Here is a 115,343-nt window from a genome sequence, read left to right as displayed (position 1 = left end):
AAAGTCAGAATTTTAGATAGTTCGTAAATTTCTTCCTCATTAAGATTAAAATGTGAAAATTTTTCAGTGATGTAGTGATATATCATTTAAATATTAATTTGTAACGGATAATTGGAAAATTAAATATATGTAAAGACCTATTTAAATAGCAAATATGATAAAAGAACTGTTTAAAATATTATACAATAGAATCTTCAAGAATAGCATGCTTTTTGAATGCCTTTTTCCAGAAAATATAGTAATCATTTAGCTAATGCAACTAAGGGTTTTCAAAAACAAAAAAAAGGTTTTTAAAATATTAAATAACAATCATCTCATAAAATGGACACACAAATAATTGAATATTAAATGTGAAGAAAACGGTTATTCCAAATAGAGTTTAGATCTAATTATAAACCTACTTTCTTTTATATGTCTCTCCATAACGAGTTTAGAATTTTTCAATTCGTATTTTAAGGATACTGTACTCCCATTGAGAAATAAGTGCACAGAATCTTTTATAATTTTATAAGACCCATCACCATCACTGGATTTAAATGAGCCATTCGGTAAAAATAGAACCGTTTCATTTTTAATAGAATCCAACCTATCTCTAGATTCTTCATAACGTGTATTATCAAAATTAAAATAGGTTATTTCTTCGGCAACAAGCTTCCACTTTTTATGGATCGGGTTTTGTTGAGCATGAGATGATAACAATAGCACACTGAAGACTAAAATTATAAGACGATATAAGTTCATATTTTCAAATATATAAATTTAAATTTATTCAATATTTGCAATTTTCAGCATGATCTTTACAACATATTAATTGTAACAATATACTTGAATAAATACAAAATATCTTTTATTAAAAATTATGGCACAAATTATGTAATATAATTATTTCATAAATTAGGTTAATAATTGGTTAGATAAAACGCTTGAGTTTCTCAGACTCAAGCGTTTTTTATGGAATATACCCCTCCCATTAAGGGATCTGTTTTAGAAACTTGTCCTGTCTCTACGTGACCGGCAAAACGCTCCAACCAGTTCGGAAATCCAGTAGCCTCAATAACTAGATCATACCAACCATGACTAGCAGATAACGCAACTACGATACTCTTTTTTTCATTTGGCTTTAAAATAATAGCTTTAGATTGCTGTTGATAACTTGCATCTTTAATGGTCAATTTTCTTTCTTCAGCACTACTATTATGAAAATTCAACTGCACACTACCGGTTAAACAATTACTATAACCTTTTTCAAACTCATAACCACACTTAACAGATATTTCAGGATGATGACTTGTACCACGAAATTCTCTGTAAAAACCATTAGGTGCATATGTTTTAAAATGATAATTTCCGTTCTTAAAAGAAGATAAGTTCCAACTATCTTTTAGCAAATCGCCAGCAGTTACAGCATACTCCCATGTACGCAATAGCTCATTCTCATACGGTTCGATAGCATAAAGTAAAAAAGGAGCTCCATTAGATTTAGATTGATGCACTTGATTTCCTGCCTGGAAAGTGACCTCATATTTTTTATTTTCATGATCAAAATTTCCGTCGACATACAGCTCGTAAGGGATAGGGCAAGACGATTTAATTCCTTTCTCCTGCACTGGAAACAAAGAGAAGCTCTTCGGATCCCTATTGATCTTTACAACCTCTTCCACAGTCAGTGGACGATAGTTCTTGGGTATATCTTTATATTGAGACTTATATACATCTTCGATAAAAGCTTGTTTATCGATATGGTCCACCGGATCTGTTTTATCTTTATTAAAAGGTCGAAAAATAGAAGTCAGATCTCCACAAATACTGCGACGCCAAGTCGTGATATTTTCTTCCCGTATATCTTTACCGAATTTTCGTGCTAAAAAATTTTCTAAAAAACGGAGTGATGAAGTATGATCAAACAATTCCGAATTTACAAAACCACCTCTGGTCCATGGTGATGCAATTACAAGAGGAACACGGTAACCAAGACCGATCGAACTTTCACGAATACGGTCGTCCATAGCAGAAGGATTCGTTTGTTGATCTTTCAATACCCATTCCATTTTTGCATCAATATTGGCCGATACTTTACCTACATCCTGTCGATAAGGATTTGGTGCGGCATAAGGGGGCACATGGTCAAAAAAACCATCATTTTCATCATAAGTAAGGATAAATATGGTTTTTTTCCATACTTCTGGATTTTTCAATAATATTTCCATCACCTCGTTGACATACCATGAACCGAACCATGGTCTACCTGGATGATCAGAAAAATTTGCGGGTGTCATTAACCAAGATACTGTTGGCAATTTATTCTGAGCGACATCATCACGAAATTGATGAAGTACATCTCCTTTTGGAACTTGTAACTTTCGTTCCTCATTGCCGTCTTTATACATCAAAGTAGTTAATGAGTGAAAATCAGGGTCATTACTATTAATGGTAAATGCCTTATTATTGAGTGACTTTTCCCGAGACGTAAGTTTCTCAAAATTACCTATTGTGTAGATCTCTAAACTTTCATCAATCATCCCCAATACTTTTATAGCAGCCTGCAATCTACGTTGATCAGCCTCTTCTGATGGATTTGCGCCGATACGATCGATTTCTTGCTGTACCACTTTTTTACGTTGATTCAGATTATGGACATTACCGGGATGTAGCCTCACATTGTAAGCTTTGAAATATTCCATCACGTTGGTACCAAAATTACCCAGCCAATTGCTTTCCTCTCCGCTGAGGCCAGCGCCTATCGTCAATTCATTTTGGTATATGCGCCACGATATACCTTTCTCTTCCAGTCTTTCTGGAAAAGTCTTCCAATTCAAAGTCGGTTTATTATAATCGCTTATATTCCAAAGATGTGCTTTCGCTTGCGGTTCGTTCTTTTCGCGTACAGTGCCCGTCATCCAGTACCATCTGTTTGGATGTGTCCCCGTGATACTGGAGCAAAAATGCTGATCACAAACTGTAAATGCATCGGCCAGAGAATAATAAAAAGGAAAGTCTGATCGATCACAGTACCCTAATGTTAAAGGAACATCTGCATAATCTTTATTATAAGGTTTCTTAACATTCAACCAACGATCATATTTACCTGCATTACGCGCATCTGTCTGATCAGCCCATCCATGTGGTGTCGAGCCCATCCATGGTGCTTTTGTATCTTTTACATTCAACCTAAAAGGTATATAGGTCTTTCCATCTTCAGTAGATTGTGCCCATACGCTATTTCCATTCGGCAGACTGATCGCCCTTGGGTCATTGAATCCGCGAATACCCTTCAATGTACCATACAGATGGTCAAAAGAACGGTTTTCCTGCATCAAAAAAACAACATGTTCGGCATCATAAAATGTACTACCTGCCTCCGGATTGATCGCCAAAGCTCTTTGTATCGTGGCTGGTAGCATACCTGCCAAAGCGGCACTCCCAGAAAGGAGTGCCGACTTTTTTATAAAATCTCTTCTTGAGCTATTCATGTTCCACTATTATTTAAAAACTATAACGAACTCCTAACTGGATCTGGTATGGATTACCCGTAAACCCTTTAACTCCAGCATTTGGATTTACTTGATAGGTATATTGCCCCGTTTCTTTATTAAAGCCACGGATCGTTGTCAGATTTTGCTTACCCAGGGAATGATCTACACCCCACTCCTTATTCAACAGGTTGGCAAAGTTGAAAACATCAGCAGACACTTCGATAGCATGCGTGCGAAATAAATTAAATTTTTTACTTGCCCGGATATCCCAAACACCATAAAAACCATTTTCCACTCCATTACGTTCTGCTATTTGTCCCAGATGCCCGCTTACATATTCTTTGAATCGTTTATCTGCTTCAGGATTATCAATTATCGACTGAATACCCTCGCGAATAGCAATACTGTTACTACTGTTATTCGGATCAAAAATAAATGCAAGATCATTACTATTGACGAAATCACCATTTACATTTCCATTGACTGCCAGCGAGTAACGTGTACCACCAATACCAGAATAACGAACTCCAAAACTAACCCCATAAAAACTTGGCAATGTTCCGTATAAGACAACTTTATTACGGAAATGACTATCTGAATATGCCATAGTCTCTAGATTACGAGGGTCATCTGCTACCATCAGATTGAGTGTAGCAGAATTTGCGACATTACCATTGTATGAGGTATTATCTTTAGTGTTATTCCAAGTATAGCTAACGGTAAACTGGCCATCTTTATAGTAGCGTGCAGTTGCATCCAACACCAAAGCATATTGATTGACCTTTCCTTCACTCACAAGCTCAAGGACACGGCTTACATCCTTACTTTTCCTTCCTGTTGTCCAATCTGCGGCTCCATTTGTAGCATTGATGCCGCTCATGGGTACAAAGACACCTCTGTTTGCTTCATTCTCAAGACGAAAAACCGGATTATCAACCATATTTCGGTCCACATACATGTAGTTATTCCGCGCCAAAGCCATCGAAAACGTTGCCCCTACACGTATTCTGTCCGAGAAGAAACGGTTATAAGAAAGATTTGCTTTGTATAAAGTCGGGACTTTAATATCCTTGTTGTTCATATTGATCGTACTTACTTTTTCGACACCGGGAAGATTAAATAATTCTTGTCCCGGAGCTGTAAGTGGATCATTGCGATAACCTATAAAGTCTGGTCTAGGAACCAGATCTCCAGAGATATCCACAGAAGCAACTTTAGAGCCATCGTTGAGCATATTATTGACCATTGAATAATTGTTCAGATTAGAACCGAAGATACCAGCACCTATGCGTAAGATATCACGTTGGTTTTCACCAATATCCCATGTCAATTGAAATCTAGGCTGTACCTGAAAAGTACTTACTCCATTGTCTGTACGAAGATCAAGTGCTTTGAAAACAGCCTCATTAAACAGAGGTTTATCAAAATAATGTGTATAATCAGCACGTATCCCAACTGTAAGATCCATACCCGATCCCAGATTAGACTGCGCCTGTGCATATAAGCCCCCATTTAGAACACCCTGTTTAATCGTAGGATCGTCTACCAATGCTACTTCTCTTGCATAACGAAATGGAGTTTGATTGTTAAAATTATCCATTCCACTAAAATAGAAACGTCCATTCATTTCACTAGTTGCTAAAGAACTCAACTTGGTATACATGATGTCAGTACCAAAGGTGTAATTGATTTTATTTTTTGTCCAATATAGATTATCTACTAATTGCACGACATGATTTTTAAATACTTCAGGCAGGTAGCGCTGCCCTCCCAATTGGATATTGGTGTTTACAGGTTTACCCCCAATTGTTGATTCCACATTTTGCACAATTGCCCGTGGTATATTAGCAGACGGTAACTGACTATTTGGGCTGGCATCATCCACGGTATATAGATACTGAACCTTCAGTTCATTGGTCACTTTTGGAGCAAGAGAAGTACGCAATGAAGCCATAAGACTGTTATCTTTCGATAGATGCGATCCATATACCTCATATAAATTTATCGTCGTATTATCAGACACCCCATAATTGTTCATATCACGAACAAAGTTATTGCGCACCGTTAATAGATTTTTCTGGTTCAACTGCCAGTCCACACGTGCAAAGACAGTTGTCGTCGGACGCTTCCGATCAAATGCTCCCGTTTGTTGAGAACCCGCCACACCATATTTATTTCTAGCTATTCCCAAGAATTGGTCTAAGATAGACTGTGTGATATTTAATCGAGACTCGTCCTCCGTAGTTCGAATATCGGCAATATAAAAAGGTCGGGAATCTGCCTGTTGATCCAGGGCAATAAAGAAGTGCGCTTTATCCTTTACAATAGGTCCGCCGAGAGAAAAACCGAACTGATAGGTCGAATATTCCTGGTCGATTTTGTTTCCACGGATATCGTAAGGACTAGACAATCCAGCCGTTCGTCCATAGGTAAACACGCTACCTGTAAAAGTATTCGTACCCGATTTAGTCGCGGTACTGATGGTACCACCACCGGCTCTGCCATAGGTAACATCATACTGGTTGGTCGCAATTTCAAATTCTCGGATTGCTTCCATCGAAACAGAATATGGTCCGCGGTTAGTTGTACCTCCAGATAATGGTCCACGTGAACTCATACCATCAATTGTAAAATTTGTAGATGAGGCAATCTGACCAGACAATTGGCTACCGTTACTCAGTGGAGAAAGATTGATTAAGGATGTAAAATTTCTTCCATTTACAGGCAGACGTTCTAAATCTCTCGCTGTCACAGCAGTTGAAGCTCCGAGGTTTCGGATCGTATTTTTGAGATTAGCGGTTCCTTTCACCTCCACAGTTTCCAAAGTTGTACTGTTCTCGCGTAATACAATATTTAAGCGAAGCTGGTCTCCTTGATTAAGAGCATATCCGTCTTCACGAATTTCACCATAGGCCATATGGTTTACCCGAATAGAATATGGTTTACCTAGCGGTAATTGTTGGAAAAGATACTCACCACTTGAATTGGTGGTTGTCGTAGTTGTAAATCCGGTAGATTCATTTCGTACCATCACTGTAGCTCCCGCCACCAGTTTATTATTGCTGTCACTAATTATTCCCGCAATACTAGCATTAGTTGCCTGAGCATATCCTTCCGAAATATTCACAAGAGAACAAACTGCTGCTATTGGGAATGCTGATAAAAATTTGTGCATTTTAAATGATCGATAATGTAAGGTAAATCTGCGATAATATACTTTCGTATAATTGTTTAGGATAATCCAGCAAAGTTGGACATGTTATTTTTAGTAATCCATTTCCAAACCAAAAGGATTCAAAACATAAAAAATAAAGAAACTGTTTAAGTAGCTTTAAATAGAATGGACAGTATACAGCTTATGTATACTGTCCATCTACACTTTAAAGTATGTGAATATCAAATCTGTCCATAGCGATTACGGATCTCTTCCGGTTCTTCCTGAGCCAACATAAGAACATCCCTTGGATCGATCATTGCCATCAGATTCGTAAATTTTGGCAGAGATCCTTTAGACAATTGCAGGATACTTCTTGCCAATTGTTCTTTACCTACTCCCCACTCCTGTTCCAAGATGAGCTGGATGCCCACTTTAACGATCCCTTGTGATGTTGCTGTAAAATCTCTGACTATTATACTGTTGATATCCATGTTCAGTGCTAATTTTTGATAAATTGGTGTAAGGATGGATTCCACTCAAAACCTAGACTATCGAGTACAGCCACTTCCATGCCTGTAGTGGTTTTCTCACCATTTACACCATTTCTGTAAATGTTACGCAGATCTGAAGGATCAGAAATAAAACGAATGATATCACCACGGTTAGCCGTTTGGATTACCCAATTCTTGTTAGCCTCCCAAGTCCAATCAGAAAGATTTAAGATATTTAGACCACTCAAATTCAATCCAGTACCATATAATTTATTAGGACCTTGAACAAATACCTTTGTACCATAACCATGAATCATATCATTGAAACGACCGAAGATAGCGACCGTATTATTATCAGGTGCTTCAATATTTCCGCCGAATCCGTGATAAACAAAAGTAAGTTTACTGTTTATAATAAAAGCGACTAATGAATCTAGATCATTATACATATTGATCCGCCCGTTTACCGTATCGGAACTCAATCCTTCTGATAATAAATTTTGATATTGTGACTGTACATTTGGAGACAGTCCTAAAGAGTTTAATTTACTGAAACTTTGTTTTGCTGTTTTAGCAACAATGTGTTCAGTCTTTAAATTACCGGATTCTGCTAGTTCTGTTTTGGAGCATCCGAATAACACTCCAATGAGGAGAGTGACAAATAAAAGATTTTTTTTCATGTTTAATTCTGTTTTTAAGGTGATTTAAAACAGTACAAGTTTAAGATCCTTGTTTAAACACATTGTTAACTCAGCAAAAAGCTTGAATTAACTTTAAGTAGTGACATTATTACCTTTTTGTTAATTAAGATATATAGTGTATATTTTACACTCACACCACACTCATTACATGGAAAATTTATCTAAAATCTTCTTCTACACGAATTATTAGTATTCAAAATGCCGATAGGACTAAAATTTTAATCGTTTTTATTTTCCGCCATATATTTAAATACATATATTGACCTAGCTACTTTTCTTTTTTTTAAATACGTTTGTTATATTTCCAGAATAATATGAATACATCAACCTTTTTAATACATGCTCATAAAAACAGTTAAACAGCAGAGTCTAATTTTTCTTGGACTATTATCATTTTCTACCGTCTGTAATGGCCAGCACTCAAAACAATCTTCATTATCACAATACGTGGATCCATATATTGGCACTGGTGGCCATGGACACGTATTTGTAGGAGCCAATGTGCCTTACGGAATGGTACAACTCGGTCCAAATAATATTTCAAACGGATGGGACTGGGTTTCTGGATACCATATTTCGGACTCAACTATTTTGGGTTTTGCACACCAACATCTTAGTGGCACCGGAATTGGTGATCTAGGCGATATTGCACTCCTACCTTTTACAGGAAATGTAGTTTTTGCCCGTGGTAACCACGATAATCAAGACTCTGGAGCATATTCATTCTTCAAAAGAAAAACAGAAAAAATTGAACCGGGTTACTATGCCGTTCATCTGGACAGGTTTGGAGTAGATGTAGAATTGACAACAACTAAACGTGTGGGATTTCACCATTATACGTACCCCGCAAATGAAACTCCAAAAGTATTGATTAACCTCGATGCTGGTACTGGATGGGAAGGCGAAAAAGAAGGAAATCTTATCGTAGAAAATGACAGCACCATATCGGGCTACCGCTATTCTAAAGGATGGGCAAAAAATCAAAAAATTTACTTTACAGCAAAATTCTCCAGACCCATCATATCATATAGATTAGCAGATTCTACAGCTATAAAGGATGGTAAGCAAATTACCGTAACCAGTGCCTATGGTGAACTCATTTTTGCTAAAAGCAAAACGATCAATGATTTACTTGTAAAAGTTGCATTATCACCCGTAAGCATTGAAAATGCCAAGCAAAATTTATCTCAGGAGCTATCCGACTGGAATTTTGAAAGGACAAAACATGAGGCAAATCAGCTATGGGAAAATCAGCTTAATAAAATAGAAATCGAAACAAATGATATTAAGCATAAAAAAATATTTTATACAGCGCTTTATCACACCATGATTGCACCTTCCTTATTCAGCGATGTAAATGGACAGTACATGGGTTCAGATTTTAAAGTTCATAAACTCAACCAGGGTGATAACTATACAATATTCCCGATGTGGGACACTTATCGTGCAGGACATCCTTTAATGAATATTATCCACCAGGAACGGGTACCTGATATGATAAATAGTATGCTCCGTATCTATCAAGAACAAGGTAAGCTTCCTGTCTGGCACCTAGCAGCAAATGAAACAGATTGCATGGTCGGTAATCCAGGCATTAATGTCGTGGCTGACGCCTATCTAAAAGGTATAGATGGATTTGATAAAAACTTAGCCTATGAGGCTATGAAAGCATCTGCGATGAAGGATGACAGAGGACTAAATTCTTATAAAAAATATGGATATGTTCCATTTGATGAGGAGGAAATTGAATCTGTTGCGAAAGGATTAGAGTTTGGTCTGGCGGATTGGAGTCTAGCACAAGTTGCAAAAATGCGCGGTGAGAAAAAAGATTATGATTACTTTTTGAAAAGAAGTAAAGCTTACCAACATTACTTTGATAAAGATCTTCAATTTTTACGTGGTAAAGACTCAAAAGGCAATTGGCGTCAAGGCAAATTTGATCCTTTCCATTCCGCTCATATGGCGCACGATTATACAGAAGGTAATGCTTGGCAATATACATGGTTAGTGCCACATGACGTAAATAATTTTATAAATTTATTTGGTAGCGATGATAAATTTATCACTAAACTTGATTCATTGTTTGTGGTCGAAGGCAATCTCGGAGGTGAGGCATCTCCGGACATCAGTGGACTGATCGGACAATATGCACACGGAAATGAACCTAGCCACCATGTTATATATTTATATAATTATGCAGGACAGCCATATAAAGCTGCAAAAAGGATCCGCGAAACATTAAATAATTTGTACACTGATGCTCCCGACGGCTTATCGGGCAATGAAGATGTAGGCCAGATGTCTGCCTGGTATATTTTATCTTCGCTAGGATTTTACCAGGTTTCGCCCGCCGGTGGTCCATTTGTATTTGGAAGTCCACTTTTTGATCAAGCAACTATAGCTGTTGGTAAAGGAAAAGTGTTAAAGATCAAAGCCAATAACAATTCTGAAAAAAATATCTATATTCAATCCATAAAATTGAACGGAAAATCTTATCTAAAGTCGTATATCTCCTATGAGGATATCATAAAAGGTGGTACACTTGAATTTTATATGGGTGCTACGCCCTCCAAAACATTTGGAATTGATAAAAAAAACAGACCCTTCTCAACTGAATAAACTGTATATATAAAAAGGAAAGTCTCTATGGCTTTCCTTTTTATTCTTCACAAAAGTTATTTATCCGCTCTAGAATTCATCAGTTTACTCGTCGAAAATATGGTATATTAAATGAGGATAAAAAACCTATCTTTGCAACAATTTTATTAAAATCACTGAATTGAATTTAAAATCATTTACAACAATATTGCTATTGATCTGCATCATGATGATGAGTTGCAGTAAAGTTATAATAGTTGTGAATTTTTATGCAAACAGAACCGAAATCGCTTCTAAATATTGTATCAATAAAAACAATATTTCAATGCATTGTAATGGTAGTTGCTTCCTGATGAAAGCTTTAAGAAAAGAAGCTGACAGAAAAAAAGCAATCCAGGAGAATTTTTCAAAATCTACTGTTCTATTTTGTTTTAATTACTTCCCAGCAAATAAAATTGATCATTCTGTACCACACCTAGATAAAAGATATTTAGTAACAACAGTTCCCTTACGAAAAGTGGACCATTTCAATAGATTACTGCGCCCTCCCACTGGCATTAATATATAATATAGTTATTCTAACTACACGCATTGAATTTCAAAACTGATGACTCAATTTGCGATATTTACCAATAACTAATCACATTTACCACTTTTTTTCTTGAAGTTAACTTGAATAATAAAAAGCTCGTCTTTGTTTAATATAGTGTAGTCTAATCGATATATAAAATTTATTAGCCTAAGCTTTACACAGTTGGCAATGATTACTATTGCTATCAAATTAAAGTTCAGCAGTATACAATTGGCATATTTAACCAATGAAATCTATAACAAGTTAATTCGGGGCAGAACAATTCATCTTAGAATACGAGAATAGATTATTGGTACTTCAAATAATCATATCGTGATTTTCTATATTTTTTAATCCTATTTTATATTATCCATCGGTAATCATGTTTCTACAGCGCATATACTTTAAATTTTATATTGTACCTGTCATTATCTTTATTCTTTACAGCCAAAATGCAAATGCACAATCGAGGGATTCCCTAATATTAAACCAATTAGATTCGGCATTTGTAAAAGGTCATATTAGCGAAAAAGATAGATCTAGTTTTCAGACAGCTCGACTCAATATCCATGATCATGAAAATCCACAGGTCACAACAAGTGTAGGTATAAAACTGACGCAGAACAGAAATTATTATACCCAGACTGCAATGCTATCTAATGCAACCGGAGTTACACCTAGCTGGGCAGGTCTAGCACCTAACTTCACTATCCGTGGTTTTAGAACTCGAAGTAATTTTAGAAATGGTTTAAATGCCTATTTACAATACAGTGATGATAATACCAATGTCCAGCAGATAGATGTCATAAAAGGACCCAGCGGAACTTTGTTCGGTGGCGCTAATATGGTTTTTGGCGGACTCATTAATATATTGACTTTTGCTCCTGTTGACAGCACATTTACACATGTTTCACTTGCTGCAGGTAATAATAACCTACAACGCGCAACGATGGAAGTAAACACACCTTTGGATACTGACCATAAAACGCTTTTCAGAATGTCCGGAACTTATATGAACAGGAAAAGTTTTCAAGATCAAGGATTAAACAAAAATATATTTTTTGCACCAAGCTTTAGCCACCAAGTAAATCCAAAATTGAAAGTTAAGTTGGAGGCAGAATTTTTAAATAAAGAAGCAACAAACAGTCCTTTATTTACACCTGCAAACCCACTTGTAAATGGCGCGCCAGTGCATATTCAAAATTCTAAAGATTTGAAACTAGACTATACGCGGTCATATACGGATAATAGCATATTATGGAAAACAACATCGATCAATATGTACGGTAAAGTAAGCTATTTAATTTCTGACCAATGGCAATCAGAAACCAACTTTGCTTCAACATATGGCAGTTCAAAGGGTGATTATCAAACCAATTTATTAGTAGATAATAACAGTTCAGTAGCAAGAAAAGTATTACGCTATGATGCCGAAGACATAACCAATCATCAAATTCAACAAAATTTTATTGGTAATTTCAGTATTGGCAATTGGTATAACAAACTATTAATTGGTTTAGATTACTATCGCTATAGTTATACTGCCAATTATAAAAACGCAGGATATATCGATACTGTATCTAATGATACTCCTATGACATCTACAACATTATTTAGTGAAGATCTGATCTCAAAAAAAGTTTTATCTAAACTACCGAGCCATACGACAGCACCTCAAAATACATACTCTGCATATATTTCCAATGTCCTCAAACCATTTGATGCATTATCAATTATGTTAAGTGCAAGATATGACCGGTTAATTAACTTAGGCACAAAGGATATCTCTACAGCAACCCGTACTGGAGCATATAAACAAAGCTCCATAACACCAAAGATAGGTCTTACCTACCAGTTCATACCCAAAACTTTTACCATATTTGCAAACTATATGAGTGGTTTTCAAAACATAGCTCCAACGAGTATTGACGGAGTACTGTATAATTTTAAACCGCAGTATGGTACACAGTGGGAATCGGGCATTAAAGCTTCTTCTCCTAATCAAAGAATGGATGTTACAATAAGTTATTATAATATTCAAGTCCATAATACCGTAATGACTGATCAGCATGATGTCACTAGATATACCCAAGGGGGAAAGCAATATAGCCGTGGTGTGGAAGTGGATATGCAAACTCAGCCCATTAGAAATTTATTCCTTCATGGGGGGCTTGCCTATAATGATAGTAAAATAACAATCGGCGAAGGGACAACGAAGGGCCTAAGACCAGTAAATGCTGGACCTGAATGGTCGGCAACCTGGTATGCTAATTATCAATTATTGATAGATGCTGAAAGTAAATGGACTTTAGGGCTGGGTGGCAACTTTATTGGTAAAGATTTAATTATCAACAATACTACGGCAGGTACTTTTTCTACGGACAATTATACGTTATTTAATAGTACAGTAGCTTACCATCATAAAAAATTTACTTGTAATCTTACAGCTGATAATCTTTTAAATGAACACTACTATTATGGCGGTCGAGGATTTATTTCGCAAGGCAATTTACGCCAATGGATATTGTCAATGTCACTTAATCTATAAAATTATTTAAAAAATAATGCCTATTTAAATACCATGTTGGATAAAACTATTAAACCTAAAATTCTCTCCTGAATTTTAGGTTTCCCTAAGAAAAACATTCATTTCGGGTTGAATAACATATCATTGGAAAGGGACACTTTTAGGAATAAAACATGCTATTAACGCACATTACTAGCAATTCTCTTGTCAGCAATTTTTTTTATCCATCAATACCGATGCAAAATAAAGTTTCTCCCTTATTTACAGGTGGTGTACCAACCTTATAAAGTATAACTCCCGTTGCTGAGGCAAGTATTGTATTGATCCTATTCCCAAATATATCGGTAATATAGCCAATCTCGTTACCTTTAATAACATGATCTCCGGCTTTTAAAGTGCTATAAAATATACCTTGAACGGGCACCGAAATATACGCTTGTTGGGTATATCTGATCTTTTTGGTATCAATAGGTTGAAACGTGTGGTCATGATACATATTTAAAGCAGATAGTATACGATAAATCGCATCATTTGTCTTCGTTATTTCATTTTCATGCGAATTACCCAATTTTCCGATCTCAATACTCAAAGCGGTAATTCCCTGTCTCACGGCCTGTTTAAAAGCATACATAGCCGGTTGATTTGCATCAAGATTATAATCATATGATACAATCGTATCAAATCCGCTAATCTCACTTAGAAAAGCTGCCTGTTTGGTCTGTTTGTGAAATTCATGATTGTTATAATAACAAATAAAAGGAATAAGATCTTCACCTACATCTCCACCATGCATATCCAAAAGGATATCTGTAGTACTAAAGACTTCTCGGGTAAGGAAATCTGCCATCATTTCGGTCATACTTCCATTGGAATCACCGGGAAAAACCCTGTTTAAGTTTTTACTGTCTATCGGATTAACAAAAGGAGTTCGTCCATAAAAGGCCGGTACATTGACAATCGGAATGATAATTAGATTACCCTTGAGTTTTTTAGGATCAATTTCTTTACGCAACTGCAACAAAGAAAGTATTGTCGGATACTCCATACCATGAATGCCTGCCATAATGGTGAAAGTAGGACCTTTTTTAGCTCCACTGATCAGCGTTATCGGTATACCTACAGCCAGGCTATCGGTAGATTTGATTCGAAATGAAGTATCTATTACAGTTGATTTTTCTTGATTCAGAATATTTTTAATGCTTGATATCTGAGCCTTTGTTGATTGAAATACCATTAGCATAAACATTATTAAAAGAATTTTTTTCATAAAACAACCATTAATGCAATAATGTTGCAAATATACATAAAACTGTAGAATTGGCAATACCGATGCTATAAAATAAAAAGAGTTACAACTTTCGATGTAACTCTTTAAACTTAATAGACAAAATCTTACTTCAATAAAATTAATCCATTGTTATATTTCTAAATGAACTTATCATTATTATAAGCACTTTTATTATCATTAAGGTTTATCCCACCAAACCCGAGAAGTCATTTGGTCACCTTTATCTAATCGTCCAACAGCTTGCTGATAATTGGTAGCATTGACTGCTGCTTCTTCTGTTGGATAGGTAAATCGTCTCGGGATAGTGCCATTTGTTGCATTACCAATATAATTGACCTGCTTTAATACCGGATATCCAGATCTTCTCCAGTTAGCAAAAGACTCATACTCATCAGAAAATGTATTGATGTAATATTGCGTATTGATCTGTTCTAAAGCTTTGGAATCCGTAAATGGATTTTGTGTTAAATAACGTGCAATTGCAGCATCATCTATTCCCGTAATGTTAAATTGGGTAAATTGTTTCATGGCGGCTCGCACCCCTGCTTCATAGTAGCTTTTAGCAGATCCGGAGATCCAACCTCTTTGCGCTGCTTCAGCTAACAAAAGTTGATTTTCTGCAAATGTCACTAGAAATGTAGGTGCATCAAGACGAGCATAAGTATATCTATTGACAACAGAATAATTATTTATCGATCCAGGAAATAATGGATAATCTTCAATAAAAGTCGCTCCGCCGTCATTTTGGTCATAACCATTAGGCATCCCCAATTGCTTACTAGCAGTCGTATCGCCCCTTGACCAACGAGAATCATCTACTTTAATTTTAGGATCTGCTACTACTGTTGCAATAAATCGTAATCTTGGATCGTTGGTATTTTTCAGCAAATTGATAAAAGATTCACTCATACGGTAAGCATTAGGATCTTCGTGTGCATAAATCTTTGCAAAGGGCTCAGCACTATTGTTGGCTGTTACCGCTCCTGGATGTAGTACAAGAGCACTTTCGTCGTTACTCGTAAAGAGACCTCCCGTAACTGCTGTATTGACCCAAGTCTTAGCCAGGTCAGCATTTACTTTAGAAAGACGCATACCCAAGCGCAGCATCATCGAATAGGCAAATTTTTGCCATTTGACCACATCACCTTGATATATAATATCTGCAGTGCCAATCGTAGAAGTCTTACCATTCAGGTTGGTCGAAGCTTCCTTAAGCTCTTTAAGCATATCCAAGTAAATAGACTCCTGGGTATCATAGACAGGATATCCTTTTCCTTGATAATATGCTAGTCCTGCCTCAGAGTAAGGGACATCACCATAAAGATCGGTCATTCTATGAAAGATAAGAACTTTCATGATCCGTGCCATTTGGTACTCGGTATAAAAATTCTCTTTATCTTTCCAGTTCTCCATCAGATCCACAACATCGCGCACACCATTGGGATACATCCGATCCCAATATGCTGCATTATAACCAGCGCTATAGGTATACTTATCGCCATTCCAATAACTTTCAACAGATGCAGTGTGCTGAATCATGGTACTGATATAGATCAAGCCATTACGCCAGGCTTCATACTCTGTACCGTAGCCATATTGCTGTACATTGGTAAAAAGCAATTTATAATCCATATTGTCTTTTCCTATGGCTTCAGGATCGACATTCACATCTCCAAATTTAGTACAAGAGGACAATCCAAGTCCCAGTACAGCGCAGAGGTATAATAATTTCGTTTTCATTTTTTCTTTCTTTTTCCGGTTTCTAATTTTCAATCTGATCGTTTAGCAAGCCGCTAAATCATTCTTTTTAGAATTTTAGATTAAGGTTAAAACCAACATTACGTGTCATTGGATAACCGTTCAATTCAAGCCCTTGGGCATTGCTCGTGTTATAAGCAGATTCTGGATCTATATTAGGCGTATTTTTATGGATCGTCCATAAATTACGTCCTACTAAAGATAGAGAAGCACTTCTAAAAGGTGTTTTCGATAAGAATGAACTTGGTAACCTGTATCCAAAAGAGATCTCTCTTAATTTAACAAAACCAGCATCATACACAAACTCCTCGGTAAACGATTGATCGACGACATATTTCCAGTACGTTTCTGCATCAACAGCAGTGGTATTCGCTGTACCAGAAAGATTTACTCCTTTTCCAACGATTTTACCTTCTCTACCTTCCAAAGTAGCCTTATGTAAGCCCGATCCGTATAAATTTAGGTTGGTACCTGAAAAGATCTTTCCACCTAACTTGACATCCAACAACATACCTAAACTAAAATTCTTATAGGTAAAGTCATTTCTAAAGCCGCCAGTAAATCTATGCACACCGCTGCCAAGTACTTCTACAGCATCAGAGCGAACAGGAAGACCTTTATCATCAAAAATACGATTTCCAGAAACATCAGTTTTATATTTGTATCCAACGATCTGTCCATAAGCTAAGCCAACAACATTCTGTACAGAAGCATTTCCCGATCTTGAAAGACCTCCCTCAAAAATTAAATTATTTTGAGCCCCAAGACTCAAGACTTCACTATCATTGAAAGCAAAGTTAATGGAACTCTTCCATTTAAAATCTGTAGCGCGTATTACATCACCGTACAATAAAACTTCAATACCTTTGTTACGGAGCTCACCTATATTTTGCATTGCAGATGAATAACCCGATCCCGTACTTGTGGTCACCTGAACAAGATCATCAGTTGTTGTTTTTTGATAAACAGCCAAATCTAACCCCATTCTATTACCCCAAAATTCAAGATTTGCTCCAGCTTCCCATTCCGCGATTCGCACAGGTTTCAAATTGGCATTTGGAACTGTCGAATTTTTAATCGTTCCGATTGGTTGACCCTGAATCTCAAATGATTGCATTTGGTATGCCAATGCCGTTCGATAAGCGCTAGTTCCATTGGACGATGCAGCTCGAGACAACCTCAATTTACCCATATTGATCCATTCTGGTAACTTAAGGTGGTCGGTAAAGACGTAACTTAAACTAGCTGATGGATACAGGTAACCATTATTTTCTGGATCAAGTGTTGAAAACCAATCGTTACGAGCCGATAAGTTTAAAAACAGGAAATCTTTATAGGCAAAATCAGCAGTACCATAAAAAGATTTTACTAGATATTCATCATATAGCTTCTTAAAAGTACGTGTGCCCGCTGCCACATTCCCTGTCGAATAAAAACCATCTAAAATGAAAGGACGAATTCCGCCGTCGGTTCCCCAGGTTTCGCTACGCGTTTTTTGGTGATTCCCACCGACAGTTGCCGAGATAGAAAAATCACCTAACTTTTTCTTGGCCCCGATCAGGTAGTTAAAATTTGTTTCTTCAAACTCGTTATTATATTCATTGATATATCCATTAGGGTCGGCAGAAGCACCTTTAGGTTGAACCTGTTTGAAAGCGAGATTGAAACCGTCTCTTGTAACAGCTCCCTGCGCATACAACCAATCGGTAATATCATAACGCAAATTGAATCCACCTGTGAGTCTTTTCTTAGTTGACTTATTAGACTTACGGTTTTGCAAAAAATAAGGGTTATTAAAATAAACGTTGTTTCCGGGTTGCAGTTCCTTTCCAAATTCATCTACCTCCGCCTCTAGCCAACGAACATCATAAGTATTTGCTAAGTAAAGAAGACTGGCATTTGTGTTACCATTTCCATCCGAAAGATTTGCGCGATTATTGACAAATTCGAACATATAATTGGCATTAATACCCAATTGTACCTTTGGCGTAATTTTGTAAGTGGTATTTAAATTGGCTCCTCTTTGGTTTGATTTAGCATTGGGAAGAATAGAACCTTCGTACATATTATTTAGACCAAGACGAAAAGTTGATTTTTCGTCACTTCCGCTAACCGCTACAGACGTTTGGTTGCTTAAACCTGTACGGTAGAAGTTTTTCCAATTATCGATAGGTGAATAGGCATAATTATTTCCAAATTTGTTGACGGCTTGACTTCCGTCCATTTTCGCTCCCCAACTTTGGTTATAGGTATCATTTGCCGCACCGATAGCAGCAGGTTTAATCCCCTGTCTTCCCTGCCCATAGGTATCTTGAAAATCACGAAAATCATATATTGTATTAACGGTCATATTATTATTCAAATCGACACCAATACCTTGACTTCCCTTCCCAGATTTGGTCGTGATCATAATTACACCATTTCCACCTCTGTATCCGTAAAGTGCTGAAGCCGCTGCTCCTTTTAATACCTGAATATTTTCAATATCATCGGCATTGATGCTATTCAAACCATCACCCATATCCATTCCTCCATACTGTCCAGCAGAACCTTGATTACTATTGGTTAAAGGAATACCATCGACAACGTATAATGGCATATTGTTACCTGTCATTGAAGCAGCACCACGAATAACCACACGGCTACTTCCTCCCAATCCTGTTGAATTACCTGCAACACTTACACCGGCCACTTTACCACTTAATGCATTACCTAAATTGGGGTCACGAGCAGCAGTGAAATCATCTCCTTTTACAGAAGTGGTTGAATAACCCAATGATTTCTTTTCACGCATGATACCTAATGCTGTAACGACAACTTCCTCCATCTGCGTACTTGAAGCTGTTAATCGTAAATCAAGTGAAGTTTTATCTCCAACCATGACCTCTTGAGTTTCATAACCGATAAAACTGACAATAAGCGACTGTCCTGCGTTTGCCGCAATTGTATATCGGCCAGTTGCGTCAGATTGAGTAGCAATGTTAGTTCCTTTCACACTGATGGTCACTCCTGAAATTCCTTGTCCAGTACCAGCGTCCTTTATCGTACCGCTTATTGTTTTTTGAACATGCAATGCACTAATATCCGTGTTGGCAAAGGATAAAGCAGTTGCTGCATGAACCTGTGAATAACTTGTTGCGAGAGCGACAAGCGGTATTATCCACTGCTTGGTCGACATCGCTACTTTGATTTTGTCAGAATGCCACATAGTTTTTAAATAAATGAAATAGTTTACAATTGTTAAGAACAGATTATCTGCCCTTAAAGCACAAAACAAACGATTGTTTTATGGCGCTGTAAAAGTAATATAATAATTGTAATTATGACATATAAAAGTAGAAATAATACCTATTTAAAACCTTTTAGCTCATACCATGAAGTTAAAATGATCAACTAAATTTTTATTAAAAAACCGATTTTTCTATACCGACAATTTGACGTTGGATCTGCCTGATCAAAATAGCGCAATTCTTTGTCTATTGGAAGAACCTCCTAAATAAAAAATGGTCGGAATTTCTTCCGACCATGACTAATTTTCATTACCTTTTTATTTTTAATTGATTGTGACAGCAAAACTATATTCGTCTGGTGGCAGGCATTGCGAAGCATCACAAGCTTGCCATTCCACTGATCCTTTTACAGTAGCTTTTCCATTTTTAAGCGCTACTTTTTGCTGAAAGATAACTTCATTGGTGAAATAGCCAACATCCATTTTAAACACTTCTTCGTGTTTTATTTTTGGTTTTGGCTCAGCAGTTTTACCTGTCAAAGTATAGTCTGTTGCTTTTCCAAATGTAAAAGAAGTTGGAATGGGTCCGCCATCTTTTATATTTTGAGAATATATATGCCAACCGTTCTGTATGGTTGCTTTTATAAAAACAACAGCTTCTTTATTGTTCAATTTTTTGCTGGCCACAGTCCATTTTACAGGTTTGTGAATTTGAGCAAATGCTCCTGTTGCAACAGATACAACAGCAAGAATTAATAATACGATTTTTTTCATGATATATAAATTAAGTTTATTTTTAAGATTGAAATAATATTCTATTTAGCTTAAAACAAGCTATCAAAAATCTTTTTCTATTAAAATTATTAGTATCCAAAAATCTCTTTAAGATTGATTTTACTTATGTTTCCAAGCCCTATCATATCTTCTTCTTTCAAATCTTTTTCATCACCTAGGATACAATAGATATACGGTTTATGACTCATATTATTCGCATGAAAAACTTTTAGGTCATTATAAGTTAGTTCAGGTATTTTTTCATAAATCACTTTTCTCGAATCTTCCGAAAGTCCAAGACGCTGCGCTCCCAGATAACTCGACAGAATTGCTGAACCAGTGATTCGCTCGCTTGCCATTGACTTCATCAGATTAGTACGCACAGATTCCAGACCTACAGTTGACTCTGGTAACTCATTCAATAATTCATTCATTCCAACTACAGCATCTTTAAATTTATCGGTTTGCGTACCAATATAAGCACCGACCATGCTGTGGTTTTGCTTCTTTTGAGGCTGTCCGTAGTAAGCATAGGTTGTATAGGCTAAAGCTTTGGATTCACGTAACGTTTGAAACACGATGCTTCCCATTCCTCCGCCAAAATATCCATTAAAAAAAGAAACTGTTGGCATTTGGTTCTTATCAAATAGACCTGCGTTTCTAAACCAAAATACTTCAGCCTGTTTCATCGGATATTGGGCAAATAACACTTGATTTTTATCTGTTGGCTTTTCCTCAAATTTCAGACCTTTTTCGATTGTAAAGTATGAAACATCATTACTTTTCAGCGGTTTTAAATTTTTCACTAAATCATTTACCGCCAACGGACCATAGTACAATATTGTATGTTTTGCTTTGGCCAGATTATGTAATAAAGAAACCAGATCAGCGGCCTTTAATCCATCTAATTCCTCATCCGTATATGTGTAATTAAATGGATTTTTAGCACCATATTTTGCGTAAGATTTTAGTCCCTCCATGATTGCGGCCTTATTCTCTTTCGCATTTGCACGAGATTTTTTCAAACGCCCGATATACGCCTTGAATGCTTCCTCATTAACAGTACAATGATGCAACAGATCGTGTAATAGACCTACAGATTCTTTAAAATTACTATTCAGACCAGCGATGGAAATTTTACTTTCTTCGTTACCCGAACCTGCCGTAAAATCGGAAGCCAGTTTATAAAATGCTTGACTAAACTCTTCACTAGTTTTATCTTTTGTACCTAAAAACTCCAGATATCCTACCGCTAGCCCCAATAACTTATTGTCCCAACGTCCAAAATCAAATTGATAAGTTAGACTAAAAAGTTCATTTTCTTTATTTTGAACAGCAAGTACTTCCAGATCCTGCAATTTTGATTTTGATAGATCTGTATTATAATCAAGCCATTTCGCTTTAATATCTTGCTCAGGCATGGCATTGATCTGTTTCAAAAATGCCGATTCAACATTCCGATTAACAGTGATCGGGGTAATTGCCGGTTTAACAACTTTTTCAATAGCAGCATCCTGGCCCTTCTGCTTCAAGATCGTCACATAGTTAATATCGGAAAGATACTTATTGGCGAAACGGACAATATCGTCTTTAGTAATAGTGGATAAGCGATCGGTATAAGCCAATTCCTTTGCCCAGTCCAGTTCAGAAGTAAAACTTGACATGAGTTGCTCCGCTATACTGTTATAACTTTCAAAAAGTTTAATCTGTGATTTCTTTTCATTATTAACAATCGAAGTAAGGAGTTCTTCTGAAAACTCACCTTTTCTCAACTTGTCCAGTTCGAGCAACAACAGTTTCTTGACATCCTCCAGATTCTGACCTGCTCCAGGGTTACCCTGAAGAATCAGCATGGAATAATCTTTCAGTACATATGGAAATGCTCCTGCCCCTAATAGTTTTTGCGATTTCACAAGATCTAAATCGATCAACCCTGCAGATCCATTAGTCAGTACATTGGCCATCAAATTAAGTATCTGAGCATCCGGATTGGCAGCTCCCGGAAAACGAAATCCCATCAATAGATATTCCGAAGATGGACCAAGAATCGTTTTTGAAATTGGACTTGTAATCGGCTGCTCGTTTTCAAAGGTATACGCAGGAACCGGTTTCGATTTCATCGCGGAAAATGCGTTATCAATACGCATAATAACATCTGTAGGATTAAAATCACCCGACATGATAATCCCCATATTATTAGGAACATAATAAGTGTTATAATATTCACGGATAGCTTTTAATGACGGGTTTTTTAAATGCTCTACCGAACCTAAAACCGTTTGTTTTCCGTAATTGTTATTCGGGAACATAGCTGCAAATATGGCCTCAATTGATTTTCTATTATCGTTGTCCAAACTAATGTTCTTCTCTTCATATACTGACTCCAGTTCGGTATGGAATAGACGAAGGATAGGATTTCGAAATCTTTCTGCCTGAACAGCCAAATATTTATCAATAACATTGTTAGGAATATCTTCCACATATACAGTCTGCTCAAACGAAGTAAACGCATTGGTTCCTTTTGAACCCATACTGCTCATTAACTTATCATATTCGTTTGGAATAGCATATTTGGCAGCCTCTCCCGATACACGATCTATTTCTTTATAAATAGCTGTACGCTCTGCTTCGTCTTTACTATGATTGTATTTCTCATAAAGATTATCAACTTGATCCAACAAAGGCTTCTCTTTAGACCAGTCTAAACTTCCAAATTTATCTGTCCCCTTAAAAAGCATATGCTCTAGGTAATGTGCCAAACCAGTATGCTCCTTAGGATCGGTTTTACTACCAGCTTTTGTAGCAATATAAGCCTGAATACGGGGTTGCTTTGCATTGGGGCTAAGGATAACCGTTAATCCATTTTTTAACTTATAAAAACGTGTCTGGACTGGATCGTTGGTTACATATCGGTAAGCATAGCCACCGTCAGTAGTCTCCTTCCACTGAAACTTTGTGCTTTGTGCAAAGGAGCTACTGGTAATAAACAATAGATAAACATATCCTACTGTTTTTAGTACTCTGTTCATAAAAATATTATTTTAAAATGTGATTGGTAGCAGATAATCAATAATAAAAAGTATTATTTACAACAATATTCGCAATAAACAACATAATATACAACCAAGACACATGATAACAATAAATTTTATTGAAAAACAAGAATAAACCATCAATATATTCAGAAATACAATTAACATAAAGGAAGATGACATAATTTTTATTGTTTTTTTAACCTCATATAAATCAGCGGAAAATGAATAAAATTCACCAAATCAAAACTGTCTTTCGATTAAAATATGAGCTTATGAAAATCGTTGCAAAATCTGTTGGAGCGTTATTTTGGGAGATTTTAATATTCCTAACTGGCTTTTTCCGATTTTGGATCGGAACAATGACGATATATTATTGTAACTTCCGAACAAGCTTCATTAATTTCATTCTTTATTTTTTTGGCAAGTACCTTTTCGTCATTCTTTCCATCTCATGTGGATATTCATCAAATTTTATAAATATTAAGAATAAGAAAACATACAATATTAAAAAAGACCACTTTAAAAAGCGGTCTTTACTAACGATGGTTAATTAGACAATAAACTAAACTTATTTCATGGAGTGATGCAGTAACGTTGTTATCACAACTTCATTTTCTCATTTCCTTAAGAAATAAAAGTTTATTGCGGTTAAAATAGACGGATTATTATGCTGTTATAAGTTCTATTTAAAAGCATTCCATATTTTTGTCGGTCTACCGTTATTATCAAATGCACCCAGCGTATAACCATTCCAACCTCCATAAGCCAAAGGTTCCCAGTAAAATACGCCCAACACTTTATTATTAGGAATTTGGTTTGCAGCCTCAAACAGTTCATGAAGCCACAATTCTGCAATTTCCTCCTGGTCCCAACTCATACCGACCTCACAGATCATGACCTCCTTTTGGTACCTGCCGATCATATCCTTCATATTAGCGACAATAGCCGTGTTATACTCTTTCCAGTTTTCTGGACTCGGATAGAGTGACATCCCAACCACATCCCATTTTCCTCCATTATCTTTCAGACCATCAAAAAGCCAACGGAAAAGATTGTTATCCTGACCGTTTTGGAGGTGTACGATTACTTTGCTATTTGGAAAAACTGTTTTCACCGCATCATATCCAGCATTATTCAACGCCGCATAATTGGCCATATTAACCGAAGCTTTCCCATCCTCCCAAAGCATACCATTGCCAGTTTCATTTCCTACCTGCACCCACTCCGGACTAATCCCGTTATCTTTTAATAATTGCAATACCTCTGTACTGTGCTTAGCAACAGCGATCTTTAATTCATCGAAAGATAGATTGACCCATGCTACGGGTTTTGTTTGTTGCCCCGGATCTGCCCAAGTATCACTATAATGAAAATCAATCAAAATACGCATGCCCAGGTGCTTTGCACGGCGCGCTTTCATTAATACATCATCCTTACTCGACCATCCATTTTTAGGATTTACCCATACACGTAACCGCACAGCATCCACCCCAAGGGACTGGACCAGTTTCATTCCGTCGACTGAAGTTCCACCCGTATTATAAAACTGCACTCCCGAAGCCTCCATTTCGGTTATCCAGCTCACATCTGCGCCTTTGGCTAAATGCAACATTTGTTGTGCTGGCTGCGCCACACCTTCGTCGCTGCAGCTCGATAAGCTGAGAACTAAACACAGTATGTAAAAACGTAAATTTAATAGTATATTTTTCATATCATTTTTTCTAATTTGGATTTATTATGCTATCTCTAATCACATAAATAACAGTTTATTGCACCCTGTATTTAAATGCTTTTGGATCGCTCAAATCGAGTACAAGCGTATGCGTTCCGACCTTATCATATACAAATCCACCGGCATCTGCTGTATATAAACTACACGCCCCGACTTCCTCGCCAGCACCAAAAAACCAGCTCCAGCTCCCATTGATCAAGATTTTGATTCCCCATTGTTCACTGACTGTATTTGTAATCGTTGCTTTCCATAATTTTGTGGACTGATCATAAGTCATTGGCGTAGCAGTTGCACTCCATCCATTAAAGTCACCGGTAACACTTAATGATGTTATAGGAGTTTCTTTCCAAGTTAGCTTATTGACATCAGCACTGATGTATTGATATCCGCCATTGCTGATCCAACTATTCCAACGGTCTTTGCCACTGTACAAGATATATTGACTACCCTCAACTGGGTAAGAACCATAGATAACCGATGCATTGGCACTTTCCTCATTGGTCAGGTAGAAATTAAACCATTGGTCCACCTGTACAAATCCATCATAGAAACCATCTTCCTTACGTGCGCATATCTTCCACGGAAACTGAGTCAATTCTTTGTTCGCCATATAGAGATAGTTTGCATCAGAAATAGCTTCATAAGCAGTCACCTCTACCGCGATGACATTACTATATGATACCGCTACATTACGTGCTAATCGTGTTGAAATGCGGGCATATAAAGTTTTCTTTTTACCCGGTTCAAAACCTATACCCATGACAACACTATTAAGTTGTTCATGGGTATAACTGAAGGATGGTGCCACCGTTTCAATCTTTTTATCAACCACTACGAAAGAAGCATCAGTCGCTAGCTCAAGCGTATGCTGAAGCGTATGCTGAAGCGTCGACTGTGCGATTGGCTGTGCGCTCGTTAACAGTGATTCATCCCATACAAACTGCAAAGCAAGACTTTTACTTTCGGCCGCATTAAGCTGCACATCAACTTTGCTGCTATGTAGGATAGCGGGTTGAAAACCCGAAACAGCAGGTTCGCCACCCTCCTTTTTACAGGAGAATAAAAGTAAGGCTAACGTATAAAAAATCAATTTTTTCATAATTAGTATTATTGGTCAATATATACAAACATTTAGTAACCTGTATTCTGTATTAAATTAGGATTCGCGGCCATATCGGTCGTAGGGATCGGATAAAGATTAAACTTTTCATCCACACTCCGCCCATTGACAGTACCACCCTTCCATTGCCATACATAGCTATTTCCGGTAAATCGTCCAAAGCGGATTAAATCTGTTCTTCTGGTACATTCCCAAAAAAGCTCTCTGCCACGCTCATCCAAAATAAAATCCAAGGTAAGCTGCGCCTGCGTAATGGTTCCAGTAGCACCCCCATAAGCTCTTTGGCGAATCTGATTAACCAGATTGAGAGCTTCCTGTATTTGACCGCCACCACCACGTAACACCGCTTCGGCATACATTAAATAACAATCAGCTAAGCGGATCATCGGAAAATCTGTACCCACCAGACCTTCATCTGTTTTATAGGTACCATCATCATTCAAATTGGTAAATTTCACCATCCCATATCCTTGACTAGACGAAGCCGGATCATCTACATCCAGTGCTTGTCCCGTAATCCAAAAATCTCCACGATTATCGCTCGCATTAAAAATAGAGACAAATTCACGCAATGTTCTAAAACTATTCCAACCAGAAAGCACACCATAATCAACCGCTTTCATACTACCCACAATCGGACCATTAACTAAGTAAGTCGTCGCCCCCCAACTGGTGGTATGTTGCACATCAGCTTGAATTTGAAAAATAATCTCATTTGTCCTTTTATCATTATCCGCATTAAAAAGTTGTTTGTAGTTATTGTGCAAAGCATGTCCACTGTCGATTACTTTTTTACTATACAGCAGGCAATCTGCATAACGCGCTGTACCCGTATAGATCTGTGCATTAAGATAGTTTTTAGCTAATAGAGCCCAAGCAGCTGCACGGCTAACACGTCCATATTGATTCTGACGAGGCTCAGGTAACAAATTGGCAACATCGATCAACTCTTTCTCGATAAAAGCAAAAAGATCCGCCCTTTCAATACGAGGAGGAAAAAATGCAGCAACTGGATCCTTCTCCGTCACAAAAGGAACATGACCGTAAAGATCCATCGCGTGACTATAAGTCAAAGCACGTAAAAAACGTGCTTCTGCGGCAAATCGTTCGATCTCCTCACGCTGCGCAGGATCAAAAGCAGCTAATTTTTCTGCAGTCGCATTCCGCAAAAATTCATTACAAAGTGCCACAGAATAATAGATCCGATAGTACATGGCATTGACCCATGTATCCGATGCTCCCCAAGTTATATACTGAATATCTTCCATATTATCACCACCGGCCCAAGTATAGATAACCTCATCAGTAGGCACCTCCTGCAGATTAAAGAATACCCGAAGGTAACCCCAAGAAGCCGTTGCTCCTGCCATATCCGGATCAGCATCACCGCGGCCATTTCCTGCCACTGCAAAAGAAGCATATAATTTTGCCAGGACTGCACGATAACCATCTACGGAAGTATATACGGCTTCCGAAGTATTCTGTACTGTAGGATATTGATCCAGATCTTTTGTGCATGAAAGCAACAACATCAAGATCGATAGGACACTACAGCTATATATTTTCAAGTTTTTCATTGCAATATTATTTATTTTTTAAAAAAGCTATAAAGCGATCATAAGTATTTCAGACTCCCAACTGTTATTGGTAAATAATCATTACGTATGGATTAAAAAGTATTAAAAATCTAAATTCAGACTCAAGGAATATGTTCGTGAACGTGGATAAAAAGAACTATCAAAGCCACTAGGCACCTCCGGATCGTTCCCTGTATACTTACTAATTACGAAAACGTTTTGAACCACAGCACCTACCCGTAAATTAGACACCTTTCCGATCTTTCCGAAATTGTATCCTAACGAAAAATTTTCCATTCTTAAAAAAGAAGCATTCTCAACATAATAATCGGAATAATATTGCCTGCTTTGGAATCCTGTATTCAAATAATCACGATGTAGATTATTGATTGCTGGGTCGACATATTGCACCGTCTCCAATGCGCTCAGGTTCATCTTGGTATTGTTAAATACATAATTTCCCAGGTTAGCTCTCAAAGTCGTAGCTGCCGTCCATTTTTTGTAAGACAACTGCGTATTAAATCCAAACAACCATTTGGCAGCTGGAGATTCATAACGGTATAAGTCCTTCTCATCGATAGCCCCATCACCATTCAGGTCAGCATATATACCTTCCAAAGGTTTCCCTCCATCATCGTATAACTGCTTGTATACATAAAACATATAAGGTTGGTAACCTGTTGTCAAGATCTGAATACCACGTCCACTGACCACCGGCCCGACATAAGTACCTACCGAAGCAGCATCTTGAACCAACGCAATATTAGTTACTTCCGTGTGCTGTTTGGTCGCATTAATATTCACTTCCCAACGTAGGTTATCGGTCTGTACAGGCACTGTATTCAACTGAAACTCCCAGCCTCTGCTTTCCACATTCCCGACATTAATGGTTGCATTTTGATCAAAATTTGTACCTGCGGCAACAGGTACGTTAGCAATCAGATCATGCGTTTTGCGGGTATAATATTCAATTGCACCAGATACCCGACTTTTCCATAGTGAGAAATCTAAACCATAATTAAATGCTTTTGTGGTCTCCCAGCGCAGATCTCTGTTATAGACTGATGGACGGTACACCGTGTGGTACTGATCGCCAAAACGATATTGTGCATAAGGAGTACCTTGTGTATATACAGGTAGATACTCATAATTGCCAATACCTTCCTGCTGCCCCGTGATACCATAGCTTCCGCGCAGTTTCAGATCATCTAAAAAAGAAACTTCTTTCAAAAACGATTCTTCAGAAAGTCTCCAAGCCAAAGCGATCGAAGGAAATGTTCCCCACCTATTTTCAGGACTGAATCTAGAAGTTCCATCTTTTCTGATTGTTGCTGTCAAGAGATAACGGCTATCGTAATTATAATTAAGTCTTCCATACCAAGAAATTAACGTATGTCTTTCATCCGAAGCAATACCTGTCGATCGCAAATCTCCGACATCGTTAAAATAACTGATGGCAGGTCGTTTAGAACTCCAAAACTGATAGTCATGCCCTGCAGTAAACTCTACTGTACTTTTGAGATTGGGAAAATTTTTATTATAAGTCAAATAACCAGTAAACAACTTATTTTTAAGCGTCTGTTCATATTCATCATATGCACCCCCAATCATAAAACTATTTGCGGCACTAGCTGGAATATGATTTATCCCATTGCCCTCAGCGTAATCGTAACCCAAAGTCACGTGAGCTTTTAATTCAGGTAAAAAATGAAATTTATAATCCATATCAAGATTTCCGATCGCCCGATTGACGGTACTACGATGTTTCTCTTGTTTGATCAGGCCCAACGGATTGAGATTTGCACCGGTAGCAGGAAGACCGGCATTATCAAGGCTTTCATAATAACCACCATAAGCATCTAAACCCGAATAAACAGGCTGCGTTGGATTAAAAGCGATCGCAGACCATATCGCATCGGTATTCGCAAAGTGATTATTGTTACGAGCACCTTTCAAATTTAGATTTACAGCTAAGTGTTGATCAAAAAATTTGGGTGTCAGGACGATTCCACCTGTCATGCGTTCGCTCTTATCGGTTTTTAAAGTCCCTTGCTGATTATAGTAACCTATAGAGGCCCGAAACGGCAGCGTTTTTGCAATTTTACCTTGCAAACTCAAATTGTTATCTGTGCCCATCGCCTGCTGGAACACCTCGTCCAGCCAGTCAGTAGAGGCATTACCCAACAAATTCTTCTGCGCCGGAGTTCCTTTGGTATTGATAAGATCTGTAAATTCTTCTCGCGACATCATATCGGGAACGCCCAAAGCCTTCTGCATGGATACGATAGAAGAAAACGAGAGCTGTAAGGCATCACCTTTACCTTTCTTTGTCGTGATCAACAACACGCCATTGGATGCACGTGAACCATAGATCGCAGTTGCAGACGCATCCTTTAAGACCGTCATGCTCTCGATATCATTTGGATTGATCAAACTTAAAAAATTGCCGCTATTGCCACTAATCCCGCCCGTTTCCAAAGGAACACCATCCAGTACAATCAAGGGATCGTTACTAGCGCTGAGCGATGCTCCGCCACGAATGCGGATCGTACTACCTGCAGAAGGCGACCCACTATTGGACATCACCTGTACTCCGGCAGTCTTACCGTTGATCAGTTGCTCTGGAGAACCCACTAACCCTGCATTAAAATCTTTACTACTTACTGTATTAACAGCACCGGTCAAATCTTTCTTAGTGGAACTACCATAACCGATCACCACCAATTCTTCCAAAACCGTACCCGCATCCTTCATCTGCACATCCAATTGCTGTCCCGTCACTGTTAATGTCTGACTAGTATACCCGATTATCGAAAAGACCAATTGAGACTTCCCACCGGGAAGAACAATACGATATGATCCATCTGCTGATGTCGATGTACCTATTGTGGTACCTGGTACTAGAACCGTCACACCAATCAAAATCTCCCCTTTTTCATTGCGCACAGTACCCCGTACTTCCTGTTGAAGGGGTTTGATCCATCTGCTATGCGGCAGCATACTCGCATGCAGATCTGTCATCCCGCTCAAACACGAAAGCAAAGACAAGCTTAATACACTTGTTTTAAATGTAAATCCTCTCATATTTTTAGATTTATAATATTTTATAATTTTATTATTCCCTTCAATACGACCCTTGCTTCGATCAGCAAGGTCGATTCTAACCTCCAACACAGTGATCAAGACATCAGCTTGGCTGTATCTCACCCCTTCTCCGTACATTTTTCCCTTTCAAAGACGCCCCTTGCTTTGATCCGCAAGGTCGACCTCAATCTACTTTCGTCCGATTAAACCGCAATCTGTTTAAGACACACCTTTCTTATCACTATTTTACTCCAGCCAGCTTGCGCCGATCGATACCGTAGTGCCCTCAGCCACCTCACCATTAGTCGATATAATCAATTTTTCGATTTGATCTTTCATGAATGGCAGGGTTGTCGTCGGATTAAAATAGCGGTTCAGAAAATCCGGATACGGTGCCGGTAATAAAGCCGTAGACACGAGCTGTAGATCAGCTAGCGCAATACGTAATACGCTCCTCTCCTCACTATTTGCAGACACTTGTTTAGCATACGTATATCCTTGGTCATCTACAAAGCCGATATCGAACTTACCCGAGTATCCTTTCACTTGCAACTGCAGACATAGTGTTCGAGCTTGATCTATCCCCTGAGGTCTAGCTACAATAATTTCTTTTATATCTTTAACCCAAAAGTAACGGGCATCCGGAATTTTCCCTTCCAAAGTATATTGCCATTGTGCTGCTTCAGTAGTATCATTAAGCTCCATTTTTGCTTTTACAGAGGCTTTTTCAGGAATTGCATAACTTTCAAATGGCGATTCCGATTCATGTACAGAAATCAAGCGTACTGGTCTTTTAGGCGCTACTAAATCAGTTGTCCAATAGTTATCCACTTTATAATCCCAATCTAGAGGAGCTCCATTTTTATTATCAGGATAAGTAAACGAGTTCCCTCCCATAAATACCGTCACCGTATAGCGAAGCACATCGCCGTCCAACATCGATGCTGGCAAAGTGGCTTCATACGTATAATGATCTTTGGGCAATAACTTGATATATGGATTATGTTCTTTCCAGAAAGAAACCTGATCCGTCTGTAAAATGATAGAATCAGCTTGCTCTGGATGAATAAAACGAAAAGTCAAGCGTAACGCTTTTTCTTTTTCAACAATAGGTTCTTGCTCATGTAGCATAACCGGTTTATCGATTACTGTTGCGGCAGGTGCATAAAAATCACCAATCTTTCCAAGTTTCCACTTGCTATCTGCCGTCCAGTTACTTTTACTCCTCAAATCTTTACGTTTGAGCAAATAAACACCGGGTTTACAGCTAAAACTAGTTTGCACCACCTCTTGATTTTTATGGTCATCGCTACTATTACCCAGATATTGAATCGAATACCCAATCCCTAGATTGGGCAGTTGTATATCCATAACATGGGCTGTATGTAAAATCTGAGTTACCACCCGAGAAAGAGAAGGTTTGCCAAAAGGATCTGCTATCTGCACAGCATCGGGCATCAACTCTAAACGCCAGACACCATCCTCCAGTTGATCTAAAAAATAAGCACCAGAACCGCTATACCTCACAATGGGAGAAGAGCGATAGCCCGCAATATGCTGTAACCGGTCCACCTGTTTAGGCATAGTCAGCGTTTCATTGCTGTAATAAAATTTTTCGGCTGTATTCATCACTGATAGATCCTGCTTATAGCTCACCATAAAATCACCAAAGAGCGTATCCTGCGGATAATTCAGAAACTTTTGATTTCTCGGAACCGTATAGGCAATTTCTGCGGCAATAAGCGTGCTGATGGCTTTTGCCGGTGTATAGGCCAAATTGAGATAATGCGTCTGGTATTCGGTATTATAAGCAGCGATATCGATCGGATCATAAGCAAATTGTGTGATCCACTGAAAACCTGCTCCGCGAAAAGTACGCGTCATTGCCGGATGCATATACCCATATAGATTATCTGCCGGATCATATTCATATACAGCCTTGACCTTATTGTCAAAACCTTTAACCGCCGAAAAAGGAATGTTATAATGATCGATATACGGCAAAAAATTACCGCGTCGCTCTTTTCCTGCAACTAGACCTACCGGATACCATTGGTATGTTGTCCCCTGAATATGCGAATCAAAATACGCTGGCACATGCTCCATATTATGACTTACATTATAGAAAATAGGTTTCTTATTTCCGGCATCTTTCATCGCCGATACCATTTCTTTTATATAAGCAGCCGTAGTGTGCACCTCACCCGTGTGGCAAGGTTCATTATTGATCTCAATTCCCACAACGTAAGGATCGTCTTGATAAGAATAACCTGTGTAAGGGTTCTTGTGACGCAGGAGCTGTGTAATGTATTTTTTCTGCGCTGCTATAGCCCGCGGATCAGCATGCACCAGACATTTATCATATAAATAAGTAAAAGCACCAGTATTTACATTCTTCTCCGGATATCCATTTCCAAAATTGGTCATTCCGGTAATTAAAATCCGTATCCCTTTTTCTTGTAATTTGAAAAATAAATAATCCAGCAGATCCAGGTGTTCATTATTGATGAGGTTTCCCGTAGCATCCGAGATTTCAACATCCCAGATGTGGATGCGATAAGCATTATAACCTAAACGAGCCAGATGGTATACATCGCGATCTATCGCTTCCTTATGATTGATCCCTTTATAGGATAAAGCACGGTAAGCATGGGCAAATGGGACGGTATAATTCGTACCATAAAAGGATGCTTCTTTCTTAGAATCAGACCAGCGCATAACACCCTGCTTGTCAACAAAAATAGTAGGCACATCCTTCTTTACTTGAGAAAAAGATGTTAAAAACGCAAAAAAAGCGCCGATAAATAAAATACTTATACGCATACCGTAATTCAGTTTATAAATTTGGTTTCAATTGATAACACAAACTTATAAAGCCCGAACAATATCAGCGAACGCATATCGGACAAAATGCAACACAAATTGGACATTTGAGAAAACACGCCTTTACAACGACGCAAACAACAAACTCAACAACAATTAGTTAAGAAATCTTTTCCATATAAGCCTTTGGTGTCATCCCAAACTCGGCCTGAAAACATTTGGAAAAATAAGAAGCATTGGAGTAGCCGACCATATACATCACTTCTGCCACAGTAAACTTTTTCTGTTGCAGCATTAAAGCCGCTTTTTTGATCCGGATGGAACGGATATATTCTACCGGAGTGTAACCCGTCATCTGTTTAATTTTGCGGTATAGTTGCTTTGCGGCAGTACCTGTTTCTTCAGCAAGTCGCTGTACAGAAAAGTCAGAATCATCGATATTATTTTCGATAATTTCGGTCACTTTACTCAGCAACTTTTCATCTGGTGATATCTGATCACTGGCCACACTAGGCTGACTGATCCCTTGCAGGCGTAACTGTACGGTAAGGTTGTCTTTTTTAGCCAGTAGCTGTAGCAACTGCATCTTGAGCACTTCCAGATCAAAAGGCTTAGCCATATAAGCATCTACTCCTACTGCAACCCATTCGCGCTGGATCAGCTCATCATTTTTAGCAGTCAATAAGATAATAGGAATCGTGGAGGTCACTGTATTTTGACGCAGTTTTCTCACCATTTCAAGACCACCCATGATAGGCATCATCGCGTCCGAAATGATGATATCTGGTAAAAACGCATTCGTGCTGATTAAATGAAGGCCTTCCTGGCCATCTTTTGCTATCCGACAAGTATAAGTGGATTCGAGCGCTAATTTGAGAAAAGAAGAAAGTTCTTCATTATCCTCCACGATCAGTAATTTACGTTTATCTGACGGTACACGGTCTTCGCCATCCTCATGCAGATCCCAACCATCCATGAAAATCTTTAGCGATACAGCAGTACCGACCTGATAAGTCGATACCAGATTTATTTCCCAACCCAATTGATCACAATAACTTTTTACCAAATACAAACCAACCCCTGTTCCTTCCAGTTTATTGATCTCCTCGGATGACGAACGGTAAAATTTACTAAACACATATGGCAGATCTTCAGAAAGAATCCCTATGCCGGTATCGACAACCGAAAGCAGTAATGCCGCGTCCTGTTTTTTGATCTCCACTTTGATCAAACCCTTTTCTTGCCGGCTATATTTACAAGCATTAGAAAGCAGGTTATTGATGATCGATCCCAATTTTGACACATCCGTATGGACAAATACACTATCAATATCCGAATCAAAATAAAACTCTAGATGTGCATAAGTAACATTGTTTTGCCATTCTTCAGTTATCTGTTTCGCATAGGCGACAAGGTCAATTTGCGAAGTGAGTAAATTAGTGGACGATAAATTTTGACTTTCGTCCTTATCAAATGCCATCACTTCCTGAATCAAATTATTTATTTTAAGCGCATTCCGATGTACGCCTTCTAGGCTTTTCTTATTTTCAATATTTTTTGTCTTTCGCATCAATTGGCTTACAGGAGCCAAGATCAAACTGAGTGGTGTTTTCAACTCATGGGATATGGCAGTTAAAAAATCCATTTTCATACGGGTCAATTCCAACACCTTATACCGTTCGCGCCTTTCCCATTTTAAGGTATTCCGCACACGGAAAAAATTCATCACCCAAATGAGCAGACCTAAACCAGCCAGGACATAGATTATTTTGGCCCATATCGAAGCATACCAGATATATTTGACACGGATATTGTAAACGTAGATATCTGCAACTACGTTTCCAGATAGGTCAACCTTGGTCACCTGCAAGTGATAATCACCTGACCGTAAATTTGAAAGCAGCACTTTATTGTCCCCACGTTCCAATGGAATCCAATTTTCATTCTTATCCTTAAAATTATAGGCCAGTCTATGCCCAAGATGATTGCCATAATGAAGATCCGAAAATTCTAGCCTCAAATTATTTTGATCATAATCGAGCGTAATTTCATTTCTATAGCGCAAACTATAATTGTAATTACCAAAAGGTTCATTGTTTACATACATTGCTGTCAGCACAATTTTTTTGTCTGCTGTAGGGGCAACATGGCTAAATTGAGCCGGAAGAGCTGTCACTTCATTAATGCCACCTAAAATCACTTCATCCTGGGCTTGATCGTAATACATAGCAGTAACATCATGACCATATCGCAACAATTCGGGTTTCAAATCTTTTTTATGCACGCGCCAGACTCCTATACTGGTCGAAAGCCAGATATAATCATTTACTTCGACCATAGCAGTGACTTCACCTTTCACCACGGGATCAAACACCATAACATCGGTACGACCAGATCTATCCATCCGTCTCAATTGACCATGCTGCCCGATCCATATTGTCCCGCCACTGTCTCTCAACATAAACGTTGCTTGACTCAATGATTTCCCATCTTTGTCTTTTAGCTCTTCCACTTTACCAGTCTTAGGATCAATACTACTGATACCCAGATTATAAAAAAGTGCTAGTATTTCCCCCTGACCATTGTCGACAATCTGATTGGCAAAATCTGCAAGCAAACCGTTCGATTGCAAATAATTTTTCCCGGCTACAAACGAACCGGACGAAGATAAGAGCTGCTCTTTATTTACCCTAAAGATACCGCCCATATAGGTTGCTATCCACAGATTACCCTCTTTATCTTCCAAGATATTATAGGCCCATTTAGCATTACGCGTACCTTTTGAATCGACAATATCAAAACTTCTGAACTGCCGGGTTTGTGCATTGAACACATTAACTCCACCATCTGAAGCAATCCATAGATGACCTGTCCGATCCTGATAGATATCCCGAATCCGATTATGCGGCAACCTGTACTGTGGAGCATCCATCCGATACCAATAGCTTTCAAAATCTTTGCGCCCCAGACCTTTGGTCCGGATCAATCCATTGTCACCACCCAGCCAGTACCATCCTGTCTGATCTTGATAGACCTTATAAAAGCGATTGCCATCACTACTTTTTGTAAACTGATATATCGGGATCCTTTTTTCCATTTGTTTACTGGACCATAGGGAGATACCCAGGTCGGTACCCAACCAAATATTATTGGCACGATCCCGGTAGATGCTCCAAATAATATTATTGGCCAGCGAATATTGATTACGCGAGTCATGCTTAGTCCTTGTGATTACTTGTTGCTCGGGTTGATAAGCGAATAGGCCATCATCAGTACCGATCAGCAATGTCCGATCATCGTTGGTCGCCATAGATTTGATCGGATGACTTTGAAGTACAGGAGCTTTAGACAACTTTTCAGATTTATGATCATACATGTACAGTCCATACTCTGTCCCCACAAAAGTATTCTTGGTCGATGATAAGGTAAAAATCGAATTTACAAACTGGTTGCTCCCAAATCTATAATCTGGCAGCACCAATTTCTTGATCATCTTCTGGGCAGGGTCAAGCTGATACAAACCCTTATAAGTACCCACTAAAATTTTGTCTGCTTGAGCGGATAATGCATAAATGGCCTGGCCGTCCAACTCTTTATGTAGGGTTTTACCATAATTGATCAGTTTCTTCGTTTTCGTATCGTAGCAATATAATCCCGAGATAGAGCCGATCCATAGTTTGTTTCCCACCAGCATCAGCGATCTGACATCCGAGGGTCCACCCACTGGAAATGCTTCATAGCGATCTTCCCTATAATTGTACAACAAAACCCCTTTTCCGGTTCCAATGGCAAGATGTGTCGCATTCAGGACTGATATACTGTAGATAAATGTTTGGTACTGCACAGCAGCATCTGTGGGCGCATGAAGAGAATAACCATCATAACTATATAATCCGTTATTGCTACCCAACCAGAGTATACCAAGGCTATCTTGCGCAAAACAATGAACAGTGCTCGCTTTTGTTCCTAATCCTATATTCTTGAATAACTGAAAGTCCAACGACTGCCCAAAAACAGAAGAATTGACAAAAGAAAGGAAGAGCAATAAATAGGCAAAAACTGTCCGCATCATAAAACAAGCTGTTTACAAACTTAAATATTTAAAAGTGTAAATACAATTTATCAGACAGTATGTACAAGTTCAAGAAAACTTAAAAAACTAGTGCCATAAAAATACCATTGATCAAATCCATTGCAAAATTGCACATATCGTCATTTTTGATTTTGTTAAGATCTAATAGCTCATTTTAGTGTTAGATAAAAAAACACAAGTATGCTCAGTCAGCACACTTGTGTTTATTAAAACCTTAATCTTTTTCTTTCTTTCTCCATTTTCCAAGTAACCGGCTCGTTCCGAAACTTACTAAGGTGCCTACTGCGGCCGTCAACACAGACTGTAAAAGATCACCGAAAGAAAACGAAACCCATATCGAGCACAGCGTACCTCCTAAAGCACCGATACGGATATCATTCAATTTCATGTGGCACCTCCTTTTCTTGATTAAGTATTTTCTGCTTTTTTTTCAAAAAATCATCCGCTTTTTCTTTGTCTTTATCATCCAATACCGTCTCTACTACTCCAAGTCCGAGTGCAATGTATCGGATAATATTTAACGCTTTTCCTGGCAATTTAACCGGCGCCAGCAAGACTACTTGTAACACACGACTTATTTTACTTAAAATTTTTTTCATGATGTTAAAAAATCAAAATGCTTGAAAAACGGAAGGCCTATATAGACCATCAAATAGCAATATTCTATTCTAGACCTTCCATTTATTTATCCTTAATGAATACTCAGATACACTTCATCACCCATATCCCAGAGACTATAGACCAAAGCCTTGAGCTTTGCCAGAGCTTTGCCACTTGCTGTTCCAGTCCCCTCCCCTGTCAATGTTGTGACCGGAGCTATACAGCCCAACAACTCCCGTTGCGCATCATTGGCGGCATGAATCAATATCGCTTCACGGCCAAGGACATGTGGAATTCCGATCTGCTCGCCTTGTTTTGGATAGCGCCTTTTCTCCAGCTTATACTGCCCTATCGGAATACAGCTAATGCGCGGAATATTATTGCGGTCGGGCAGTTCAATGGTATGGCAGATATGCTCCCCGTTAAAGGTCAATGTACCGTTGGTGCCCTGAACTCCATATTTACGATGGAGCTTGAGCGTGTGCCTACTTTCCATAATAGCACATTAAGGTATATCTACCTCTACAATGGTCATGGCATTGTAGGGGTTGTTTTTTAGGGGATAGAACTCATTATTGACCTCCTGGTACATCGAGATTCCCGCGATCAGGTATACTACTTTAGTGTCGTCCACAGTCAAAGGAGCCTCTAACAAATCACCAGGATATTGTCCTATTAAGGGGATGTAGGCCGATTTCACCACTTGTGGACGAGGAGGAATATCTTCCGTGCTCAACTCGGCAACTGCCAGTGTAAACTGCATATGTGTCGCTCCCGGCAACAGCATCACATCAATCTGGGGATTGAAGGCAGGAACAGTGAGGTTAGCCTGCCCATCAAGCCTGTCAAAATAAGCTTCCAAATTGACACCTAACAACATTTTGAGACTGCTTGCCTGATTAAACTCAAATCCCTTGAGCAACTTGCTGTTTGCCTCTAAAAATATGCGCTCGCCCCTCACATTGACCGCATCAGATTTTTGGATACGATGCACCAAAGAGGTCAATCTATTACGCATGGTACTATCTCCAAAGGTACGCAGCAGGTTATTCAGCTGTATACGAAGGAATTTTGCTGTGCTGGCTGCGGTACCAAATTCAGCCATGTTTTCGCGTGTCCGCTGAAAATTAGGATCCGTCTGGATCCTTGCCTTGTCTACACCGCCTTTCATACGAACTTCGTAACCTCTGCTGCGGTGTTTGCTAAAAGAAAGATCCCCGACCTTTCCTCTAAACTTGATTAAACTTTCTTGTTTTGCCATGATATCAATTATTTGATGACAGCACAAAGATGTCGTACAGATCTAAGACCATTGTCCAAAATGACCATATCTGACCAACTTAACAGCATATGACCGGATTTGGCACATAATGACTATAAATGACATAGAAAAAGAACAATAAAGGTACTGTTAGTGTACGGGGGGTGTACGGAAAAGGTACTAATACTTCACCAAAGAGGTACTGGAGAGCTACTAAACATCTACCAAACAGCTACTATAAATAGTAGATATTTGGTGGCATTCCTTACCCTAAAATGTAGTATCCAATTACAGCAATAGAACAGCAATTAATTGTAAAAGAGTTATCGTATAAAACATATGACACAAATCAACACAACGATTTGAAATACAAATAATTAAAACAAAAACAACCTATAAATGTTAGAGTGAATTAATAAATTTCTTATGAACAGGGCTTGCCCTTAGTTGCAATATACCAAGGACAGAGAGGTATCTAGCTGCCAGAAGAATCAGGTAATCACCCCTGGATTGTCTAGCACATATCGCTATGGCCTTAGGCAATCCATAAGATCAGCTTATCATGTCCAAAAAACACCGTCTGTGCATCAGCGCAAAAGACGTAGCCAATATCTTGGATCTCAGTCCACGTCAGGCCCAAAGGAAGTATCAACAAGCAAAAGATGCTTACAGTAAAGCCAAGCATCAGCAGCTCACTGTCCGGGAGTTTGCTGCCTATTACGGTCTCCCACTAGCAGAAGTGGAGGAACGATTATAAAATTTAAAAACTTCACTATCGGGGCTAATTCATATCCCCGATAGTGAGTTTTATTGACTTTCTGGAATTAATCTTGCCCATTCATCTCCCAGTTTCACTAGTTTATTATATACATCATGCTGTACTTTTAATCTTTCTTTTCGTGCTCCATACAATTCTATGCTATATACATCTCCTTCTTTTACTATTTCTCTTACAGCCAAATGCATAATTAAGTGTCCCCTTCCTGCCCGAAAAAGTAAATTTGGCCATCTCTTTTCTATTTTAGCTAATGACTCCATGTCTACCTTTCCTTCACGCCCATCGAGCAACTGTACATCAACAAGTTTAAAACGAGAAGAACCTTCCTTAAGGTGAAAATAGGCTATCTGTGCTATTCGAACCCATTCATTCTCTGCTCCTATTATAACCAAAATCTCATCCAGAAGCTCCTGCATACATATTTTTAACCGCATTTCATCTTCAGTCCACAACTCATGATTACTTCTCAGCCGTTGCTTACGAGCTCTTAAATCATCAAGCTCTGTCACGTAAAATGCGGTCTGTTTTTCTTGTTCATCACGTAATTCAACCAATTGATTTTTATGAAGTAACGCCTGATTTTCTTGTTCCCTATACAACTCTTCCCGTTCAGTCACATAAAGTATAATCTGTTTATCCTGTTCAGCACGTAATTCAACCAATTGATTTTTATGAAGTAATGCCTGATTTTCTTGTTCCATATGCAACTCATCCCGTTCAGTCACGTAAAGTATAATCTGTTTATCCTGTTCAGCACGTAATTCATCTAATTGAATTTCATGAAGCCGTTGTAAATTATCATGTTGTATATGTAAATCTTGTATTTCTTGTAACAGTAAAACTTTATTAGCACCCATTTCATTTATGACTTCATCACGGAGCGACACCCATTTATATAAAACTTTACTTCTTTTGAGTGCGAAAGCGCTCAACTTTCGATTCTTTCTTATAGCAAAATAGACCTGCACCATGATCAGACAGAACAGAACAACCACATAGTCACGTTCAAAATATTCAGATTTTTGCAGATCCACCCTAAAAAAAGTCAAGTATACAATATAGACCACCCGCAAAGCCACAGCTCCCATGAGTAATACCAACAATATAAATTGAATCATGTACCGCAACAGCTCATGTTGTCTCAGATAGCGATTTGAATCTAGTCTGTAGGTGATATAACTAATCAAAAAGATTCCAAAAAACATCAGGACAAAACTAAAAAGGAAAATCATCAGATGCTTTTCTAACGTGATGCTCCATGGCACAGATAATGCAGTGGTATAAAAAGTGATCAAAAAAGAAGAAGTGGCGGCGAGCAACATTAAAATCAATACATTACCATACCACGATCTGAAGAACAATCGAAGAGCAATCATATTCTGGGTTTAAATTAATATTTTCTCTAAATTAAGAAAATTCCATAAAAAGAAATCAAAAAATTTAAGATATCAGATTTCCCTGGGGAAATTTATTTTTGCATTCGCCGAAAGGAATCTCATTTAAAATCGCTTTAAAACTATTTTCTATACTATTTCGACGGAGTAATTTACCGCTTCACGGAAATCGAAACCACTTTTCTTCTCTAAAAGTTAGTTACCTCATATCTTCGTTATTCGATCGAAACAATAAATAAACCAAATGAATCAATCTTCATATTTCCTACTACAATAACTTATAGTAAAGCATGCTACTATAACCAATTGTTTTAGGAAAATCATGAAAAAAAAGAAAACTAACTAATTTATAAACAGATGAAAAAACATCCATTCAGTAATGAAGGAGTCATGGAATGGCTCGCTGCACTGTACAGTGCTACCGTAAATTACCAAATGATGGAACAGGACCTTATCCTGATGTGCCTACGCAGTTGGCTCATATCCAGGTTTGACCTTTCCGAAGATCAGATAGCCTATATCAATACGCTAACGGAAGATTTCAAAAGCAATCTAGCACAAGAGCTGGTTTTTGCTATAAATAATCAATCGGATATCACATTAGATAAGCAGACCGATGAAAAACGCACAGGCACGCTGGCACGTGATACTGTCAAGGTTACAGAATATGAGTCGAAAAAGACGCAATCCAATGCTTCGTATATTTCAATCCAAGCTGATGTTAAAACGAATTTCAACAGCCAACTGGAGGGACATTTAATCATTCGGATTTATTATAAGCTTTTGTAAAAAAGCCATCTACCAGATGCAATGCCATGGGCCATACCTCTCCCATGGCATCTGCTATTTCATTCAAAATCACTTTCAAAATTTTAAAAATGGATCGTTTTATCAAACATTTAGATATGCATTTTAGGAAAGATGATCCCTGCCGTCAACAACTATTAGAACATTCCAAGATTAGACAATGCAGTAGTGGTCAGATCTACTGCAGGGAAGATGAAAGCCAGCCCTATTGGTGTTATGTGCTCGATGGAGCGGTAGGCGCTTACGAAATGAATCTAAAAAAACCCTATATCCATTGGGTGGCTACCCAAGGGAATTATTTTACAGGTACCAAGCACGAGTACAGTTTCAATAGCCAGGCACTGAATATTCAATTCTTGTCCAAAGGAACGATTGCCTGCATACCGCTATCCACCTTACAGCAAATGCAACAGGAGCATCCGAGCGCACATCACTTTGTCAGCATCATGCGGCAACGAAAATCTGATTTTTTTAATAAAAAGGGAATGATTATGGTTCATGATGCCATCGACCGTTATAAAAAACTAGTGGAACTTATGCCATCACTATGTTATAGCTTAACCAATAAACAGCTTGGCGAATTTCTGTATATCGACCCCAAGACATTGTACTTGAGTAAAAAAAGAAATCTTTATGATAAAAAGTAAATTACTACCGTCACACCCGATTTTTATTTAGAATATGTCCTTTACTTTGTAATAGACAATCGAAACAATGCTAGGAAAAGCATTAACTAAGCGATAGTAAAAGAATAAAAAATAGTATGGAAAAACATAATAAAGGGATGGAGCAGTATCGTCGAAAATTTGCAGTTTTCCCCTCAAGATAGCGGGTAAGAAAATGAAAGTCCACTTTAATATAAGATGCCTCCTGTACGCGGAAGCTATTATGTGGCCAGCCTGTTATACGCAGGCAGACTGATTACTAAGAGCATGAATATAAACCTTTTGTATTAATAAAAAAATACAATTATAAAAATTAAAATTATGGCTTTATTTAGTTATACGGGTACAAACCCATCGCAACCGAGTTCGTATACCTTGCACACCGATCCAAACCCACCAACTTGCCCCGGAGCAACACAACAAATGTGTTCACTTCAAGCTGCAAACAATGGTAGTGATGAACCTGTCATTACTGATGCGCTGAAAGATGAGATCATCAATTCTCTGCAAAATCAGGTTAATAGTACTAATGTGAAATTGAAAGCTAGATAAGATACTCAATTTTCAAAAACATCAGCGTTCGCTAAATTTAGAATAGGGTATGAAAATTCATACCCTATCTTGTTATCTTCTATTCTACCTCTTCAATAACCAGAACCTCCTGCTCCCCCATTCCAATTTCTGCTACAATACCATAAACAGCGAGCTGTTCATTCAATTCTTCCAGATTATTATAGTTACCTAATTGTATTTTATTTCTACTTTTAACCAGGTCTAAAATAGGAGGAAATTGTCTTCCCAGATCGGTCATAACAGCCAAAACAGACGTTCCTTCATATTCCATTCCATCCATAGGCATTAAACCTTTGTACGGCTTTACATTCCCAGGTTTAAGTATCAGACATTCTACACTTTTCATCGTTTTATAGGTGCGGATACCTAAAAAACTTTGCAGATCCTGTAAAACTACACGTGCCTGTGCCGAATCAACTAATTCTATCGCGTCAAACCGCTCATAAGAAATTGCATTTTTGACATACCATACATCTCCTAGGTTATCAATATCATCATAAAAACTAGGGTCTTTTACGTTTAGCACCAACCGTTCTGGTCTTGGAATATAATTTGACTTTTCAAATTTTGCCCGAGTAGATAGCACTGCACTATAGATAGAAACATTGTAGAAAGATGTCTTTTGCAAACCTGTTATACTATCCTTTTGTCTTCTAAAAGATTCAAAAGGCACACCGTTTTGATAGCCTGATAACTTACTCATTCCTTTAATTTGTACCTGATTTTTATCTAGCCCCATCAGATCTCCTCTTCCAAAATCATCTTTTAAAGGTAAATTAATAAACCCTGTATTGTACAAATCCAATATATTTTCATCTGTTATGAAATCACTCCCTGCTATTGCCTGTACTTTGCCTTTAAAAAGGAATACGACATGAGGTACACTTTGATGAGGAAATCGTTCTTTCAAATACAAATCTGAATAGATAACAGGTAGATTCACCTTGCTATCCTTAAGAAATTCATTTTGTTCAAAAAACTTTACCAAAGTAGCCCTGTTCTGCCAAGCGACCGTAATAATCTGCAACTTGTCTTTCAATCTATCCTGAATTTTTTGGAGTTTAGGCATCGTATGTATACAGGTGCCACAGGAAGTATCAAAGAAATCCAAGATTACTACTTTGTCATTTAGCTTTTTTAGATCAATTGATTTATCGGCACCACGCATATGCTGTACAGCATTTGGCGGTGCAAAATCATCTCCAATATGAAGTGCTTTACTTAAATCTATTTTTTTTACTGACTGCGCATTCGTAAAAAGAGCTGACATGAACATTAAACACACCAATGCCATTAGTTTTATATATTTCATTTCAAAGATTTCTTCTGATTAACGGATATTTTGTGGTATTTTACCATTATTTACTACAATTTCTGGAAGTCTATAGGCATATTTGCTACTATTAGGTTCTAGATTATAAATTACTCCATGCATCTCTCGCTTCAACGTTTTTTGAAATCTAGGATCAAGGTTCAATCTTTTCAGGTCAGACCAGCGGCGACCGCGGAAGACCAATTCCTTTTGCCTTTCTTGTAAGATAAGAGATAATAACAATGTTGGATTTCGCTCAGTAAAAGGAATATATTTATTTCGTTCAAATCGCTTTTCACCCAAAGTATTTAATGCCGATAATGCTTCATCAACTTTTCCAATTCTTGTACCAGCCTCAGCCTTGATCAAATAGACTTCACTTGTGGTAAGCCCCACAAAAAGATTGGCCATTGAATTATCATAGCTCCCTTTATAGCCAAATGAGTTTAACGGATAAGTATTTGCTTGAAAGAAAACAACTTTTCTCAAATCTGTGGGCAAATAACTTTTGTACAGCATACTATCAACCAAACCATTATTAAGATTCATAGGTCCTGCATTTGCAGATATAGCTGGAAATAGCACCTCCACATTAAATCTTACTATAGGTAAACTGTTATTACTGTTCAAATCTTTAAAATCAATCAGTTCATTTTTCAGTTGCAGACAAGAATCTGCATAGGCATAAGCTTCAGCAAATTTCTCCATTACCAGAAACGTTCTTGCCAGACCAGCATAAGCACTTGCCCGCGAAGGACGTCCCTTTATCCCTTCATTAATAGGTAAGCTATAAATTGCCACTCTGTAATCTTTTATAATCTGATCGTAAGTTGATTGTACAGAAGCACGAGAAGAAGGTTCATCTATACCCGGAGTCAACCGCAAAGGAATACCCATTTCAGTAGACGCTGTTGCTTCCCGATATGCTGGAGCAAACACTTCTACCAATTGATGAAAAGCAAATGCCCGAAAGAAATGTGCTATACCTGTCAAATTACTCACCCTTTCAGAAGCGGCCTTATCTTCAGATTTTTCAATAATCTCCAATACCTGATTGGCATTGAAAATAGCTTTATAGGGTCTTTGCCACTGTACAGCATCATCATACATAATATCCATCCAGGTATAAGTATTACGTTGATCAAAATTTAAGCGCGCATCAAATATTTCTTTCAAAACATAATATTCATCAGCAGACCATTCCCCATATACCGGATATGCTGTGTTCATAGTACTATAATCATTGAGCAAAAGTTCAGCATCTTCCAGATTCTTCGGGATAACCATTTTAATATCCGGTTTAACTTCCAAAAATTCGGTGCAACAACAGAGTGATATTATCGCATAAATGCTACAGATATAAATATATATTTTCATGATAATTAGAATTAAAGATTAAAACTTAGCCCTACAGAACACATCCTTGCATCAGGTATATTGGAGCCATACTCGGTATCGATACCCAACTTGTTACCTCGCCAAATAATACCAACATTCTGAACATAAGCATATACCTTACAATTTTTCAGTTTAAATCGAGATGCAAAAGGAATATCAATACTCATCTGGATATCCCTTAATTTGATCTGACCACCATTTTCCAATAAGGCGGATGATCGCATAAACACTTGACTTCCTAGGTCTGCAGGATATTTAAAAACAGGCACATCTGTTATCAACTCATCCCCTGGCTTCTGCCAGCGAACCTTATAATCTTTGTGCCCAATATCACTGTTCAAAAACAAGCTGTTATCAAAGGAATTACGCAGAAATTTATGTCCTAGCTGATAAGAGATATTCCAGGAGAACTCTAAAGATTTATAGCGAATACTATTTCGCCAGCTTCCGGAATATAATGGCACGGTAGACCCAAAGTTTTCAAGATCATTTACTTTCAACGCTAAAATGGCATTATAATCTTTGGACACTTCACCATTTAAATAAGCTCTTGCATCACCGGTCTCAGGATCAAGACCCGCCCATTTATACCCCAATTGGCTGTATAGATCCATACCTTCAATAGCGGTCCTTGCGCTGGACTGGGCTGAACTAATAAAATCCTTTCCATTCTCATTTGCGATATAAGATTTCAACACTTTTGTACGTGCATAAGTTAAAACCAGATTACTATTCCATGTCCAATTCTTTTTTTGGAAAGGAATAGCATTTAAAGAAATGTCCCAACCTTTGGTACGGATATTTCCACTATTAACCATCAGGGTCGTAAAACCGGTACTCGGATCAACCCGATCTGAAGCGATGAGATCTTTTCCATTTTTCACATAATACTCCACACTGCCAGAAATCCGATTTCCTTTGAGTGCAAAGTCAAGTCCCAGATTTGTGATGCCTACCCTTTCCCAGCGCAGCTTTGGATTGGGAGGTGTCGTAATCATCCCGTAGTTTTGATTAGTGATAAAATGAGTTTCGCTCTGGATAGAAATAATAGGATAAGCAGAGACACTATTGTTGACATTACCATTATAACCATAAGTACCTCTTAGCTTTAAGTAGTCAAATAGCATATTTTGCATAAACGGTTCTTTAGATATGACCCATGCCCCACCAATTGACCAGAACGGTTGCCCTCTATCGTTACTTTTGACGCCAAAAAGATTGGAAGCATCTTTTCTGTAAGATCCGCTTACTAAATATCGTTCTAAATACGTATAGCCGACATTAGCAAAATAGGAATAGAAATTATTTTGAAAAAGTTCATAATGATTTAAATCATCAATTGTAGATACGCCCATGATTCCATTTAATAGGGGCACTTCAACACCAAACGGGACGGATTTAAATGATCCTGTCTCCGTATTAAAGCCGTGATATTGGCTGGAAGTTACATTTTTCTTAATTGCCCTAATCTCTGTACCTGAAAATAAAGACAGCTCATGTTTATCACTCCATTTTCTATTGAATTCAGCTGTGGCACGGCTGTGATGTGTTTGATTATTCCAATCTACTACCGTAAAATAATCCCCGACAGGTACTCTCCAGGTCACTGTTTTGGCATCCCAACTTGCAAATCGATTGATAGCATCGCGTTGTTCCATAGCGCCAATACCTCTCCACGCCTCAAATTTACTAGATGAACGCTGATATGCATAAAGTAGATTTAATTTCAACCCAAAATCAAACGAATAACCTGCACTCATGGTGGTAAAAAACTCATTCACGCGTTGCGTTTGCTTCGTTTCATTCAGCTGCCCCAATGGATAATAGGACCAGTCCAATAAACGTCCTCCGGCTACTGTATCCCGAAAAGTAGGATTATACCCACCAACATTTACCTCTACTGGATTCCCACTTTCATCCGCTAACTGCATATATGGATAATTTCTAACACCAATGCCAAGTCTGTTATATCCCACAGGTAAAAAAGATTCTTTATTTTTACTTTCAGTATACAGCACACCGATATCCAGTACCATATTTTTAATAGGTTTGAACTGGGTACTCGATTTAAGATTCAACCGGCTGTCAGACGAGGTTATCTCATCATTTAAGTTTTTATCATAACCAGCAGAAAATAATGTACTGACTTTCTCACCTCCAGATTGTAGCTGTGCATGGTATTGTTGATTAACTGCATTACGATAGATATATTTCAAGAAATCATCACGCACATCCCTATTTTTCATTTTAACCAACTCAGTATTAAATTGCGATTCAGATATATCACCGTTCCTTTTATTGTACATCAACCACAATGCAGGTTGAGGATTATAAAATTTATCTTTAAACCAGCTGTTGTACTTACCTTGATCAAATAAATACTGTTGTGCATCGATGTAATCTGATGTAGCCATCTGTGGGTAATAATACAGATCGGGCTTAGCCTTAATACTGATATTAGAATTGAAACTCAGCTGTGTGCGTTCATTAAACTTTCCACGCTTAGTCGTAATTACAATAACACCGTTTCCAGACTGAGCACCCCAAATCGAAGCGGCGGCGGCATCCTTTAGAACAGTAACACTTTCAATATCATTTGGATTAATGTTATTAAAAGAACCTTTACCATAATCAGCACCTCTATTTTCGTAAGGAACTCCATCAATGACTACCAAAGGCCATTTATTTGGACCAATTGTACTCAATCCACGAACGTTGATATTTATTATATTTCCTCGGTTATTAACCGTTTTTATGGATGATATCCCGGGCACCACATCCTCTAATCTACTCACAAAATCTGTCGAGACTTTTCTATTAAACAGTTTATTATCCACAAACTCAAAACTTCCGGTAGCCCGCTCTTTAGGTATTTTCTGGTAACCAGTCGATACAACCTTCACTTCATCCAGTTTATTATCTTCAGGTATCAATTTTACAGTTAATGATACTCCTGCGGTATAATTGATTTCCTGTGTTCTGTAACCGACATTCGTAAACTTGATCTTTCCTTTTCGGTTCCTGACCGTCAATTCAAAAATTCCATCCTTAGCGGTTGTAATCCTTAAGTTTTCAGCATCTACACGGATAGATACCCCTTGCATCGGTGTACCATCTGTAGCAGATATCACACGACCAGTAATTTCATGTCTTAAAGACCCATTCACCCCGCTGTCCTTGCGGGATGTCTGAGCGCTACTTAACATATGAAAGGTTATGAATAAACCTAATAGAAGCATCTTATTGATCACCAGTACATCTGCTCCTTTTGGTTTGAAAAGCTTTTGGAGATATTTCCAAAACTTATTTATATATGGTTTATTGGCGTTCATGTTATTAAATTTTTGGTATAGTCTTCCCTGTCCCCTTTTCATACCGAAGGTGACTTGTTCCTAAAGTCTATTTTCTGCCCTCGGCAGAATCGGGTTTTATAAACAGTGAAACTATAATCGATTTATTTTATTCGCTGATTAATTCATGGTTACTACAACTGGTTTCCTGATAGCTTTCATGATCATGGTAAGCTGTTCCTCCCAGATTAATTCGATGGACTCGTTATTCATCTTGACGACTTTTCGGCTGTCTTTTACAACTGTTAGCTTCTCGATCCTTACATCCAGATTAAAATGCTTATTCAGATCGTTCAGTATCCGTTGTCGGTATTCTTCCCGTTCTGTATTTGCTGGTACTGTCAGCTCATAGCAATAACCTGGAGTATTTCCATTTTTATCGGATGGCAAAAACCGATCACGGTCTTCACCCAGCACCAATATCTGGCTGATCGGAAAGTCTGCTGGCATTCCCAACGCAAAGAGGTAAATCTCATAAATCTGCATATTGATCAGCGAGATCCGTAGCATATCAATGGCATCATTGCGTACGATCAAACTAAAAGAATCCGAAGGCTCCAACAGACGTATCAACAGCGAGTAATAAGACTGTATCGGTCTTTCACTCTTAATATATTTCAATGCAGATAGCGTAGTTATATATTTAAATTTTGAGTCGACCTTTTTAAATAAACATTCGGGTAAAAGTGTTATCATAACTGGTTTTTTAATAACGGAGACACACTTTTCACTCAAATACGAAGACATTTCTTCCTCTCGGGATAGTGCATAACTTTCCCCTTTACAAGTTTTTTGCATTGTTTTAAGGTTTAAATTGTCATTCCTAAAACCGTACTAATTGGACATAGCATGAGCATTAAGGAAACCTGGTTAAAAAAATAAATCAAGAAAATGCAATTAAATAGTCTTCGTCAAATGGTTATATAATGGTCATCGCTATTGCATAATATTGGTTAAAGAACAGAACCAACTTTTATAATATTAACGTATCACAATAAAAAGTGACCCCAATAATTTGCTTTACCGTTAGAAAAGTGTAATTTTAAGTTGCTATACTTCAAAATACAGACTATTTCCAATTGAGCTACACAAGCAATTGTTTACCAATAGAATAAAAGTCAGTAACATATACCATTAAGTAATGGAAAGAATTTGATCTTAACCTATCAAGGAGATACATCTTAAGTATTTAGTCTGGTGTATACGCCAAACGAATTTACTAATGAACCGCCCTATTGGTATGAATCAACCTCCCCTACTTATTTGGTATTATGTCTTAGCAACACTTTATTCAGGTGCGCGGAATACGTTCTTTTTTAAGTTGGAAATGGCGAACCGATGACGCTGATCCTGGAGCAGGTCTTGGTGGGTTCTTTGGGTGGCTACTTTTCGTTTCATCATAATTGTTTTTGGTTATGAAAACAATGTACACTCTGCTCTGGCAAGCTCAAAATTGATGTAAAAATCAATAGGGCGAGCCTCAATGCTTTGAACGTGGTACCGCTAAGAACCACCATAACCGAAGTTATGGTTCCCCAAAGACTTACATGGGCTCGCCCTATTGGACTTATACCTGCAAAGATAATAAATTCCAATAGATAGCGAACACACGATCGACTCATAGGGAAAATTAGCGGTTTTCGTTTATGAGTGACATCGTAATGATAGAAATAATGCTCTATCGTATTTGTCGCTTATGTTATAAATCAAAGATAAACAATATTTCCAAAAATTCAAATAATAAAATTATTAGAAATAATAAATTTTAATAAAAATGGCAAAACATAGAATTAAAAGAACTGAGCCTCAACATAAATTAAGAGAATATTTAGAAACGAAGAAACACTTTAAATATGACTTATCTGAAAGTACAGGAATAAAAAAACCTGACTTAACCAAATTAAAAAACTTTGATACTATTCTTTCTGCAGAGAGATTTTCAATAATCACAAACTTCTATTTAGATAATTTTGAAAATACAATTGATACTATCTTTCCCGATCTTCAATTACCTATTAAAGAGTCTAAAGATTTCAAAAATGAAAGGTCTGAATTAGAAAATTCAATCTTTCAGTATCACCCAGATTATATGTCTATCGAAGAAATATCATATTTAACGGATATTGATATCGATAGGCTTAAAGAGATAATTTCGAAACCGACCGTAATAATTAGTGCCTCCGAATTAATTTTATTAGAAAAAGTCAAAAAATTCAAAAAAGGTTTTTTATTTAAAATTAAATTTAAAAATGGAAAAATCAAGAGAGTTATCAAGAAAAAAGCTGATTAAAGTTTAATTTTAGACCAATAAGAAAAGCACTTAAAATAACAGTGGCGATTCTAAATTAATGAAAAATCCAATCGTGGAAATAGTTATTGTTGATGGAAAAACTAAAGCTGAGGTTAATAAGCAAAGATAAAATTATGAGTGAAATTTAAAAGGAATTGCTAGAGATATGACATTGAGTATTAATTTCCGTTAAAAAACCAGACTTAAACATTTCGTTATAAAGCAAAATCGCTATTAAATAAAAGCCTTTAATGTTGTATACCTTATTTTATGGAGATACCAAATTGTGCTTGTAGCATAGCGATGTAATGAAACTGTTTAGCAAATAAGATTAATGATCATGATAGATTCAGAAACTCAAAATTACATTATAACTTACTATCTTCATCTTATGAATCCAAAGGAGAAACTTGCTTACAAGCATATCCATTCATTGTTAAAGCTGGAAGATAATAAGGATCACGAAAAAATGTCGAAAATCTATCATAAAGCTGGATGGCTTACTAAAGATAGTGTGGCCTTATCTCTGCTAAAAGATGGAACTGAGAATTTTTATAAAAATACAGCCGAACGTATTTTTTCTCATCATTATACTGAAATTATTTTCAACAACTGCCCTAAATGTGGCAAGTTAGCAAGGACCCCTCATGCAAAGCAGTGTAGATACTGCAATTTTGATTGGCACCAACCAACATTTTGAATTATTTATGAAATAAGTAGTATAAATTTCATATCTTAATATAGTGACATAATCCATTAAATGAAAAATAAACTAACTGAACCTGAACTATTGATATTTTAAATCATAAAAATTATAATGTATGGATAATCAAAAATTTTATAAATTAGGTGTATTTTACTATAATCCTGCAGACTCACGGCTATTAATTCCGAAAAGATCATCTAGCATGAATGGATACACGCTTAATTTTGCAAAACCGATTAGTTTGGTAATAGTAGGTCTATTCCTTTTTTTGACGGCTGTATTTGTTTATTTAAAATTTAGAAATTGAAAGTAATATATGGATAAAGCATTTTGACAACATTTCTATATTCAATGAGCCCTCTAATTGAAAAATTTAAAAAATACGGAAACATTACCTTCTTTTGGACCGAGTTCTGCAACATGTGCATGTGCTTCTTTGGCAGTCCAATAAGGTGAGAACAGAAAGCCTGTACCTTTAACAAATTAGACAGATTACAGTAGTATTTGGCCTTTTTCTGAAGGTATTTGAGCAATAATATGCCAATTAACGAAGTCCATATTTGGATCATCAACGCATTTTCAAAAGTACCCATTAAAGATGATACATTTAAGCGCTGCTTCAGATGCTTGAAGAAGACCTCGATCTGCCAGCACTGTTTGTAAATTTTTGTGATGGAATGAATTTTCCTCTTTTTGAGACTTTCAAAGACGTGTATAGTGAGGTCAAAATATAATATTTTAAGTGATTATATATAATAATTAGTATGAAACACCAATTTACACTTCCAGAATTTCCGAACTCTAATTTCGAAATGCAGACTTCATTTTGGACAGGTAAGTCAAAATTATTTAAGGATGAAATACCTGTACAGCAATCGACTGAAAAAGGTAAACCATTTTTAATACCTGATAGCAAAGGACAGTTTATTAATGCATATCCAAAAGCTTCGTTTCCAGAGATTGTACCAGCTCTTGAAATCGACAGCATAAAATACAACATCGTAGAGAAACTTCCTTGGCACCATATAGCATTGTCACTCCTACCCATGTTATTAGTATTCACTGGTGGTGGAATAGGCGGTGGCATCGGTGCAGTAGCATCATTATATAACATGCAACTATTAAGAGATAACAGACCTGGAATTGGTAAATATCTAAAAGTAATTGGTGTAACATGTGCCGCCTCTGCACTTTATTTTGCTCTGGCAATGATGATTAAAGGGGGGATTAGTTAGAAAATTAAAACAATGACAAGACCAATGATCTTTGGAGAAATTAAAGCAAAATCATTATTAAATAACAACCCTAACTGTTGCAGAACTTTATTTTAAGAGATTTAATTCTGTAGTGTAGCACTACAATGAAATTGTTTAGCAAATAAGATTAATGATCATGATAGATCCAGAAACTCAAAACTACATTATTACTTACTATCTTCATCTTATGAATCCAAAGGAGAAACTTGCTTACAAGCATATCCATTCATTGTTGAAAATTGGGGATAATGAGAATCACGACAAAATGACGAAGATCTATCATAAAGCTGGATGGCTTACTAAAGATAGTGTGGCCTTATCTCTGCTAAAAGATGGAACTGAGAATTTTTATAAAAATACAGCCGAACGCATTTTTTCTCATCATTATACTGAAATCATCTTCAACAACTGTCCTAAATGCGGCAAGTTAGCAAGGATCCCTCATGCAAAACAGTGTAGATACTGCAATTTTGATTGGCATTCATTAATATTTTAAATTATTTATGTAAGGTAAGAATCGTAGTAGACCAAGTGTAAACTAAAAAGCGGACAAAACCTTTTCTATATAAAGCTATTTCAGAACTAGACATTGAAACTATTTGTATATTAGTTTCACTAAAGCAATTGTTACAGCAAACACAAAATACGTCAAGAAAGAGAAATTTGGCACTAATTAATTTAGGAGATCGTTAAACGGACAGTTTCGGTCTGTCTTTTTTGTTATCCATTTTTTATATTTTTTTTAATTTATCAAAAGCTATGTTTACAATTATCATTAATTCTTTTGCATTCGTAGCTTCTTGAGATTTTATTAATAGCTCTTGAAATGAAACCTTTTCATTTCCATTTTTTGATTTCTTTATCAAATGCAGTAAAGCTTTTTCTATGTACCCGTGAACTGTATGAAACTGCTTGTCCAAAGAACCAAGATGCTTTGAGTATGTTTCACCTTGCTCCATAAACATGGCATTCTGCATATAACTTAAATGGGCTCCATGTTTATTCCTGTCACAATTAAAAACTTTCCTAATAAAGTTCTCATATTTGGAAGCTATAACATATGTATTATCCATTTTTTCTAAATTTATGGTCGAGATATTTCGAAAATTATCCCGACCTTTTTTCAAATTCAATTATTTAACTCGTATGGCACTCTCTGCTGCAATAATAACAACCATTTATTTTTCTAAGTGGAAATCTTCGTTTTGCTTCTACAACTGCAGATTGACAAGCCCAAAATTCTCCCAGATAAGTAGAATCTTGGGTAGGGAAAAATACACAGCCCTGAGCATGAACTTCATAATCACCATTTGCTTGTATACTATTATTGATATAGTATTTTTTCATATTTTATTTCTCCTTTCTAACACCTTTAAATTTACCACCAGATGTTTTGACATCCATAAATTGTCCTGTTTGCGTATCACGCTTGGTCCATAATCCTGTTACTGGATTTTGTGATTGGCTACGTTCTCCCACGTAACCATGACGGCGATTGTCGCCTGATTTGCCATTACCTGCCATTGAATTAACTTTAAAATTTTGAACATAATCTTCCATCAGATGTGACATTATAGATTTTTCCAAAATGAAAAGACCATAACATTGCCAAAGCATCCTGTTAAGATTTTTACTATTAAGCTGTGATCTAATTTTTCGTAAAGGACATGGGGAGGTCAAGACCCAAGTTACACTGGAAAGGAAAGAGTATAATTACGGAAAATCTGATTTTATTCTTTTTTTTGAAACAAAATCCGTTATTTCGCGTTTAATAAAAAAATAATAACTCTATTCTACCTTTCAGGTACGGATGATAAAATTTAAAGAGCTAAGAGGTGAGATACTTGGCTCTTTTTTTTATATCATCTTCCTATTTTCTTATATATTATTTAATCAAATTTCAAATTTTCATCCTACTAATTATTTTACCATCAATACAACAATTAAAACAAAAATACTAAATTTTAAATCATATTTATCTAGAAAGAATTTGGAAGTTTTCCACATCCATTTCTTCTACTTACCTCGTTATAAGTTAATAAAGAATTGGGCCTTTGCTTTCAATTCGTCAAATATTGTTTTGAGCCCCATCCCACTTAACATCAATTTTATATTTATCTAAGATTTTTTTAAAATTTTCATCATTCATAAATTGATGATAAATTTCTTCTTCCTCTACAATTTGTTGAAAATCTTTATTAGTCAATCCCAAAGAAAAAGCTAAATCCATATTTTTATAAAACTCGCGATAATTACCTAGACTTGCATTCAACTCTGCTAATGTAGCATTTGCATGTATGTGCTGCGGATCGAGTTCCAAAGATTTATAAATAGCCTCAAAACCTTCGTTATACTTACCAGAAGCACGTAAACTGTTTGCATAACCATTCCAAAGGTTAGGGTTTTCAGGGTCTCGATCAATTGTCAGTTTATAATACATTGATGATTTCACATAATCATTTTTCTTATAATAGATTAATCCAAGCATTGATAAAGATCCACTTACATTCAATTCAATATCCAATTGATGTTCAAAAAGATTTTTAGCTTCATCAAATTTGCCTTGTTTAACAAAAACATGACCTTTAAAATATTCAGCATTAGCAGCTAATTTTGCGTTTAACACCTCTGCTATCTCCAAATTTGCGATTGCTTCTGTACATAGATCAGCGTCAAGATATGCAATTCCCAAATATAGATACGCAAAAGAAAATCTAGGATAGGATTGTATAGCTTCTTTCAAATACGAAATTCGTTCTTCTCTTACTTTGCTTTTTAGCGCTTTATCTACAAGCATATTTGCTTTCATAAAATTATCAAGCTTATCTGCTTCATGGTTATCAACCACCACATCATGCGTGAGTTCCTGAAACAACTCCAAATAGTCTGCAGAGGTAACCGATTGACCTAATAAATCATCATTCCTGTGATGCATTCGAATCTCTTCTCGCATCTCTAATTCAGGCTCCGAATGAACAACAAATATCTTTTCAACTGCGAAGTCCTTTATCTTCTTATGCTCTAATTTTTCATTCAAAATTCTTAATGCTGTACTTTTTGCATTCGCTTCCCTTGGTTTATCTTTAGCTTTAGTAAAATAAGGAATTCTGGAAAGTACAACGTTAATCTTGGGTACCGTATTTCTTAATGAATTTGATGGTACAGCTAATGAACAAAGCACCTGTCCTATTCCATCAAGGTTTTCTGTATTATTCGCTGCAAACAACACAACTTCATCTGCCATAATAGACATGGTAACGCCTGCGATATCTGTAATCCCTGTTCGAGAGTCAATCAATAAAACATCTGGCGACAGTTGGTTTTCGATCTGAAATTTTAAATTGTAAAAGAAATCTACTCCTAAGCTATCTTTTTCGTAAAAAAGCTTCGTCCAGTTAATATGAGATAATTTTTTCCAATATTCTTCTCTTGTCGTATCACCAGCAGCGATCAAACAGATAGTTCCCCCTCCATCTTTAAATGAATTTACTTCAGTGACATAATCTAAAATATTCTCTGGAACAATATTTTCCGTAGTAAACTTGTGAATGTAATCTACTAAGCCTCCTTTTATCCCACTCTTCCCTATACTATCACTAAACTTGATATGTAAACCTGGAGCCTCAAGATCAAAATCAAGCATACAGACCTTCTTGCCAAACTCTGCTAATCTATTGGCAATATTGGCCAATGCTAAGGAACGTCCTACACCGCCTTTGTACGAATAAAAAGTTATTGTTTTCATATTAACAACCTATAGCAAATAGTGCTCCTTTTTCAGAGACTCTTTTTTTAAATAATGCAGTTTGAGCAGTATTGATATATTCAAAAAGCACACTTTCTGTAAATACAGTTAATGAGCTCTGTTTTTTTTCTTTTGAACTAGAAACTAATAGGTCATATTTCACGTTGAGTAAGTCTTGGTCCAAATGCAAAAACTCAGATAACTCGCGAATCATGTTCTTTGACAGCGCTCTCTTTTTATTCATAACCTCGGAAATGATTCCACTGCTCCCTATATAAGGTTGTAAATCTCTCTGTTTAAGTCCCATGTAGCTCATCTTAAGCTTGATGATCTCAATAGGATTACCTACATTAATGTCTGTTATATCATTTTCGTAGGCTTCTATCCAATCGGAAAGCTGTTCAAATTGTTTGATGAGATCTTCGTTTTCTCCAAAATCTGCGCGATCACCGATTTCTTCCAACTTGGCAACTGCCAGGTTGTATTCCTCCTCATTTTTAAACATTTTCTTTTTCATCACTTTCATTTAAAACATTTCTACTGTATACTGATTGTTCAGATTACAAAGTCTAGTATATTCGGCATGGGTACCAATCCATTTTACATAGATAACCCCATTTTTAAGCTTTTCGTGAAACTGATATTTTACTATAATCCGTAAATTATTACCTCGAATATCAATGACAGCCCGTTCACTATTGGGTGTATCAGCTTTTGCATCAGCCTTTCCTAAAATATCTACCGCTTTTGCTCCAAAGGATGCTACAATATCTTGAGGTTTCCCCCAAGCTTGGGATTTTACAATCGACACCCAAGCTTCAAGAGCCTTCTTCTCTCTCGGATTAGTTTTGATATAACTATCAATAGAAGTAATTTTTATAATTCTCACCATACTGAAACACAGATCAATGGTTTTGCTCTTGAACACAAAGGTAATAATAAAAAACTCTCAAAAAGAGAGTTTTTTATTAAAATGTAAATTTTATTTTAATTACATTAGAAGATATGACAATATTGATGCCTTCATGCTAATTTCAAGAACATTATAAATTATAAAAAACTACTCATAAAGAATACAAAATTCTCCAGTAGGATGAACTTTTAGATGTATTTTAAGGATGAAGATGAGCCTGCCTGGTAGTTGAATATTCGGATTAATTACATGAGAAACTAGTAATGGGAATTACAGGCTTTAAGCCTACGGATATGGAGGCTGCGGAGTAATCACATATTACCAGGACGGATATAAACACAAGATTTAGCTAGAGAATCCAAATTTTATGAGATGTAGTTTATATCTTCTATATTTTTTACTGGAAACAAAAATATTGTCTATGACCGTTTCAATTTCATAAGTTTGTACTATGAGTAGAAAGGAAAGTGTATCAGAGTTTTATAGCCGACATGGACGTATCGATATGGAAGCTCGCGGTTTTAATGTTTATAATCGAGAGAATTTTTCTTGCGATAGCACTTCTCTCCCTCCCAATCGCAGAGATTTTTATAAAATATCCATCATTACAAAGGGCACGGGAATTTTAAGTTATGCAGATAAATCTATTAGGGTTGACAAACCATCCATTACCTTTTTTAATCCGATGATCCCATACTCTTGGGAGCCAACCTCGGAAGATCAGGGCGGTTATTTCTGTCTTTTTACTGAAGATTTTATTACCCGCAACTTCAGAAACGAAAGTCTAGCCCAGTCCCCCCTCTTTAAAGTCGGTGGGGAGCATCTATTTTTTCCAAACACAGAGAATATTCATGTATTAAAAGGGCATTTTGAAAATATGATTCGCGAAATCCATTCCGATTATACACATAAGTATGACCTTTTACGAAGCTATGTGCAGATCATTATGCATGAAGCTATGAAAATACAACCGCCAGAAACGTTTTACCAACCTGCGAACGCGTCCGAACGCATTACAAAACTGTTTGTGGAATTATTAGAATTGCAGTTTCCAATCGATTCTCCAAGCCAGGCATTGAAATTAAATACCGCAAACGAATTTTCTGCTCAGCTAAATGTTCATACAAATACCTTGAACCGCGCTTTGAAGGAATATACAGGCAAAACAACTACGGAGTGGATCACGGAAAGGATACTTCAGGAGGCAAAAGCATTGTTACAATTTAGTAGTTGGGACATCTCTCAGATAGCATTCAGCTTAGGTTTTGAACATTCATCTAACTTTATCTTTTTCTTTAAAAAGCAAACCGCTGTTACTCCTTTACAATTTCGGAAAAACACGGGATCAGTATATATTAAAAAATAAAATAGCAATATAAAACTCATTGTAATTTTCTATTAAAACAGCACTTTCGGATCATATATATATGTTTACAAATGAAAACAATTAGGGTTGATATTGCTGTTTGTATTTCATTACGATCCGTTTGATTGTCATAACTTTTCATAATTATTAAAAACGAGATTTGATCCATAATAAATTTGTTTTTATGGATAGTTTAAATTTATGTAACAACAAATGTAAAGTTGTTACAAGAATACATGCAGCTCCCTTAGACTCCAATAATGGAGGACCGACCGCACCAGCTTGGACTGCAGTGTTTTCCCTAACAATGGGCGTTTTTGGATTGTTGACGTCTGAGTATTTACCGGCGAGTCTCCTAACCCCTATGGCTTCGGAGCTCGGGGTGTCTGAAGCTGTTGCAGGCCAAACCGTTACTGTTACAGCAGTTGCGGCATTATGTTCGGGGTTAATCTTACCAGGTCTGACACGGTCTTTAGACAGACGATGGGTACTACTTGCGTTTTCATTTTTAATGGTTACTTCTAATTTATTGGTCGCTTTTTCTTCCAGTTTAATAGTACTGCTCGTCATGCGAACATTATTAGGTGTTGCTCTGGGAGGTTTTTGGGCGATGGCGGCAGCAGTTGCAATGCGTTTAGTACCTGCAGCACTCGTCCCAAGAGCTCTTTCTATAATTTTTAGTGGCATAGCCGTTGGAACAGTGGTATCCGTACCCTTGGGAAGCTACTTAGGAGGGATCTTGGGATGGAGAAGTGCCTTCTATGCGGCGGCTGTAATAGGGGTAATCACACTGGTTTTCCAATGGTTCACTCTGCCTCGACTAAGACCCCAGAAAACAGCAACCTCGGGTACAGTGTCCAGTATACTTTTACGGCCAGGGATAGCTATAGGAATGGTAGGCTGTGTACTAGCACACATGGGGCATTACGCACTGTTTACCTACATACGTCCGTTTTTAGAAAGCACTATTTCGATAGGGCCTAATGGTTTAGCCCTCATGCTTCTAGGATTTGGAGTAGCTAATTTTGCAGGAACGTTATTAGCCGGTAAACTACTGGAAAGAAGTTTGCGTAGAACACTGGTATTGATGCCAATGATCGTAGGTATCATAGCATTGCTTTTGGTAATGATTCCATCTTCTTTTGTAGGACATGCGCTATTAATTGCGATTTGGGGAATGGCTTTTGGCGGGGTTCCTGTAGCATGGTCAAATTGGGTTGCAAGAGCCGTTCCTGACCAAGCCGAAAGTGCCGGAGGCATGGTTGTGGCAGCCGTACAGGGGGCTATTGCAGCTGGTGCAGCCGCAGGGGGAATGTTATTTAACTTTACGGGAATTGTTGGTGTATTTGTTGCTGCCGGCGTCTCTATGCTTTTGGCTGGGCTACTAATCGAATTATGGGTTAAAGTCGGGAAATCTGGACATAATACATAATAAGATTGACTGCCGCCACATTAACTTAAAGTAGATATCTAAATGGATAGTAAGGCAATATTGTCAGCAACACTGGCAATCAAGATTTCGTAGGATATAAAAGTAGAAGTCCAAAAACTCGCCAATATTATCAAGAAATCAATTAATTTGGCACAAAAAATGTATTATTAAATTAGGTTAATAATTGGTTAGATTAAAACGCTTGAATTTCCCAGATTCAAGCGTTTTTCTGTTATTAAACTTCTCCTGGATTTGCTTTTAAAAAAGATTGAAGATACTTTTTCCTGTCGGAACAAAAAAGGAAACTAAAATCTTCACACTTGAAAATCTCTGTCAAAGAGCAATAAGCAATGAAAACGGGACAATACCTATTGTAGGATTTGATTTTAATAGATAAACCCAATCCAGACAATAACCATTACGCTTTATATAGTAAAGACCAATCTCTTTTAAGTCATAACAGTGATGAAGTCATTTAAACAAGAGTTAATCATAAGAAAAGTCACTCTTTTAAAGTGACTTTTCTTAAACTAGTAAACTAAACTAAATTATTTTTTCTGTGGACTTAGCGTCACAATAATCTCATTATCTAAGTGTGATCAAGAATGACAATACTTATTAATCTCTTTAAGATGTATTGTCTTCAATAAATGAGGATATTTCAAAAATTGATCTAAAGATTCTTTTTTATCCCATTGCCCTTTAAGATATGACAACCAAAATTGATTTGATTTTGCCTGTAATTCGTACTTCCTACTTTCTTCTGAAATGAACTTATCTAATTCTTCTTGGATAACACCCTCTTTTTGGAGTTTATGGAGCTCCTCTCTCACGGCTAAAATTAATGAATCTTTACGTTTAGGATCGCAGTCAAAAGATATCACCAAAGCATAAAATCCTAAAGGATCTTTCGCTTTGGTCACCTGGATCATAGGAGAATACACACCGATCTCTTGTTTACGTATCAGTCATTCGAAAATTAATAGTTTCCTTAATGACATCTAAATATAGATTATGAATAGCATTGAAATTGTACGTACTGCTGTATACCAGTTGCACTGTGCCTTTATCTCTTCTAAAAGATAGAATTGAAGATTTTTACATAAATACAGCCGAACGTATTTTTTTTCAACATTATACTGAAATCATCTTAAACAACTGTCCTAAGTGTGACAAGTTAGCAAGAACTCCTCATGCAAAGCAGTGCAGATACTGCAATTTTGATTGGCATTCACTAACATTTTGAATTATTTATGAAATAAGTAGTATAAATTTCATATCTTAATAAAGTGGGTTAATTCATTAAATGAAAAATAAACTAACTGAACTTGAACTATTGATATTTTAAATTATAATCTATGGATAATCAAAAATTTTATAAATTAGGTGTTTTTTACTATAATCCTGCAGACTCACGGCTATTAATTCCGAAAAGATCATCTAGCATGAATGGTACACGCTTAATTTTGCAAAACCGATTAGTTTGGTAATATTAGGCCTATTCCTTTTTTTGACGGCTTTATTTGTTTATTTAAAATTTAGAAATTGAAAATAACTTATGGATAAAGCATTTTGACAACATTTCTATATTCAATGAGCTCTCTAATTGAAAATTTAAACAATACGGAAACATGACTTTCTCTTGGAGTTAGTTCTGTTGCATGTACAGGTGCTTCTTCGACTGTCCAATACGGCAAAAGCAGAAAGCCTATTCCTTTGACAACATCGGGCCATTCGAAATGCCGCAGAATCAAACCGGTGAAGTCCTAGTAAGATTGTTATAATACTATAACCCTGATATCAGCTTTATTTAAACAATTCAATAGGAAGCATTAAAATAATTATTAATAAAATAATAGATAAATAGAAAACAACTTTTAATAAAAAATTATTTTCAAGCTTATTACGAATAAATACAGTTCCAACAACAAATATTAGTGAGCAAAAATACAATATGGCAATGAAGCGATTGATTAGTGAAGCTATTCCAACTGAATACCCCATATTTCTGCTACTTGATTAAATAGTATTTAAGAGATCTTTTGCACTTCGGTTGCATCCCAATTTATCAAACGGTTTAAACCAGATCGCATAGCTATTCATTAAAACATCAGAATATTTATATCCTTATACATAAAACCATACACAGGTTCTTTCGAATATAGGAATCTGTGTATGGTTTTTAATTTATTTAGCTAGCGATGGTTGCTCTCCTAAAATTCTTAACAACTCTTCTCCTCTTAAGTTTTTGGCAATGATTTTACCATTTTTATCCAAAAGAAAATTCTGTGGAATCGCCTGTATCCCATAAAGTTTAGCAACCTCACTATTGAAACCATTTAGGTCTGAAACATGGTTCCAATTTCCTATCTTATCTTCTTCGATAGCTTTGATCCAAGCAGCTTTAGCATTTTTACTATCCAATGATACATTCAAAATTGTAAAACCTTTATCAGCGTATTTATCGAATGCCTGAATAAGATATGGGCTCTCCTGCCGACAGGGACTACACCAAGATGCCCAAAAATCAAGCAAAACATATTTTCCTTTTAGACTATTGAGCTGAAACTCATCGCCCGATACGGTCTGAGAACTAAAATTGGGAGCCTCTGCTCCTATAGCTGTATTTTTCAATAAGTCAAGTTTGGCTCGCCACTTAAGACCTTCTTCAGTGCCTTTTGTGCTGGAAGATAATGAAGAATACAAATTATTCATTTCTTGATAATCGGGAAAAGCTCCTCCTACACGTTCCAATGCATAAAAGCTGACAGTAGAGCCGGGATGTTGCCGTATAAAGCTACTGTAAACTTGTTTGATCTGTGTCGCTATTTCTTCGTTTTCTTTTCGATATTGAGCTACAAACTGTTCTGATTTGCGATTGTCCTCTGTCAATGTAGAAAACAATACTTCCCGACGTTGCTCCAAAGGAAGTAAATTAGTTTTCAGTAAAGAATAGTCTTTATTTAGAGGTCCTGATATAATAACCGCTGTCCGTAAAGAATCGGAGGATTGAAAAGAAACCTTTCCTTTTTCTAAATAGAAAAAAGCTTTATCTGAATTTTTTTTCAACCCTGGATTTTCTGGATGACTGATGAAAAGACGCGCAATAGTCTCTTTGTGGATCTCAGCACGGAATTCAAACTTTCCATTAGCCTGCAACACAATAGAATCTTGTATGGATTCACCATTGTTTAAATAATTGAGATAAAGAACATCTCCAACATTTGGATGCTGCAGCTGTCCATGGATATAAACTTTTTGCTGGGCCGCAACTACATGTATCGAACCCATGAGGGCACAACTTAAAATTATAGATTTTAAATTCATAATTATGGATTATTTATCATTCCTGGGTTTTCATTCATTACTTTTTCAGGGAAACGCATTATAAGACGTTCCGGACGTAGTGTTATACGTTCTTTTTCTTGACCATTGGTATCATAATACACATGAGTATATTGTTTTTCTTTAAACAAAGGATCTACGGATAGCCTGCGCATATCAAACCAGCGCTGTCCCTGCAATGCAAATTCACGCAATCGCTCTTCGATAACAAACTTAATTAACAGATTCTTATCTGTAATAGTAACTTTAGCCTCTAATGCTGGCATACGCTTAACACGCAATGTTTCTAAATCTTTAATCGCTTCGGCGGTATTTCCTAATCGCGCGTTTGCTTCTGCTCTTATCAGATACATTTCTGCCAGGCGAACGCCAAACTGTGCTTGTGTACCACTATTACGTCGTCTTAAACCTGCGACAGCAAATTTCCCACCACCACTGGGTTGTGGAGTGAAAAATTTAAGACGTTGGTCATTCGCCGAAAATAAGGATAATGCTTCTGGTGATAATAGAATATCGGATAACTCTGAATTCCAACCATTCAATCCATGCTGTTTTGGAAAAAGATTTTCGATGTTATTCCAAGCTGGTGGATAGAGGCTTTGATAGCTCGTAAGCGCCCAATTGGGATCGTACCCCCAGGTGCCTCCTATTGCCATCGTGATATTTAGATCGTACAATTGCGTTGCAAATGTGGTTGGTAAATTGTTCAATGCTTGGTCCATACTGGAAAGAGATTCTTCATATTTGCCCATAAATAGATAAACTTTTGCCAGCAATGCTTCGGCAGCTGCACGTGACATCCGGGTTCTTAAGGCTGGATTTTCAGGTAAATATGGAATAGATTCGCTTAAATCTTTTACCATGTGGTCATAGATATCTGCTACTGAAGCGCGCTGAAAACTTGTCTTGGCAACATCAGCTTCTGTCAATAATGGTATCGATAAAGCTGTGGAGGCGGTCGTAGTAGAATACGGCGCTCCATAGTAGTTGCACAGCATGAAAAAGGCCCAGGCACGATTGGCCTTACCTTCGGCACGCAAGGCTTCTTTCTGCTCTACACTGCCTCCTTGAGCATCCATCACTTCATTTATAATTTTATTATAGGTATAAAGCTGTGGCATAATAGCCAACATCTCAAAGGCGTCCTCATCATCATTATAAACTTTATCCTCCCAACGAAAAAGCCGCTGAGTTCTTAACTGTGCTCCATTAAAATAGGGATCAACGACCGCAACCTCATCTCCCATGGGCACTTGTGCATTAGCTGGTGAAGTACCTGTATTGATTAATGTGGTGTTCTGAAACAAAAGGTCATAATCCGAAACCTTACTCGCTAAGAATTTGCCTTTCGGCGTAATTTCCAAAAAACTTTTACCACAGGAGGCAATGCAAAAAGCCACGCTTAGTGTATATATTAAATATTTACTTTTCATTATTAAATTCAATTAAATCATACTTTAAAACTCGACTTGAACACCGAACGATACCGCATTTTGACCTGTGTATATATTGTTCAAAATTTCTGGATCTATACCGAAGCTATTATTCTTCCAGACCATGACGTTGGATAACTGAGCCCGTAAGGAAATCTGTTTTGTATATACACTTTTTGCCCAGGTTGAAGGCAAAGTATAGCCTAGAGAAATATCACGTATCTTTAGGTAAGAGGCACTGATAACATTTAGATCTCCTTGGGTATAATAATCGGTATTGCGCAGGTTAGTGCGACCAGAGGAAATGCTCACATAAGCTGGTATTTGAGTACGTTGCTCATCTCCTGCTTGTTGCCAGCGCTGCATAAAATCGCTGCTCACATTTTCGGTAATGCGTCCACCAGTCCATAGTGTATTGAGATTTGGTCTTCTCATGACATGACCCAAATTGAAAATCGCATTGACGTTTAAAGACAGATTTTTATAAGTAAACCTATTGGAAAGTCCTCCGTTCCACTTTGGTTGTACTGTACCCATAAATCTAATATCCTCAGCTAATGTCTTATTGGGTTCTTTTGTGATCGTACCGTCAACCAACTGTACTTGAGGATCGCCAAGGGCGTCTAGACCAGCATAGGCATAGGCAAAGAGTGCATATGCATCGTATCCTGTTACAAACTGCTCTCCAATCATCCCTGCTCCTGTAGAAATTGGCGTGGCGCGATTTAATTTGATGATCTTATTTTTGTTATATGCCAAATTTAATGTCGTACCCCAGGTAAACAGTTTTGTACTTACATTTCTACTGCTCAGACTCAATTCTAAACCTGTATTTTTCATATCGCCTAAATTTCCGGTAATATTACTGTATCCGGTAAATGAATTGGTAGGCATGTAGCCTATGAGGTTTTCTGTTTTCTTACTGTAGTAATCAAAAGATCCATTCAATCTATTGTTAAATAAGGCAAAATCAACTCCGGCATTGATGTTAAACGTGGATTCCCAGGTTAAAGACCTATTGGCAGGCGTGACAATATTTACACCGACACCTCCGGGAAAAACAGAATTTGTCGTTGTAGCAATAATATCCTGGGATGCTGCAGTACCGATATTTGGTGAATTCCCGGTTACGCCTACAGTAGAACGAATGCTCAGGTCTTTTATCCAAGAAATATTAAAGAATGCCTCGCGGCTAACTTTCCAAGCGGCGCCAATACTCCACACGGGCCTATTCTGTGCAGATTTTTCTTTACCGTACAAGGATGACTCATCGATGCGCCAACTTGCATTGATCGTATATTTTTTGTCGTAGGTATAGCCTGCGTTAGCATAGTAAGAAACAAAGCGATTCTCCTCTTCGGTATGTCCTGCTACAGTCGATGGAAAAAGAACACTCCTGTTGGTACCTGAATTGCCGATGACTGGGCTAGCGATCCCATTTGCCAATGTATTCAGATCCACAGGGAGGTTGGTGAGCAAATCTGGCTTATATCCCCACACGGTATTATAATTGCCTTTTGTCAAAAATGCTTGTGCTTCCTGACCAAACAAAGCTGTGATAGCGTGTCTATCGTAAATATTATCAAATACCAATTGATTTCTGACCGTCCAATTTTTAGACTGCTGGTCTGCAGTATAGAATCGTGCGTCGGTCTTAGGAAGGTAAGCTACTCCAGATAGTGTCGTAAATTGAGCTCGTTGAAGACGTACACTATAACTCTCCTGCTGGCTTAAAGTTTCTGTCTTACTAGATCCTCTTGTCAAACCATAGGTGCCTTCGAATCGTAAACCTTTATAAATATCAAGACGCAGTCCTGCTGTAATACGCGCTCGAAGCTGGTTGATATTGGTTCTCCCATAATTCATTTCATCCAATGGATTGTAATGAAGTGATATCTTGCTGCGATTTTCATAGACTGTCCGGATCGAGTCTGCCCAATTCAGATAGCCCATGTCCAAACTATTACTTTGCAGATCTTTATATTGGATGTAAGGAAGTAAGGAATTTGTGGGTGCTACCGTAGGCACTGATCCTCGATCAATATTGGAAAGATCTGTAATCAGATATGCAGATAATCTGTTGTTTATCTTTAGATCCTGGCGTAAATTTACTTTGTACGTTTTATCTTTACTGCCCGGTGTATAATTTTTATCATCTGTATATGCTGCTGATCCATAAAAACCATAACGGTCTCCTCCACCTGAAATAGAAAGAGTATGATTCATTAAGAACGCATTTCGATACCAAGTGTCAGAAAGATGGGCTAGATTATCAATACTGCCCAAACTATCCAATTGGTGATTAACAGTTGTGCCATCGATATTTCCTAAATGGGCTTGGTATAAAGATCGTTCATGGGGAGCTACAAAAATACCTGTAAAATTACTCGAGGTAGGTGTATTGATCGCTCCCCATGTGGTATTGATCGGATCAAAAATTGATTGAGCGGCATCAATAAGCTGTCTGCTATTTAATTTCGGAAGATAATTAAGATCTGGTTTTCCTTCCAACTTCATGAAACCACTGTAGGAAACTTTTAAGCGGTCTGATTTGGATCCTTTTTTTGTTGTAATAACAATAACACCATTTGATGCCCTTGCTCCCCAAATGGATGCTGCTGTGGCATCTTTTAAGACAGAAACATCTGCTACGTCATTCGGATTTATTAAAGCGACTTCATTCATCGACACGATAATACCATCAACAACCAACAATGGTGTACGATTAGAATTGATCGATGTAACACCCCGTATGGAAAACTCTTCGCCTCTACCTGAAGAGTTTACCGTAAGTCCTGGTACAAGTCCATCTAGCCTATCTAAAATATTCATTGATGTTGTACGATCATGAACTACAGCCATATCTGGCTTCCCAAATGATCCGGCACTACGTTCTTTACTAATCTGCTGATAACCGGTTGAGTAAGTAATAGCGACCTCATCTAGAACTTGATTATTTGTATTCAAATTGATATCACCCATTTCTACAAGTGCAGGGAATGATGAGCTTTCAAGTCCGACATAACTTATTAAAACAGTTGCATGACGTGGTACACCTTTAAGTTGAAATCGTCCTTCTGTATCTGTGGTGGCTTGACTTACCGCCCCTTCTACAGTTATGGAAGCCCCATTGAGCACTTTATTGTTTGAAAGCACCCGACCACGAATATCAATAAAATCTTGGCTTTGTATGTTTTGATTATTAGCAGGTACACTTTTAAGCGTTACGATTTTACCGTTAATAGAATAATCTAAATTTAGTTGAGTTGCTAAATCTTCTAATACCTCCCCGAAACTAGTATTGTTAAATTCGACGGCAATATTTTTTCGTAAAGGAATTTTCTGTCCGTCAAAAATAAAATCATAGCCACTTTGTTTCCTAATTTCTTTCAAGACAGATTCTACTGTAACTTCCTTTTTTACAAGATTAATGGATTGTCCATAAACCATCGTATGTAAAGATATTGCAACGGAAAATGCTCCGATTAAAATTGGTTTTTTAAACCCAATTGTTGGCCGGTAGTTATACCAATCGGCAAATGAATTGGGTAATTTTTGTTTTCGCATGTTTGTTAGGTTAAAATGTGTGTCGACTGTGTCAACGTGATTAGTATGGTTTTTCGCTAGATGATATTAAGTTTGAATTTATTTAGATTGATAGGATCTGACGATTAAGGTTCGCCCTTTTCTTTCAAAACGCACCTGATCAAGACTTTCAATTGCTCGTAGTACGGCAGAAAGAGGCTGTTTTTTAGATACCCACCCCCCTGTTAACATTGCTTTATCGATATTGCTTTCATAGATGACTTCTATATTATACCAACGTGCAATTTTTTGCATAGCGTCATCAAATTTGATGTTATTGAGCGCAAAATCTCCCTGTTGCCAATCGACAGCACTTTTGGGATCTGTCTTTGTAACAACAGTACCTGTTGTACTCGTAAGAGCTTGCTCTCCTGCGTTGAGAACATGTTCTGAAGCTTGGTGTTTTACTGATACACGTCCCTCCAATACTGTTGTAGCGCCGGTAGGATTATTTTGGTAGGCACTTACATTAAAATGGGTGCCTAATACGCGGATCGTTTGCTGAGAGGTATGAACAACAAATGGATGTTTCGCATCTTTTGCAACTTCAAAGTAAGCTTCCCCAACCAGCTGCACCTGACGAGTCCCATTATGCTGCAAATCGGCACGAAACTGAAGTGTGGAAGCGGCATTTAACCAAACTTTAGTTCCATCAGCTAGCTGTACCTTATAAGTTTCGCCATTTCTAGTTTTGATTGTATTCAATCCGGCTTTTGGTGACAGAGTACCGGCAAAACTATAGGTGATCTGTCCCTGACTATCATTACTGATTTTTATCCCATGATCATGCGCAATCTCCCCATTTCTAATTGTAGACAATGCAATTTCTCTGCCGTCACCCAGAATAAGCGTAGCTGATTCGCCTCCTGGTGCGATATCCTTTTCTATCTCGCTCGCGTATTTGATAGGACGTAATTGCTGATGATGATAGATTCCTAAGAAAAAAAATAATAGAACTGCTGCCGCCGCTGTCCAATAAAACGAAACCATGGACCGTCTGATTGGTTGAGTAAATGATAACTGTTGTATTATCCTAGAATATACATTTACACGTCGATCGACATCTGTGAAAGTCACTCCTTCTTCTTGAATCAAAATTTGCTCCATCAGATCTTGTACATGTTGTGCACAATAATCATTAAGAATCAGTTCATAGTAATCATACCTCTCTTGCACAGATGCTGTATTATTATAAATTTTATAAAACAGCTTTTCTACGGCCTGTATTTTATGGGTTTCCATCAAAGTAGATTTGGTCAAACAATAACACGAACATTAGTATTTCCTACTGTTCCTTATTACTTTAGACGATTAGATTGGGAGATACTACTATTGAAGTTCTATTTTATTTGTGAAAAATTAAAACTTTGTTAGCAGATAGAACACCGCGAAAGAAAAGAAAGCAGCATTTTTTTCTAAATATTGACGAATTTGTTTAAGGGCACTTACGAGTTGATTTGCAACAGTACTTTTAGCAATATTTAACTTTTCAGCAATTTGATCATGTGTTAAACCCTCATTTCTACTCAATTCATAGATGATTCTACGTTGAGGAGAAAGTGTATCGAGAGCTTCACTAAGCAGTAAAAGTGTTTCTTTATAAAGGATACGCTCTTCACTTACTGAATCCATTGTTTGCTGCTGTGAGATTACAAAATCGAGAATGGGTCTTCTTTTGGCAAGTTTTTTCTGATAATCAATAACTCTATTTGAGGCCATGCGATAGAGATAAGCTTTGGGATTTTCTATATTTTTGAGGAAATCTCTTTTTTGCCATAGATCAATAAAAATATCTTGAACAAGGTCATCCGTGACATCTGGAAGTGTAAGCATCCTATCTACAAATATAAATATCTTGGGACTGTAATGAGCATATATAGCAGAGAAGGCACTTTCACTACCACCGGATAGTTTACGGAACATCATCAGCTCTTCACTATTTTCCATTTCAAAGCTCATTTCTATTGACTAACGAAGATTTAATAATCGAGATTAGCCAAAACTAGTGAATTTTATACAAATAGCATAATATGAAAAATAACCCTAGTTTAAACTATTTTTATGAGTCTGTACCAAAATAAATAGCGATAAATAATGGTCTTTTATACACCAATTTTAACGAATCATTATTGTATTTTTTGAATGGAATTCATGAAATCCTTCGCTTAGTTTTTTAACACATCCTAACACTGTTTAGCAAATAAGATTAATGATTATGATAGATTTGGAAACTCAGAACTACATTATTACTTACTATCTTCATCTAATGACTCCAAAGGAGAAACTTGCTTACAAGCATATCCATTCATTGTTGAAGCTGAAGATAATAATGATCACGACAAAATGTCGAAAATCTATCATAAAGTTGGATGCCTTGCTAAAGATAATGTGGCCTTATCTCTGCTAACAAATGGAACTAAGAATTTTTATAAAAATACAGCTGAACGCATTTTTTCTCATCATTATAATGAAATCATCTTCAACAACTGTCCCAAATGTGGCAAGCTAGCAACAACCCCTCATGCAAAGCAGTGTAGATACTGCAATTTTGATTGGCATCAACCCACATTTTGAATTATTCATGAAATAAGAATTCCCAAAAACTGACTACCTCCCAATTTCATGAGCATTGTAAATTAGAAAAATCGATCCATTTCCTTTGAGATAAACTTTGACCCATTATCAACGCGAATTTTCTATGGTTAGACACCTTTAAACAACATCAATTCTTCCATGACATGCACAACCTAATAACCTTTTATATATAAAAAATTAAAAATGATAAAAAAAAGTATACCTTAGCACTGTTAAATAATTGTGACCAATTTTTCAATAATCTCATTGATTATTGAAAAATATTGATTTAACAAATCTACCTAAATAGTTAAACTAGAAGAATAGTATTTTTTTGATCATAAAAAAGCATATAGATTAGGTGGATCATTTAAAATTATTAAGCTTAAAGGAACAAAAAAATCACTTCCTTTTAAAAGGATAGTTTTCAATTTTTAATCTGATCATTTATAGAAAATTAAATTGTGGCAACAATTATTTGGAACCTAAAAACTTGGAATGATAAATTTGACCATGACCAAGAAGAAGCATTCAAATATTTATTTGATAGTCATTATGTACAATTATGTCTTTTTGCAGGAAAAATATTAGCAGATAGCATAGCTGCAGAAGATATTGTCATGGATGTTTTGACAAATTTTTGGGAGCAAAAACGCCAATATATCCGTGTTAACAATATTTCTTCTTATATTTTTACTTCTGTCAGAAATGCATGTCTCGATCATTTAAAAAAACAAAAAAAAACATTCAATCCTGAACAAGAAACTATTAGTCATTTATTTGGCGCAGAGAACATGCTGGAAGGAGAAGAAACCTATGTACGTGTGATTGGATTAATAATCGCGAACGTAGAAACTCTTCCTCCTAAATGTAAAACCATCTTCAAACTTATCTTTTTTGAAGGAAAATCCACATCTGAGGTCGCATCTGAACTTAATTTATCTCCTCAATCTATTCGAAATCAAAAAATACGAGCTATTCACTTATTAAAGATAAAAATTGATCCAAAAAATCTAATTGCGCTGACTTCATTTCACATTTTATTAAAGAACATTGAGTTTTTTCAAAATTTTATAAAAAAATAATCAGATTCTTTAGGTTATTTTATTTGGTTTGTCGTCTTTATATAAAAGATACCTGAGGACATGAACCAAAACCCTGAATATATTGCCAAACTGCTGTTTATGGATTTTAACAGCACAATTGATCCACAGCAAAAGAAAGAGCTGACCACCTGGATCAATGCTTCCGCGCAAAATAAGTTGATATACAATAGGTTTAAAGATGAAAACTATCTTATTAATGATATCCAAGAGATCAAAAAATACGACAAATCAGCAGCATGGAAAAAATGCCAGGAAACAATAAAGGGTAAAAATATAATCGTACCGGCTAAATCACAAAAAATTAAACGTTTTTTAATCATTAGTGCCGCTGCTGCACTTTTAATTTTCACATTTGTAATAGGCGATTATATATCTTCCACAAACGTAGCCGACATAAATATAAGATATAGCAACCAAAATATTCAGCCTGGAAAAAATGGTGCTATTCTAGAACTTGAAAATGGAAAATCAGTATTACTGGACACACTACAAAATGGTACAATTTATCTTGAAAACGGAATTAAAGCTTTTGTGGAGAACGGCACTTTACGTTATGACGCAAATGTCAATAATAATGTCATTAATACTGTTCGTACGGAAAAAAGCAGACAATATCAAATGATGCTTTCCGATGGTACTAAAGTATGGCTCAATGCCGCTAGTACCATTCGTTTTCCAGTAACTTTTGTGGGCAGTACACGGAAAGTTCAAATTACAGGTGAGGTCTATTTTGAAGTAGCTCCAAATAAGAAAATGCCTTTTATAGTAGAAGTCCAAAATAGGATGTCCGTTGAAGTATTAGGTACACACTTCAACATTAATGCATATAGTGATGAGTCCAATATCAATACTACCTTGATAGAAGGAGCAGTCGCTATACATTATAAAAATAAGGTTTATCAGCTCGCTCCTAATCAACAGGCCCGTGTAACAAATACAAATACTGATGTATCGCCAAAAATACTTAATCATGTCAATGTAACAAAAGAAATCGCATGGAAAAACGGTCTATTTAATTTTGAAGGCAGTGATATTAAAGAGATCATGAATCAACTTGAACGTTGGTATGATATCACTGTGGAATATAGGGGTGAGATACCAAACGTAACATTTTTTGGAGAGATTAGCCGCGAAGAAAATTTAGGAGACGTCCTAGAAGCTTTAAGTGGATCGGGAATAATCTTCAACCTTGATCAAGAAAGGAGGTTGACCGTAAGATCTAAATAAAAAAACAAATCAAATTAGCCAGTAAAAACAGGCCTATATTAACCACACCTAATAAATCAGGCATAAGATATAGTACATTTTAAATTAACCTAATCATAATATAATTATGCAAAAAAAAATTACTCTAAAAGAGCGTCTGTCTCGTTTCAGAAAGAAATTGTCATCCATGTATACCATAGCAACTTTAAGCATGTTCCTATGTATAATTTGTCAATCTTCGAATCTGATAGCGCAAACCATTACACTATCAGCCAAAAATATCTCGATGACAGAAGTTTTTGAAAAGATGAAAAAGCAGACTGGTTATTCGGTTTTTGGAGACACTAAGTTGATGGAAAAAGCGAAACCTGTAACGATATCTGTAAAGAACATCGCCATCAATGATTTTTTGAATCAGGTCTTCAAAGACCAACCCTTTGGCTATCGCATCGGCAATAAGACGGTATTTTTGATAGATAAAGGGGCTGACGCAACACCTCGCTCCAATCAACAGCGCAGTAGCCAAAGTGATTTACTGACCCTGCGAGGTAAAGTAACCGATGCTGAGGGCAAACCATTAGCAGGAGCTTCCGTTCTTGTCCGTAATAAACCCCAGTCCGCAACAACTAATGAACTCGGAACATTTACCATCACTATCAGCAATCAGGATGTGTTACTAATATCCTACATAGGTTATATTACACAGCAAATACCATACAACAGTGGAATGACAAACAATGCTTCGCTTACGGTCCAACTCGTCTCTGCGATCAACAATGTGGACGAGGTAAATGTAACCGTCAATACAGGTTACCAAAGCATCGCACGCGAACGTATCGCAGGCGCCATATCCAAGCCAGATATGGAAATCTATAACGACCGAGTAGGAACGATGAATGTCATCCAACGTCTTGACGGTTTGATTCCCGGATTGACAGTCAATAATGCTCCAAATGCAGATCCTTTCCAGATCCGCGGACTCACCACTGTAGGTAGTACCGTCAATATTGGTGGATTCGGGGTATCAACAACCAGCAGATCTCCCTTATTTGTTGTTGATGGAGTTCCTTACGATGATATCAGCTTAATAAATCCCAATGATGTATTAGAGGTAAATGTACTTAAAGATGCAACTGCTGCTTCGATCTGGGGTTCAAGAGCCGCTAATGGTGTCATTGTGATATCGACAAAAAATGGTAAAAAAGGAAATGGTAAACTCAAAGTGCAGTACAGCAATTTTGTAAGGCTCCAATCTCGTCCCGATTTAGATTATCTACCCGTACTGGATAGCAAGCGTTTTATACAAGCAGCAAAAGAAACCTTCGATGCAAAAATAGTTAATTGGACCAGTATCAATAACAACACAACCCCAATTGTTGCTCCTCACGAACTCGCCTTATATAATTTAAGTCGCAATCTGATTACACAGCAAGAGTCCGATCGTCTCTTAGACAGCATGTCTTTGTTAGACAACAGGCGTCAAATCTCCAATAATTTCTATCGAAATTCGGTCGTCCAAAATCACGCTATCTCAGCGAGCGGAGGAACCGATAATTATGCTTTTTATGGATCTTTTAACTACACCGGTAGCAAGGGAATCAATAACAGACCGGACAACAGCAGTGATATTTTTAAACTAAACTTGCGTCAGGATTTTAAATTTGGAAAAAGGGTATCTTTATATCTGGTCACCGATGCAACCAATAATATCTCAAAAAGCAAGCCGTGGGCTAATTTTGATAGCCGATTTACTCCTTACCAACTTTTCAATGATAATTTAGGCAATCCTATTGATCTTTCCTGGAGACAACTTACAGACGAGTTACGACAAAAGACGGAGGAAAGTGGAAAAATAGATTTAAGCTATGTCCCACTTAATGAACCGGGATTTGGATATACTAATATAAATGGATTGGCCATTAGACTCAATACAGGACTAAAAATAGACGTCTATAAAGGTCTGTCTTTTGAAGGGACATACAGTTATACCAAAGGAAAAACAGAATCTAAACAGTTTGAAGATCAAAAAGCATTTGAAGTAAGAAAAGAAGTATTAAGCTATGCGCTTCAAAACCCAAACACGAGAAGCGTAAACTATATGTTCCCAATCAACGGCGGAAGATTAAGACAAGTCAACACCTCACGCGAGGATTACACAGCTCGCAATCAGTTGGTTTATAATAAAAACTTTAATGGTCGCCAGCATCAGCTTACCGTACTTGCAGGTAATGAAATTCAATCACTCAACACAGATCTTGTCAATCAACTCACACGTGGATTTGACGACAATCTCAATACAGTTCAGATGATTGACTATAAAACACTTTCTTCAGGAACACTTTCTGGCGCACTTTATCCAACAACAGGAGGTTTTGCATTCTATTCGCCAGACACGTATTCGATTCAGAATCTCGACACCAGATTAATCTCTTTTTATTCAACATTAACCTACACATTATTAGAAAAATACGGATTGAATGCCAGCTGGAGAATAGATAAATCAAATTTATTTGGACAAGATAAATCAGCACAGAATAAACCTGTTTACAGTATCGGCGGGGTCTGGAATTTGCAAAAAGAATCCTTTATGCGAGATATCTCTTGGTTAAACAGTCTCCGACTTCGTGCGACATATGGAATAACCGGCAATTCACCATCGCCAGGGACAGCATCATCCCGCGACATACTTTTGGCACGTGTTCCATCTGGTTTCACTGTGTCACAAGGTAACATATTTACGATCAATAGCCCTGCAAATAGACAATTAACCTGGGAATTAACTAAAAACACCAATTTCGGATTGGATTTTGGATTGGTCAATAACAGGATATCAGGATCCGTAGACGCTTATTGGAAAAACACAGAAGATCTTTTGGATATGATGCTAGTTAATCCATTTGCAGCAGCAGGTGCTACAACAATTTTAGGAAATGCGGGTTCGCTAAAAAACCGAGGTATCGAATTGTCATTAACAACAATCAACATTAAAACCGCGAATTTTCAGTGGCGCACGGTTTTGAACGGAGCTTACAATACAAACAAAGTAACCAAATCTTATAACTCCAACAGCATCACGACTGGAGCACGTAAAGTGAGTGAACGCACAGTACAAGGATTTTCTGCCTATGCCCTATTCGCCTATGACTATATGGGTCTTGACGAACTTGGTGATCCACTCATCAAGCTGAACGACGGCAGTACGACTAAAACGCCTAACGTGTCAAAGCCCGATGATATCCGTTACATGGGTACCACACAACCAAAATGGTCTGGTGGGTTCAACAATAATTTTAGATACAACAACTGGAGTCTACAGTTGAATATGGTATTTAACGCAGGTCACGTAATGCGCAGAGATGTCAACTCGAGATATTCAACCGTAAATTCATTTCAAAATAATTTTCATGCCGATTTTGCTGATCGTTGGAAAGCACCTGGAGATGAAAAAAATACAGATATTCCTTCCTTTGTTGGTAACACGAGTCTCAATAGTTCCCGTAGAAGTACATTCTATTACATGCTAGGGCATACCAATGTAATCGATGCATCATTTATAAAAATTAGAGATATCACTTTAAGTTATAACCTACCTCAAAACTTATTGAAAAAAGTTTTGATCAACGACTTACGTATCTTTGGTCAAATCGGCAATATCATGTTCTGGAAAGCCAACAAATTTGGAATTGACCCTGAATTTCAAGGACTTGGATCATTTGGAGGTACAAGAACCTTACGTACGGGTCAGCAAACCATATCTTTCGGAGCCAATTTATCCTTTTAACCTGTTAACCAATGAGAAAAATAAACAAATATAATTTACTATGTGTGATAGCTATACTAGTAAGCTCCTGTAAAAAAGACTTTTTAGAAGTTGCTCCTAAAGGGAGTCTAATAGCAAGTAAAACATTTGAATATGAAAACATGCTTTACGGTTCGCAATCTATCGGATTTGATGTTCCATCCATTATATTAGCAGATGATGCTGCAACAATATCAACCTATTTTAATGCATCAAACCTGAGATTTCAACGACTTTTCCGTTGGGAATCAGACATCTATGAGCAAGAACAAAGTGCGTCAGAATTACAAGATCCCATAAAAAACATTTATATATATAATAAGGTCATCAATGAAGTAATGGATTCTCAAGAAGGGAGCACGGAGTATAAGCGTAGCCTAGTTGCAGAAACAAAAGCCTCCCGTGCTTACTTCAATATGATGCTCGTCAATTATTATGGTAAACCGTATAATTCTAAAACTGCAACAAGTGACTTGGGTATACCTCTAATAAAACTTGCAGATGTAGCGCAGACTTCTTTCACAAGGGCTACTGTCCAAGAGGTTTATGACAGTATGATTGGAGATCTAAAAGAAGCAATTCCAGAAGTACCGATCAATGTACCTCACCGCCTTCGGATGTGTCGTGCAGCTGCTGAGATGACCTTGGCAAAAATATATTGGTTTATGGCAGATTATAAAGCAGCTTTAGAGTGGATCAATATAGCGAAGAGCCATCTGCCGACAAGTTTTGAGCACGGTCTTTATGATTATAACGAGACCTTCCTCAATCCATCATGGTCCGTATCAACAGGCTTTAACAATAAACAGGATCTCCACGTCAGAGTCAGCATATCACAATGGGTATCATCTTCAAACAATGTATTGTTAGCTCCTTGGGTATATAAACTCTACTCGACGAATGATCAAAGGCTCAAGGCTTTCAGTAATACTCCTTTCCAAGGTACAGGCGTATTTCCAGTTGCGGGTATAAAACGCAGAACTGGTCCATTCGGGTCACAAGTAGGACAAGGTATTACAATGCCCGATATGGAGCTCATGAAAGCGGAATGTGAAGCACGCTCGGGACTTTTAGAGCAAGCAAATCTAACAGTAACCAATTTCAGAAAGATGCGAATGCCACAATCTGAAGCTGTAGTACCACCACTTGCAAAAGATGACTTGATCAAATTTATCATTGATGAGCGCACACGTGAATTTGCCCTTTTTGGTCATCGATGGTTTGATATGAGAAGACTTTCATCAGATCCATTGTTTACCGATAAAACATATAAGCATGTCATATATGACGGTCAAACAGGTACCGAAAAAGAAACATTCACGCTAGATCCACTCCGCCTAACCTTACGTCTTCCAAGAGGTGTGCTGGAAGCAAATCCTGGTATGCAGGATAACCTTTAAAAAATTCACATTATCAAAACAATCTTTAAATAATTAAAAAACAATAGTATATCATGAAAAAAACTTTATTTAGTATCCTCCTCCTATTTATGTCTATTTGTGTTGTAGCACAAGAAAGCAGGCAAGAAATTTTAAAAAGATTAATGGATAGCAAAGATAGTATTGCTTCGGACCGCGAATTGCAACGTCTAGTCAATAGTGATCAAGAAGATCAGTTATCTTTGGCCATCAGCTTTTATCGTATGAAAAATGCACCCGCTAAAGTAGATTCTTTGCAAAAATTAGCCGGTCAAAAATTCCCAACAGGTTCGATTGCCTATAATAATGCCATTGGTGTATTTTCGAAAAAACCCAATTACAGTGAAAAAGTAGTCATGGCCGAGGAAATAAAAAAACATTTCCAAGGCAATGATTTTACTTATTTGGATCGTCTTTTAGCAATTGAAGCTGCAAAAAACAATGATTGTAAAACACTGAAAAATAGCTACAATGCCATTAAAGAAACAACCAGTGGTATCCCTTCCATTCCAAAAATAGTAGAAGGTTTATTAGTAAATAAGACTAATCTCTCTGACTGCATGAAAGAAATCTATTCAGAATTGACAATAGATTACAGAAATCATTTAAAAAGTAAACTTGTTAATGAAGAAGCTCCTAACTTTTCATTAAAAGATCTTAGCGGAAAAGAAGTGTCATTGGCTAGTTTAAAAGGAAAAACAATAATATTAGATTTTTGGGCGACATGGTGTGGACCATGCGTCAATTCCTTTCCCGGAATGCAAAAAGCTGTAGATAAATATAAAAATGATTCATCTGTAGCATTTTTGTTTATCAATACTTCAGAACGCGGTACAGAAGATCCTACAGAAAAATTAAGGAAATTTATAGATGATCGCAATTTCACTTTCGATGTATTAGTAGATCAAAAAGATAAGAATACAAAAAAGTATGCTGTCAGTGACGCTTTTCAAATTACTGGTTTACCAACCAAAATTATCATCGATAAAAATGGTCAAATTAGATTTAAAATCATTGGATCAAATGATGCAAATGATTTTATTCCCATAGAAATAACTATGATGGTAGATATGATTAAATAAAAGCTTAAAGCTAAACAATTCACCGTTAAACTTTAAAACAACAAATAAATCAGAAAGATTTACATCTCTTTCTGATTTATTTGTTGTTTATAAGTGACCTCCTCCCAACTTAAGGAATATTTCAAAGTAGAAAAATTTGCTATTTTTGATCTGATTTTCAATAAATATATCAGATATTAAATCCCCAAAACAGCTATGGGATCTGAAAGTATTATATTCTTGTCTCCAGTCGTCAATTTTCTGTTTAGCAGCTTTCAAAAAAAGGAACCAATTGGTGTTTAAGCATTCATCTCGGAAGATTCCGCTGAACAACTCAATATACGCATTATCCTTCCTGTAGCTCATGTACAGCTTATATCTATATTCATAAAGGACACATTGCCAGAGATTGTACCACCCTTGAAATTAATAGTATAAAAGAAAGCACTGTAGAAAAACTTCTCTGATATCACATCGCAATCGCACTGAAACCCTTGTTACTCATCTTCACCGGCGGTGGAATTGGTGGCGGTATAGGTGCTGCTGCATCACTGTTCATTCTACCTCTTAAGAAACGATAAAGCTGGAAATATGAAATACCTAAAAGTAATAAGTGCTACATGTACTGCATTTGCAATATATTTTTTATTGGCACTGATGATTAAAGAGTGGATTGGTTAGAAAAGTGTCAAGGTAAATTCAAATTTATCTAACAAAACAATGTAATACACATTAAAGCAAAATCGTTATTAAATAACAACACTAACTGTTTAAGAATTTTATTATAAAAGATTAAATGATGCGATATAGACTACAATGAAATTGTTTAGCAAATAAGATTTATGATCATGATAGATCCAGAAATTCAAAACTACATTATTACTTACTATCTTCATCTTATGACTCCAAAGGACAAGCTTGCTTACAAGCACATCCATTCATTGTTGAAGATTGAAAATAATACGGATCAGGCCAAAATGTCGAAGATCTATCATAAAGCTGGATGGCTTACTAAAGATAGTGTGGCCCTATCTTTCCTAAAAGATGGAGCTGAAGACTTTTATAAAAATACAGCCGAACGTATTTTTTCTAATGATCATACTAAAATAATCTTTAACAATTGTCCTAAATGTGGCAAATTAGCAAGAATTCCTCACGCAAAATAGTGTAGATACTGCAATTTTGATTGGCATTAACCCATATTTAAATTATTTATGAAAGCGTGTCAAGAAAAAGGTGAAGTCAGATATTATTCAAAATACCAAAAGCTCTATTATTATTCTGGATAATTATGTGGACGATACGGTACTGACCTTATTAGGCAAACGCAAGGATAATGTAACTGCAACAATCTACACTAAGACTATTAGTAATCAACTACGGTGCGGTCTGCAACGGTTCAATAGTCGATATCCTCCCATTGACATTTTCTCCGATACTCACGACCGATTTTTAATAATACGGAGCTTTACCATATCTGAGCTTCACTGAATGACCTAGGCAAAAAATGGTTTGCTTTTTCACGAATGGATATTGAAGTCGGCAGGATTTTTCAACTCTTGAACTCTTCATATAACCTCGAACTTTTCAAAGGTTTTTTTGTTATTTCTTTGGATTTTATCCATAGTTGCTACCAACGTTCAGTTGCTTTGCGTAGTACAAATGTTGATTTTAAAAATTGACTTCAATTTAAGGCTGAAACCGCCATTACCTAAAGCTGTTAGCAGTAATATTGGTCAAATTCCTTTTATAGCGAAATAATTTCTGAAAACATATTTCCATGGAATTATAAGAATATCCAAGACAACGCCAACTATAAATATAATGGTAAATGCGTTTACCTCATCAAAGGTATTGTTTCTATATGCTGGAATAGCAACTGCGATTAACCAAATTAATTTGTAAAAAAATTGCAGTAATAATAAAGGTGCCATTTTAAGGGGTTGCCTTAATCCTAAAATCATTAGGGTTGAGTATGCTGCCCAAAAGCTATAAGCTACACCGTCAAGTGGTTTCCATTGCCCATTGTGTGTGAATATTTCTGTCCAAGCGTCACGACCCAAAAACAGAAAGGTTATAACAAAGAGTATTCTCATTAAATATAGTCTGTACTTAGGAACTCCTTTTAATATTGCTTGTTCATCATTGAAAAATTTTCCCATTGGTTTGTGTTTTATATTTTGAAGTGAATATTGGTAATTACTGCTAACGTCAATTAATCTAAAAACTTAAATTGATTTGTAGCTAGAATTAGCTGAAGCTAAATGTAATCAATTTGATCTTATAAAAAAAATGGAGTTGCTACCCTTGAGTGGAGACAGATTTAAAAAAAATAGATTTAAATTTGTTCAATTATGAGAAGAGTACTTGATGATTCTTTCAAGAAAATGGCTGTTGTGCTTTCTTATCACAAAGGATCTGTAGAAGGAGCAACCCATGAATTAGAAATTGATCCTAGCAGATTAAGTAAATGGCGCTTTGATCGCGGGTATAATGGAGGCACAACTTTACCTAAAAATCATAAGATAACTCTTTGATGAGTATGCAATCATAAAAACAATAAAAGAAAGCAATCCCTTACTTAGAGATTGCTTTCTTTTATGACTGAAGTCTGCTAAACGGCCGATATCCCGTTAGCACACTTTCGAATATAGACCAATCTTATCGAAATAAAATTTGAGAGATCAACTCTGTTAACTTTAATTATTTGGCCAAAGTAAATGCTGTCAAACCTTCATTTAAATAAGCTAGATAAGTCGTAGCATCATAATCAGCACCTTTTGGTTTAACCAAAACCTGACGGTTTGCAGAATTCATAAGCACATAAAAAGGCTGTGAATTGGATTCAAACTGACTCGATTGTAAATAACTCCACTTACTTCCAATTGTCTTCAACAATTTTCCCGAACTCGTTTTTTGTTGATCTTCAACAGCAAGCTCAGTGCGGTCATCAACATAAAGTTGGATGATAACGACATTACCTCTTAAAAAAGAAAGAACTTGAGGATCAGTCCACACATTGGCTTCCATTTTCCTACAATTGACGCAGGCATGGCCTGTAAAATCAAGCATAACCATTTTATTGTGGGTTTTAGCATACTCCATACCTTCCTCGTAATCAAAAAACACATTTAAGCCAAGCGGTGCATGAAATAAATCTGAATATTTGCGTTTCGAAACATCTGTTGCATGAGGAGCGCTACCTGATGATACTTGATTTAAATCAAAGTCCTGCGTACTTTGTGGTGGTAAAAAAGCAGATATTGATTTTAACGGAGCACCCCATAATCCAGGAATCATATATACCGTAAAGGATAGTACAATAATAGCAATGAAAGTACGGAGGACTGACAGATGTGGAAGATTACTGTCATGAGAAAATTTGATTTTCCCAAGTAAATACAGTCCCATTAAACCAAATATAACAATCCATAAAGACAAAAATATTTCACGATCAAACCAGTTCCAGTGATAAGCTAAATCAACATTAGAAAGAAATTTCAATGCGAATGCCAATTCTAAAAATCCTAAAACAACTTTAACACTGTTAAGCCAACCACCTGATTTAGGCATGGCTTTCATAGCACTAGGAAATAATGCAAAAAGGGCAAAAGGTATAGCTAATGCAAAAGAAAATCCAAACATACCTATAGCCGGACCCAACAAAGCTCCACTTGTAGCCGCCTGTACCAATAAAGTGCCGATAATAGGTCCGGTACAAGAAAAAGATACTAAAGCTAACGTTGCTGCCATAAAGAATATACCAGCCCATCCGCCTTTATCAGATTTTGCATCCATTTTATTTACCCATGAACTTGGTAGATTAATTTCAAATGCCCCCAAAAAAGAAGCCCCAAAAGCAACCAACATTAAGAAAAAGAAAAAATTAAAGATACCGTTCGTTGATAAAGCATTAAGGGCATCCGAACCAAAAATCATCGTTACCGCTAATCCAAGCACAACGTAAATAACAATAATAGAAATACCATAAAATAAAGCACGAATAAAAGATTGCGATTTATTTTGATTTCCCTTTGTGAAAAAACTGACTGTGAGCGGTAACATGGGGAAAATACAGGGCATCAATAAGGCAGTAAAACCGCCTAATAATCCTGCTAAAAATATTCCAAGAAGGGACTCTCCTTCTGGATGTTCTTCTGCTGTAAATACCGCAACGGTTTTCTTAAGATTCTGTGCAGTATCAACAACGACAGAATCTGTCGAGGCTTCAGAAATACCACCATCAACAAACTCCAGTTCGTCCATCTTTAATAAAGTATCTGCCTCCTGCGCATGCGCAAAAGCTGGAAGAAGAACTATTAAAAGTAATAATTTTACAATAAAACTTTTCATAAATAATTAAATTATAATGCCGGGTGACAGGTTACTAATTGATTAAATCTGATTACAATGGGATTTCTCCCATTGTACCAGATTCTACTTAACATAAACAGATGTCTAATACGCGATTAGACTGAAACAATCTTTATACACACTCAATAGTAAAGAGAGATTTTGCTAATCTACTGATCGGGCTAAACCCAGTGAAAGAAAGATCGGTAGAAATATAACCTGCAGCAGCTGGCTGCTCTCTTACTAAATCTGTACTTAAGTACTTTTTATTATCATCGCACAATAAGGTGACAACAACAGCTTCTTCCCCTAATTGTTCTTTTAATTTAATAGCTCCAATCACATTCGCTCCTGAAGAAATCCCTACGGCCAAACCCAGTTCTTTTGCTAATTTTTGGGCCATAATAATAGAATCACCATCTGAAGCTGAAACAATCTCATCCAGTTCATCTAACTTCACAATAGCTGGAATAAATTCATCTGAAATACCCTGAATACGGTGTGATCCAACCTTATATCCGGTTGACATCGTAGGGCTTTCAGCGGGTTCCAAAGGATGGATCTTTACATGAGGATTTAAGCTACGAAGATGACGGCCTACCCCCATAACCGTTCCTCCCGTGCCAACACCAGCAACAAAAGCATCTGCAACTAAACCCTGCGAGGCTAACTGTAAACCAATTTCACGACCGGTCGTTAATTCATGAGCTTCGGCATTGAATTGATTTTCAAACTGTCTGGGCAAAAACACCCCTCCTTGCCGAGCTAGTTTTTCACTTAATTCAATACTCCCCAAAAAGCCACCTTCTTCTTTACTAACCAACTGAATATCTGCGCCCATACTTTTTATAATATCAATGCGTTCTTTACTCAACCAATTGGGCATAATAATTTTCACCTGATGTCCTAAAGCTTTGCCAATAGCAGAAAAAGAAATACCGGTATTACCGCTAGTGGCTTCTATAATAACATCGTCAGGTTGGATCTGACAGTTCATATAGGCTTTATACATAATATACAGTGCCATACGGTCTTTGATACTTCCTGTAAGATTGTAATTTTCACATTTTACATAAATCTTTCCTGCCTTTCCTTTATAGTTGTATTGCAATTCCAGCATAGGTGTGTTTCCTACTAAACACCACAAATGTTTAAATCTACTATCAAGCTCGGGAGACAAACATTTACTAAACATCAATTCGTTATTCATGATACACTATTTTAAATAATATCAACCTACAATAACTGAAGATTTAATATCATCAGCAAAATTGATATAAAACAAAATAATAGTCACTACAAAAAGATAAATTCAATAAATTTTATCCAAATAATAATATATTTAAGAAATATTACAGAATCAATCAATTTTAAATATTAATATCAATAAAAAACACAAAATGATGTTAGATGAAACCGACACCAAACTATTAAAAATTTTACAGCATGACGCTACACTTAGCAATAAGGAACTGGCATTTCGACTGCACAAATCTATAGCGGCTATACATGAACGTGTTAAAAAGCTTAAACAACAGGGCTACATTAAAAAAGTTGTCGCTATTCTTGACCGGCAAAAAGTAAACATGGGTCTGATATCTTTTTCACAGGTATTCTTAAAAGCACATACAGCCGAAGTTTTAAATGAATTTGAACAAGAAGTTATTAAATTTCCGGAAGTTATGGAATGCTACCAGATGGCTGGATCTTATGATTTTATGCTTCGAATAGCAACTAAAGATATGCAGGCCTATCACGAATTTTTAAGATACCGCTTAGCTGTACTCCCACATGTGAACACCGTACAAACTTATTTTGTTCTATCGGAAACTAAAAGTGAAACAGCATACCCAATCTAAAGGAACAGATTGCATAAAAAAGGGAGAAAACTAAAGTTTTCTCCCTATAGATCGATGGTCATTTATTGTAATTTCTTCTTTTCAATGGTACGCAAGATTGCTATGCAATAAAGCTTTGGAACAGAAATATTTAATTCCTATTATCTATAAAACCGTAAATTATTCGACAGGTAAGCTCAAATTATTTCGCTTACCATAATTTATTCGGAAGTACGTAATTGCCCTATTGATTACGCAGTGTATTACCTAATTTCGTAATAACCGCAATTTCTTTAGCTTCTCCAGCCCTTGCGTAAGAAATGAATAGGTATAATTACAATACATGGATAACATAATTATTTACAAAATATAAAGCTCATTGATTACTTACGCTATGAACGAGAAAAGAGATTTAAACCGGCTATCTGAAATAGGAGTTTTCTTACGATACAACCGTAAAAAAGCTGGCCTGAGTCAAGACAAATTGGCAACACGCTGCGACTTAACAAAAAGTAACATTAGTAATATCGAAAATGGAAGAAAGGACTTTAATTTCACTACTTTTTTAGAGTATGCAAAAGGTCTAAATAAACATCCTAAAGATCTTCTAAATACAAATTTCTTATTCTCAAAAGATTGGCTAACTAATGATGAGCATGACACTTAATTAGAAAGGATGTCAGGCATCATCACCTATAAATTGCTTTAATGACTGATATCCCTTTACGTAAGAGTTCTTTCCTGCAAACTTTCTCCCTATTTTCAGTTAACATTCCGCGAGACTAATTGGAACTTTCTTAGCAAGGCCACCTTCTGCGGTTTCTTTATATTTGGAATTCATATCAATTGCTGTTTCCCACATAGTAGCTATTACAGCATCAAGACTTACCTTTGCATGCTTAGGATCTGAATTTAATGCCAGTTGACTGGCTAAAATGGCTTTAATGGCTCCCATTGAGTTTCGCTCTATACAAGGAATCTGTACGAGACCACCTATCGGATCACAGGTCAAACCTAAATGGTGCTCCATAGCAATTTCTGCGGCCATGATTACCTGTCGGGTACTTCCTCCCAAGCATTCGGTCAATGCACCAGCAGCCATAGCAGAAGATACTCCAATCTCAGCTTGACATCCGCCCATTGCAGCAGAAATAGTAGCGCCCTTCTTAAATATTGATCCAATTTCTGATGCAGTTGCCAAAAATTGATAAATGGATGATTGCTCCGATTTATTTCGAAATATAATCATATATAAAAGCACTGCAGGAATAACACCTGCAGATCCGTTTGTTGGTGCTGTGACCACTCGTCCAAAGGAAGCATTGACCTCATTAACAGCAAGAGCAAAACAACTTACCCAATCTAAGATTGACTCAAAAGACTTATCACCGATACCAATTTTCTTAATCCAACTGTCGAAATTAGTATAACTACTAGCCTTTAACCATTTCTTATTTAATTCACCGGCACGCCTTTGAACATTTAATCCTCCAGGAAGATTTCCAAAACTGTGACAGCCTTTATAGACAGAAGCACTGAATACATGGAAGATATCATCCATTTTACTTCGTGTAGAAGCTTCATCTCTCAAAACCAATTCATTTTTAAAAACCAATTCTGATATTTTACAATCTAATTTATCAGTCCAGTTGATTAAATCTGCTGCCGTGTCAACAGGATATGGCAAATCGACTTTTGAAGTAACAATTGATTTTTCTTCTATTTGTACAACAAAGCCTCCTCCTATAGAATAATAGTTTTCGCAAAATGCTGAACCGTCATTAAAGAAAGCAACAAATGACATCCCATTTGGGTGAAAGTCATTAATTTCATTCCAATGAAAAATGAGGTTATTCTGATAATCAAACTCGATCGGATGTAAGCCTTTCAAAAAGAGTTCGCGATTATCTTTAATCCTATTATATTTAGGTATGACATCATCGACATCAAATATGATAGGATCATCACCAGATAAACCGAGTAATATAGCAACATCAGTCCCGTGTCCTAATCCTGTTTTTGCTAAAGAACCATAAAGATTAACAACAAGGCCACACACGTTTTCCAGTTGATTTATTTTGACCAAAGCACTAATAAAATACTGTGCGGCACGCCATGGACCCAAAGTATGGGAACTCGATGGCCCAATACCAATTTTAAACATATCAAACACGGAAATCTGTTCTTTTTCTTTCATTATCAAAATCTTTTATTGTTTATATTTTCAGATATAATTACTGGCAAATAGTAATTTTCGAATTGGCTAACAACTCTTTTACGAGATTTAAAACTTAAATCAAATATCCATAAAATCAAAAATTATATCAAAACACTTTCACTTTAACAGAATAATTAATTGTTAAATCTATATTAAACAAGAAAATATTCAGCAACTTAATGTAATAATGATTACATTTCATAATTTTTTCTAAAATTTAAAAGATGGTAAAATCTTCCATTTATTCAACCTATTTTTGAATTAATTACAAACTAAAACAGTCCTCTACTTATGAATGAAATCTCAACAGAACATGTGCAATGTCTGATTATTGGATCGGGCCCTGCTGGATACACAGCTGCTATATATGCAGCAAGAGCAGATTTAAAACCAGTGATGTATACCGGTATGATACCCGGCGGACAACTTACACAGACCACTGAAGTTGATAATTTCCCAGGATATCCAAAAGGTATCACAGGCCCTGTAATGATGGATGACTTGAGGCAACAAGCAGAGCGATTTGGAGCCGATGTACGATTTGGAATGGTAACACGTGTGGAATTCGCTCAAGATGCTAATATGCATTTGATCGAAATAGACAAAGGGAAAAGAATTATGGCGCAAGCAGTTATCATCGCTACAGGTGCAACAGCGAAATGGCTAGGAATAGAATCGGAAGAAAAATATAACGGTTTTGGGGTTTCAGCATGTGCAGTTTGTGATGGATTTTTCTTTAAAAATCAGGAAGTTGCAATTGTAGGTGCTGGAGATACTGCTGCAGAAGAAGCAACCTACTTAGCTAAAATGTGCACTACAGTTCACATGTTGGTAAGAAAAGCTGAATTTAAAGCATCTAAAGCTATGTTTGCGCGTGTAATGAGTACGCCGAATATAAAAGTATATTTTAATACAGAAGTTAAAGAAATTCTTGGAAATGATAAAGGTGTCAATGCTGTTCTTACTATTGATAAAAATACGAAAGAACAATTTGTTATTCCTGTTTCTGGATTATTTATTGCTATCGGCCATACACCGAACACTGCACTTTTTAAAGGAGAAATCGATTTGGATGAATACGGATATATAAAAACTATACCGGGCTCAACTGCAACTAGTATACCTGGTGTATTTGCCTGTGGAGATGTTCAAGATCATGTATATAAACAAGCAATCACTGCTGCCGGTACTGGCTGCATGGCGGCATTGGATGTTGAAAGATATCTAGCTTACCAAATGGCAGATGTAGCTTATTATTAATATTTAAAGGCCTTGAAGTAGTAAATAAAAAATTGAATATGATAAACTTAACAAATTACCATATTCAATTTTTTGTTAAAAAAATCGAAAATCTTTAACAAATTAACAATATGACATCAATTACAATTCTAAATCGATAATTATTTTTAACTTTACAACTAAAGTATTTAAAAATCTATCTTAGATTTAGGATCTCCCACTGCAATACTTACACTACACTAAAATGAAAAATAGCAAAAATGTCTTATTAAGTAACGATGAGTTACTAAAACGACTTCGAGATCGAGATCTGGAGGCTTTTAATGTAGTGTATGATAATTATTGGTCTATGCTGCTGAATGTTTCTCTTAAGCGTCTTGATGATCCCATAACCTGTGAAGAAATAGTACAAGATGTTTTTATCGAATTATGGCAGTTTTGTGCTAATAGAGAAATACATAATCTTGAAGCTTATCTGATAACCTGCGTAAAATTTAAAATATTTGAGGCCTACAAAAAGAGTAAAAAAATAAAATCAACAGTTGCTGAAAATAATGTGTTTTTTAAAATTGAAGAAGCCTACGAAGACGACAGATTTGCAGAAAAAGATCTTATATCTTTGATTGAAAAATGGATTGCACATCTACCACAGAAGAGGAAAGAAATATTTAAAATGCGCTATTTGGAGGGACTAAGCGTAAAAGAAATTAGCGATGTTACTGATAACTCTCCAAATACCATTAAAAATCACCTCGGGGTATCGATAAATAAATTAAGAATGATGATTAAACAGAATTTCTTAATCATTATATTAATTTTATTCAACTGTAAATAAGCTCTTTATAAAAAAAATAATTTCTGACTAGTACACTCATACTGAAAATGCACACTACTTAAGTGAACATTGTACTAATCAAAATGCAAGAACCAAATCCAAAACTCGATAAGTCGATAGACAAGTACCTAAATGGTGAAGCTAGTAAAGAAGATTCTGAAACTGTAGAAGAGTTTTATGAAAGTTTTTCTTCACGCCCAGATATTATCAATAAACTTACAGAGCGAAAACAAAAGCTCATAAAAGCTAGAATACGTAAAAATATTTTGAAGAAGTTAGATTTGAAGGAAAAAAAGCAAATCAATTTCACAAAAATAACGGCTATAGCGGCCATCTTCTGTTTTGCGCTGACCTATATATTATGGCCCAAACATGGACAATTAAATAACATCGAAGTCACGCTAGCGAAAGGACAGCAACGCCACATTATACTGGAAGATGGTACAAAAGTAACGCTTAATGCTTCAAGTAAAATAATTTATCCCGCCTCTTTTAAAGACTCAACAAATAGACAAATTACTTTGATTGGAGAAGCTTATTTTGATGTTGCAAAAGATCCGAATAAGCCCTTTTTGATACATACTCCGAGAATGCAAATAAGTGTTCTTGGAACAGCTTTTAACGTACGAGATTATGTCGGAGAAAGTAAAGCGGAAACAGCGTTAATACATGGAAAAGTATCTATTTCTCAATCAGGTGAAGAAACTCAAAAATATATCTTAAGTCCTAAAGAAAAGTTTATTGTCTCAGAAACCAAACCTTTGCATCATGAAACGATAACTCCAACTGAAAAGATAATTTCAAATCAAGAAGTTGCTATACAAAAATTTAATATTTCTGACAAAGATGGTTCAGCTTTAGAAACCGAGTGGATGTTAAACCGAATTACAGTTATAGATGAGCCCCTATCTGAAATTGTCAAAAAGCTTGAACGTATCTACGATGTCAAAATAACGATATCGAACTCATCCACTGCTAAACAAAGATATTCTGCAACTTTTGATCGTGAAAAACTTGATGACATTTTAAAAGCACTGCAAATCGTCCAACCTTTTAGTTATATGAATAAAGATAAGCAGCTTATTGAAATCAAATAAAAAACAAACGCATACTCAATCACCTAACAAACCAATACTTACTCATATGAATAGTAAATTTACTAAACTAAGAAAGGAATCGCGATTGGCCTTACTATTAGTCTGCCTCAGTACCATGCATGACAGTGGATATGCCTACTCGCAGACTGAAAAAATTGACATTTCAATTCAAAACGGAAAGCTGGAAGATGTCTTCGACGCAATAAACAATAAGAGCAAATACAAGATGTTCTTTAGTAAAGCGGTACTTCCCAACGCTACAGTAAATATTATAAAGAAACAGATAAGTATCAATGAAATACTTTCCAAATCATTGACGGGTACAAACCTGACCTGGGAACAATTGGATAATAATATTATCGCTGTAAAAGAAAAACCTCAAGATCAACTACATTTATCAGGACAGGTTTTAAATGAGAATAGTAATCCTCTTGCAGGTGTCTCAGTCATAATAAAAAACTGGCAAAAAGCAGAATACCGCGACATGCAGAATAGTACAGCGACAGATGCCAATGGACACTGGGGCCTCAGAGTTCCAAGTGCAGATGCTGTGATTATTTTCTCTTTCATAGGTTACGAAACTGTTGAAATTTCAGCAAAACAGCTTTTAGCTAACGTCTCACCCATCAGACTTAAGCCTGCTGAAGGAAGTTTGGAAGAAGTTGTCGTGATCGGATATGGCACAACAACGAGACGACTGAATACTGGATCTGTAGCTTCTATAACAGCAAAAGATATTGCATCGCAACCGGTTAGTAACCCACTTGCTGCATTGGCCGGTAGAATGTCGGGGGTGTTGATTGCGCAGAATAATGGTGTACCTGGTGGCGGAGTTCAGATTCAAATCAGAAATCAAGCATCTTTAAGCGGAACAACTTCAGGATCAATACCGCTTTATGTCATTGATGGAGTACCCTTTACTAATTTTAATGGTGGACAGCCGGCTACCGATAATCTAAATTCATTTGGTATCTCTGGATCATCAGGTGGCCTAAGCCCTTTCAGTATGGTCAATCCGGCAGATATCGAACGTATCGACGTACTTAAAGACGCTGATGCCACCGCAATATATGGTAGCCGTGGTGCAAATGGCGTAGTATTGATCACGACTAAAAAGGGGACTGCAGGCCGCACACGGATCGGCGTTAATTTTAATACCGGTTTTACTGAAGTAAACCGCTTTATACCGATGATGAATCTGCAGGAGTATTTAACATTAAGAAAAGAAGCATTTGCCAATGACGGAACTACACCAACAGCTGCAAATGCTCCTGATCTACTTTTATGGGATCAAAATAAAGGAACTGATTGGCAAAAGATGCTTATTGGAAATAAAGGACACATCACTGATGTACAAGCCAATATGTCTGGAGGAAATGAATCAACACGTTTCTTTTTCAATTCGGGATATCGACGTGAAAGCACTGTTTTTTATGGCGAGAGCAAAAATAGCCGCTTTACATCCCGCCTAAACTTGGACCACAGCTCCGCTGATAAAAAATTTAATGCGGCATTGTCTGTCAGCTACGCTAATGATAATTCGGATATGCCATCTTCAGATGTTACATCTTTATATAATTTACCTCCAAATTACCCCATCTACGGAGATAATGGAAAATACTATTGGTTACCGTCATCGGCAGGTATAAATAATCCAATTGCTATCCTGGAAAGAAAATATATTGGCAATACCAATAACCTGATTTCAAATGCAAACTTAAGTTATAAAATCATTCCTGGCTTGACTGCAAAAGCAAACTTCGGTTATACTATTACACAGCTTAATCAAAATAACCAAACTCCGATATCTTCCTTAAATAACACACAACAAAATCCGTTAGGAACTTCTAGTTTTGCAAATACAAAGGCCGAAAACTGGATCATAGAACCTACATTGGATTATGTAAAAACAATTGGTGAAGGAAAATTGACAGCTTTAGTGGGTACTAGTTTTCAACAAAACTCTTCTCGGTCGCAGACCACCAATGGCTCTAATTACAGTAACGATGCCCTTTTAGGATCGTTAGGTGGTGCGGGAGTTTTTACGGCGAGCAATAATTTAGTTTATTACAAATACAATGCTGTATTTGGAAAAGTAAACTATGACTGGAAAGAAAAATATTTATTTAATGGAACGTTTAGAAGAGATGCTTCTTCTCGATTTGGACCAAAAAATAGATTCGGAAATTTTGGAGCGATAGGACTTGGATGGGTATTTAGCAAAGAAAATTTTGTTCAGGACAATATTCAGTTCTTGAGTTTTGGTAAATTAAGAGCAAGTTACGGAACGACAGGGAATGATCAGATACCAAACTATATGTATCTTCCCCTGTACTCTACTTCATCGGCTTACCTAAATAATCCATCCATGAATATTGGGACTCTTCCCAATGAATATATCAAATGGGAGACCACAAAAAAAATGGAGTTTGCACTCGATCTTGGATTTCTACGGGATCGAATCTTATTCACTGGTAATTTTTTCAGAAATCGATCAAGCGATCAAATCACAGATCTAACTTTAAGTACACAAGTAGGTTACAATAGTTATAAAGCCAATCTTCCAGCTCTTATCCAAAATACAGGTTTGGAACTTGAATTAAGTTCAACAAATATTACAAATGAGAATTTTACATGGAAAACCTCCACTAACTTTACATTCTACAGGAATAAACTGAAGGAGTTCCCTGGAATTGAAAATACTTTTTATGCGAATAGCTTTATTGTTGGTGAGCCTTTAAACCTGATTAGACTATACCAATATCAAGGTGTAGATGCTGCAACAGGAAAAGCTACTTATGGGGATTTAAATGGCGATGGTGTTATCAGTCCTGATGACCGCTATGTAGCTGATCTAGGAACGCCATTCTACGGTGGGTTTAATAACACTTTTTCTTATAAAGGGATTGAATTGGGCGTATTTTTCCAATTTAATCACCGATTTGGTGTAACTAAAATGCTCAATACAAGACCTGGAGCAATGGTCAATCAGAATGATTATTGGTTAGATCGATGGTCTCCAACAAACCCTAATTCAAATATCCCGGGTGCTATTATACCGTCATTACCATCGTCCTCACCTGCTGGTGCAGCTTTAAGTACTTCTTACAATCAATATACGAGTTCTGATGCTGTCTATGGAGATGCCTCCTACATTAAACTGAGATCTGTCAATCTATCGTACAACCTACCTAAAAGTTGGACATCTCGCTTTAAAATGTCCAATTGCAGCATTTTTATGCAGGGGCAAAATCTGTTTACCTGGGCAAAAAACAAATATGTACTGGATACCGAAACTACGGTTCAAGGAGGTCCTACCGGTCTAGGAACAGGAACTATTGGTCAAGTACTACCTCCGTTGCGTACAATTGTATTTGGATTTAACTGTCAATTTTAAAATTTGTAATCATGAAACTAAACAATAAAATTATATTATCCCTATTACTCACTAACGGAGCAATCCTGTTTAATTCCTGTGAAAAATTTGTGGATCTAGGTGCACCTCCAACCCAGGTGGGTGTAGCTGATGCATTTGCATCAGATGCATCAGCAAATAGCGTTATCCGAGGATTATATACTACCGCCGTTGGAACAATATCGACTTCCAATATATCCAATATGACAACATTTTATACGGGAATAGCGGCTGATGATTTGCAGTATAATGCAACTGATGCAAGTATTGCAGAATTTGCTAGTAATTCTGTACTCAATACAAACAGCTTTGTTGCTAATCTATGGGGAAATTTATACCAATTGATTAAAAACAGTAACAACGCTATATCAGGATTAGATAAATCAACGACATTAACGCCTTCCGTAAAAGACCAGCTGATCGGAGAAGCTAAGTTTTTTAGGGCTTATGCATACTTCTACCTTGTTAATCTATATGGCGATGTGCCTTTGCAACTGAGAGATGATCTTTATGCGCTTGAAGATGCAACTCTACCACGCACGGCATCACAACTGGTATTTGATCAGATAATTTCAGACTTGAAAGATGCTGAAAGCAAAATGACATCAACTTATGATGCAACAGCTAGCCCAAGAGGTCGAGCAAACAAATCAGCCGCCTCCGCCTTACTCGCTCGAGTATACTTATATCAAAAAGATTATCAGAATGCTGAATTATATGCCACGAAGGTATTGCAGTCAGCAGATTACGGCATGCCGACACCAGACAAAAATTTTCAAAATGCAAGTAATGAAGTTATCCTACAATTGGGAACTCTCACTGGCGTAACAACCTTTGGCTTAAATTACATAACAGCACCTACAGCTATTCCTAATTATACACTGCCCGCTGCTGTATTCAGTTCTTTTGAAAACACACCTACTGTGGATTTAAGGAAAACTAACTGGGTAAGTGAAAAAATAGTATCTGATAAAAAATATTATGCGATAAGCAAATATAAAATAGCTTCTGGATCTGGCGCAGAATATCATGTTCTACTACGGCTGGCTGAACAATATCTGATACGAGCTGAATCTAGAGCAAAGCTCAATAACCTGAGTGGTGCACGTGCAGATATAGATGCTGTTCGTACACGTGCGGGATTAATGGGTATCAATAGCAATGCTACTCAAGCGCAATTATTAACCGCAATAGAGACTGAGCGTCTACATGAATTCTTTGGAGAATATGGTCACCGCTGGCTAGACCTAAAACGTACAGACCGTGCGACTGCAGTCCTCTCTCCTATTAAATCGAATTGGCAGGCCACCGATGTCCTTTTTCCAATACCACAAGCGCAGATATTAAGTAATAATAAGCTGACACAGAATCCAGGATACGAAAATTAAATTATTCACTAAATTTTAAACAACACCATAAAATGAAAACAACAATATTAACACTTTCTCTTGCCCTCGCCCTTTCATCGGGAATGGCGCAACAGACATCAAGAGATAAATTTCAACAATATCTCCCAATCATCGAAAAAGGCACACTGGCACAAAAAGATTCTGTGGCAGATGTACTTTTAAAAGAGGTTAAAAATTATAAATCGGAGCAAGAGTATCGTACTACAATCAATATATTGCGGTCACTTGGAAAAGAAGAGCAATTTGCATCGTTAGAAACTATTGCTAAGAAAAAGTATCCAAAAGGATCCCTAACCCGAGATGCGTTTATAACAAATGTATTTTATGAAGCGAGTACAACAGCTGAAAAAGAGAAAGCTTATAATGAACTGATCAAAAAATGGCCAACAAAAAACTTCAATGAAGAACTTTTGACCTATGATTATGTGCTAGGAAATCTAGCTCAAGGATTTGCAAATGATGGAAATGCAGATAAAGCTGTCTATTATCTTGGTGAGATGAAAGAACGCTTTTGGCGTGGAAATGGATACCTTCCTGTGGGTCAAATACTTTTAGCTGTAGGAGATACAACTGCGGCAACACCACTCCTAAAAACGGCTATGGATGATAGTTATTATTATCTTAGTCTGCCTGAAGAACAAAAAGACAATAAAGCACGTTTTGCATCTATGGGGTATGCAAGCTCCATGTCTGCTTATGTTAATATTCTTGTCGCGCAAAAAAAATATGTCGAAGCTTTGGGTTATATTGAAAATGCTCTTAAAGCGGCTCCCGAGCAAGCAGATGGATTGGCCACGGTATACTATAAATCACTAATGGGGACAGGTAGAAAACTGGAAGCCTACAATATCTTGACAAAATTATATACAAAAGGACAATTTGCTGTAGAGAATGATCTAAAAAAGCTTTATAAAGAATTAAATGGATCTGATCAAGGTTACGAAAATTTTAATGCATCATTAAAAGCTGAACTCGCAAAGTCAATACGTAGCCATATCAAAGAAATGGAAACTTTTAAACCTGCACCAGATTTTGAATTGCTAAATTTAAAAGGTGAAAAGGTATCATTAGCCAGTTTAAAAGGAAAAGTTGTTGTGCTAGATTTCTGGGCTACTTGGTGCCAACCTTGCGTACGTTCTTTTCCAGGTATGAAAGCTGCCCAAGAATCTTATGCCAATGATAAAGATGTTCAGTTTTTATTTATGAATACCTGGGAGCGTGACAAAAATTATAAAGAAAATGTGGTATCATTTATAACAAAAAATAATTATCCTTTTGAAGTTCTTTACGATGATCAGAAAGATGCTCAAACTGGTGAGGTTATGGCCGCTAAATTTGGAGTGAAGGGTATCCCTGCCAAATTTATTATTGACAAGGAAGGTAATATTCGCTATTCCCTAACCGGATCCTCTCCAAACATAGATTACATCAAACTAGAAATGAAAGAGTTGATCGAAGCTGCAAAAAAACCTTATAAAGGTTAACAATTATGTCTGCCTCCTAAATGAGGCAGACATATTTTTCTTGCACTCAAACAGTATGATATATTGGTTTCTACAAAATCATATTTTCGGAAATTTTACTTTTATTGGGACTTATAGTTGCTTTGCTGTAAAAATCCATAGTACAAAGATTTTATTTGATTCGAAATTCTTATTAAGCTTTCACCCTTTCTCATCCAACTCAAAAAAATCATGTCACTGATTCCTATAGACTATTGAGTTAAATCCTAAAAAACGAGGTCATTTAAATATTTCAATAGAATAAAATGATTCAATAAAATAATAACATTTAAGACCTATTCACTAATAAACCCGTAAATTTTTCAAATTGCTATCTTAAATTATTTCGATAGCGATAATATATTCGGAAGTAAGTAAGTGCCTATTGATTGCACTATACATTGTCTAATTTTGCTACCATCACACTATCCGAATAACAAAATAAACACAATAATGTTTAAACATATCGAACACTATGCTGGCGATCCTATCTTATCGTTGATGGATGCATACAATAATGACCCTCGTACTGATAAAGTTAATCTTAGCATAGGACTGTATTATAATGAAAGAGGTGAAACTCCTGTTATGGATGCTGTATCTCAGGCAAAAAACCAGATTAAAAATGACCAGTCATCGCTATACTTACCTATGAGCGGCATGCCTTCTTATTGTCAACATATTCAGCACTTATTATTTGCTCATGCTCCTCAAGCTATTACTGAAAAAAGAATTACAACTATTCAAACCCTTGGAGGATCGGGTGCATTAAAAGTAGGTGCTGATTTCCTGAAGAAAAGCTATCCAACCAGTAAGGTTTATGTAAGCAGACCTACTTGGGAAAATCATATTTCTATATTTAATGGTGCTGGGTTTACAGTAGAATATTATCCATACTTTAATGATACACTAGGTACGTTAGATTTTAATGCGATGATCACTTTTCTTTCGACCTTGGAAGAGTCTGCTATCGTTCTTCTTCATCCTTGCTGCCACAATCCTACTGGCGCAGATCTGACTAAAGAACAATGGGACGAAACCATAAAGGTTTTAAAATTTAAAAAATTAATTCCTTTTTTGGACATGGCTTATCAGGGGTTTGGAAAAGGGTTTAATGAAGATCTCTATGCGATTACTGCAATGACAAATGCTGGCCTAACATTTTTACTGAGCAACTCATTTTCAAAGATATTTTCACTATATGGTGAACGTGTAGGTGGTCTCTCTGTGGTCTGTACGGACAAAGAGGAAGCAAATCTAGTAGCTGGGCAATTAAAAGCGACGGTACGTAAAAATTACTCAAGCCCTCCCACTTATGGCGCTAAGTTAATAGACGTTATACTAGGAAACCCGGAATTAAAACAAATTTGGTTAATTGAACTTGAATCAATGCGTATACGCATGAAACAGATTAGAAAAAATCTATACAGTCAAATAATCCAATTGGGTGGAGAAAAAGAGCGGTTCAGTTTTCTGATAGACCAAACTGGAATGTTTAGCTATTCTGGATTTTCGCCGAAGCAAGTCCATGATCTTCGTGAGGAATATGCCATATACTTAGTAAAAAGTGGTAGAATCTGCATTGCAGGTTTAAATGAAGAAAATATAGCGCGCGTTGCACAAGCTTTTTTATCCGTTAATAATGAATTAGTAGTAAGTGCGTATTAGTAATGATTAAAATAGCATTACGCAATTCAGCGGGGCTCTTAAATGAATTTGGACCGGAGGCTTTAAGAGCTTGTCTTTCGGCAATGATACCCGCATTTTTGATCGGATATTATTATCATCTGGACTATAGTGTTCCATTTTTAATCGCGGCCATGAATGCCTCAATGACAGATTTTCCTGGTCGCCAAAAAGATAAATTGCTTGTTGCTAGATCTGGTATATTCTGGACAATGACAATAGCATTGACAGTTGGAGTCTTGCTCCCATACCCTATTTTTCTTATCGTAGCAGTAAGTGCTGCTGCCGCCATCTTCACGATGTTTACAGCGCTCGGAAAACGTATAGGTATGGTAGGAGTAACAAATCTGTTTATGATTACTTTTACAATGGGGTTGCATCCTCATGATCCGTTACAATTTGCTCTATTTGCAGGGGCTGGAACTGCATTTTATCATTTGGTCAGTATAATTCACTCTCGTTTATTTCCGCTATGGGAACTTAAACGTGCTCTTAACATTTGCTATCTTACATCAGCTCAGTTACTACGGGTAAAAGCAAAATATTATGTTAAAGATGATCCTTTAAATCAAATTTACAAGGAAGCAGCCCAAATCAGTATCCGTTTAGCAGAACAGCATGAGCTGATACGCTATCTCTTACTACAAAATAAAAACACTTTTCAAAATGAAACTGCATATCCGCTTTGGATACATGCTTACCAATTGATTGACCTCTATTCCTTGGCCACTTCCGTAAATAGAGATTACCAAGAGATTCGTATGGAGCTTGATCAAATCGGAGCTTCAAAAAAAGTTAAAGCATTAATACTGGCTGTTGCAGATTGTGTTGAAACAACAATGCACAATCAAAAAAATAATAGCAAAGATTCATATTACATCCAGCAAATCTCTAGAGGTATAGAAGATCTGGAGCAAATAAACTTTCGCCATAATAAAAGTGCAAATGAAGCACTAATTGATGTTATCGAAAATTCAACAGCTTTTATACAATCTAGACGACTATTAGAGGAAGGTAATGAAGATCATCTAGTTAAGGCATTCTATGATCGTCAAATCGATTATGATAGCTTTATTACTCCGGTAAAATCATCAATAAAAGATATCTGGTATCATATTCATTCCTATACACCATTATCGATGTTTGCTCTCCGGATGGCTTTTTTATTTTTAGTAGGCGGGATTTTTGGGTATATATTATCAGAAATGAAATATACCTACTGGATCTTTATGACTATCATTGTCGTTACTAGGCCAACTTTCTCGGCTACAGTTGTTCGCAATATTGATAGACTGACCGGAACCATGATCGGTTTAATTTTAGGATCATTAATAGTTAATCTAACAACGGATATTTATTATTCTATCCTTTTCGCTGGAATACTTATGTTCTGTTTTTTAATTTTTAACCGCCGCTATTATGATATTTCTGTCGCTTTTATTACCGCATCTGTTGTCGTAGCTTTAAACTTAACAGAGCACAATATAATTAACATTTCGACAAACCGCCTATTATTTACTTGTTTAGGATGTGGACTATCAGTTTTGTGCTGGTATTTAATTCCAATAAGAGCCGGTCAAAAGATAGATATTATAATCAAAAATGTACTGCAGGAAAATAATAAATTTAAGGAGGCTGTAATGGACTTTCTTCACCTACCCAATGATCAATCTCACTTAAACATGAGAGTTGCCAGGAAAAAAGCCTTTATGTCATTGACTGCACTATCAGACTCCTGTTTTTTAACTCAAAAAGAACCAGGTCTTGCTAAGGGATATAGAAAGAAAATAATGAATCTGCATGCCCATTCCTATCACTACCACGAATTAATATCAAGCTTTTTGATAGAGAATAAAGCTGATAAAAATAAAAGTCGCTGCAACACAAAATCAAATGAAAGACGTTTTCAAAAAATAAAACAGCTAAACGGGCGTATAAGTAAAGATATAGCAAACTTAAATTTTAAGCCTACAAACGAGAGTGTAACTAGAAATGTGTCAGGGGGAGAATAAAATAAAATGTTAAATTGAATTATTCAAAAGATATTGCAAAAAAAAACTCAAATGTTAAGACAAACTACAATACTCATTAAAGCAAAAAAGTCTATTACCTTCCGTGATTGGGCAATAGACTTTAAAGCATGCTAAAGTATTAAAAATTCCATAATACCATCTAAAAAAATTAAATTAAAGATATCATTTACTTAATTTTTGGCTAAGTATATCTTCTAGTTCTTGATGACTTAATCTACGTCCAATAATGGTTCCATCAGGAGAGATCAGAAAACTGTCAGGTATTGGTTGAACGCCGTAAAGTTCTGCCACTGGAGCTTTACCGTTAGAAAGATCAGAAGCCTGTGGCCATACTAATCCATCTTTAACAATTGCCTCTTTCCATTTTTTTTCATCTTTTTTCACGTCAATGGAATATTGCAATATGGTAAACCCTTTATCTTTAAACTTGTCATAAATAACCTTCATATGGGGATGTTGCGCTCGACAAGGTACACACCAGTGTGCCCAAAATTCAAGCAACACATATTTTCCTTTAAAATCACTTAATTTTATAGCTGCTCCGGTGGTGTCTGAAGATGTGAAATCAGGTGCTTTCTTACCTACTGCAACGGTTTTACTTGCTGCTAATTTATCACCAATATATTTGCCCTGTACTGTTGACCTTAGGTTGGGAACTAGGTTTGTGTATAATGAGTCTGCGAGACCAACCGGAAGGTTATCTTGAAGAACATATAAATAACCCAAACTAATATCTGAGCGCGGGTTTTCCTTTATAAATAAAATCTTGTAATCGTTTACCGAATCACTCTTACTTTTTATTGATACTGCTAAGTTTTTGTAATCGGGAGTACCCTCTTTTAGATTTCGTATCTGTTGGATCAATGCAGATCTTCTTTTATACAAAGGCACTAAAAACTCTTGTGTTCTGGTATAAGCTTCATTTGTTTCCGTACCCAATATTTTGATTTCATCAGGATGATCAACGTTTCCTGTAATTTTTATTATTCCGGGCTCTAAATAAAAGTAAGAATTTTTACGAGGATTTATTTCTCCCAAATGCAGTTGTACTGATCTAGACTTATCTGTAAACCCTTTCATCTCAAATTTTTCACCTACGCTGATCGTTGTTAACGTATCAGTTTTTTCATTACCTTCTTTATAAACAATGATAAAGATCTGATTATTATTCAATCCTTTTATCTGTCCATTGATTTGATAATTGTCTTCTTTGGATTTTTGGGCTTGAGCTTTGCTACCTACAGATGCTAAAATAATATATAGCACTATACTTATGATTGTTGACGTTTTCATCATTTTTCTTTTTTTGTGAATTAATTTTTAATAATTATTTTGAACAATTACTCCATTGCTAGAAATGATCTCTGTTGAAGGAATTGGACTGGCATATCTTCTAGAATTTTTGGGCAAAGTATAGGTTTTAACAGGTTCGTTGAACAATACATTTGTACCATTATAGGGATAAAAGTCTCTCGTCAAAATGATATCATCATTTGGATCTTCATTATTATTGTATCGTCGAATATCAAACCACCGTTGTACAAATGGCATTTCTCTTCTTCTTTCTTCTAGAATCTTTTTTATTGCATCTTCTTTAGAGCTTGCCGTTAGATCTACCCAAGGTCCTGGCTTCATTCTTTTTGACCGTAAAATGTTTACTGTATTCATTGCATTTTGAACTTCATTTAGACGCGCTTGTGCTTCTGCTTTTATTAAAAGTGTTTCCGCTACTGTTGGGCCAGAAGGTGTCCATTGTTTGAAAAAGAAAACATATCCCGGATAACTATACGCTGGTTTTACCATACCACGATCGTAAGAATAGTTTTCTACCATATGGTATTTATATCTTAAATCATTCTCTTTATCATAAAGAGCAAGTAATTCTTTACTTGGAATATACCACCAAGTTCCTAAACTTAACATCCGAAAATAAAGGAACTCCTTCCATGCGATCATATCTGTTTGGTCACTTTGGTTGTTATGTGTATATGGATATTTCAGCGTTACTGTTTCCGCTTGGGGCGTTCCTGCATTTATTCCGGCAGTGCCATCAATTCCATAGCGCATCTCGGTGTTATAATCAACGAGTAAATTATACCCCTTTAAAGTTTCATCCGCATGTTCTACGGCTTTATTATAATTATTTTTATGCAGAAAATAACGAGCTGCGAAAGCATTCACGGCTTCTTTACTTGCTCGCCAATGTCGAGGACGGCCTGACTGTGTCAAAGAAACCGATGTCTTAAGAGCCTCTGAAAGATCTGATTCAATTAGTTCATATACTTTCTGTAAAGGCTGCCGTTCAATCGGTTCTTCAAAACTCGTACTTGTTTTAATAGGAAGACCTAATTCATTTTTATTTTCCTCTGTGTACGGTAGGCAGTAGGTATTTACAAGTGCCCAATAACTGTAAGCTCGGATAAAATGGGCATCAGTTCTTATAATTTCTTTATCTTGCTCTGATCCTGTTACATTCGCCAGACTACTCAACGCCATATTCGCTGTAAATATTTTCTTGTATTCATTGGACCAAAAATTATCGGAAATATCATTGAGCAAATATTGAGAATCCCAAGTAGAAAATTGGATACTTGCAATATTGGAAAGCACAGAACGTCCACCATTATATAAGTCAACATTCATTCCCCAATCGTCTGTTCCATACACTTGCGTACGGTTATCTTCTTGAAAAAAAGTAGACTGATTATCTAATAAAGCATTGATCTGTGCTGTTGTTTTCACAACCAGAGCCGAGGTCTTAGATGGTGGTTCTTCTAAAAAGCGCTTACATCCTAAAAATAGGATCGATGAAGAAAGCAAAATTAAGAGGTTATAATTATATACATATCTATTTTTCATGATTGACGTTTTTATAGTTCACATTTGATACCCAAAGAAATTCGTGGTTGCGGTTTTAGAGTACCTAAAGGATATTCTGGATCTTCCCCAGCTTTATTAGCTACAACCGTGAATAAATCATTTCCCTGAGCGAATACTTGTACACGTTTCAAATTGATTTTCGATCCCAATCTGAAAGGAAGATTATATGTTAAATTGATTTCCTGCATCCGAATATGAGAAGCATTCTCAACCAAATAATTCATATAAGGATGAAATCTACCCCAAAAATAGTACCGTGGCTCTATTTGATTAAGCGGTAGCGGAATAACCTGCATTAGATCTCCATTTAATACTTCATTAATCTTTTTATTAGGTAATACTCTAGATTGTAGAGTTGCTGGATAATTAAACCCTTCCCTCTTAAATTTATGCCCAAATTTCCCAGTAACTATAAAAGAAAAATTAAAATCGTAGACTTTAAATGAGTTTGTAAACCCTAACGTGTAAGGCGCAACTGTAGTTCCCATATTTAATAAATATGTCGTCCCATTGCCCGGGGTATTCGTTGCAAAATCAAAAAAAGTACCATTTGGTCCAGCGATAGTAGGCTGATTGTTTTTTACACCAGTATATTCATAAGCCCAAAGTGTATTTGAATCCTCACCTTCTACGTAAGCATTCGAACCTCCACCAACAAGTGACGAAGCATAATAATTTGCAACAAATAATTTGGTTATCTGATTTTTATTATAAGAAAAGTTAGCATTTCCTCGCCATACAATGTCATTACCTCTCAAACGTTGCACGGTACCAATTTCCAGTTCAATACCCTTATTCGTCATTGCTGCATTATTCAGGTTTTGACGTGTGGTTCCATTTACTCCTGGAATAGAAAGGGTAGCAATTAAATCCTTACCTGCCTTGTTATACACATCAACTTTACCAAAAATAGATCCGCCGAACAAACTATAATCAACACCAATATTCCAAGTTCCTGTTTTCTCCCAACGAAGATTAGGATTTCCATAACTAGATATTGTGGCTCTATAATCTCCTGTATAAAGATTAGGAGATGGCTCTATGGCAATGAGAGGGCGGAAAGAAGTCGACCTATCGACATTTCCATTATAGCCATAAGTAGCTCTTAGTGCTAAATGATCAATCCATTTACTTTCTTGCATAAATTGTTCTTTGCTTATTTGCCAACTACCTCCCAATGACCAGAAAGGAGCATAGCGATAAGATGGGTCGTCTGTAATAAGATTTGAAGCATCTGTACGTATACTACCAGATAATGTATATTTTCTTTTATACGTATAAGAGGCATTACCAAATAGCGAAAAGTATCGATCGGTCACATGCGTAAATTTATTAACATATTCAAATGATTGATTGAAACCTGTCCAGTCAACTATTGGAGCAGTTGGCGTACCTGGACCATTTGGAAATATTCCTACGCCAAGCGTTTCACTATTATATCCATAAGCGGTAGGGGACGTAAAAGTTTGTGATACAAGATTATTGATTTCGGTACCTCCAATAAATGAAATTTCATGATCTTCCTTAAACTTCCTTTCAAAATTTAATTGGTTCCTGAAAATATAGGATTCTGTTTTGACTCGACCTTGTTCAAGAATTCCTCCTTTAGGTAGATTTGGCGTCACACGATTTGTAACCCGATTCCAGCTCGCCGCCGAATTAACAATATTCCTTACATAAAAAGTGTTTTCATTGTTCCAATTTCTATTGGTAGTATTAAATAACTCATATTGAATCTTAGTATCAAATGTAAGTCCCTTAATAATCTTAAAAGAAAGTCCTGCTTGTAACCGTGTATTCAACTGCTCACTCGTATATTTTCTATTTTCAATTTCCTGAATTGGATTATATGTCCAATCAGCATATGGAAACAACGATGTTGGTACTAACTTATCAATAATAGGTGTATAATATTTACCTATATTATTGAGAGAACCATCTTCATTCCTAAGCATTTCATATGGTGCAATATTAGCAATATCAGCCAATGGATTAGGAGACCCATACGGATTGACATTATAGTTTGCTCCACTTCTATTGATCTTATTATAGTTTACAAGTCCGCCAAAATTTAGTTTTAACCACTTAAATATATCCGCTGAAGTGTTATAATTAACATTATATTTCTTATTGTCTGAATATTTGAAATTTGATTGTGTGTTCTCATAAAGTAGGGATACACGGTTGCTCATTCTTTCATTTGAACCAGAGAAATCCAAATTGTATTGTTGAACTGATGGGTTTTTTAACAATTCATCCTTAATCTGTTTTTTGTTACTTAGCCCTTTGTATTTTGTAAGTAAAGCATCACGATCCTGAAGCGAGATATGTCCCAAATTATATTCACTCAATGCAATTGTACCAGGAGACCACGCTTTATAAACATCATTAGGAAAATTCCCTCCATTAATACTTGCACCCCAATTTCCAAAAGATTTCATTTCGTAATCTATCGTTTCAGAAGATGATGCCAACGGATTTACATAATCAAGATCCAGTTTTTTTGAAATACGAGTAAAGGCTGAAAAGTTTATAGCGAGTGGAGTACCTTTTTTACCTTTTTTTGTCACAACGACAATAACGCCATTAGCTGATTTAGCTCCCCAAATGGAAGCTGCTGCAGCGTCCTTCAGTACGGTCACAGTTTCAACATCATTAGGATTTATTGTACTAAAATCGCCCTGAATCGGGAATCCATCTACAACAACTAGTGGTGCCGCATTCTGATTGCGGACACCAAAACCGTCCCTAATATTTAATGCAGATTGGCCCCTTATTTCAAACCTTGGATTGCCATCAGCATCCAAGGTAGCCTGCATACCAGCCGTGGTACCGATCAAGCGTTGAGCAATACTTGTTGCAGGTTTTTCTAACTGTTCTTGACTAATCGTATTAAAAGCTCCTGTCGCCCTCTCCTTAGAGATTGTCTGGTATCCGGTATTGACAACCGCGACCTCCTCCAGAACAGAAGTTGCTAGTTCCATTTTAACAGTAATATCGCGTGATACCCCAATTACTATATCTTTTGTTCGATAACCCACAAATGAGACCTGGAGTTGCTGTTCTTTACCAACTTTATTTAAAAAAAACTGACCTTGCCCATCGGTAGTGACGACTATTTTTGAGCCCTTCAACCTAACAGTTACTCCTGCTAAGGGTGCTCCTTTTTCATCAAGTACGATACCTTTAATATCTTGGACTAAAATAGATTGAACAACCGAATTGAGTAGATAAGATTGCTTTTTTTTAATCATGACAGTTTTGTCATTTACAAAATAGGTCAAAGGTTGATCTGCGAAACAGATTTTCAAAGCAGTATTGATGTTTTCGTTTTTTAAATCAACACTTATAGCCTTCAAATTTATAAGATCACTGTCTAAATAGATAAAATCATAGCCACTTTGCAAACTAATTTTGTCCATTATTTTTTGAAGAGTAATATTTCTCTCCTTAATTGTGATTTGGGCATTTGTTATAGCACTTACCTGAACTAAGGAGATAAGCAATATGAATGTCGTGAGTTTCATAAGAATCAATATTTTTCGGAGGGTTCCGACATAAGAATTTCCCCCCGGTCTTTCATTAATTTTCATTAATTTTGATTGGTTTGGTTAAGTAATTTAGTTCTGGTTAGGAATTTTAAAATAGGCCAAACAAATTAGGCGGGAGTAGTTCGAAGTACTCCCGTTTTTTTTTCTTTAGCCAAATTGTTTATTTGTAAAACTATGGCATAATTATGATCCTCCTTCCTTCTATTTTAAACTTTACAGCTTGAGTAAATGATATTTTTTCTAATATTTTAGAAATATTATCATATCGGCTGATAGAACCTGTAAATATCTTATCACTAATATCTCCATCCACTATAATTTCAACATCATACCATCGTGCTAATTTTTTCATTATACTTCCCAGATTTTCGCTCTTAAAGACAAATTTGCCATTCTTCCATGCTATGGATTTTTCTGCCGCTACAGTTAAGACTTTGATTTTATTATCTGTGAGAATTGATTGTTCATTAGGTCTCAATAAAACATCATTTACCTCAACAGAACCTTCAATCAATGTCGTTTTGACACTTTTTTCATCCCCATAACAGCTAATATTAAAATGTGTACCCAAAACTTTTACAGTTTGATTCTTACTTTTAACTATAAATGGTCGGGACTTATCCTTTGCAACTTCAAAATACGCTTCACCTTCAAGGCTAACTATCCTAGATTTTGAAGTCTTGAGATCAGACGGGTATGTCAGAGTAGAAGCTGCATTAAGCCATATTTTTGTACCATCAGATAATGTGATTTGATAGGTACCTCCTTTTGGAGTTTCAATAGTTTGATAAATAGTTTTAGATTGGCTAGACAAAACTTCTGTTGTTTTTTCAAGTATTGATCCGTCTGAATAAGTAATTACATCATCTCCTATCAATAGGCCTTCTTTATTTTGATTAAGTACAATTTTTATTCCACTAGCTAAAGTTAAAGTCGCCCTATTGCCACCGGCAGGTATGTCGACAAACTGTGTTTGATCAGTATTAATTTTTGATTTGAGCTCACTTTTGTAATGAAGAAAAATACCTAAAACAATAAGCGCAGCAGCTGTTGCAGATGCTAAAGTCCATACACTGAAGATTCCTATTCCATTTTTTTTAGAATGATCAATAACATTACAACGTGAGTCTAACAGGATATTTTGAAAGAGCTCTTCACTTTTAGATTTTGCTAATGGATACTCTTCACTCAAGGTTTCCCAATCTTTATCCATAAAAATTTCGACATCTTTATAGGAGTCATGATCTTTAAAATACGTCAAGAGCAAATCGAATTCTTCTTTATTTATCTCTCTCTTGGTATATTTATCAAGAAGGTATTGTAATATAAGAGTGTCTTTTTTCATAATATATAAAGCCATTCTAGGATGTAGCTTTGTATAATATAACACCAGAAAAACTGATAGGGAGTAGTTAAATCGAAAAAAAAATTAGGACTTTAAAACTTGTAAAGAAAGGTTGAAGCTTTACATCATTTAAACGATAGTAAATTACGACTACAATTTACTTAATAAACTTAAGATCAGCCATAAATAAAAATGGTTTTTAAAATATACTTTCAAATACTTTATAGCTTCAGAACTATGTTTTTTGACAGTTCCCTTTGAAATATTAAGTTTATCTGCAATTTCTAATTGACTCATGCCTTCATCTCTACTCATTTTAAAAACGAGTTGTTGCTGTTTCGGCAACTTGCTAACAGCTTTATTTGTAAAATCTTGCAATTCGGATAAAATTATCCTTTCTTCACTATTATCAATTAAATCTACATAATTATTCCACATTTCGGAGGCTGCATTAGCCGCTCTAGCAGCATCACGTATACGATTTAAACATAATCTTTTACAGATTGTATAAAGTAGAGCTCCCACAGGCAAATTTTCATCGATATTATGACGTGAGGTCCATAACTTAACAAGGGTATCATGTACAGTTTCTTCCGATTGCTCTTTATTTTGTAAATAACGCATACAGAAAAAATATAGTTTTTTATGCCATTCCTCGAAAATAAGGCGAAATGCAAACTCATTATTCTGTTTAAGCAAAATAATGAGTTCATTGTCAGAATACTCACTACCTGGATCCATGATTAATATTGGTAAAACTTTTTAAATGTAAGATTTTTTTATGAATATGAGGCATTGGAATAAAATATAGGAATAATTATATAACATTATCATTTTATACATAATTGCTCCTAGCGATAAAACGACAATTTTTCTTTCATCAATATGAATAACCGTATTATAATTAAGTGAATATCCAAGTGAACTTAAAATTATTTTAGAAAGTAAAGAGCTATCTAGAGAAACGGGCATTAGTCCGATAATAATGTTAAAAGAATTACAGGTATCGTAAATTAATGGGCTTATAAGTCATACGGTATGTAACACAAAAAACATTACGGTTGATTATAAACTTACGGACTACAGTAAAACATTGTCTGAGTTGATTACAGCTATGTGCAAATGGGGTAAAAAAAACCGACAAAAAATCATCCTATTCTTAAATATAGAGTTAGAAAGTATGACCTCCTCCCAATTTCAGGAGTATTTAAAAGTAGAAAAATTTGCTATTTTGACCTCCTCCCAATTTCAGGAGTATTTAAAAGTAGAAAAATTTGCTATTTTGACCTGATTTTCAATAAACATTTCAGGTGTTAAATCCCCTAAACAACTATGGGGTCTGAAGGTGTTATATTCGTCTTTCCAGTCTTCAATTTTCTGCTTAGCATCCCCCAACGAAAGGAACCAATTGGTGTTTAAGCATTCGTCACGGAAGCTCCCGTTGAACGACTCAATATACGCATTATCTGTTGGTTTTCCAGGTCTTGAAAAGACGAGTTCAACTTTTTGTTCGTAGGCCCACCTGTCCATTTCTTTTGATATAAACTTGACCTCCTCCCAATTTCAGGAGTATTTAAAAGTAGAAAAATTTGCTATTTTGACCTGATTTTCAATAAACATTTCAGGTGTTAAATCCCCTAAACAACTATGGGGTCTGAAGGTGTTATATTCGTCTTTCCAGTCTTCAATTTTCTGCTTAGCATCCCCCAACGAAAGGAACCAATTGGTGTTTAAGCATTCGTCACGGAAGCTCCCGTTGAACGACTCAATATACGCATTATCTGTTGGTTTTCCAGGTCTTGAAAAGACGAGTTCAACTTTTTGTTCGTAGGCCCACCTGTCCATTTCTTTTGATATAAACTCAGACCCATTATCCACTTGAATTTTCTTTGGCTTAGCTCCTTTAAACAACCTCAGTTCTTCCAGTACTTCTACAACCTGATAACCTTTTATACTCTGTTCAACATGGATTGCCATGCATTTGCGACTATAATTATCCACTATAGTTAAGCAGCGGATTTTCTTCCCATCGAATAGTGCGTCTGCCACGAAGTCCATGCTCCAGCAGTCATGTAAATTGGAAAATGAAGGTCTTTCAGAACGATGAGAGGCTGCTCTGCAGCGCCTTGGACGTTTACTCCTTAAGTTCAGACCTTCTTCTTTATAGATCCGATAGACACGTTTATGGTTGTCAGACCAGCCTTCACGACGTAAAAGAATATAGACACGCCAGAGTCCATAACGTACCCGTGTTTCGGCTATATTACGTATCCTTAAGCGTAATGGAAGATCTTCGCGGCGGTGAGCTTTATAGTACCAAACAGAAGTGCTTAGTAGTGATACCTCGCATGCTTTCCGTAATGAAACCCGATAGTCTGCAACTAATCCCTTCACTATTTTTCTGCGCTGAGAGGGTCTCAATACTTTTTTTTTAACACATCCTGCAACATCTGCTTATCCAAACTCAGATCGGCAACAAGTTTCTTCAGCTGAGTATTTTCTTCTTCTAGTTGGCGCAACTTTCGAAGTTCGGAGATACCCAGACCTCCATATTTTTTCTTCCAATTGTAGAATGTAGCCTCGCTGATACCCATTTTACGGCAGACTTCCTCCACCCGGGTACCCGTCTCAGACTGCTTGATCGCAAAGGCGATCTGAGCTTCGGTAAATTTCGATCTTTTCATCGTTTTTCCTCCTATTTAAAATTAGTAATTCTATCCCGAATTCTCTACTTTTAAATACTCCAGTTTTTTGGGAGGAGGTCAAACTCAGACCCATTATCCACTTGAATTTTCTTTGGCTTAGCTCCTTTAAACAACCTCAGTTCTTCCAGTACTTCTACAACCTGATAACCTTTTATACTCTGTTCAACATGGATTGCCATGCATTTGCGACTATAATTATCCACTATAGTTAAGCAGCGGATTTTCTTCCCATCGAATAGTGCGTCTGCCACGAAGTCCATGCTCCAGCAGTCATGTAAATTGGAAAATGAAGGTCTTTCAGAACGATGAGAGGCTGCTCTGCAGCGCCTTGGACGTTTACTCCTTAAGTTCAGACCTTCTTCTTTATAGATCCGATAGACACGTTTATGGTTGTCAGACCAGCCTTCACGACGTAAAAGAATATAGACACGCCAGAGTCCATAACGTACCCGTGTTTCGGCTATATTACGTATCCTTAAGCGTAATGGAAGATCTTCGCGGCGGTGAGCTTTATAGTACCAAACAGAAGTGCTTAGTAGTGATACCTCGCATGCTTTCCGTAATGAAACCCGATAGTCTGCAACTAATCCCTTCACTATTTTTCTGCGCTGAGAGGGTCTCAATACTTTTTTTTTAACACATCCTGCAACATCTGCTTATCCAAACTCAGATCGGCAACAAGTTTCTTCAGCTGAGTATTTTCTTCTTCTAGTTGGCGCAACTTTCGAAGTTCGGAGATACCCAGACCTCCATATTTTTTCTTCCAATTGTAGAATGTAGCCTCGCTGATACCCATTTTACGGCAGACTTCCTCCACCCGGGTACCCGTCTCAGACTGCTTGATCGCAAAGGCGATCTGAGCTTCGGTAAATTTCGATCTTTTCATCGTTTTTCCTCCTATTTAAAATTAGTAATTCTATCCCGAATTCTCTACTTTTAAATACTCCAGTTTTTTGGGAGGAGGTCAATTTTGACCTGATTTTCAATAAACATTTCAGGTGTTAAATCCCCTAAACAACTATGGGGTCTGAAGGTGTTATATTCGTCTTTCCAGTCTTCAATTTTCTGCTTAGCATCCCCCAACGAAAGGAACCAATTGGTGTTTAAGCATTCGTCACGGAAGCTCCCGTTGAACGACTCAATATACGCATTATCTGTTGGTTTTCCAGGTCTTGAAAAGACGAGTTCAACTTTTTGTTCGTAGGCCCACCTGTCCATTTCTTTTGATATAAACTCAGACCCATTATCCACTTGAATTTTCTTTGGCTTAGCTCCTTTAAACAACCTCAGTTCTTCCAGTACTTCTACAACCTGATAACCTTTTATACTCTGTTCAACATGGATTGCCATGCATTTGCGACTATAATTATCCACTATAGTTAAGCAGCGGATTTTCTTCCCATCGAATAGTGCGTCTGCCACGAAGTCCATGCTCCAGCAGTCATGTAAATTGGAAAATGAAGGTCTTTCAGAACGATGAGAGGCTGCTCTGCAGCGCCTTGGACGTTTACTCCTTAAGTTCAGACCTTCTTCTTTATAGATCCGATAGACACGTTTATGGTTGTCAGACCAGCCTTCACGACGTAAAAGAATATAGACACGCCAGAGTCCATAACGTACCCGTGTTTCGGCTATATTACGTATCCTTAAGCGTAATGGAAGATCTTCGCGGCGGTGAGCTTTATAGTACCAAACAGAAGTGCTTAGTAGTGATACCTCGCATGCTTTCCGTAATGAAACCCGATAGTCTGCAACTAATCCCTTCACTATTTTTCTGCGCTGAGAGGGTCTCAATACTTTTTTTTTAACACATCCTGCAACATCTGCTTATCC

At 36.6% G+C, this 115,343-nt stretch carries 80 protein-coding genes and 3 pseudogenes (2 of these 83 running past the window's edge); 31 read left to right on the top strand and 52 right to left on the bottom strand.

The annotated features are described in order from the left end of the window. The 6 genes from M2265_RS22570 to M2265_RS22545 all read right to left on the bottom strand — a co-directional run. Positions 1-86, bottom strand: partial view of a Crp/Fnr family transcriptional regulator gene (locus tag M2265_RS22570; protein ID WP_132770495.1) — the 5' portion only. The gene continues 493 nt to the left of window position 1, outside the view; the window shows 86 of its 579 coding nt (coding positions 1-86); it begins with the start codon at positions 84-86; its stop codon lies off the left edge, out of view. A gap of 277 nt (positions 87-363) precedes the next feature. After that, positions 364-741, bottom strand: coding sequence for a hypothetical protein (locus tag M2265_RS22565; RefSeq protein WP_132770497.1), 378 nt, complete (start codon positions 739-741; stop codon positions 364-366). A gap of 197 nt (positions 742-938) precedes the next feature. Then, a complete protein-coding gene (locus M2265_RS22560) occupies positions 939-3,470 on the bottom strand; it encodes a phosphocholine-specific phospholipase C (protein ID WP_132770498.1) in 2,532 nt (843 codons plus the stop codon). A 13-nt stretch (positions 3,471-3,483) separates the two neighbouring features. Further along, positions 3,484-6,648, bottom strand: coding sequence for a TonB-dependent receptor (locus M2265_RS22555; protein WP_132770500.1), 3,165 nt, complete (start codon positions 6,646-6,648; stop codon positions 3,484-3,486). 221 nt (positions 6,649-6,869) lie between these two features. Further along, on the bottom strand, positions 6,870-7,121 hold the full coding sequence (locus tag M2265_RS22550; RefSeq protein ID WP_132770502.1) for a hypothetical protein: 252 nt from the start codon (positions 7,119-7,121) through the stop codon (positions 6,870-6,872). Between the two features lie 8 nt (positions 7,122-7,129). Beyond that, positions 7,130-7,801 carry a hypothetical protein gene (locus tag M2265_RS22545; RefSeq protein ID WP_132770503.1) on the bottom strand — a complete coding sequence of 224 codons (672 nt, stop codon included), beginning with the start codon at positions 7,799-7,801 and terminating at the stop codon, positions 7,130-7,132. Positions 7,802-8,161: 360 nt separating this feature from the next. On the opposite strand from M2265_RS22545, the gene M2265_RS22540 reads away from it, so the two are divergent. Further along, on the top strand, positions 8,162-10,441 hold the full coding sequence (locus M2265_RS22540) for a GH92 family glycosyl hydrolase (protein WP_132770505.1): 2,280 nt from the start codon (positions 8,162-8,164) through the stop codon (positions 10,439-10,441). A 932-nt stretch (positions 10,442-11,373) separates the two neighbouring features. Beyond that, on the top strand, positions 11,374-13,539 hold the full coding sequence (locus tag M2265_RS22535; RefSeq protein WP_132770507.1) for a TonB-dependent siderophore receptor: 2,166 nt from the start codon (positions 11,374-11,376) through the stop codon (positions 13,537-13,539). A 199-nt stretch (positions 13,540-13,738) separates the two neighbouring features. Here M2265_RS22535 and M2265_RS22530 read toward each other — a convergent pair whose 3' ends face one another. From M2265_RS22530 to M2265_RS22460, 15 genes are all read right to left on the bottom strand, one after another. After that, positions 13,739-14,785, bottom strand: coding sequence for a succinylglutamate desuccinylase/aspartoacylase family protein (locus M2265_RS22530; protein WP_132770509.1), 1,047 nt, complete (start codon positions 14,783-14,785; stop codon positions 13,739-13,741). A gap of 198 nt (positions 14,786-14,983) precedes the next feature. Continuing rightward, entirely contained in the window at positions 14,984-16,546 is a 1,563-nt protein-coding gene (locus M2265_RS22525) for a SusD/RagB family nutrient-binding outer membrane lipoprotein (protein WP_132770510.1), read from the bottom strand. Between the two features lie 67 nt (positions 16,547-16,613). Next, positions 16,614-19,772, bottom strand: a complete 3,159-nt coding sequence (locus M2265_RS22520) for a SusC/RagA family TonB-linked outer membrane protein (RefSeq protein WP_243655425.1) — start codon at positions 19,770-19,772, stop codon at positions 16,614-16,616. Positions 19,773-20,117: 345 nt separating this feature from the next. Continuing rightward, positions 20,118-20,567 (bottom strand): protein-disulfide reductase DsbD N-terminal domain-containing protein, encoded by a 450-nt coding sequence (locus M2265_RS22515; protein ID WP_132770512.1) that lies wholly within the window; start codon positions 20,565-20,567, stop codon positions 20,118-20,120. A gap of 89 nt (positions 20,568-20,656) precedes the next feature. Further along, positions 20,657-23,596, bottom strand: a complete 2,940-nt coding sequence (locus tag M2265_RS22510) for a M16 family metallopeptidase (protein WP_132770514.1) — start codon at positions 23,594-23,596, stop codon at positions 20,657-20,659. 688 nt (positions 23,597-24,284) lie between these two features. Next, the gene (locus M2265_RS22505) at positions 24,285-25,313 is read right to left on the bottom strand and encodes an arabinogalactan endo-beta-1,4-galactanase (RefSeq protein WP_132770515.1); all 1,029 of its coding nucleotides are present in this window, start codon (positions 25,311-25,313) and stop codon (positions 24,285-24,287) included. 55 nt (positions 25,314-25,368) lie between these two features. Continuing rightward, positions 25,369-26,433 carry a DUF5111 domain-containing protein gene (locus M2265_RS22500; protein WP_132770517.1) on the bottom strand — a complete coding sequence of 355 codons (1,065 nt, stop codon included), beginning with the start codon at positions 26,431-26,433 and terminating at the stop codon, positions 25,369-25,371. A 32-nt stretch (positions 26,434-26,465) separates the two neighbouring features. Then, positions 26,466-28,031 (bottom strand): RagB/SusD family nutrient uptake outer membrane protein, encoded by a 1,566-nt coding sequence (locus tag M2265_RS22495; RefSeq protein ID WP_132770519.1) that lies wholly within the window; start codon positions 28,029-28,031, stop codon positions 26,466-26,468. A 102-nt stretch (positions 28,032-28,133) separates the two neighbouring features. Beyond that, positions 28,134-31,115 carry a SusC/RagA family TonB-linked outer membrane protein gene (locus M2265_RS22490; protein ID WP_264599367.1) on the bottom strand — a complete coding sequence of 994 codons (2,982 nt, stop codon included), beginning with the start codon at positions 31,113-31,115 and terminating at the stop codon, positions 28,134-28,136. 246 nt (positions 31,116-31,361) lie between these two features. Continuing rightward, a complete protein-coding gene (locus tag M2265_RS22485; RefSeq protein ID WP_132770521.1) occupies positions 31,362-33,938 on the bottom strand; it encodes a hypothetical protein in 2,577 nt (858 codons plus the stop codon). Between the two features lie 160 nt (positions 33,939-34,098). After that, the gene (locus M2265_RS22480; RefSeq protein ID WP_132770523.1) at positions 34,099-38,010 is read right to left on the bottom strand and encodes a two-component regulator propeller domain-containing protein; all 3,912 of its coding nucleotides are present in this window, start codon (positions 38,008-38,010) and stop codon (positions 34,099-34,101) included. 235 nt (positions 38,011-38,245) lie between these two features. Beyond that, complete coding sequence (locus M2265_RS22475; RefSeq protein ID WP_165905903.1) at positions 38,246-38,419, bottom strand: hypothetical protein; 174 nt, start codon at positions 38,417-38,419, stop codon at positions 38,246-38,248. Then, positions 38,406-38,630: a hypothetical protein gene (locus tag M2265_RS22470; protein WP_132770525.1), complete on the bottom strand. Its 225-nt coding sequence runs from the start codon at positions 38,628-38,630 to the stop codon at positions 38,406-38,408. The genes M2265_RS22475 and M2265_RS22470 overlap by 14 nt, the downstream gene beginning before the upstream one ends. A 92-nt stretch (positions 38,631-38,722) precedes the next feature. Next, complete coding sequence (locus M2265_RS22465) at positions 38,723-39,127, bottom strand: DUF5675 family protein (protein ID WP_132770527.1); 405 nt, start codon at positions 39,125-39,127, stop codon at positions 38,723-38,725. A 9-nt stretch (positions 39,128-39,136) separates the two neighbouring features. After that, on the bottom strand, positions 39,137-39,919 hold the full coding sequence (locus tag M2265_RS22460) for a hypothetical protein (RefSeq protein ID WP_132770529.1): 783 nt from the start codon (positions 39,917-39,919) through the stop codon (positions 39,137-39,139). 535 nt (positions 39,920-40,454) lie between these two features. Between M2265_RS22460 and M2265_RS22455 the strand changes: the two genes are divergently transcribed. After that, positions 40,455-40,649, top strand: a complete 195-nt coding sequence (locus M2265_RS22455) for a hypothetical protein (protein ID WP_132770531.1) — start codon at positions 40,455-40,457, stop codon at positions 40,647-40,649. A 50-nt stretch (positions 40,650-40,699) separates the two neighbouring features. On the opposite strand, the gene M2265_RS22450 is transcribed toward M2265_RS22455, so the two are convergent. Then, the gene (locus M2265_RS22450) at positions 40,700-42,046 is read right to left on the bottom strand and encodes a hypothetical protein (RefSeq protein WP_132770533.1); all 1,347 of its coding nucleotides are present in this window, start codon (positions 42,044-42,046) and stop codon (positions 40,700-40,702) included. 375 nt (positions 42,047-42,421) lie between these two features. Between M2265_RS22450 and M2265_RS22445 the strand changes: the two genes are divergently transcribed. The 3 genes from M2265_RS22445 to M2265_RS22435 all read left to right on the top strand — a co-directional run bounded on the left by M2265_RS22445 (position 42,422) and on the right by M2265_RS22435 (position 44,088). Beyond that, positions 42,422-42,853 carry a hypothetical protein gene (locus tag M2265_RS22445; protein WP_132770535.1) on the top strand — a complete coding sequence of 144 codons (432 nt, stop codon included), beginning with the start codon at positions 42,422-42,424 and terminating at the stop codon, positions 42,851-42,853. Positions 42,854-42,942: 89 nt separating this feature from the next. After that, positions 42,943-43,518 (top strand): Crp/Fnr family transcriptional regulator, encoded by a 576-nt coding sequence (locus M2265_RS22440; RefSeq protein WP_132770537.1) that lies wholly within the window; start codon positions 42,943-42,945, stop codon positions 43,516-43,518. 339 nt (positions 43,519-43,857) lie between these two features. Next, positions 43,858-44,088: a hypothetical protein gene (locus M2265_RS22435; RefSeq protein ID WP_132770539.1), complete on the top strand. Its 231-nt coding sequence runs from the start codon at positions 43,858-43,860 to the stop codon at positions 44,086-44,088. A gap of 79 nt (positions 44,089-44,167) precedes the next feature. Here M2265_RS22435 and M2265_RS22430 read toward each other — a convergent pair whose 3' ends face one another. The 4 genes from M2265_RS22430 to M2265_RS22415 all read right to left on the bottom strand — a co-directional run bounded on the left by M2265_RS22430 (position 44,168) and on the right by M2265_RS22415 (position 50,967). Beyond that, the gene (locus M2265_RS22430) at positions 44,168-45,421 is read right to left on the bottom strand and encodes a TlpA family protein disulfide reductase (RefSeq protein WP_132770541.1); all 1,254 of its coding nucleotides are present in this window, start codon (positions 45,419-45,421) and stop codon (positions 44,168-44,170) included. 18 nt (positions 45,422-45,439) lie between these two features. Beyond that, positions 45,440-46,798 (bottom strand): RagB/SusD family nutrient uptake outer membrane protein, encoded by a 1,359-nt coding sequence (locus tag M2265_RS22425; RefSeq protein ID WP_132770543.1) that lies wholly within the window; start codon positions 46,796-46,798, stop codon positions 45,440-45,442. An 11-nt stretch (positions 46,799-46,809) separates the two neighbouring features. After that, positions 46,810-50,151 carry a SusC/RagA family TonB-linked outer membrane protein gene (locus M2265_RS22420; RefSeq protein ID WP_165905904.1) on the bottom strand — a complete coding sequence of 1,114 codons (3,342 nt, stop codon included), beginning with the start codon at positions 50,149-50,151 and terminating at the stop codon, positions 46,810-46,812. A gap of 138 nt (positions 50,152-50,289) precedes the next feature. Beyond that, positions 50,290-50,967, bottom strand: a complete 678-nt coding sequence (locus M2265_RS22415; RefSeq protein ID WP_132770547.1) for a hypothetical protein — start codon at positions 50,965-50,967, stop codon at positions 50,290-50,292. Between the two features lie 976 nt (positions 50,968-51,943). Between M2265_RS22415 and M2265_RS22410 the strand changes: the two genes are divergently transcribed. From M2265_RS22410 to M2265_RS22390, 4 genes are all read left to right on the top strand, one after another. Continuing rightward, a complete protein-coding gene (locus tag M2265_RS22410) occupies positions 51,944-52,459 on the top strand; it encodes a hypothetical protein (protein WP_132770549.1) in 516 nt (171 codons plus the stop codon). Positions 52,460-52,799: 340 nt separating this feature from the next. After that, complete coding sequence (locus M2265_RS22405; RefSeq protein WP_243655426.1) at positions 52,800-53,159, top strand: hypothetical protein; 360 nt, start codon at positions 52,800-52,802, stop codon at positions 53,157-53,159. Positions 53,160-53,929: 770 nt separating this feature from the next. Further along, entirely contained in the window at positions 53,930-54,400 is a 471-nt protein-coding gene (locus M2265_RS22395; RefSeq protein ID WP_132770553.1) for a hypothetical protein, read from the top strand. 157 nt (positions 54,401-54,557) lie between these two features. Continuing rightward, the gene (locus M2265_RS22390) at positions 54,558-54,917 is read left to right on the top strand and encodes a hypothetical protein (RefSeq protein ID WP_243655427.1); all 360 of its coding nucleotides are present in this window, start codon (positions 54,558-54,560) and stop codon (positions 54,915-54,917) included. Positions 54,918-55,152: 235 nt separating this feature from the next. Here M2265_RS22390 and M2265_RS22385 read toward each other — a convergent pair whose 3' ends face one another. The 6 genes from M2265_RS22385 to M2265_RS22360 form a co-directional block, all read right to left on the bottom strand. Next, positions 55,153-55,494, bottom strand: coding sequence for a hypothetical protein (locus M2265_RS22385; protein WP_132770555.1), 342 nt, complete (start codon positions 55,492-55,494; stop codon positions 55,153-55,155). A gap of 64 nt (positions 55,495-55,558) precedes the next feature. After that, a complete protein-coding gene (locus M2265_RS22380; RefSeq protein ID WP_132770557.1) occupies positions 55,559-55,768 on the bottom strand; it encodes a hypothetical protein in 210 nt (69 codons plus the stop codon). A gap of 3 nt (positions 55,769-55,771) precedes the next feature. Continuing rightward, on the bottom strand, positions 55,772-56,038 hold the full coding sequence (locus tag M2265_RS22375) for a hypothetical protein (RefSeq protein WP_132770559.1): 267 nt from the start codon (positions 56,036-56,038) through the stop codon (positions 55,772-55,774). A 451-nt stretch (positions 56,039-56,489) separates the two neighbouring features. Further along, positions 56,490-58,166 (bottom strand): KGGVGR-motif variant AAA ATPase, encoded by a 1,677-nt coding sequence (locus M2265_RS22370; RefSeq protein ID WP_132770561.1) that lies wholly within the window; start codon positions 58,164-58,166, stop codon positions 56,490-56,492. A gap of 1 nt (position 58,167) precedes the next feature. Continuing rightward, positions 58,168-58,683 carry a helix-turn-helix domain-containing protein gene (locus M2265_RS22365; protein WP_132770563.1) on the bottom strand — a complete coding sequence of 172 codons (516 nt, stop codon included), beginning with the start codon at positions 58,681-58,683 and terminating at the stop codon, positions 58,168-58,170. A gap of 9 nt (positions 58,684-58,692) precedes the next feature. Then, on the bottom strand, positions 58,693-59,058 hold the full coding sequence (locus M2265_RS22360; RefSeq protein ID WP_132770565.1) for a type II toxin-antitoxin system HigB family toxin: 366 nt from the start codon (positions 59,056-59,058) through the stop codon (positions 58,693-58,695). Between the two features lie 472 nt (positions 59,059-59,530). On the opposite strand from M2265_RS22360, the gene M2265_RS22355 reads away from it, so the two are divergent. Further along, the gene (locus tag M2265_RS22355) at positions 59,531-60,445 is read left to right on the top strand and encodes a helix-turn-helix domain-containing protein (RefSeq protein ID WP_132770566.1); all 915 of its coding nucleotides are present in this window, start codon (positions 59,531-59,533) and stop codon (positions 60,443-60,445) included. 184 nt (positions 60,446-60,629) lie between these two features. Beyond that, positions 60,630-61,877, top strand: a complete 1,248-nt coding sequence (locus M2265_RS22350) for an MFS transporter (RefSeq protein ID WP_132770568.1) — start codon at positions 60,630-60,632, stop codon at positions 61,875-61,877. Between the two features lie 599 nt (positions 61,878-62,476). Here the strand turns inward: M2265_RS22350 and M2265_RS22345 are convergent. The 6 genes from M2265_RS22345 to M2265_RS22320 form a co-directional block, all read right to left on the bottom strand. After that, positions 62,477-62,842, bottom strand: coding sequence for an insulinase family protein (locus tag M2265_RS22345; protein WP_413716348.1), 366 nt, complete (start codon positions 62,840-62,842; stop codon positions 62,477-62,479). A 1,222-nt stretch (positions 62,843-64,064) separates the two neighbouring features. Beyond that, a complete protein-coding gene (locus M2265_RS22340; RefSeq protein WP_132770572.1) occupies positions 64,065-65,204 on the bottom strand; it encodes a TlpA disulfide reductase family protein in 1,140 nt (379 codons plus the stop codon). Between the two features lie 2 nt (positions 65,205-65,206). After that, positions 65,207-66,655 (bottom strand): RagB/SusD family nutrient uptake outer membrane protein, encoded by a 1,449-nt coding sequence (locus tag M2265_RS22335; protein WP_132770574.1) that lies wholly within the window; start codon positions 66,653-66,655, stop codon positions 65,207-65,209. Positions 66,656-66,679: 24 nt separating this feature from the next. Beyond that, the gene (locus M2265_RS22330; protein ID WP_132770576.1) at positions 66,680-70,222 is read right to left on the bottom strand and encodes a SusC/RagA family TonB-linked outer membrane protein; all 3,543 of its coding nucleotides are present in this window, start codon (positions 70,220-70,222) and stop codon (positions 66,680-66,682) included. Between the two features lie 78 nt (positions 70,223-70,300). Beyond that, positions 70,301-71,482 (bottom strand): FecR family protein, encoded by a 1,182-nt coding sequence (locus tag M2265_RS22325; RefSeq protein ID WP_132770578.1) that lies wholly within the window; start codon positions 71,480-71,482, stop codon positions 70,301-70,303. Positions 71,483-71,599: 117 nt separating this feature from the next. Next, positions 71,600-72,187 carry an RNA polymerase sigma factor gene (locus M2265_RS22320; protein ID WP_165905906.1) on the bottom strand — a complete coding sequence of 196 codons (588 nt, stop codon included), beginning with the start codon at positions 72,185-72,187 and terminating at the stop codon, positions 71,600-71,602. 1,091 nt (positions 72,188-73,278) lie between these two features. Here M2265_RS22320 and M2265_RS22315 point away from each other — a divergent pair. The 5 genes from M2265_RS22315 to M2265_RS22295 all read left to right on the top strand — a co-directional run bounded on the left by M2265_RS22315 (position 73,279) and on the right by M2265_RS22295 (position 81,425). Continuing rightward, positions 73,279-73,899, top strand: a complete 621-nt coding sequence (locus M2265_RS22315; protein WP_165905907.1) for an RNA polymerase sigma-70 factor — start codon at positions 73,279-73,281, stop codon at positions 73,897-73,899. Between the two features lie 60 nt (positions 73,900-73,959). Next, the gene (locus M2265_RS22310) at positions 73,960-75,147 is read left to right on the top strand and encodes a FecR family protein (RefSeq protein WP_132770584.1); all 1,188 of its coding nucleotides are present in this window, start codon (positions 73,960-73,962) and stop codon (positions 75,145-75,147) included. Between the two features lie 106 nt (positions 75,148-75,253). Beyond that, complete coding sequence (locus M2265_RS22305) at positions 75,254-78,907, top strand: SusC/RagA family TonB-linked outer membrane protein (protein ID WP_132770586.1); 3,654 nt, start codon at positions 75,254-75,256, stop codon at positions 78,905-78,907. 11 nt (positions 78,908-78,918) lie between these two features. Continuing rightward, positions 78,919-80,325 (top strand): RagB/SusD family nutrient uptake outer membrane protein, encoded by a 1,407-nt coding sequence (locus M2265_RS22300; protein WP_132770588.1) that lies wholly within the window; start codon positions 78,919-78,921, stop codon positions 80,323-80,325. A gap of 53 nt (positions 80,326-80,378) precedes the next feature. After that, a complete protein-coding gene (locus M2265_RS22295; RefSeq protein WP_132770590.1) occupies positions 80,379-81,425 on the top strand; it encodes a TlpA family protein disulfide reductase in 1,047 nt (348 codons plus the stop codon). A gap of 87 nt (positions 81,426-81,512) precedes the next feature. Here the strand turns inward: M2265_RS22295 and M2265_RS22290 are convergent, their stop codons facing one another. Continuing rightward, a complete protein-coding gene (locus tag M2265_RS22290) occupies positions 81,513-81,770 on the bottom strand; it encodes an integrase core domain-containing protein (RefSeq protein WP_132770592.1) in 258 nt (85 codons plus the stop codon). 482 nt (positions 81,771-82,252) lie between these two features. On the opposite strand from M2265_RS22290, the gene M2265_RS22285 reads away from it, so the two are divergent. Together M2265_RS22285 and M2265_RS27050 are read left to right on the top strand one after the other, a co-directional pair. Further along, a complete protein-coding gene (locus M2265_RS22285; protein WP_132770594.1) occupies positions 82,253-82,570 on the top strand; it encodes a hypothetical protein in 318 nt (105 codons plus the stop codon). A 76-nt stretch (positions 82,571-82,646) separates the two neighbouring features. Continuing rightward, positions 82,647-82,969: pseudogene (locus tag M2265_RS27050) on the top strand (ORF6N domain-containing protein); the annotation flags it as partial. Positions 82,970-83,140: 171 nt separating this feature from the next. Here the strand turns inward: M2265_RS27050 and M2265_RS22280 are convergent. Further along, a complete protein-coding gene (locus tag M2265_RS22280) occupies positions 83,141-83,566 on the bottom strand; it encodes a hypothetical protein (protein ID WP_132770596.1) in 426 nt (141 codons plus the stop codon). 192 nt (positions 83,567-83,758) lie between these two features. On the opposite strand from M2265_RS22280, the gene M2265_RS22275 reads away from it, so the two are divergent. Further along, complete coding sequence (locus M2265_RS22275; RefSeq protein WP_132770598.1) at positions 83,759-83,941, top strand: hypothetical protein; 183 nt, start codon at positions 83,759-83,761, stop codon at positions 83,939-83,941. Positions 83,942-84,107: 166 nt separating this feature from the next. On the opposite strand, the gene M2265_RS22270 is transcribed toward M2265_RS22275, so the two are convergent. Both M2265_RS22270 and M2265_RS22265 read right to left on the bottom strand, forming a co-directional pair. Then, positions 84,108-85,757, bottom strand: a complete 1,650-nt coding sequence (locus tag M2265_RS22270; protein ID WP_132770600.1) for a protein-disulfide reductase DsbD family protein — start codon at positions 85,755-85,757, stop codon at positions 84,108-84,110. A 133-nt stretch (positions 85,758-85,890) separates the two neighbouring features. Beyond that, positions 85,891-86,967, bottom strand: coding sequence for a PLP-dependent cysteine synthase family protein (locus M2265_RS22265; RefSeq protein ID WP_165905908.1), 1,077 nt, complete (start codon positions 86,965-86,967; stop codon positions 85,891-85,893). A gap of 190 nt (positions 86,968-87,157) precedes the next feature. Between M2265_RS22265 and M2265_RS22260 the strand changes: the two genes are divergently transcribed. Together M2265_RS22260 and M2265_RS22255 are read left to right on the top strand one after the other, a co-directional pair. Next, entirely contained in the window at positions 87,158-87,616 is a 459-nt protein-coding gene (locus M2265_RS22260; RefSeq protein ID WP_132770602.1) for an Lrp/AsnC family transcriptional regulator, read from the top strand. A gap of 373 nt (positions 87,617-87,989) precedes the next feature. Further along, positions 87,990-88,262 carry a helix-turn-helix domain-containing protein gene (locus tag M2265_RS22255; RefSeq protein ID WP_132770604.1) on the top strand — a complete coding sequence of 91 codons (273 nt, stop codon included), beginning with the start codon at positions 87,990-87,992 and terminating at the stop codon, positions 88,260-88,262. A 99-nt stretch (positions 88,263-88,361) separates the two neighbouring features. Here M2265_RS22255 and M2265_RS22250 read toward each other — a convergent pair whose 3' ends face one another. Next, positions 88,362-89,792, bottom strand: a complete 1,431-nt coding sequence (locus M2265_RS22250) for an L-serine ammonia-lyase (RefSeq protein ID WP_132770606.1) — start codon at positions 89,790-89,792, stop codon at positions 88,362-88,364. Between the two features lie 312 nt (positions 89,793-90,104). Here M2265_RS22250 and trxB point away from each other — a divergent pair, with 312 nt between their 5' ends. From trxB to M2265_RS22210, 8 genes are all read left to right on the top strand, one after another. After that, a complete protein-coding gene (trxB, locus tag M2265_RS22245) occupies positions 90,105-91,073 on the top strand; it encodes a thioredoxin-disulfide reductase (protein ID WP_132770608.1) in 969 nt (322 codons plus the stop codon). A gap of 223 nt (positions 91,074-91,296) precedes the next feature. Beyond that, complete coding sequence (locus M2265_RS22240) at positions 91,297-91,887, top strand: RNA polymerase sigma factor (protein WP_132770609.1); 591 nt, start codon at positions 91,297-91,299, stop codon at positions 91,885-91,887. A gap of 83 nt (positions 91,888-91,970) precedes the next feature. Further along, positions 91,971-92,984 carry a FecR family protein gene (locus M2265_RS22235; RefSeq protein ID WP_132770611.1) on the top strand — a complete coding sequence of 338 codons (1,014 nt, stop codon included), beginning with the start codon at positions 91,971-91,973 and terminating at the stop codon, positions 92,982-92,984. Between the two features lie 46 nt (positions 92,985-93,030). Then, positions 93,031-96,381, top strand: coding sequence for a SusC/RagA family TonB-linked outer membrane protein (locus tag M2265_RS22230; RefSeq protein ID WP_132770613.1), 3,351 nt, complete (start codon positions 93,031-93,033; stop codon positions 96,379-96,381). 11 nt (positions 96,382-96,392) lie between these two features. Next, complete coding sequence (locus tag M2265_RS22225; RefSeq protein ID WP_132770615.1) at positions 96,393-97,787, top strand: RagB/SusD family nutrient uptake outer membrane protein; 1,395 nt, start codon at positions 96,393-96,395, stop codon at positions 97,785-97,787. Between the two features lie 32 nt (positions 97,788-97,819). Continuing rightward, positions 97,820-99,292 (top strand): TlpA family protein disulfide reductase, encoded by a 1,473-nt coding sequence (locus tag M2265_RS22220; protein WP_132770616.1) that lies wholly within the window; start codon positions 97,820-97,822, stop codon positions 99,290-99,292. Between the two features lie 471 nt (positions 99,293-99,763). Beyond that, the gene (locus tag M2265_RS22215) at positions 99,764-100,978 is read left to right on the top strand and encodes an aromatic amino acid transaminase (protein WP_132770618.1); all 1,215 of its coding nucleotides are present in this window, start codon (positions 99,764-99,766) and stop codon (positions 100,976-100,978) included. Positions 100,979-100,980: 2 nt separating this feature from the next. After that, positions 100,981-103,008, top strand: coding sequence for an FUSC family protein (locus M2265_RS22210; RefSeq protein ID WP_132770619.1), 2,028 nt, complete (start codon positions 100,981-100,983; stop codon positions 103,006-103,008). Positions 103,009-103,191: 183 nt separating this feature from the next. Here M2265_RS22210 and M2265_RS22205 read toward each other — a convergent pair whose 3' ends face one another. The 5 genes from M2265_RS22205 to M2265_RS22185 all read right to left on the bottom strand — a co-directional run bounded on the left by M2265_RS22205 (position 103,192) and on the right by M2265_RS22185 (position 111,546). Beyond that, positions 103,192-104,325 carry a TlpA disulfide reductase family protein gene (locus M2265_RS22205; protein ID WP_132770621.1) on the bottom strand — a complete coding sequence of 378 codons (1,134 nt, stop codon included), beginning with the start codon at positions 104,323-104,325 and terminating at the stop codon, positions 103,192-103,194. A 24-nt stretch (positions 104,326-104,349) separates the two neighbouring features. After that, positions 104,350-105,888, bottom strand: coding sequence for a RagB/SusD family nutrient uptake outer membrane protein (locus tag M2265_RS22200; protein ID WP_132770622.1), 1,539 nt, complete (start codon positions 105,886-105,888; stop codon positions 104,350-104,352). Between the two features lie 11 nt (positions 105,889-105,899). Beyond that, positions 105,900-109,502 (bottom strand): SusC/RagA family TonB-linked outer membrane protein, encoded by a 3,603-nt coding sequence (locus M2265_RS22195; RefSeq protein ID WP_132770624.1) that lies wholly within the window; start codon positions 109,500-109,502, stop codon positions 105,900-105,902. A gap of 130 nt (positions 109,503-109,632) precedes the next feature. Further along, positions 109,633-110,805, bottom strand: coding sequence for a FecR family protein (locus M2265_RS22190; protein WP_165905909.1), 1,173 nt, complete (start codon positions 110,803-110,805; stop codon positions 109,633-109,635). 150 nt (positions 110,806-110,955) lie between these two features. Next, positions 110,956-111,546: an RNA polymerase sigma factor gene (locus M2265_RS22185; protein ID WP_132770627.1), complete on the bottom strand. Its 591-nt coding sequence runs from the start codon at positions 111,544-111,546 to the stop codon at positions 110,956-110,958. Positions 111,547-111,817: 271 nt separating this feature from the next. Between M2265_RS22185 and M2265_RS27045 the strand changes: the two genes are divergently transcribed. Further along, a complete protein-coding gene (locus tag M2265_RS27045; RefSeq protein ID WP_207902449.1) occupies positions 111,818-112,096 on the top strand; it encodes a winged helix-turn-helix transcriptional regulator in 279 nt (92 codons plus the stop codon). Here the strand turns inward: M2265_RS27045 and M2265_RS22180 are convergent. The 4 genes and pseudogenes from M2265_RS22180 to M2265_RS22165 all read right to left on the bottom strand — a co-directional run. Next, positions 112,054-112,353, bottom strand: a pseudogene (locus M2265_RS22180) (integrase core domain-containing protein); the annotation flags it as partial. The gene M2265_RS27045 and the pseudogene M2265_RS22180 sit on opposite strands and share 43 nt — an antisense overlap. Before the next feature lie 15 nt (positions 112,354-112,368). Next, a protein-coding gene (locus M2265_RS22175) for an IS3 family transposase (protein ID WP_413716342.1) occupies positions 112,369-113,489 on the bottom strand; the annotation gives its coding sequence in 2 pieces (ribosomal slippage) (positions 112,369-113,240 and positions 113,240-113,489; 1,122 coding nt in all). Positions 113,490-113,569: 80 nt separating this feature from the next. Beyond that, a pseudogene (locus tag M2265_RS22170) lies at positions 113,570-114,396 on the bottom strand (IS3 family transposase); the annotation flags it as partial. A 50-nt stretch (positions 114,397-114,446) separates the two neighbouring features. After that, positions 114,447-115,343, bottom strand: a protein-coding gene (locus M2265_RS22165) for an IS3 family transposase (RefSeq protein WP_264599365.1) whose coding sequence is annotated in 2 segments (ribosomal slippage) — positions 114,447-115,315 and positions 115,315-115,343 — 1,122 coding nt in all; it runs 224 nt beyond the window's last position. Because the reading frame shifts where the segments join, the coding sequence is not laid out codon by codon here.

Origin of the sequence: Sphingobacterium kitahiroshimense (assembly GCF_025961315.1) — a bacterium.
Classification (GTDB): domain Bacteria; phylum Bacteroidota; class Bacteroidia; order Sphingobacteriales; family Sphingobacteriaceae; genus Sphingobacterium; species Sphingobacterium anhuiense.
The sequence above is the reverse complement of the archived record's forward strand: the minus strand, read 5'-3'. Positions and strand labels throughout refer to the sequence as shown.

Bases quoted from the DNA above. Each gene is read 5' to 3' on its own strand.
- M2265_RS22480 (WP_132770523.1), bottom strand. From the start codon at position 38,010: ATGATGCGGACAGTTTTTGCCTATTTATTGCTCTTCCTTTCTTTTGTC.
- trxB (WP_132770608.1), top strand. From the start codon at position 90,105: ATGAATGAAATCTCAACAGAACATGTGCAATGTCTGATTATTGGATCG.
- M2265_RS22555 (WP_132770500.1), bottom strand. From the start codon at position 6,648: ATGCACAAATTTTTATCAGCATTCCCAATAGCAGCAGTTTGTTCTCTT.
- M2265_RS22210 (WP_132770619.1), top strand. From the start codon at position 100,981: ATGATTAAAATAGCATTACGCAATTCAGCGGGGCTCTTAAATGAATTT.
- M2265_RS22230 (WP_132770613.1), top strand. From the start codon at position 93,031: ATGAATAGTAAATTTACTAAACTAAGAAAGGAATCGCGATTGGCCTTA.
- M2265_RS22535 (WP_132770507.1), top strand. From the start codon at position 11,374: ATGTTTCTACAGCGCATATACTTTAAATTTTATATTGTACCTGTCATT.
- M2265_RS22510 (WP_132770514.1), bottom strand. From the start codon at position 23,596: ATGAACAGAGTACTAAAAACAGTAGGATATGTTTATCTATTGTTTATT.
- M2265_RS22440 (WP_132770537.1), top strand. From the start codon at position 42,943: ATGGATCGTTTTATCAAACATTTAGATATGCATTTTAGGAAAGATGAT.
- M2265_RS22265 (WP_165905908.1), bottom strand. From the start codon at position 86,967: ATGAATAACGAATTGATGTTTAGTAAATGTTTGTCTCCCGAGCTTGAT.
- M2265_RS22565 (WP_132770497.1), bottom strand. From the start codon at position 741: ATGAACTTATATCGTCTTATAATTTTAGTCTTCAGTGTGCTATTGTTA.
- M2265_RS22385 (WP_132770555.1), bottom strand. From the start codon at position 55,494: ATGGATAATACATATGTTATAGCTTCCAAATATGAGAACTTTATTAGG.
- M2265_RS22270 (WP_132770600.1), bottom strand. From the start codon at position 85,757: ATGAAAAGTTTTATTGTAAAATTATTACTTTTAATAGTTCTTCTTCCA.
- M2265_RS22530 (WP_132770509.1), bottom strand. From the start codon at position 14,785: ATGAAAAAAATTCTTTTAATAATGTTTATGCTAATGGTATTTCAATCA.
- M2265_RS22340 (WP_132770572.1), bottom strand. From the start codon at position 65,204: ATGAATTTAAAATCTATAATTTTAAGTTGTGCCCTCATGGGTTCGATA.
- M2265_RS22280 (WP_132770596.1), bottom strand. From the start codon at position 83,566: ATGGGAAAATTTTTCAATGATGAACAAGCAATATTAAAAGGAGTTCCT.
- M2265_RS22545 (WP_132770503.1), bottom strand. From the start codon at position 7,801: ATGAAAAAAAATCTTTTATTTGTCACTCTCCTCATTGGAGTGTTATTC.
- M2265_RS22445 (WP_132770535.1), top strand. From the start codon at position 42,422: ATGAAAAAACATCCATTCAGTAATGAAGGAGTCATGGAATGGCTCGCT.
- M2265_RS22330 (WP_132770576.1), bottom strand. From the start codon at position 70,222: ATGCGAAAACAAAAATTACCCAATTCATTTGCCGATTGGTATAACTAC.
- M2265_RS22355 (WP_132770566.1), top strand. From the start codon at position 59,531: ATGAGTAGAAAGGAAAGTGTATCAGAGTTTTATAGCCGACATGGACGT.
- M2265_RS22290 (WP_132770592.1), bottom strand. From the start codon at position 81,770: ATGAGCTACAGGAAGGATAATGCGTATATTGAGTTGTTCAGCGGAATC.
- M2265_RS22255 (WP_132770604.1), top strand. From the start codon at position 87,990: ATGAACGAGAAAAGAGATTTAAACCGGCTATCTGAAATAGGAGTTTTC.
- M2265_RS22370 (WP_132770561.1), bottom strand. From the start codon at position 58,166: ATGAAAACAATAACTTTTTATTCGTACAAAGGCGGTGTAGGACGTTCC.
- M2265_RS22495 (WP_132770519.1), bottom strand. From the start codon at position 28,031: ATGAAAAACTTGAAAATATATAGCTGTAGTGTCCTATCGATCTTGATG.
- M2265_RS22485 (WP_132770521.1), bottom strand. From the start codon at position 33,938: ATGCGTATAAGTATTTTATTTATCGGCGCTTTTTTTGCGTTTTTAACA.
- M2265_RS22305 (WP_132770586.1), top strand. From the start codon at position 75,254: ATGCAAAAAAAAATTACTCTAAAAGAGCGTCTGTCTCGTTTCAGAAAG.
- M2265_RS22335 (WP_132770574.1), bottom strand. From the start codon at position 66,655: ATGAAAAGTAAATATTTAATATATACACTAAGCGTGGCTTTTTGCATT.
- M2265_RS22295 (WP_132770590.1), top strand. From the start codon at position 80,379: ATGAAAAAAACTTTATTTAGTATCCTCCTCCTATTTATGTCTATTTGT.
- M2265_RS22450 (WP_132770533.1), bottom strand. From the start codon at position 42,046: ATGATTGCTCTTCGATTGTTCTTCAGATCGTGGTATGGTAATGTATTG.
- M2265_RS22360 (WP_132770565.1), bottom strand. From the start codon at position 59,058: ATGGTGAGAATTATAAAAATTACTTCTATTGATAGTTATATCAAAACT.
- M2265_RS22490 (WP_264599367.1), bottom strand. From the start codon at position 31,115: ATGAGAGGATTTACATTTAAAACAAGTGTATTAAGCTTGTCTTTGCTT.
- M2265_RS22215 (WP_132770618.1), top strand. From the start codon at position 99,764: ATGTTTAAACATATCGAACACTATGCTGGCGATCCTATCTTATCGTTG.
- M2265_RS22275 (WP_132770598.1), top strand. From the start codon at position 83,759: ATGAGAAGAGTACTTGATGATTCTTTCAAGAAAATGGCTGTTGTGCTT.
- M2265_RS22220 (WP_132770616.1), top strand. From the start codon at position 97,820: ATGAAAACAACAATATTAACACTTTCTCTTGCCCTCGCCCTTTCATCG.
- M2265_RS22205 (WP_132770621.1), bottom strand. From the start codon at position 104,325: ATGATGAAAACGTCAACAATCATAAGTATAGTGCTATATATTATTTTA.
- M2265_RS22195 (WP_132770624.1), bottom strand. From the start codon at position 109,502: ATGAAAATTAATGAAAGACCGGGGGGAAATTCTTATGTCGGAACCCTC.
- M2265_RS22405 (WP_243655426.1), top strand. From the start codon at position 52,800: ATGATAGATTCAGAAACTCAAAATTACATTATAACTTACTATCTTCAT.
- M2265_RS22200 (WP_132770622.1), bottom strand. From the start codon at position 105,888: ATGAAAAATAGATATGTATATAATTATAACCTCTTAATTTTGCTTTCT.
- M2265_RS22455 (WP_132770531.1), top strand. From the start codon at position 40,455: ATGTCCAAAAAACACCGTCTGTGCATCAGCGCAAAAGACGTAGCCAAT.
- M2265_RS22540 (WP_132770505.1), top strand. From the start codon at position 8,162: ATGCTCATAAAAACAGTTAAACAGCAGAGTCTAATTTTTCTTGGACTA.
- M2265_RS22310 (WP_132770584.1), top strand. From the start codon at position 73,960: ATGAACCAAAACCCTGAATATATTGCCAAACTGCTGTTTATGGATTTT.
- M2265_RS22190 (WP_165905909.1), bottom strand. From the start codon at position 110,805: ATGAAAAAAGACACTCTTATATTACAATACCTTCTTGATAAATATACC.
- M2265_RS22415 (WP_132770547.1), bottom strand. From the start codon at position 50,967: ATGCAAAAAACTTGTAAAGGGGAAAGTTATGCACTATCCCGAGAGGAA.
- M2265_RS22500 (WP_132770517.1), bottom strand. From the start codon at position 26,433: ATGAAAAAATTGATTTTTTATACGTTAGCCTTACTTTTATTCTCCTGT.
- M2265_RS22260 (WP_132770602.1), top strand. From the start codon at position 87,158: ATGATGTTAGATGAAACCGACACCAAACTATTAAAAATTTTACAGCAT.
- M2265_RS22515 (WP_132770512.1), bottom strand. From the start codon at position 20,567: ATGAAAAAAATCGTATTATTAATTCTTGCTGTTGTATCTGTTGCAACA.
- M2265_RS22240 (WP_132770609.1), top strand. From the start codon at position 91,297: ATGAAAAATAGCAAAAATGTCTTATTAAGTAACGATGAGTTACTAAAA.
- M2265_RS22475 (WP_165905903.1), bottom strand. From the start codon at position 38,419: ATGAAATTGAATGATATCCGTATCGGTGCTTTAGGAGGTACGCTGTGC.
- M2265_RS22465 (WP_132770527.1), bottom strand. From the start codon at position 39,127: ATGGAAAGTAGGCACACGCTCAAGCTCCATCGTAAATATGGAGTTCAG.
- M2265_RS22425 (WP_132770543.1), bottom strand. From the start codon at position 46,798: ATGAAAATATATATTTATATCTGTAGCATTTATGCGATAATATCACTC.
- M2265_RS22435 (WP_132770539.1), top strand. From the start codon at position 43,858: ATGGCTTTATTTAGTTATACGGGTACAAACCCATCGCAACCGAGTTCG.
- M2265_RS22420 (WP_165905904.1), bottom strand. From the start codon at position 50,151: ATGAACGCCAATAAACCATATATAAATAAGTTTTGGAAATATCTCCAA.
- M2265_RS22505 (WP_132770515.1), bottom strand. From the start codon at position 25,313: ATGAAAAATATACTATTAAATTTACGTTTTTACATACTGTGTTTAGTT.
- M2265_RS22390 (WP_243655427.1), top strand. From the start codon at position 54,558: ATGATAGATCCAGAAACTCAAAACTACATTATTACTTACTATCTTCAT.
- M2265_RS22250 (WP_132770606.1), bottom strand. From the start codon at position 89,792: ATGAAAGAAAAAGAACAGATTTCCGTGTTTGATATGTTTAAAATTGGT.
- M2265_RS22365 (WP_132770563.1), bottom strand. From the start codon at position 58,683: ATGAAAAAGAAAATGTTTAAAAATGAGGAGGAATACAACCTGGCAGTT.
- M2265_RS22560 (WP_132770498.1), bottom strand. From the start codon at position 3,470: ATGAATAGCTCAAGAAGAGATTTTATAAAAAAGTCGGCACTCCTTTCT.
- M2265_RS22395 (WP_132770553.1), top strand. From the start codon at position 53,930: ATGAAACACCAATTTACACTTCCAGAATTTCCGAACTCTAATTTCGAA.
- M2265_RS22550 (WP_132770502.1), bottom strand. From the start codon at position 7,121: ATGGATATCAACAGTATAATAGTCAGAGATTTTACAGCAACATCACAA.
- M2265_RS22235 (WP_132770611.1), top strand. From the start codon at position 91,971: ATGCAAGAACCAAATCCAAAACTCGATAAGTCGATAGACAAGTACCTA.
- M2265_RS22430 (WP_132770541.1), bottom strand. From the start codon at position 45,421: ATGAAATATATAAAACTAATGGCATTGGTGTGTTTAATGTTCATGTCA.
- M2265_RS22410 (WP_132770549.1), top strand. From the start codon at position 51,944: ATGGCAAAACATAGAATTAAAAGAACTGAGCCTCAACATAAATTAAGA.
- M2265_RS22380 (WP_132770557.1), bottom strand. From the start codon at position 55,768: ATGAAAAAATACTATATCAATAATAGTATACAAGCAAATGGTGATTAT.
- M2265_RS22325 (WP_132770578.1), bottom strand. From the start codon at position 71,482: ATGGAAACCCATAAAATACAGGCCGTAGAAAAGCTGTTTTATAAAATT.
- M2265_RS22520 (WP_243655425.1), bottom strand. From the start codon at position 19,772: ATGTGGCATTCTGACAAAATCAAAGTAGCGATGTCGACCAAGCAGTGG.
- M2265_RS22470 (WP_132770525.1), bottom strand. From the start codon at position 38,630: ATGAAAAAAATTTTAAGTAAAATAAGTCGTGTGTTACAAGTAGTCTTG.
- M2265_RS22350 (WP_132770568.1), top strand. From the start codon at position 60,630: ATGGATAGTTTAAATTTATGTAACAACAAATGTAAAGTTGTTACAAGA.
- M2265_RS22525 (WP_132770510.1), bottom strand. From the start codon at position 16,546: ATGAAAACGAAATTATTATACCTCTGCGCTGTACTGGGACTTGGATTG.
- M2265_RS22225 (WP_132770615.1), top strand. From the start codon at position 96,393: ATGAAACTAAACAATAAAATTATATTATCCCTATTACTCACTAACGGA.
- M2265_RS22375 (WP_132770559.1), bottom strand. From the start codon at position 56,038: ATGCTTTGGCAATGTTATGGTCTTTTCATTTTGGAAAAATCTATAATG.
- M2265_RS22300 (WP_132770588.1), top strand. From the start codon at position 78,919: ATGAGAAAAATAAACAAATATAATTTACTATGTGTGATAGCTATACTA.
- M2265_RS22185 (WP_132770627.1), bottom strand. From the start codon at position 111,546: ATGGATCCAGGTAGTGAGTATTCTGACAATGAACTCATTATTTTGCTT.
- M2265_RS22320 (WP_165905906.1), bottom strand. From the start codon at position 72,187: ATGGAAAATAGTGAAGAGCTGATGATGTTCCGTAAACTATCCGGTGGT.
- M2265_RS22285 (WP_132770594.1), top strand. From the start codon at position 82,253: ATGATAGATCCAGAAATTCAAAACTACATTATTACTTACTATCTTCAT.